Source organism: Streptomyces sp. NPDC050560 (genome assembly GCF_044457285.1).
Lineage (GTDB): Bacteria > Actinomycetota > Actinomycetes > Streptomycetales > Streptomycetaceae > Streptomyces.
Genome location: NZ_JBITGT010000001.1, coordinates 571019 through 682607, shown reverse-complemented (window position 1 = coordinate 682607; position 111589 = coordinate 571019). Strand labels below are relative to the sequence as shown.

Annotated in this window: 105 protein-coding genes (2 of these 105 cut by a window edge); 46 read left to right on the top strand and 59 right to left on the bottom strand. The window is 73.4% G+C overall.

Annotated features, from left to right (window positions below; genetic code table 11):
• Positions 1-432, bottom strand: the 5' portion of a protein-coding gene (locus ACIBIW_RS02885) for an alpha/beta hydrolase (protein ID WP_399331206.1). 327 nt of this gene lie to the left of the window's left edge; only the first 432 of its 759 coding nucleotides appear in the window; the start codon lies at positions 430-432; the stop codon falls past the left edge of the window.
• 207 nt (positions 433-639) lie between these two features.
• On the opposite strand from ACIBIW_RS02885, the gene ACIBIW_RS02880 reads away from it, so the two are divergent.
• The gene (locus tag ACIBIW_RS02880) at positions 640-1857 is read left to right on the top strand and encodes an adenosine deaminase (RefSeq protein WP_399331204.1); all 1218 of its coding nucleotides are present in this window, start codon (positions 640-642) and stop codon (positions 1855-1857) included.
• Between the two features lie 140 nt (positions 1858-1997).
• Positions 1998-2324: an ATP-binding protein gene (locus tag ACIBIW_RS02875; protein ID WP_399331203.1), complete on the top strand. Its 327-nt coding sequence runs from the start codon at positions 1998-2000 to the stop codon at positions 2322-2324.
• An 86-nt stretch (positions 2325-2410) separates the two neighbouring features.
• Here the strand turns inward: ACIBIW_RS02875 and ACIBIW_RS02870 are convergent, their stop codons facing one another.
• The 10 genes from ACIBIW_RS02870 to ACIBIW_RS02825 all read right to left on the bottom strand — a co-directional run bounded on the left by ACIBIW_RS02870 (position 2411) and on the right by ACIBIW_RS02825 (position 12164).
• Positions 2411-2614, bottom strand: a complete 204-nt coding sequence (locus tag ACIBIW_RS02870; protein ID WP_399331201.1) for a PspC domain-containing protein — start codon at positions 2612-2614, stop codon at positions 2411-2413.
• 97 nt (positions 2615-2711) lie between these two features.
• Positions 2712-3260: a VanZ family protein gene (locus ACIBIW_RS02865; RefSeq protein ID WP_399331199.1), complete on the bottom strand. Its 549-nt coding sequence runs from the start codon at positions 3258-3260 to the stop codon at positions 2712-2714.
• A 119-nt stretch (positions 3261-3379) separates the two neighbouring features.
• On the bottom strand, positions 3380-4270 hold the full coding sequence (locus ACIBIW_RS02860) for a hypothetical protein (protein ID WP_399331197.1): 891 nt from the start codon (positions 4268-4270) through the stop codon (positions 3380-3382).
• The gene (locus ACIBIW_RS02855) at positions 4267-5124 is read right to left on the bottom strand and encodes a DUF692 domain-containing protein (RefSeq protein ID WP_399331195.1); all 858 of its coding nucleotides are present in this window, start codon (positions 5122-5124) and stop codon (positions 4267-4269) included. Before ACIBIW_RS02855 ends, ACIBIW_RS02860 begins: the two co-directional genes overlap by 4 nt.
• Positions 5121-7103, bottom strand: a complete 1983-nt coding sequence (locus ACIBIW_RS02850; RefSeq protein WP_399331193.1) for an ABC transporter ATP-binding protein — start codon at positions 7101-7103, stop codon at positions 5121-5123. Before ACIBIW_RS02850 ends, ACIBIW_RS02855 begins: the two co-directional genes overlap by 4 nt.
• Before the next feature lie 3 nt (positions 7104-7106).
• Complete coding sequence (locus ACIBIW_RS02845) at positions 7107-7778, bottom strand: nitroreductase family protein (protein ID WP_399331191.1); 672 nt, start codon at positions 7776-7778, stop codon at positions 7107-7109.
• Complete coding sequence (locus tag ACIBIW_RS02840; RefSeq protein WP_399331189.1) at positions 7769-9523, bottom strand: nitroreductase family protein; 1755 nt, start codon at positions 9521-9523, stop codon at positions 7769-7771. The genes ACIBIW_RS02845 and ACIBIW_RS02840 overlap by 10 nt, the downstream gene beginning before the upstream one ends.
• On the bottom strand, positions 9513-10166 hold the full coding sequence (locus ACIBIW_RS02835; protein ID WP_399331187.1) for a TOMM precursor leader peptide-binding protein: 654 nt from the start codon (positions 10164-10166) through the stop codon (positions 9513-9515). The genes ACIBIW_RS02840 and ACIBIW_RS02835 overlap by 11 nt, the downstream gene beginning before the upstream one ends.
• Positions 10167-10267: 101 nt before the next feature.
• Entirely contained in the window at positions 10268-11527 is a 1260-nt protein-coding gene (locus ACIBIW_RS02830; RefSeq protein WP_399331184.1) for a YcaO-like family protein, read from the bottom strand.
• 493 nt (positions 11528-12020) lie between these two features.
• The gene (locus ACIBIW_RS02825) at positions 12021-12164 is read right to left on the bottom strand and encodes a hypothetical protein (RefSeq protein ID WP_399331182.1); all 144 of its coding nucleotides are present in this window, start codon (positions 12162-12164) and stop codon (positions 12021-12023) included.
• Between the two features lie 191 nt (positions 12165-12355).
• On the opposite strand from ACIBIW_RS02825, the gene ACIBIW_RS02820 reads away from it, so the two are divergent.
• Positions 12356-13687, top strand: a complete 1332-nt coding sequence (locus ACIBIW_RS02820) for a YcaO-like family protein (RefSeq protein ID WP_399331180.1) — start codon at positions 12356-12358, stop codon at positions 13685-13687.
• Positions 13688-13701: 14 nt separating this feature from the next.
• Here the strand turns inward: ACIBIW_RS02820 and ACIBIW_RS02815 are convergent, their stop codons facing one another.
• The 6 genes from ACIBIW_RS02815 to afsQ1 form a co-directional block, all read right to left on the bottom strand.
• Positions 13702-14517 (bottom strand): BTAD domain-containing putative transcriptional regulator, encoded by an 816-nt coding sequence (locus ACIBIW_RS02815; RefSeq protein ID WP_399331179.1) that lies wholly within the window; start codon positions 14515-14517, stop codon positions 13702-13704.
• Positions 14518-14707: 190 nt separating this feature from the next.
• Positions 14708-18052 carry an AfsR/SARP family transcriptional regulator gene (locus ACIBIW_RS02810; protein ID WP_399331177.1) on the bottom strand — a complete coding sequence of 1115 codons (3345 nt, stop codon included), beginning with the start codon at positions 18050-18052 and terminating at the stop codon, positions 14708-14710.
• Positions 18053-18154: 102 nt separating this feature from the next.
• Entirely contained in the window at positions 18155-18727 is a 573-nt protein-coding gene (locus ACIBIW_RS02805) for a DUF1707 domain-containing protein (RefSeq protein ID WP_399331891.1), read from the bottom strand.
• Positions 18728-18828: 101 nt separating this feature from the next.
• Entirely contained in the window at positions 18829-19431 is a 603-nt protein-coding gene (locus ACIBIW_RS02800) for a hypothetical protein (RefSeq protein WP_399331175.1), read from the bottom strand.
• Positions 19428-21182 carry an ATP-binding protein gene (locus ACIBIW_RS02795; RefSeq protein ID WP_399331889.1) on the bottom strand — a complete coding sequence of 585 codons (1755 nt, stop codon included), beginning with the start codon at positions 21180-21182 and terminating at the stop codon, positions 19428-19430. Before ACIBIW_RS02795 ends, ACIBIW_RS02800 begins: the two co-directional genes overlap by 4 nt.
• 47 nt (positions 21183-21229) lie before the next feature.
• Positions 21230-21907 (bottom strand): two-component system response regulator AfsQ1, encoded by a 678-nt coding sequence (afsQ1, locus tag ACIBIW_RS02790; RefSeq protein WP_255955886.1) that lies wholly within the window; start codon positions 21905-21907, stop codon positions 21230-21232.
• Positions 21908-22202: 295 nt separating this feature from the next.
• On the opposite strand from afsQ1, the gene ACIBIW_RS02785 reads away from it, so the two are divergent.
• Complete coding sequence (locus ACIBIW_RS02785) at positions 22203-22952, top strand: SigE family RNA polymerase sigma factor (protein ID WP_399331173.1); 750 nt, start codon at positions 22203-22205, stop codon at positions 22950-22952.
• Positions 22953-23218: 266 nt separating this feature from the next.
• On the opposite strand, the gene ACIBIW_RS02780 is transcribed toward ACIBIW_RS02785, so the two are convergent.
• Positions 23219-23872 carry an ATP-binding protein gene (locus tag ACIBIW_RS02780; protein ID WP_399331171.1) on the bottom strand — a complete coding sequence of 218 codons (654 nt, stop codon included), beginning with the start codon at positions 23870-23872 and terminating at the stop codon, positions 23219-23221.
• Positions 23873-23994: 122 nt separating this feature from the next.
• Between ACIBIW_RS02780 and ACIBIW_RS02775 the strand changes: the two genes are divergently transcribed.
• A complete protein-coding gene (locus ACIBIW_RS02775; protein ID WP_399331169.1) occupies positions 23995-24381 on the top strand; it encodes a hypothetical protein in 387 nt (128 codons plus the stop codon).
• A 56-nt stretch (positions 24382-24437) separates the two neighbouring features.
• Here ACIBIW_RS02775 and ACIBIW_RS02770 read toward each other — a convergent pair whose 3' ends face one another.
• The 6 genes from ACIBIW_RS02770 to bcp form a co-directional block, all read right to left on the bottom strand.
• Positions 24438-25346 (bottom strand): aldehyde dehydrogenase family protein, encoded by a 909-nt coding sequence (locus ACIBIW_RS02770; protein ID WP_399331167.1) that lies wholly within the window; start codon positions 25344-25346, stop codon positions 24438-24440.
• A complete protein-coding gene (locus ACIBIW_RS02765) occupies positions 25339-26775 on the bottom strand; it encodes an aldehyde dehydrogenase family protein (RefSeq protein WP_399331165.1) in 1437 nt (478 codons plus the stop codon). Before ACIBIW_RS02765 ends, ACIBIW_RS02770 begins: the two co-directional genes overlap by 8 nt.
• Positions 26775-27806 carry a deoxyribose-phosphate aldolase gene (gene deoC / locus ACIBIW_RS02760; RefSeq protein WP_399331887.1) on the bottom strand — a complete coding sequence of 344 codons (1032 nt, stop codon included), beginning with the start codon at positions 27804-27806 and terminating at the stop codon, positions 26775-26777. Before deoC ends, ACIBIW_RS02765 begins: the two co-directional genes overlap by 1 nt.
• Positions 27807-28039: 233 nt before the next feature.
• Positions 28040-28717 carry a PH domain-containing protein gene (locus ACIBIW_RS02755; RefSeq protein WP_399331163.1) on the bottom strand — a complete coding sequence of 226 codons (678 nt, stop codon included), beginning with the start codon at positions 28715-28717 and terminating at the stop codon, positions 28040-28042.
• 420 nt (positions 28718-29137) lie between these two features.
• Positions 29138-30685, bottom strand: coding sequence for a glycine betaine/L-proline transporter ProP (gene proP, locus ACIBIW_RS02750; RefSeq protein ID WP_399331161.1), 1548 nt, complete (start codon positions 30683-30685; stop codon positions 29138-29140).
• A gap of 202 nt (positions 30686-30887) precedes the next feature.
• Positions 30888-31355, bottom strand: a complete 468-nt coding sequence (bcp, locus tag ACIBIW_RS02745; RefSeq protein WP_399331159.1) for a thioredoxin-dependent thiol peroxidase — start codon at positions 31353-31355, stop codon at positions 30888-30890.
• Positions 31356-31534: 179 nt separating this feature from the next.
• Between bcp and ACIBIW_RS02740 the strand changes: the two genes are divergently transcribed.
• Together ACIBIW_RS02740 and ACIBIW_RS02735 are read left to right on the top strand one after the other, a co-directional pair.
• Positions 31535-31867 carry a DUF3618 domain-containing protein gene (locus ACIBIW_RS02740; protein WP_399331157.1) on the top strand — a complete coding sequence of 111 codons (333 nt, stop codon included), beginning with the start codon at positions 31535-31537 and terminating at the stop codon, positions 31865-31867.
• An 80-nt stretch (positions 31868-31947) separates the two neighbouring features.
• Positions 31948-32286, top strand: a complete 339-nt coding sequence (locus ACIBIW_RS02735) for a GroES family chaperonin (protein ID WP_399331155.1) — start codon at positions 31948-31950, stop codon at positions 32284-32286.
• Between the two features lie 82 nt (positions 32287-32368).
• Here ACIBIW_RS02735 and ACIBIW_RS02730 read toward each other — a convergent pair whose 3' ends face one another.
• Positions 32369-34828, bottom strand: coding sequence for a transglycosylase domain-containing protein (locus ACIBIW_RS02730; RefSeq protein ID WP_399331153.1), 2460 nt, complete (start codon positions 34826-34828; stop codon positions 32369-32371).
• A 325-nt stretch (positions 34829-35153) separates the two neighbouring features.
• Here ACIBIW_RS02730 and ACIBIW_RS02725 point away from each other — a divergent pair, with 325 nt between their 5' ends.
• The 4 genes from ACIBIW_RS02725 (at position 35154) to ACIBIW_RS02710 (ending at position 38811) form a co-directional block, all read left to right on the top strand.
• On the top strand, positions 35154-35954 hold the full coding sequence (locus ACIBIW_RS02725) for an ABC transporter permease (protein ID WP_399331885.1): 801 nt from the start codon (positions 35154-35156) through the stop codon (positions 35952-35954).
• On the top strand, positions 35947-36837 hold the full coding sequence (locus ACIBIW_RS02720) for an ABC transporter permease (RefSeq protein ID WP_399331152.1): 891 nt from the start codon (positions 35947-35949) through the stop codon (positions 36835-36837). The genes ACIBIW_RS02725 and ACIBIW_RS02720 overlap by 8 nt, the downstream gene beginning before the upstream one ends.
• A 171-nt stretch (positions 36838-37008) precedes the next feature.
• The gene (locus ACIBIW_RS02715) at positions 37009-38016 is read left to right on the top strand and encodes an ATP-binding cassette domain-containing protein (protein ID WP_399331883.1); all 1008 of its coding nucleotides are present in this window, start codon (positions 37009-37011) and stop codon (positions 38014-38016) included.
• Positions 38017-38025: 9 nt separating this feature from the next.
• On the top strand, positions 38026-38811 hold the full coding sequence (locus tag ACIBIW_RS02710; protein ID WP_399331150.1) for a DUF1707 domain-containing protein: 786 nt from the start codon (positions 38026-38028) through the stop codon (positions 38809-38811).
• Positions 38812-38841: 30 nt separating this feature from the next.
• Here the strand turns inward: ACIBIW_RS02710 and ACIBIW_RS02705 are convergent, their stop codons facing one another.
• Positions 38842-39693 carry a helix-turn-helix transcriptional regulator gene (locus ACIBIW_RS02705; protein WP_399331148.1) on the bottom strand — a complete coding sequence of 284 codons (852 nt, stop codon included), beginning with the start codon at positions 39691-39693 and terminating at the stop codon, positions 38842-38844.
• Positions 39694-39794: 101 nt separating this feature from the next.
• On the opposite strand from ACIBIW_RS02705, the gene ACIBIW_RS02700 reads away from it, so the two are divergent.
• Positions 39795-40496, top strand: coding sequence for an SDR family NAD(P)-dependent oxidoreductase (locus ACIBIW_RS02700; RefSeq protein WP_399331146.1), 702 nt, complete (start codon positions 39795-39797; stop codon positions 40494-40496).
• Positions 40497-40545: 49 nt separating this feature from the next.
• On the opposite strand, the gene ACIBIW_RS02695 is transcribed toward ACIBIW_RS02700, so the two are convergent.
• On the bottom strand, positions 40546-41934 hold the full coding sequence (locus tag ACIBIW_RS02695) for an SGNH/GDSL hydrolase family protein (RefSeq protein ID WP_399331145.1): 1389 nt from the start codon (positions 41932-41934) through the stop codon (positions 40546-40548).
• A 279-nt stretch (positions 41935-42213) separates the two neighbouring features.
• Here ACIBIW_RS02695 and ACIBIW_RS02690 point away from each other — a divergent pair, with 279 nt between their 5' ends.
• Together ACIBIW_RS02690 and ACIBIW_RS02685 are read left to right on the top strand one after the other, a co-directional pair.
• Positions 42214-43671 carry a DUF445 domain-containing protein gene (locus ACIBIW_RS02690; RefSeq protein WP_399331881.1) on the top strand — a complete coding sequence of 486 codons (1458 nt, stop codon included), beginning with the start codon at positions 42214-42216 and terminating at the stop codon, positions 43669-43671.
• 426 nt (positions 43672-44097) lie between these two features.
• Positions 44098-45618 (top strand): MFS transporter, encoded by a 1521-nt coding sequence (locus ACIBIW_RS02685; protein WP_399331143.1) that lies wholly within the window; start codon positions 44098-44100, stop codon positions 45616-45618.
• 95 nt (positions 45619-45713) lie between these two features.
• Here ACIBIW_RS02685 and ACIBIW_RS02680 read toward each other — a convergent pair whose 3' ends face one another.
• The 3 genes from ACIBIW_RS02680 to ACIBIW_RS02670 all read right to left on the bottom strand — a co-directional run bounded on the left by ACIBIW_RS02680 (position 45714) and on the right by ACIBIW_RS02670 (position 47957).
• Entirely contained in the window at positions 45714-46346 is a 633-nt protein-coding gene (locus ACIBIW_RS02680) for an AAA family ATPase (RefSeq protein ID WP_399331141.1), read from the bottom strand.
• Positions 46347-46362: 16 nt separating this feature from the next.
• A complete protein-coding gene (locus ACIBIW_RS02675; RefSeq protein WP_399331879.1) occupies positions 46363-46674 on the bottom strand; it encodes a hypothetical protein in 312 nt (103 codons plus the stop codon).
• Positions 46675-46973: 299 nt separating this feature from the next.
• On the bottom strand, positions 46974-47957 hold the full coding sequence (locus ACIBIW_RS02670; protein WP_399331139.1) for a hypothetical protein: 984 nt from the start codon (positions 47955-47957) through the stop codon (positions 46974-46976).
• Between the two features lie 273 nt (positions 47958-48230).
• Between ACIBIW_RS02670 and ACIBIW_RS02665 the strand changes: the two genes are divergently transcribed.
• The 4 genes from ACIBIW_RS02665 (at position 48231) to ACIBIW_RS02650 (ending at position 53731) form a co-directional block, all read left to right on the top strand.
• On the top strand, positions 48231-48929 hold the full coding sequence (locus ACIBIW_RS02665) for a hypothetical protein (RefSeq protein ID WP_399331137.1): 699 nt from the start codon (positions 48231-48233) through the stop codon (positions 48927-48929).
• A 19-nt stretch (positions 48930-48948) separates the two neighbouring features.
• Positions 48949-50376: a hypothetical protein gene (locus ACIBIW_RS02660; RefSeq protein WP_399331135.1), complete on the top strand. Its 1428-nt coding sequence runs from the start codon at positions 48949-48951 to the stop codon at positions 50374-50376.
• Positions 50377-50429: 53 nt separating this feature from the next.
• Positions 50430-52196 carry a DEAD/DEAH box helicase gene (locus ACIBIW_RS02655; RefSeq protein WP_399331877.1) on the top strand — a complete coding sequence of 589 codons (1767 nt, stop codon included), beginning with the start codon at positions 50430-50432 and terminating at the stop codon, positions 52194-52196.
• Positions 52197-52336: 140 nt separating this feature from the next.
• Entirely contained in the window at positions 52337-53731 is a 1395-nt protein-coding gene (locus tag ACIBIW_RS02650) for a DNA cytosine methyltransferase (protein WP_399331133.1), read from the top strand.
• Here the strand turns inward: ACIBIW_RS02650 and ACIBIW_RS02645 are convergent.
• Together ACIBIW_RS02645 and ACIBIW_RS02640 are read right to left on the bottom strand one after the other, a co-directional pair.
• Positions 53654-54124, bottom strand: coding sequence for a very short patch repair endonuclease (locus tag ACIBIW_RS02645; RefSeq protein ID WP_399331131.1), 471 nt, complete (start codon positions 54122-54124; stop codon positions 53654-53656). The two genes, ACIBIW_RS02650 and ACIBIW_RS02645, sit on opposite strands and share 78 nt — an antisense overlap.
• A 62-nt stretch (positions 54125-54186) precedes the next feature.
• On the bottom strand, positions 54187-55302 hold the full coding sequence (locus tag ACIBIW_RS02640; protein ID WP_399331129.1) for a hypothetical protein: 1116 nt from the start codon (positions 55300-55302) through the stop codon (positions 54187-54189).
• A 465-nt stretch (positions 55303-55767) separates the two neighbouring features.
• On the opposite strand from ACIBIW_RS02640, the gene ACIBIW_RS02635 reads away from it, so the two are divergent.
• Entirely contained in the window at positions 55768-56625 is an 858-nt protein-coding gene (locus tag ACIBIW_RS02635) for a fumarylacetoacetate hydrolase family protein (protein WP_399331127.1), read from the top strand.
• Positions 56626-56763: 138 nt separating this feature from the next.
• On the opposite strand, the gene ACIBIW_RS02630 is transcribed toward ACIBIW_RS02635, so the two are convergent.
• Positions 56764-57312 carry a heme-degrading domain-containing protein gene (locus ACIBIW_RS02630; RefSeq protein WP_399331125.1) on the bottom strand — a complete coding sequence of 183 codons (549 nt, stop codon included), beginning with the start codon at positions 57310-57312 and terminating at the stop codon, positions 56764-56766.
• A gap of 91 nt (positions 57313-57403) precedes the next feature.
• Entirely contained in the window at positions 57404-58474 is a 1071-nt protein-coding gene (locus ACIBIW_RS02625) for a Gfo/Idh/MocA family oxidoreductase (RefSeq protein WP_399331123.1), read from the bottom strand.
• 55 nt (positions 58475-58529) lie between these two features.
• Here ACIBIW_RS02625 and ACIBIW_RS02620 point away from each other — a divergent pair, with 55 nt between their 5' ends.
• On the top strand, positions 58530-59777 hold the full coding sequence (locus ACIBIW_RS02620) for an ROK family transcriptional regulator (protein ID WP_399331121.1): 1248 nt from the start codon (positions 58530-58532) through the stop codon (positions 59775-59777).
• A gap of 91 nt (positions 59778-59868) precedes the next feature.
• On the opposite strand, the gene ACIBIW_RS02615 is transcribed toward ACIBIW_RS02620, so the two are convergent.
• Positions 59869-60648, bottom strand: a complete 780-nt coding sequence (locus tag ACIBIW_RS02615; protein ID WP_399331120.1) for an HAD-IIA family hydrolase — start codon at positions 60646-60648, stop codon at positions 59869-59871.
• Between the two features lie 201 nt (positions 60649-60849).
• Here ACIBIW_RS02615 and ACIBIW_RS02610 point away from each other — a divergent pair, with 201 nt between their 5' ends.
• Positions 60850-61044, top strand: a complete 195-nt coding sequence (locus ACIBIW_RS02610; protein WP_399331118.1) for a hypothetical protein — start codon at positions 60850-60852, stop codon at positions 61042-61044.
• Positions 61041-61472 carry a hypothetical protein gene (locus tag ACIBIW_RS02605; RefSeq protein ID WP_399331116.1) on the top strand — a complete coding sequence of 144 codons (432 nt, stop codon included), beginning with the start codon at positions 61041-61043 and terminating at the stop codon, positions 61470-61472. The genes ACIBIW_RS02610 and ACIBIW_RS02605 overlap by 4 nt, the downstream gene beginning before the upstream one ends.
• A gap of 58 nt (positions 61473-61530) precedes the next feature.
• On the opposite strand, the gene ACIBIW_RS02600 is transcribed toward ACIBIW_RS02605, so the two are convergent.
• Positions 61531-62262 (bottom strand): FadR/GntR family transcriptional regulator, encoded by a 732-nt coding sequence (locus ACIBIW_RS02600; protein ID WP_399331114.1) that lies wholly within the window; start codon positions 62260-62262, stop codon positions 61531-61533.
• A gap of 453 nt (positions 62263-62715) precedes the next feature.
• Between ACIBIW_RS02600 and ACIBIW_RS02595 the strand changes: the two genes are divergently transcribed.
• From ACIBIW_RS02595 to ACIBIW_RS02585, 3 genes are all read left to right on the top strand, one after another.
• On the top strand, positions 62716-63576 hold the full coding sequence (locus tag ACIBIW_RS02595; protein WP_399331112.1) for a hypothetical protein: 861 nt from the start codon (positions 62716-62718) through the stop codon (positions 63574-63576).
• A gap of 35 nt (positions 63577-63611) precedes the next feature.
• Positions 63612-64775: an SPFH domain-containing protein gene (locus ACIBIW_RS02590; RefSeq protein ID WP_399331111.1), complete on the top strand. Its 1164-nt coding sequence runs from the start codon at positions 63612-63614 to the stop codon at positions 64773-64775.
• Positions 64776-64840: 65 nt separating this feature from the next.
• A complete protein-coding gene (locus ACIBIW_RS02585) occupies positions 64841-65473 on the top strand; it encodes a nucleoside/nucleotide kinase family protein (RefSeq protein WP_399331108.1) in 633 nt (210 codons plus the stop codon).
• A 75-nt stretch (positions 65474-65548) separates the two neighbouring features.
• Here ACIBIW_RS02585 and ACIBIW_RS02580 read toward each other — a convergent pair whose 3' ends face one another.
• Positions 65549-66331 carry an IclR family transcriptional regulator C-terminal domain-containing protein gene (locus ACIBIW_RS02580; protein ID WP_399331106.1) on the bottom strand — a complete coding sequence of 261 codons (783 nt, stop codon included), beginning with the start codon at positions 66329-66331 and terminating at the stop codon, positions 65549-65551.
• A gap of 130 nt (positions 66332-66461) precedes the next feature.
• Here ACIBIW_RS02580 and ACIBIW_RS02575 point away from each other — a divergent pair, with 130 nt between their 5' ends.
• The 5 genes from ACIBIW_RS02575 (at position 66462) to ACIBIW_RS02555 (ending at position 69397) form a co-directional block, all read left to right on the top strand.
• A complete protein-coding gene (locus ACIBIW_RS02575; protein ID WP_399331104.1) occupies positions 66462-67832 on the top strand; it encodes a Rieske 2Fe-2S domain-containing protein in 1371 nt (456 codons plus the stop codon).
• Entirely contained in the window at positions 67829-68341 is a 513-nt protein-coding gene (locus ACIBIW_RS02570) for an aromatic-ring-hydroxylating dioxygenase subunit beta (RefSeq protein WP_399331102.1), read from the top strand. Before ACIBIW_RS02575 ends, ACIBIW_RS02570 begins: the two co-directional genes overlap by 4 nt.
• A gap of 14 nt (positions 68342-68355) precedes the next feature.
• Positions 68356-68580 (top strand): dihydrodiol dehydrogenase, encoded by a 225-nt coding sequence (locus ACIBIW_RS02565; protein WP_399331099.1) that lies wholly within the window; start codon positions 68356-68358, stop codon positions 68578-68580.
• 53 nt (positions 68581-68633) lie between these two features.
• Positions 68634-68834 (top strand): ferredoxin, encoded by a 201-nt coding sequence (locus ACIBIW_RS02560; protein ID WP_399331097.1) that lies wholly within the window; start codon positions 68634-68636, stop codon positions 68832-68834.
• 107 nt (positions 68835-68941) lie between these two features.
• Complete coding sequence (locus ACIBIW_RS02555; RefSeq protein WP_399331095.1) at positions 68942-69397, top strand: hypothetical protein; 456 nt, start codon at positions 68942-68944, stop codon at positions 69395-69397.
• A gap of 70 nt (positions 69398-69467) precedes the next feature.
• Here ACIBIW_RS02555 and ACIBIW_RS02550 read toward each other — a convergent pair whose 3' ends face one another.
• From ACIBIW_RS02550 to ACIBIW_RS02540, 3 genes are all read right to left on the bottom strand, one after another.
• Positions 69468-71333, bottom strand: coding sequence for a rhamnogalacturonan lyase (locus ACIBIW_RS02550; RefSeq protein ID WP_399331093.1), 1866 nt, complete (start codon positions 71331-71333; stop codon positions 69468-69470).
• Between the two features lie 287 nt (positions 71334-71620).
• Positions 71621-72406: an SAM-dependent methyltransferase gene (locus tag ACIBIW_RS02545; RefSeq protein ID WP_399331091.1), complete on the bottom strand. Its 786-nt coding sequence runs from the start codon at positions 72404-72406 to the stop codon at positions 71621-71623.
• A gap of 169 nt (positions 72407-72575) precedes the next feature.
• Entirely contained in the window at positions 72576-73049 is a 474-nt protein-coding gene (locus ACIBIW_RS02540; protein WP_399331089.1) for a winged helix-turn-helix transcriptional regulator, read from the bottom strand.
• Between the two features lie 211 nt (positions 73050-73260).
• Between ACIBIW_RS02540 and ACIBIW_RS02535 the strand changes: the two genes are divergently transcribed.
• Both ACIBIW_RS02535 and ACIBIW_RS02530 read left to right on the top strand, forming a co-directional pair.
• Entirely contained in the window at positions 73261-73974 is a 714-nt protein-coding gene (locus tag ACIBIW_RS02535; protein WP_399331087.1) for an SDR family oxidoreductase, read from the top strand.
• Between the two features lie 243 nt (positions 73975-74217).
• Positions 74218-74697, top strand: a complete 480-nt coding sequence (locus tag ACIBIW_RS02530) for a gamma carbonic anhydrase family protein (protein WP_399331085.1) — start codon at positions 74218-74220, stop codon at positions 74695-74697.
• Between the two features lie 147 nt (positions 74698-74844).
• Here the strand turns inward: ACIBIW_RS02530 and ACIBIW_RS02525 are convergent, their stop codons facing one another.
• The 3 genes from ACIBIW_RS02525 to ACIBIW_RS02515 form a co-directional block, all read right to left on the bottom strand.
• Entirely contained in the window at positions 74845-75534 is a 690-nt protein-coding gene (locus tag ACIBIW_RS02525) for a hypothetical protein (protein ID WP_399331083.1), read from the bottom strand.
• 95 nt (positions 75535-75629) lie between these two features.
• On the bottom strand, positions 75630-75971 hold the full coding sequence (locus ACIBIW_RS02520) for a DUF5713 family protein (protein ID WP_399331081.1): 342 nt from the start codon (positions 75969-75971) through the stop codon (positions 75630-75632).
• Positions 75972-76112: 141 nt separating this feature from the next.
• A complete protein-coding gene (locus ACIBIW_RS02515; protein ID WP_399331079.1) occupies positions 76113-76475 on the bottom strand; it encodes an ArsR/SmtB family transcription factor in 363 nt (120 codons plus the stop codon).
• Positions 76476-76599: 124 nt separating this feature from the next.
• Between ACIBIW_RS02515 and ACIBIW_RS02510 the strand changes: the two genes are divergently transcribed.
• The gene (locus ACIBIW_RS02510) at positions 76600-77685 is read left to right on the top strand and encodes an SDR family oxidoreductase (protein WP_399331077.1); all 1086 of its coding nucleotides are present in this window, start codon (positions 76600-76602) and stop codon (positions 77683-77685) included.
• Between the two features lie 105 nt (positions 77686-77790).
• On the opposite strand, the gene ACIBIW_RS02505 is transcribed toward ACIBIW_RS02510, so the two are convergent.
• The 8 genes from ACIBIW_RS02505 to ACIBIW_RS02470 all read right to left on the bottom strand — a co-directional run bounded on the left by ACIBIW_RS02505 (position 77791) and on the right by ACIBIW_RS02470 (position 89371).
• Positions 77791-79644, bottom strand: coding sequence for an MFS transporter (locus ACIBIW_RS02505; protein ID WP_399331075.1), 1854 nt, complete (start codon positions 79642-79644; stop codon positions 77791-77793).
• Positions 79645-79956: 312 nt separating this feature from the next.
• A complete protein-coding gene (locus ACIBIW_RS02500; RefSeq protein ID WP_399331073.1) occupies positions 79957-80640 on the bottom strand; it encodes a GntR family transcriptional regulator in 684 nt (227 codons plus the stop codon).
• Positions 80641-80715: 75 nt separating this feature from the next.
• The gene (locus ACIBIW_RS02495; RefSeq protein WP_399331071.1) at positions 80716-81681 is read right to left on the bottom strand and encodes a D-2-hydroxyacid dehydrogenase; all 966 of its coding nucleotides are present in this window, start codon (positions 81679-81681) and stop codon (positions 80716-80718) included.
• Positions 81678-82508 carry a carbohydrate ABC transporter permease gene (locus tag ACIBIW_RS02490; protein ID WP_399331069.1) on the bottom strand — a complete coding sequence of 277 codons (831 nt, stop codon included), beginning with the start codon at positions 82506-82508 and terminating at the stop codon, positions 81678-81680. The genes ACIBIW_RS02495 and ACIBIW_RS02490 overlap by 4 nt, the downstream gene beginning before the upstream one ends.
• Positions 82508-83569, bottom strand: a complete 1062-nt coding sequence (locus ACIBIW_RS02485; protein WP_399331067.1) for a carbohydrate ABC transporter permease — start codon at positions 83567-83569, stop codon at positions 82508-82510. Before ACIBIW_RS02485 ends, ACIBIW_RS02490 begins: the two co-directional genes overlap by 1 nt.
• A complete protein-coding gene (locus tag ACIBIW_RS02480) occupies positions 83566-84864 on the bottom strand; it encodes an ABC transporter substrate-binding protein (RefSeq protein ID WP_399331065.1) in 1299 nt (432 codons plus the stop codon). Before ACIBIW_RS02480 ends, ACIBIW_RS02485 begins: the two co-directional genes overlap by 4 nt.
• A gap of 314 nt (positions 84865-85178) precedes the next feature.
• On the bottom strand, positions 85179-87230 hold the full coding sequence (locus tag ACIBIW_RS02475) for a hypothetical protein (RefSeq protein ID WP_399331063.1): 2052 nt from the start codon (positions 87228-87230) through the stop codon (positions 85179-85181).
• Positions 87227-89371, bottom strand: coding sequence for a hypothetical protein (locus ACIBIW_RS02470; protein ID WP_399331061.1), 2145 nt, complete (start codon positions 89369-89371; stop codon positions 87227-87229). The genes ACIBIW_RS02475 and ACIBIW_RS02470 overlap by 4 nt, the downstream gene beginning before the upstream one ends.
• Before the next feature lie 259 nt (positions 89372-89630).
• On the opposite strand from ACIBIW_RS02470, the gene ACIBIW_RS02465 reads away from it, so the two are divergent.
• Positions 89631-90332, top strand: coding sequence for a GntR family transcriptional regulator (locus tag ACIBIW_RS02465; protein WP_399331059.1), 702 nt, complete (start codon positions 89631-89633; stop codon positions 90330-90332).
• A 30-nt stretch (positions 90333-90362) separates the two neighbouring features.
• Here the strand turns inward: ACIBIW_RS02465 and ACIBIW_RS02460 are convergent, their stop codons facing one another.
• Both ACIBIW_RS02460 and ACIBIW_RS02455 read right to left on the bottom strand, forming a co-directional pair.
• Positions 90363-90776, bottom strand: coding sequence for a DNA-binding protein (locus ACIBIW_RS02460; protein ID WP_399331057.1), 414 nt, complete (start codon positions 90774-90776; stop codon positions 90363-90365).
• Positions 90773-91036, bottom strand: a complete 264-nt coding sequence (locus ACIBIW_RS02455) for a CopG family transcriptional regulator (protein WP_399331055.1) — start codon at positions 91034-91036, stop codon at positions 90773-90775. The genes ACIBIW_RS02460 and ACIBIW_RS02455 overlap by 4 nt, the downstream gene beginning before the upstream one ends.
• A 174-nt stretch (positions 91037-91210) precedes the next feature.
• On the opposite strand from ACIBIW_RS02455, the gene ACIBIW_RS02450 reads away from it, so the two are divergent.
• The 11 genes from ACIBIW_RS02450 to ACIBIW_RS02400 all read left to right on the top strand — a co-directional run bounded on the left by ACIBIW_RS02450 (position 91211) and on the right by ACIBIW_RS02400 (position 103871).
• Positions 91211-92437, top strand: a complete 1227-nt coding sequence (locus ACIBIW_RS02450; RefSeq protein WP_399331053.1) for a threonine synthase — start codon at positions 91211-91213, stop codon at positions 92435-92437.
• 93 nt (positions 92438-92530) lie between these two features.
• On the top strand, positions 92531-94078 hold the full coding sequence (locus tag ACIBIW_RS02445; protein ID WP_399331051.1) for an ABC transporter substrate-binding protein: 1548 nt from the start codon (positions 92531-92533) through the stop codon (positions 94076-94078).
• Complete coding sequence (locus ACIBIW_RS02440; RefSeq protein ID WP_399331049.1) at positions 94075-95049, top strand: ABC transporter permease; 975 nt, start codon at positions 94075-94077, stop codon at positions 95047-95049. Before ACIBIW_RS02445 ends, ACIBIW_RS02440 begins: the two co-directional genes overlap by 4 nt.
• Positions 95046-96050, top strand: coding sequence for an ABC transporter permease (locus ACIBIW_RS02435; protein ID WP_399331047.1), 1005 nt, complete (start codon positions 95046-95048; stop codon positions 96048-96050). Before ACIBIW_RS02440 ends, ACIBIW_RS02435 begins: the two co-directional genes overlap by 4 nt.
• 1 nt (position 96051) lies before the next feature.
• Positions 96052-96843, top strand: coding sequence for an SDR family NAD(P)-dependent oxidoreductase (locus ACIBIW_RS02430; protein WP_399331045.1), 792 nt, complete (start codon positions 96052-96054; stop codon positions 96841-96843).
• Positions 96840-97700: a polysaccharide deacetylase family protein gene (locus tag ACIBIW_RS02425; protein ID WP_399331043.1), complete on the top strand. Its 861-nt coding sequence runs from the start codon at positions 96840-96842 to the stop codon at positions 97698-97700. The genes ACIBIW_RS02430 and ACIBIW_RS02425 overlap by 4 nt, the downstream gene beginning before the upstream one ends.
• Entirely contained in the window at positions 97697-98710 is a 1014-nt protein-coding gene (locus ACIBIW_RS02420; RefSeq protein WP_399331041.1) for an ABC transporter ATP-binding protein, read from the top strand. The genes ACIBIW_RS02425 and ACIBIW_RS02420 overlap by 4 nt, the downstream gene beginning before the upstream one ends.
• Positions 98707-99726 (top strand): ABC transporter ATP-binding protein, encoded by a 1020-nt coding sequence (locus ACIBIW_RS02415; protein ID WP_399331039.1) that lies wholly within the window; start codon positions 98707-98709, stop codon positions 99724-99726. Before ACIBIW_RS02420 ends, ACIBIW_RS02415 begins: the two co-directional genes overlap by 4 nt.
• Positions 99723-100979, top strand: coding sequence for an amidohydrolase (locus ACIBIW_RS02410; protein WP_399331037.1), 1257 nt, complete (start codon positions 99723-99725; stop codon positions 100977-100979). The genes ACIBIW_RS02415 and ACIBIW_RS02410 overlap by 4 nt, the downstream gene beginning before the upstream one ends.
• Positions 100976-102913, top strand: coding sequence for a S9 family peptidase (locus tag ACIBIW_RS02405; RefSeq protein ID WP_399331035.1), 1938 nt, complete (start codon positions 100976-100978; stop codon positions 102911-102913). Before ACIBIW_RS02410 ends, ACIBIW_RS02405 begins: the two co-directional genes overlap by 4 nt.
• A gap of 361 nt (positions 102914-103274) precedes the next feature.
• Positions 103275-103871, top strand: coding sequence for a TetR/AcrR family transcriptional regulator (locus ACIBIW_RS02400; RefSeq protein WP_399331033.1), 597 nt, complete (start codon positions 103275-103277; stop codon positions 103869-103871).
• Position 103872: 1 nt separating this feature from the next.
• Here ACIBIW_RS02400 and ACIBIW_RS02395 read toward each other — a convergent pair whose 3' ends face one another.
• Together ACIBIW_RS02395 and ACIBIW_RS02390 are read right to left on the bottom strand one after the other, a co-directional pair.
• The gene (locus tag ACIBIW_RS02395; RefSeq protein ID WP_399331031.1) at positions 103873-104925 is read right to left on the bottom strand and encodes an SMP-30/gluconolactonase/LRE family protein; all 1053 of its coding nucleotides are present in this window, start codon (positions 104923-104925) and stop codon (positions 103873-103875) included.
• Between the two features lie 110 nt (positions 104926-105035).
• The gene (locus tag ACIBIW_RS02390; RefSeq protein WP_399331029.1) at positions 105036-106091 is read right to left on the bottom strand and encodes an SDR family NAD(P)-dependent oxidoreductase; all 1056 of its coding nucleotides are present in this window, start codon (positions 106089-106091) and stop codon (positions 105036-105038) included.
• Positions 106092-106271: 180 nt separating this feature from the next.
• Here ACIBIW_RS02390 and ACIBIW_RS02385 point away from each other — a divergent pair, with 180 nt between their 5' ends.
• Positions 106272-108086, top strand: a complete 1815-nt coding sequence (locus tag ACIBIW_RS02385; protein ID WP_399331027.1) for a flavin-containing monooxygenase — start codon at positions 106272-106274, stop codon at positions 108084-108086.
• 75 nt (positions 108087-108161) lie between these two features.
• Here ACIBIW_RS02385 and ACIBIW_RS02380 read toward each other — a convergent pair whose 3' ends face one another.
• The 4 genes in view from ACIBIW_RS02380 to leuD are tightly spaced (each overlapping or abutting the next) and all read right to left on the bottom strand, a layout consistent with a single transcriptional unit that may run on beyond the window.
• Positions 108162-108674 carry a 3-isopropylmalate dehydratase gene (locus ACIBIW_RS02380; protein WP_399331025.1) on the bottom strand — a complete coding sequence of 171 codons (513 nt, stop codon included), beginning with the start codon at positions 108672-108674 and terminating at the stop codon, positions 108162-108164.
• The gene (locus tag ACIBIW_RS02375) at positions 108671-109921 is read right to left on the bottom strand and encodes an aconitase family protein (protein ID WP_399331023.1); all 1251 of its coding nucleotides are present in this window, start codon (positions 109919-109921) and stop codon (positions 108671-108673) included. The genes ACIBIW_RS02380 and ACIBIW_RS02375 overlap by 4 nt, the downstream gene beginning before the upstream one ends.
• On the bottom strand, positions 109918-111201 hold the full coding sequence (locus ACIBIW_RS02370) for an aconitase/3-isopropylmalate dehydratase large subunit family protein (RefSeq protein ID WP_399331021.1): 1284 nt from the start codon (positions 111199-111201) through the stop codon (positions 109918-109920). The genes ACIBIW_RS02375 and ACIBIW_RS02370 overlap by 4 nt, the downstream gene beginning before the upstream one ends.
• On the bottom strand, positions 111198-111589 hold the 3' portion of the coding sequence (gene leuD / locus ACIBIW_RS02365; protein WP_399331019.1) for a 3-isopropylmalate dehydratase small subunit. 205 nt of this gene lie beyond the right edge of the window; only the last 392 of its 597 coding nucleotides appear in the window; its start codon lies off the right edge, out of view — the gene reads right to left on this strand; it ends in the stop codon at positions 111198-111200. The genes ACIBIW_RS02370 and leuD overlap by 4 nt, the downstream gene beginning before the upstream one ends.

Sequence of the window (111589 nt, the reverse complement as noted above, 5' to 3'; positions counted from 1 at the left end):
CGGCGCCGCCATGTCGTCCTCCGGCAGCCAGGGCGCGAGCGCGAGCACCGATGCCACCGCCGGGTGCCCGCCCGCGCGCAGCGCAGCACGGCCGCCCATGCCCACCCCGGCGAGGCACACCGGCACGTCGCCGTAGCGCCGTACCACCTCGTCCGTCGCCCAGGCGGCGTCCTGGGCGAGTTGGGCCTGGGCGCCGTTCCAGCCGCGTACCCGGTAGTGGACGGGGTGGGCCACCAGGCCCTCGGCGCGCCCGGCCTGGGACAGCGCGCGCGCCAGCGCGCGTACCGCCGTGGACGTCACGGGCGCCGGCCTGCGCGCCGAGACCTCGGCCCCCGGCGGCAGCAGCAGCACCACCCCGCCCACCGTCGACGGGGGACTTCCGGCCGATCTCCCCAGCCTCGCCGTGCGCGTCGGCGTCGCTTGCTGTGGCATGACAAAACAGTGTCAGAAACGGGCCGTGGGGCGACCCGCCCGGCTGGTCACCGTTGTGTATCGGAAGGCGGCGCACGCCCGCCCCGCGGGCCTGTCGGGGCGGCTGGGCCGGGTCGTTTGGATCTTCGCGGGGGCGCGGCGGAAACGGCGGGTGACGCGAGGGAGGGGGCTCCCGTGTCTACGCGCGTAGGAGTTAGAGTTGTGTACATGAGAAGCGAGCCGGTGAAGACGCAGCAGCCCAAGCAGCCGGGCACCCCCTCACGGGACCACATCAGGCGCGCCCCCAAGGTCCTGCTCCACGACCACCTCGACGGGGGGCTGCGCCCCGGCACGGTCGTCGAGCTGGCCGGGCGGGCGGCGCGGGCCGGGGACCCGGCGGCGTACGACGCGCTGCCGGAGACCGACCCCGACAAGCTCGGCGCCTGGTTCCGCGAGGCCGCCGACTCCGGCTCCCTGGAGCGCTATCTGGAGACGTTCGCGCACACCTGCGCGGTGATGCAGAGCGCCGACGCGCTGCGCCGGGTGGCCGCCGAGTGCGCCGAGGACCTGGCGGAGGACGGCGTCGTCTATGCGGAGGTGCGGTACGCGCCCGAGCAGCATCTGGCGGGCGGGCTCACCCTTGAGCAGGTGGTGGAGGCGGTGAACGAGGGCTTCCGGGAGGGGGAGCGGCGGGCGAGGGAGGCCGGGCGCCGCATCCGGGTGGGCGCCCTGCTGACCGCGATGCGGCACGCGGCCAGGGCCCTGGAGATCGCCGAACTCGCCAACTCCTACCGGGACCTGGGCGTCGTCGGCTTCGACATCGCGGGCGCCGAGGCCGGCTATCCCCCCACCCGCCACCTCGACGCGTTCGAGTACCTGAAGCGCGAGAACAATCACTTCACCATCCACGCGGGCGAGGCGTTCGGGCTGCCGTCGATCTGGCAGGCGCTCCAGTGGTGCGGCGCCGACCGGCTCGGGCACGGGGTGCGCATCATCGACGACATCGAGCGCGACGCGAGCGGCGCCGACGGCACCGACGGCACCGTGCGGCTCGGCAGGCTCGCCTCGTACGTGCGCGACAAGCGGATTCCGCTGGAGCTGTGCCCGACGTCGAACCTCCAGACCGGCGCCGCGGCCTCCTACGCCGAGCACCCCATCGGGCTGCTGCGGCGGCTGCACTTCAGGGCCACCGTCAACACCGACAACCGGCTGATGAGCGGCACGAGCATGTCACGGGAGTTCGAGCACCTGGTCGACACTTTCGGATACACGCTCGACGACATGCAGTGGTTCACCGTCAATGCGATGAAATCAGCATTCATTCCTTTCGATGAACGACTGGCCATGATCAATGATGTCATCAAGCCCGGATATGCCGAATTGAAGTCCGAATGGCTGTTCACGCAGTCCGCCGTCACCAGCGACGGCGCGGCGAACGGCGGCTGATCCGGGGCGGGCGCCGAGGCGGGTCACGGGTTTCCGGTGACTTTTCTCGGGCCGTTTCGATATTTGCGTTCCCCCCGGCGCCCCCATAAATTCGTGGACTGCTCGATTTCCCGTTTCCCCGTCGCGAGGACGCAACTGAGATGAAGCAGTCCACCGTAAGGACCCTGGGTGTCGCCGTGCTCGGCACCGCCTTCGCCGCCGTGGGCTCTGCCGCCGCCCAGGCGCTGCCCCTGTCGGACGTCGGCAGCGTGCTCGGCACCGTGAACACGGCGCTCCCGGCCGGGCAGCACGCGCTCGCCAACACCGTGGAGGCCGCCCAGCCGACGCTGAACGCCGCCGTGCCGCAGGTGGAGAAGGCGGCGCCGCAGGTGCTCGGCGCCGACGGCAAGGGCGCGGGCGGTCTGCTGGGCGGGCTGCCGGTCAACGGCGTCAACCCGGCGAGCGCGCTCGGCGCCCTCGGCGGCTGACACCGGGCGGCCACGGAACCCGGAAGGGGCGCACCGATCGACCGGTGCGCCCCTTCGCCGTGTCCGCGGGTCCCGACAGTGCCGCGTCACCAGGCCGTCGCCTGGGTCCGCCGCTCGCTCGGCATCAGAATCCACAGGGCCAGATAGAGCAGGAACTGGGGGCCAGGGAGCAGGCAGGAGACCAGGAAGATCACCCGCATGGTGCCGGGCGTGGTGCCGAAGCGGCGGGCGAGCCCCGCGCAGACTCCGGCGATCATGCGGTTCTCTGTGGGGCGGACCAAGGCACTCATGGCACTCTCCTCAGGCGCGTCGGCACGGTCCGCGGGCTCTCCGCGGCGCCTTGCGTTACTTCCACCGTAGGTCCGCGGACCGCCGTGGATCATCGCCCTAAGGAGCTATCCGCACCCTTGAAATGCTGGGGGCCGGACCCTGAGACCCGTCCTCCTCCGGGGGGCGGTGCGCGAGCCTGCGCTCCACCCTGCGGCGGAGCCCCGCCCTGGTCGCGGGGACGACGGCGAGGTGCGCGAGTGCGACCCCGAGGGTGTTGAGCAGCAGCGCGTCGACGTCGGCCACCCGGCCTGGCACCCCGGTCTGGAGGAGTTCGATGCCGAGGGAGATCAGCGCCCCCGCGGCGACCGTACGGGCCATGGACGTGAAAGGGGAGGCGAGGAGCCTGCCGTTGATCATCGGCAGCAGCACCCCGAGCGGCGCGAGCAGCAGCAGCCCCTCGCCGATCTTGCGGGTGCCCTGGAGGGGCCCGAGCGCGACGTCCGCCTTGATGCCGGCGAGCGGATGCAGGTTGGCGGGGCTGACCCAGGGCACGTCGAGCGGCCGCAGCGCGAAGTAGGCGACGAGCAGAAGATGCGCGACCAGGAGGACTGCTCCTGTCGCGCGGTAGCGGATCGGGGCCTTGCTGCCGCGAGAGCCATGCTGCACGAGGTCAAGGACGTCGGTGGCGCCGGATTGGTTCCGGGGCGTTTCAGGGGTTTTGCTCCGGGGCCGGTGGGCACGGGCGCCGGGGCCCGGCGGGCGGGCCGTCCCCGGTGGGCGGTGGGCTACGTGCCCGGTGCCCAGGTCAGGATGGCCTTGGCCGCCATGGAGCGCAGGGCGCGTTCCGCCTCGGCCGGTTCGAGGCCCGCCTGCCCGGCCGCCCCCGCCGCCGTGCGCTCGCCGTCGCAGGCGCCGAGGAGGGCGGCGAGGACGGGGGAGACCCGGTGGGAGCGCACCCGGGTCGACCCCGCCTCGGCGCGGACGAGGTAGTGCGTGACCCCGGTGGGCAGGTCCTCGGGCGGGTGCCCCGCGACGGCGAGCCGCTGGACCTCCGCCACCGGGCGGTCGAACACGGCCAGGACGACCCCGGGCCGCAGCGCCGGGGGCCCTGGGGCCGCTGCGGGCCCGGCGGCGCGCACCTGCGCCCGGTACCACAGCGTCTCGAAGGCGGCCACCTCGCGCAGCGCGTCGGTCGTCGGCCCCCCGGGCAGCCCCGCGGCGGCCCGCCTCAGCTCCTCGCCCGCCGCGAGCAGGTCGGCGGGCCCCACGAGCGACGGCCGGGCCAGCGCCGCGGCGATCAGCGCGTCCTCGGCGCCCTCCCCGGCCGCCGCGGCGAGCGCGAACGTCCCGGGGAACGAGGTCACCACCCGGTGCTGCCGCTTGCCCCGGGTGATCCCGCGGGCGAGCCGCATGCCGGGCACCGGGACCGCGGCAAGCGCCTCGGCGACGCCCGGGTCCACGCCGTGCCGCCGCGCGAACCCGGCGGGCCCCGCCCGCAGCTCCTCGGCGAGGCCCGGGTCGATCAGCAGCCGTGCCAGCAACTCCTGCGCCGTCAGGCCCCGTTCACCCCGCGCCCGGTCGCGCGGGGGCGCGGCGCCCGCGCGGCCCGAGTCCGGTGCGTCCGCCGTGTCCGCCGTGTCGGCCGTGTCCGCGGTGCTCGCGGTGTCCGCCGTCATGCCGGGGTCCTCGCCGCCGCACCGGCCGCGAGAGCGCCGCGTACGTGCCCGAGTTCGGCCAGCAGCTCGCCGAAGTCGTCGGGGAAGTGGTCGTCCCGCTCGATCATCGCCGCCCGCAGGTGGTGGCGGCCCTCCAGATGGGCGAGCAGCGCGAACACGTCCTCGCCCACGGGCGCGTTGTGGCCGTCGATGACCTGCGCCCCCAGCGGGTCGGGCAGATTGCCCGCGAGGTGCACCTGCACCACCCGTTCCAGCGGCAGTTCGTCGAGGAACGCGTACGGGTCGAAGCGGTGGTTGGCCGCGTTGACGGCGAGGTTGTTCAGGTCGAGCAGCAGGCCCGCCTCGCAGCCTTCGAGCACCTCCCCGATGAACGCGGCCTCGGACAGCTCCCCCGGCATGTCGACGTAGTACGTGATGTTCTCCAGCAGGAACGGGCGCCCGATGCGCCGCTGCACGGTGCGCACCCGGTCGGCGACCGACGCGGCCTTGCGCCTGGTGCGCAGCACCGGTGTCAGGTTGTGCAGCGCCACGCCCTCCTCCCTGGTGAAGCAGAGGTGGTCGCTCACCCAGGGCGCGTCGACCGCGTCGGCCACCGCCGCCACCTCGTCCACATACGCCAGGTCGAGCGGGGAGTCGGAGCCGATGGACATGTCCAGGCTGTGCGGGACGAGCGGGAACGTCGCGCGCAGCGCCCGCAGCACGTCGTGGTCGTGGCCGCCCATGTAGTGGTCGGTGATGATCTCCAGCCAGTCGATCTCGGTGCGGTGCGCGACGATGTCGTCGTGCAGCTCGGCCCGGTGGCCGAGCCCCACGCCGAGTTCCGGCGTGGCGGTGTACGGGGGTGCGCCGGTCATGCCGGGCCTCCTTCTGGGGTGTCCGTTGCGTGGGCCAGGGGCGCCGCGGCCCGCGGCAGCGCCACCGCGGCGGCGGGCCGCGGCGCCTGGGCGTTGCCCGCGGCGATCAGCGCCGCGTACGCGCCGTCCGCGGCGGCGAGTTCGGCGTGGCTGCCGCTCTCCACGACCCGGCCGTGGTCGAGGACGACGACCCGGTCGGCGGGTTCGAGCCTGGGCAGCCGGTGGGCGACGATGACGAGGGTCCGGTCGCGGCAGTGCGCCCGCAGCGCGGTGTTGAGGCGGTCCGCGGTGTGCCGGTCGAGGGAGCTTGTCACCTCGTCGACGACGAGCATCCGGCAGTCGGCGAGCAGCGCCCGTGCCAGGCCGAGACGCTGCCGCTCCCCGCCGGAGAGCTGGAGGCCGTCCTCGCCGACGGGGGTGTCGTAGCCGTGTCCGAGGGCGGCGATGGTGGGGGTGAGCTGCGCCACCGCGACCGCCGCGTCCAGCTCGGCGTCGGTGGCCGTGTCCCGGGCGATCAGCAGGTTGTCCCGTACGGTGCCGTGGCGCAGCGCCGTGTGCTGGGGCACCAGGGTGACCGCCCCGCGCAGCCCCACGGGCGCGTCGGCACCCTCGGCCCCCTCGGTCGTCTCCCGCGTACCGTACGGACCCGGGTCGAGCCGCACCGTGCCCTGTCCGGGGCCGAGCAGCCCCGCGAGGACGAGCCCGAGGGTGCTCTTGCCCGACCCCGTGGCGCCGGTGACGACGGTGACGGAGCCGGGCGCGAAGTCCAGGTCGACGCCGTCGAGGGCGGGCGTGAGCGCGCCCGGGTAGCGGCAGCCGACGCCGCGCAGCGCCACCCCCGCCGGGTCGCCGGGCGCGCCGCGGCGCGCCCCGCCGCGCTCGACCGCGTCCAGGTCCTCCGCCGGCTCCATGTCCACGTACTCAAGCACCCGTTCGAACATGGCGACCGAGGTCTGGAACCCGCCGCTGAGCCGCAGCAGGCTCTGGATCGGCTGGGAGAGCCGGGTCTGGAGCATGACGAGCACCACCACCGCGCCGACCGACGCGTGCGGGGTGAACGTCCCGTACGCCCAGTAGACAAGCGGCGGCACACAGGCGAAGGAGGTGCCGATGACGGTGAGCGCGGAGATGCCCGCGATCCGCTGGTCGAAGGTGACCTTGCGGATCTCGTCGGAGATCGTGACGAAGCGCTCGCGCTGGCGGTGGGTCACCCGCAGGGTGCGGCCGAGCAGCACCCCGGCGAGCGACAGGTCCTCCGCCACGTAGCGCAGCACCGTGGTCAGCAGCCGCTGGCGGCGCCGCGCGAGGTCCCTACGGCGCCTGGCGAAGCGGTTGTTGAGCAGGCTCAGCAGCAGGGCGAGCACCAGGCACACCAGGGCGAGCGGCCAGCTCAGGACGGCCATCGCGGTCCCGGCGACCAGCAGCGCGGTCACCGCGGACAGCACCTGGTGCACGGTGCCCGTCAGGAAGCGGTCCACCCCGTCCACGTCGCTCACCAGACGGGTCTGGATCTGCGCCCTGCCCTGCTCGGTGTAGAACCGCAGCCGCTGCGCGCGTGCGTGGTCGTACACGTCCACCCGCAGCGCGGCGGCGACCCGCTGGCCCGTCCAGTTGGTCAGGGCGTTCTCGGCGACCGCGAGCAGGCTGGCCAGTAGCCCGCACCCGATCATCAGGCCGCACAGCAGGCTGAGCAGCCCGATGTCACGGCGGGGCAGCGCGACGTCGATGACCCGCTGGAGCAGCAGCGGCCCCGCGGTGCCGAGGGCGACCGTCAGCAGCACCATGACGAGGGAGCCCGCCGCCTGGAGGCGGTAGGGCCGGAAGCGGGTGGCCATGCGCCTCATCACCTGCCAGGTGGTGACGCCGCCGGGACCGTTCCCGGCGTTCCCCGCCGGGGCGCACTCCACCGGGGCGCACTCCACCGGGGCGCACTCCACCGGGGCGCCGTTCGCCGGGGTGCCCTTCGTTCGCCGCGCCATGGGTCAGCCGTCCAGGGAAGGGCGCGCCGGGTGGCCGAGCGCGACGGTGAACAGGTGCCGTGCGCCCGGCACGGCGCGCGAGGCCGCTCCCCGCGCCTCCGCGGACGCGCCGCCGTACACCGAGCAGTCGAGCCCGTGGGTGCGGGCGGCGAGCCAGATCGCGTGGCCGAGCGCCCCGGCCCGCACCAGCAGGCCGCCGACCGCCTCGGGTCCGACCCGCGTGGGCGAGCCGCACACCAGGGCGAGGACGGGCGCGTCGGCGTAGGCCGAGGCGAGTTCCCCGAGCGGCAGCGGGCGGCCGAGGGGGCGTGGCCCCGTGCCCGGCTCCCAGCGGTACGCGCCCGGGGCCAGCGGCGGCGCAGCGCGCACCGCGAGCAGCAGCCACAGCCCCGGGTCGCCCTGGGCCGTGGGCGGCCACTGCGCCAGGTCGGCGTCGTGGGCGAGGCCGAGCACGGTGTGGAGCAGCACGGCGCCCACGGGGTCCGCGCCGAAGTCGCGCACCGAGCGCCGTCCGCGCAGCACGGCGTCGAGGCCCCGTACCGGCGGCGCGTGCCCGCCCGCCGCGCGGGCCGCTTCGGCCCCGGGCGGCGTCGGGGCGGCGGGCGGCAGCGGGGCGCGCCGTGAGACGAACCCGGCCAGCGCGGCGACGGGTTCTGCCGGCGGGATCAGCGGCATGGTTCACCTCGGTGGAGTCCTGCGACTGCGGTCACGTACTGCTCGGGGCCGAGGTCGAGTACCTCGGCGGGGGAGCCGTCCCAGCGGGTGGCGAAGCGCACCTGGAGACCGCGCGCGGTGGCGACCGCGGCGAGCTGCGCGGCGGCGCACCCGGCGTCCAGATGGGCCAGGCGGTGGGCGAAGTCCTGGTACTTGCGGGCGAGCCTGGCGTGGGCGGCGGTGAACACCAGCACCGCGTCGAGCCCTTCGGGCGCGAGGTCGCTCCCGGCGAGCGCGGCCTCCGGCGGTACGGGGTCGGCGCGTACGGCGATCAGGGCGTGGGCCAGGTCGTCGTAACGGAAGAGGGTGCCGGGCAGCCCCGCCACGCCGTCGCGGGTGGCGAGGTACAGCTCGACCGAGCCGAGCCTGCCGCCGGAGGGCGCCCACCGCTGCCCCTGCGGGTCGCCGGGGCCGCGGCGCAGACCGGCCACCCGGGCGAGCAGGCCCCCGAGTTCACCGGTGCCCGGGGCGCCGCTCGCGCGCACGGGCGGGGGGTCGCCGAACGCGCCGGGCAGCGCCAGCGGCTCGTCGTCGAGCGGCAGCCTGGGGTGGGCGGGGAGGTCGGGGCGCTCGCCCTGGAGTTCGGCCCAGGAGCGCCGCACGGCCCGGGCGGGCGGGCCCGCCCGCAGCACGGCGGGCATCGAGCGCTCGGTGGCCCACAGAGCGACGTCCGCGAGGTCGGGCCCTCCGTCGCCTTCGCCGCCGATGTCGGCGCAGCCGCAGCCAGGCTCCGGCACCACCAGCAGGTTCTCGGTGGCGGCGCCGTCGGCGGCGACCCGGGTCAGCGCCGTCAGCCGGCGGGCCGAGGCCCCGGAGACCCTGGCCAGCACGTCCCCGGCGACGAGCCCCGCGAGGGCCGACGCCCCGGCGCCCGTCGGCGCGTCGGCGGGCGGGAGCCCGGCGTCCGCGCGCGCCGTGGCCGCGCAGTCGGGGCAGGCGGTGTGGTCGGGCAGGAAGAGCGGGCCGAGTTCGAGGGTGCCGCCGCAGACCGCGGCCCGCATCACCGGCACCCCGATGCCCCCGCAGCGCGCGGCGGTACGGGCCAACAGGCCGGGGGCGCCGCCTTCCCCGCCGCCTCCGTTGCCCCCGCCGTCACCTTCGGCTGCGCCGCCCCGGCCGTCCGCTCCTCCGCCTGGGCCGTCCCCGCCGTCCCCTCCGCCCTCGATGACGACGGCGAGCGCGCGCGGGGCCGCGGCGAGTGCCCGTAGCCCCGCCGCGTCGAGCGGCCCCGCCACGGCGTCGCGCAGCCCGCACTCGCGCAGGTCGGCGGCGACGGCGGCGGCGACCTCGGGGGCGCCGGTGACCCGCACGGCGGCGCGGGCGAGCAGCCCGAGCAGGTCCCCGGTGGTGCGGTGGCCGCCGCTCTCCTCAAGGCCGCGCCCGTAGTGGTCGAGTACGTGGTCCGCGACGTCCGTCGGCGGTACGGCGTCCAGCAGGCCGCGCTCCCGGAGCAGGCCGAGCGCCTGGTCCACGGTGCGCGGCGGCACGCCCAGCGCCTCGGCGAGCGCGGCCGGGTCACGGGAGCCGTCGAGCAGGGCGAGGAGCCGCGGCAGCAGCCCGGTGGCGGCCCTGCCGCGGAAGACGTGCCGGGTGCCGGAGCCCTGGACGAGGAGCGCGCCGTCCACGGGCACCACCGCGAGACCGCGGCTCAGCGCGGGCGCCGCGGCGGTGGGCTCGGCGGGCGCGGTGGTGGGCTCAGCGGACACGGGCGTCCTCCTCACGGGCGGCGGGCGCGTCGGCGGGCGCGGGGGCGTGGACGGCGAGCAGGGCCCGCAGGTCACGGCGGGGTATGGGCCCGCCGCAGCGGGGGCACCCATGGCAGCCGAGCACGCGGTCGCGGCCCACGGACATCTCGCGCGGATGGAATGTCACCACGCCGCCCGCGTCCGCGGGCCCGAGCAGCACCGAGGCGGCGAGCCCGGCCGCGGCCCTGGCGTGCTGCGGCAGATACCCGGCGGGGCCGCAGCCCCGGTCCCGGTCGTAGGCGTCGAAGAGGGCGAGGGTGTCCCGCCACCGCGGGTCGTGCTGGAGCCTGCGCTCGTCGAAGCAGCGGTGGCAGGGGCCGCGTCCTGGCACCACAAGCGGGCCGATCTGCACGGATGACGGTTCGAGCACCACCGGCAGCCAGGGCACCCCGAGCCGGTGGGAGAGCGCGTCCGCCTCCTCGCACAGCGCGGGCGCGGGCCGCCACAGCGCCAGCACCACGGCGCCGGGGGAGCCCTCGAACGCCTCCTCCACCCCGGCGCCCGGCGGCAGTTCCCGGCCGCCCAGGGTCCCGGCGAGCAGCGACGCCACCCGCAGCCCGAACGGGCCCACCCCGAGCAGGGCGGTCCGCTCCGGCGCGGTCACCGGCCCCTCGGCCGGGGCGGGTTCCCCCGCGGGGTCGGGGGCTAGGGGGTGTTGCGAAAGTGGCGTCGTTCGCCCGGAGGGCGGGACTTTCGCAACACCCCCTAGGCGTACGGCGCGGGCCATGGGTTCAGCTCCTCTTCTGGCAGGACGGTGCGGCCCAGCAGCGCCGGGGCCCGGTACAGCCGCGGATGGGCGGCGAACCGGGCGCGCGGGTGCGGGCTCAGCGGCTGGAGGTCGGGTACGACGACGCGCACGGCGGTCAGGCCCGCGTCCGCCAGCTCGGCGGTGGTCAGGTCGACGGCGACCGGGCGGGCACCGGCGCGGACGAGGCGCGCGGTCAGCTCGGTGAGCGCGCGCCTTCCGGGCGGCAGTGGTGTGTGGGCGACGCGGGGCGCGGCGGCGCGGCCGGTGAGGAAGCCGAAGGCGCCCGCACGCTGCGGGGCGCCCAGGTGCCGGGCGTTCGACGTCACCGCCGTGTGCGGGGCGGCCACCTCGGGCGCGCCGAGCAGCGCGGTCAGGCCCACCGCCTCCTCAAGTGCCTTGGCCGCCGCCTCGGTCAGGGTGCGCTCCGCCGCAGCGGCGAACCAGTGCCGCAGCCGCGGGTGGTGGGGCGCGGTGAGCAGGCAGCAGACGGTGGGGACGCCGAGGTCGGTGGTGGCGTCGAGCAGCCGTACGGCGACGAAGCGCCGGGCGCAGTCGTCGCCGAGGCGCACCGTGCGCGCGTCGAGCACCGCCGCGGGCACCGGGGGCAGCGCCATCCGCTGGAGCCACAGCAGCGCGACGGCGTCCCGCTCGACGACTTCGAGCGCGCCCCGCAGCACCGCCTCCGCGGGGTCGGTGTGCACGGCGTGCCCCGTCGAGGACGGCCAGGTGAAGCGCTCCGCGCCGCCCTCGGGCTCCGGGTAGCGGAACGCCATGGCGGCGGGCAGCAGCACGTCACCGCCGCCCGCCAGGTCGTGCCCCGCGACCCAGCGCACCGGTGCTGCCGGGTCGAAGGCCGTCAGCGGGCAGTCGTCCGCGGCCAGTTCGCGCGCGGAGCAGCGCGGGTAGCGGAACGGTTCGAGGCAGTCGCCGCCCAGCTCCCGCGCGCTGGCGCGCACGGTGCGGTGTCCCGCGGGCCCGACCGCCATGGCGTACCGCTCGGCGGCCTCGGCGAGTGCGAGGAACCTGGCGCGCCCCGGGGCGTCGTGGCCCCGGCCGCCGCCGCTCAGCGCGGCCGGTGCGGCGCCCCTGGGGTGCGGTGTGCCGACGTCGGCGACGCAGCCGGTCAGCAGGCGGCCGGGCGGCAGTGGACCCGGCCCCGTCACGGCCGACGCGAGACCGTAGGGCGACAGCAGCGCGTCGAGCAACCCCTCGTCCATCGAGCCTCCACAACCTCAAGCCCCTCCCCCTCAAACGCCTTTGGATGCTTCACACGCTGTCAACGCTTCGGGCGGGGACACGGCCGGGCCCGCTCGCCGCGGGGGAAGGGCGACGAGCGGGTGATCCGGTGCCGGGGAGTCCGCCGTCCTGCTGCCGCCGGAACCGTCAGGACGACGCTCCCTGGGCCCTGTCTGGCAATTCCCGCCGGGGTCGCGACGCTCCCCCAGCCTTCGGCCGGGAGGTACCCCCAGGCACCGCACTCCCCCAGCCTTCGGCCGGGAGGTGCCCCCACGCCGCGTTGCCGGGCACGCCCACGTACCTCCAGTACGCGGACGACCTCCCCCTGGGCCCTGAGGGCCCGGGGGCGCCCCCACCGCCTTGCGATGCTCCCCCACTGCCCGAAAGGCGTGGGAGGTACCCCCAGCACCAGACGCCGCGACCTGATCCGACGCGAATCACCAGACAGGACCTAGCGGCGCGCGGTGGTGGGGCTCACGCGCACAGCGGGTTGGAGCACTGGATGTTCGACGCGGGGCCGCAGCCGCAGGGCAGCTTGAGGCCGAGGGTGCTGAACTCGTCGTACTCGTCCACGTCGAGGTCGAGACCGTTGTCTAGCTCGGTGTCTTCCGCAGCCATGACTTCCTCCTGAACAGGCGGTTTCCAATGGGACGTGGCAAGTCTGACCGCGGGTCCTGTCGCCGCCCCGTCGGCCGCCGGTCGCGGTTCTGTCGGCGTTCCGTCGGCCGTCCGCCGCCGTGCGACGGGGCGCCGACAGGACCCGCTGGCAGGCTCGTGGCCATGCCGGACGAGCCTGGGCGGGGGCGGGGATGACGACGAAGGACAAGGGCGGCGCGGCGGCCGCGCCCCCGCGGCCCGCCGGGGCGAGCGGGACGTTCCGGCCCGACTCGCTCGTGTCGCCGTACGGGCTCGTGTCGTCGGTACGGGAGCTTGCGGACGTGGCGGTGCCCGGGCTCGGGTACTGGCTGGCCCGCGGCGGCGTGGCGCGGCCGCGCTCGCTCGCCTACCACGAGGAGCTGACCGGCAGCGGCCAGTCCTGGGGCGACACCGAGCACGCCAGGCTGGTCGCCGTGGCGGAGAGCGCCGAGCGGTACGCGGGCCGCGACCTGCTGGGCGAGGAGCGCGTCTGGGCGAGCGCCGACGAACTGCGCGGCGACTGCCTCGAACCCGAGCGCTACCCGCGCTGCTCCGCCGAGGAGTACGCGCGCCCCGACTGCCGCCTGGTGCCCTTCGACCCCGGCGCCACCATCCGCTGGACCGAGACCCTCGACCTGCTGGCGGGCGAGCCGGTGTGGACCCCCTCGGTGCTGGCCTGCTACGGCGTCACCGAGTCGGTGCCCGCCGAGTACTTCGCGTGCCGTATCTCCACCGGGTTCGCCGTGCACACCGACCCCGTGGAGGCCGTCGTACGGGGCCTGCTGGAGATCGTGGAGCGGGACGCCAACGCCCTGCTGTGGCTCCAGCGGCTGCCGCTGCCCCCGGTCGCGCCCGAGGCGCTCGACGCGCCGGTGCGCTCGCTCGTCGCCTGGTGCGAGAGCCGCTTCAGGCGGGTACGGCTCTTCGACGCCACCACCGACCTGGGCATACCCGTCGTGTACTGCGTCGTCGCCGCCGACCACGACCCCAGGGCGCACCGCGTCGTCGGCGCGGGCGCGGCCCGCGACCTCGGGAGCGCGGCGCGCAAGGCGCTGCTCGAAGCGATCGGCGCCACCCGCTATGTGCACGCCTCAGGCGCCGCCCCCGCCGACCCCGCGCTGATGCGGGCCGCCGGGGACACCACGCGCTACATGGGCCTGCCCGAGCACGCCCCCGCCTTCGGCTTCCTGCTGGACGACGACACCCGCCCCCCGGCCCCGCGCAGGCCGCCGCTGCCGCGGGACCCCCGGGAGGCGCTGGCCGAACTGCTGCGCAGGCTCGCCGCGATCGGGGCACGGCCCGTCGCCGCCGACCGCACGCCGCGCGAGCTGGCGGACGCGGGGCTCACGGCGGTGAGCGTCGTCGTGCCCGACCTCCAGCCGATGAGCCTGGAGCCGCCCGTCCAGTTCACCGCCCACCCCCGCCTGTACCGCGCCCCCGCCCGCATGGGCCACCGCGTGCTGTCACGCCAGGAGCTGAACCCGTGGCCCCAGCCGCTCGGGTAGCCCCGGGCGCCCGCTCAGTCCGCGGCGCAGGCTCCGTCCGCGGCGCACGGCACGAGCAGCGCGTCGCGCTCCTCCCCCAAGCGGCCCGGCGCGCCCGCGGTGTGGCTGAGCAGGCGCTGCTGGGCGGCGCGCAGCTCGGGCCCCGGCTCGGCGCCCACCTCGTCGACGAGCCGCCGCCGCACCGACGCGTAGCACGCCAGCGCCTCCGCCGTGCGCCCGTCCCGGTACAGGGCCTCCATCAGCAGACCGGCGACCGCCTCGTCCAGCGGGCGCTCCTGGGCGAGCGACATGAGTTCCGGTACGAGATCCGTGTGGTGGCCCGCCCGCAGCCAGGTGCGCGCCGCCGCCACCAGGGCCGAGCGCCGCTCCTGCGCGAGGAGTTCGCGCGCCCCGTCGGCCCAGGCCGAGTCGACGTCGGCGAGCGGCGTCGCCGTGGTCATGCCCAGCGCGCGCTCGTAACGGCAGGCGGCGGTGGCCTGTTCCTTCGCCTCCCGGGCCGAGCGCACCAGCGTACGGAACGTGTGCAGGTCCACGCTCTCGCGCGGGGTGTCGAGCAGATAGCCCCCGCGCAGCCGCACCACGAGGCGCTGCCCCGCGCCGCCCGCGAGCCCCAGGTCCCCGCGCAGCCGCTTGGCGCAGGTGTACAGCGCGTCCATCGGATCGGCCGGCAGGCGCTGGCCCCAGATCCGCTCGATCAGCCGGCTGTCGGGGACGAGTTCCCCCGGCTGCCACGCCAGCGCCGCCAGCAGGCTGCGGACGCGGCCGGAACCCGGCCGTGTCCTTCGTTCCCCGTTCACCACGTGCACCGCGCCCAGCAGATGAATGTGCATCCCCGCTCCTCGCCCGGCCGCGGGCCTTGCGGCCAGTTCTGAGTCGTCACTCGCGCCCGCACCGGCCAGTGGCCGGAAATGCGCGTCCGACGGGCAGGCTGCCATCGCGGCGCACGGCCCCCGCACGGAAAACGCGCGGAAACCGCATGGCCCGCGCGCGGGCGGGACGGACACACCCGGGGCCCGGCCGTCAGGCGTCGCGCCCGGCCGTCCTTACGGGGGCGAGCAGCCGCGCCGTCTCCTCCTGCCGCGGCACCCCGAGCCGCACGAAGTAGCGGTGCGCACGGCCGAACGAGGCGCGGGCGCCGCTCTCGTCGCCCGCGAGCCGCCGCGCCCTGCCCAGCGGCACCAGCGCGCCCGCGTGCACGAGCCACTGCCCGGTGCGCCGCGACACCCGCAGCGCGTCGCGGGCCGCGAGGGCCGCCCGCGGTGCCGCGCCCCGCGCCAGGCACACCTCGGCCCTGGCGGTGAGCGCCCTGGCCACGGCGAGCGGATTGCCGTCGGCGGCCAGGACCAGCGCCTCGGCGACCGCCTCGGCCGCGTTCTCCGTGTGCCCGAGGCCGAGTTCGGCTGTGGTGAGCGCGACCAGCAGCTCCACCCGGCCCGCGGTGTGCCCGGTACGCTCGACGATGTCCTCGGCCTCGGCGAGCAGGCCCCTGGCGCGGGCCGGGTCGCCCAGCCCCGTATGGGCGTCGGCGAGTCCGACCAGGGTGTCCACCTGGCAGTTGAGGTTCTCCACCTGCCGTGCCGTGCGCAGCCCCTCGCCGTACGTCTCGGCCGCCTCCGCCCAGCGCCCCGCGTCGAGATGGACCCGGCCCGCCGTCTCCAGGGCGACCGCCACGCCGTACGGCACCCCCGCCGCCCTGGCGACGCCGAGCGCACGGCCGAGGCAGTCGGCGGCCTCCGCGAGCCTGCCCTGCTCCTGGCGGACCAGGCCGAGGTTGACGAGCGCGATGGTGACCATGTTGTCGTTGCACTCGCGCTCCGCCAGCGGCAGGCAGCGGGTCAGGCACTCCTCGGCCTGGCCCAGCCTGCCGAGGGTCAGCAGCGCGGACGCCAGGTTGTTGAGGCCCGCCGCCTCCCCCCTGACGTTGCCGAGCCGGTGGTCGAGCCCGATCGACGCCCGGTAGCGGCCGAGCGCCGCCCGCGGCCTGCCGAGCTGCTTCAGCGCCACGCCCTCGCCGCGGAGCGCGTCCGCCTCCCCGAGCACGAAGCCCGCGCGCCGCGCGGCGCCGAGCGCCGCGGCGAACTCACGGCGCGCGTCCTGGAGCCTGCCGAGGCGCCAGTTGGCGTTGCCGAGGGACAGCCGCACCACGGCGACGCCCTGGGAGTCGTCGGCGCCACGCGCCGCGTCCAGCGCCGTACCGGCGAGCCGCCGCCACTCGGCGAGCGGCCGGTGGTGGTGCAGATAGTCCTGGAGCACGCACACCAGCAGCCACGCCATCGGCCGCCCGTCGAGGATCCCGGGCAGCGACACCGCCGCCGTGATCTCCGGCCAGTTCGCGTCGAGCCAGGCGAGTGCGGCCCCGCGGCCCGCGAACGACTCGGGGTGCGCGCTCGCAGGACCCTGGCCGGGGGGCGGCACCAGCACGTGCCAGCGGCAGACCGCGACCGCGGCGGCGGCCGAGTACAGGTAGTACGCCTGGAGCCGCGCCACGGCGGCGGCGCGCTCGGCGGCGCCGTCCTCGGCCGCGGTGCGCTCCGCCGCGTACTCGTACAGCAGGTCGTGGCAGGAGAACCGCCCCGCGGGGCCCTCTGCCACCAGGTGCACCCTGGCCAGCTCGTCCAGCAGGTCGGCCGCGGCGGCGGTGCCGGTACCGGCGAGCGCGGCGGCGGCCCGCACCCCGACGCCGCCGCTCGGGGCGAGGGCCAGCAGCCGGAAGACACGGCGGGCCTGCGGGGCGAGCGCCCGGTACGACAGGGCGAGGGCGTGCCGCACCGCGGTCGTCTCGTCGCCGGCGACCCGCAGCCCGGACAGCGGCCCGCGGCCCGCGAGTTCGGCCAGCAGGTCGCCGACGCGGTGCGCGGGCCGGTCCGCGAGCCTGGCGGCGGCCACCGCGAGGGCGAGCGGCAGATGCCCGCACCTGGCGGCCAGCTCGGCCGCCGCCGCAGGCTCCGCCCGCACCCGGTGCTCCCCCGCGGCGCGCGCGAGCAGCCGCAGCGACTCGCGCTCGCCGAGCGTGCCCACCGTCACCCGGGCCGCGCCCTCGCGGGCGAGGAGCCCGCCGAGCCTGTCCCTGCTCGTCACCACCGCGAGACAGCCGGGGCCGCCCGGCAGCAGCGGCCTGACCTGGTCGGCGCTCGCCACGTTGTCGAACACCAGCAGCACGCTGCGCTCCGCGAGCAGCGAGCGGTACAGCGCGGCCTGCGCCGCCAGGTCGCCCGGGATGTCCTTCGGGGGCCTGCCGAGCGCTTCGAGCAGCAGGGGCAGCGCCTCCGCGGGCTCCATCCGGCCCTCGGCGTCGAAGCCGCGCATGGCCAGGAAGAGCTGCCCGTCCCGGAAGCGGGCGGCGGCGCGGTGCGCCCAGCGTGTGACGAGCGCCGTCTTGCCCGCCCCCGCCCTGCCCACCACGACCACGGGACGGTCGCGGTCGGCGGTGACCGCGTCCAGCAGGTCGAGTTCCGCCTCCCGCCCGACGAACCCGCCGGGCGCGGCGGGCAGTTGCCGCGGCACGGGGGTGTCGGGCGCCGGTGCCACGGCGGGCAGAATCACGGCCGCCCGCCCCGGGGAGGCGGGACGGCGGGCCTCCCGCGGCGCCGGCTCAGGTGCCCGCACAGGTGCCCGCTCGGGGACCCCGGCCAGCATCCGCTGGTGCAGGCCGCGCAGCCGCCTCGAAGGCTCCACGCCGAGTTCGCCGACGAGCGCGGCCCTGAACCCGCGGTAGACCTCAAGCGCCTCGCCCACCCGCCCGCTCCCGTGGAGGGCCACCATCAGCAGTTCGTGCGCGCGCTCGCGCGGCGGCCTGGCGGCGGCGAGCCCGATCAGCTCCGGCACGGCCTCCGCGGGCCTGCCGAGGGCGAGCATCGCCTCGGCGCGGCCCTCGCGCGCGGCCAGCCGGTGCTCGGCGAGCCGGGACGCCTCGGCGTCGGCGTCCGGCCAGAGCAGCCCGTCGTACGGGGTGCCGTACCACTGCGCGAGCGCCAGGTCGTAGTGGTGCAGCGCGTCCTGCGGGCGCTCCTCGGCGGCGGCGCGGCGCGCGAGTGCCACCTGCCGCAGGAAGACCGAGGCGTCCAGCTCCGCGTCGCCCACCCGCAGCAGGTAGCCGGGGCTGCGGGTGGCGATCAGGTCCTGGGCGCGCGGCCCGCAGGCCCTGCGCAGCTCGGCGACGAGGGCGCGCACCCGGGCCCCGGCCGAGACCGGCGGGCGCTCGCCCCACAGCCGGTCGGTGATCCGCTCCACCGAGACGACCCGGTTGGCCTGGAGGAGCAACGCCCCCAGCAGGGCGCGCTGTTTACCGGTGAGCGGCAGCCACCGCCCCTCCACCGACATGCCGACGGGCCCGAGCAGCCTGAACGATACGACGCCATGTGCCATAACCTCGAACACTAGGCCGTACCGTCCGAGGCTCCCTGACGCAGGGGATCGCCGGAGGACACAGGGGATCGCCGGAGCCCCGCGTAGCAGGGGCGGGACCCGCTACCGCCGCGGGTGGCGCAGCCGCAGGGTGCCGCTGCCCAGGTCGGCGAAGACGCGCAGGACCGGGCCTGAGCCGTCCGTGGGCCGGGTGCGGTCCACCACGCGGCCGGTGTGCACCCGTACCGACTCGACACGTACGGTCCAGTGGCGGGGCACCGTCACCCGGATCTGGCCCGAGCCGCACTGGATGTCGAGCACCACCTCGGAGTGGTGGCACTCGGCCTGGGTGGTGTCGATCTTGACCACTCCCGACTGGCAGCGCAGCAGCAGCCTCGCGGGGACGAGCCAGGCGCCCTCGCGCACCAGCTTGCCGCTGCCGGTCTCCAGCAGCATCGCGCCAGGCGCGGGCCTGGCCGCGGGCAGGTCGGCGAGCAGCGCCTTCAGATCGGCCAGGGTCGCGGCGACCAGCGCCCTCCCGGTGCGCTCCTCGAACTCGGCGAGGCTGAGCATGCCCGCGGCCACCGCCCGCTGCAACTCGTTCACCGCGCGCTCCCGGTCGGAGTCGGAGGCGCGCAGCGCGGGTGCGGGGGAGGCGGGGGTGTGGTCCGGCCGTCCCCCGGCGTTCATGTCCATCACGGCCGTACTCCGTCCCGAGAGGTGAAGTGGTGAAAAGTCACAGCACGGTGAGCACCGTCAGCACCATCTCACGCCCGGCCGCTCCCGCGGTACGGGCTTCAGGGTTTCCCGACGGGGGCGCTCGACGGCTCGCTGCTGCCCGGCCTCGCCCGCACCTGCGAGGTGCAGTGGTAGCGCCGCAGTTGCTCGTCGCCGGGGCCGCCGAGGATCACGGTGCCGTCCTCGTCGGCCGCCGAGGACATCGCCAGCGTGCACACCACCTGCGCGAGCGCGTACGAGCCGAGCCGCGAGGGCGAGGTGCCGAGACGCAGCGTGCCGTCGGGCTCGCCGTGCCGCGGCCCCGACACGGCCATACCGCCGCGCACGTCCGAGGTGTAGCCGGCCTGCGACTCGGACTCCGCGGGTTTCTCCGCGAGCTGGTCGATCAGGGCCTGCGCGACCTGGACGCGGTCGGTGGAGCCGTTTCCCGAGGGAATGTGGACGAGGCGGTCCACCGTCACCAACTGCGAGGCGCACACCAGGAACACCTGCACCGGCAGCCCCTGCACGGGCTGCGCCTCCACCGTCGGCCCCGACAGCGCGCAGGGCGCCTTGGAGGGCGCGGGCCCGAAGTCCGTGGGCACGGACGTGGAGCGGATGCCGCAGCCGGTGAGACCGGCCGCGCACAGCACTCCCACCGCCGCCCTGACCCACGCCCTCACCGCCGGCCACCTCCCTCTTGCCCGCCGTCCTTCGCGGCTCCGCCGCCGTCACCGCTGCCCGCGCCGCCCCCGGCCTTGGCACCGTCCCCCGTGGCCCCCGTGTCCCCGCCGTCTGCGTCGTCTGCGTCGTCTGCGGTGTCCCTGGGCAGCCGCAGCGTGAACACCGCGCCGCCCGCCGGCGAGTTGGCCGCGGTGATGGAGCCGCCGTGGATGTGCGCGTTGGCCTGCGCGATGGAGAGGCCGAGGCCGCTGCCCTCGGAGCGGGGGCGGGACGCGCTCGCCTTGTAGAAGCGGTCGAAGACATGCGGCAGGACGTTCTCCGGGATACCCGGGCCGTGGTCGCGTACCGCGATGACCACGCGCTCCACGCCGCCCGCCGCCGCGGCCTCGGTCCGCACGGACACCCGGACCGGGGAGCCGCCGTGCTTGAGGGCGTTGCCGATCAGGTTCGCCAGGATGACGTCGAGGCGGCGCGGGTCGAGCCGGGCGACGATGCCGCGCGCGGCGTCGAGTTCGACGGCGTCGAGCCAGGCGCGGGCGTCGATACAGGCGGTGATCTGGTCGGCGATGTCCACGTCGTCGAGGACGAGACGCGCGGTGCCCGCGTCGAAGCGGGTCACCTCCATCAGGTTCTCCACCAGGTCGCCGAGCCGCCTGGTCTCGCTGACGACGAGCCGCACCGCGGGCTCGATCATCGGGTCGACGCTGCCGGTCTCCGCGTCCAGCTCCTCTTCGAGCACCTCCGTCACGGCGGTGATCGCGGTCAGCGGGGTACGCAGCTCGTGCGACATGTCCGCCACGAACCTGCGGGACGCCTGCTCCCGCGCGCTCATGTCCGCGACCTGCTTCTCCAGCGACTCGGCGGCCCTGTTGAAGGTGCGGGACAGCTCGGCCAGCTCGTCGGTGCCCGACACCCGCAGCCGGGTGTCGAGCTTACCCTCGCCGAGGCGGCGCGCCGCCACCCCGAGCCTGTGCACCGGCTTGAGCACGGTGGTCGCCGCGGCCTGCGCCAGCAGCGCGGCCCCGACCAGCGCGAGCGCGGTGGCGATACCCAGCGACCAGGCCAGCGAGTTCAGGTCCTTGGCCTCGGGTTCGAGGGACTTCAGCATGTAGCCGGTCGGGCCGTCGGGCGACACCTTGGCGCCGCCCACCAGATAGGGCGTGCCGTGCTCCACCACCCGCTGCCAGTACAGGTGGTACGGCTGCTTGTTCCCGCCGCTCAGCGGCTGCCGCTTGCCGACCGCGGTGCGCAGCGAGTCCGGCACCTCGGCGAGGGTGAAGTCGAGGTCGGAGTTGCCCACGACAACGCCCTCGCCGCCCTCGCCGACCACGAGCAGCACGCTGAAGTGCTGGCTGCTGTCGGCCATCAGGCCCGCCGCGTGCTGCAACTCGTCCCGGCCGGAGTCCGAGGGCAGCACGCTCGCGTGGTTCTGCATCTCCTGCTGGAAGTCGTTGAGCGCGGCGTCCTGCGCCCGGGTCAGCACGGCCTCCCGGTTGAGCCAGTACGCGATGCCGGACGCGGCGACCGCGGCGGTCAGCGCGACGAGGCCGAAGACCACCACGAGCCGCAGCCGCAGGCTCGTACTGCGTCTGCGGCGCCGGGGCGCGGCGGCGCCCCCCTCGCCCGCCTCGCCCCCTTCGACGGCCTCGGCGCCGTCCGTGTGCTTCCCCGCGTGCTCCCCTTCGCGCCCGTGCGGGGCCGCGGCCGGGGCGTGGGCGCCGCCGCGGGAGCCGGGCAGCCGGGACGATATCGCCCTGCGTGCCGCGGCGAAGCCGCGTACCTCGTCACGCGGTGTCGTCACTGAGGCGTGTCCAGCCGGTAGCCGACGCCGCGTACCGTGCGGATCAGCGTCGGGGACGACGGCACGTCCTCGACCTTGGCGCGCAGCCGCTGCACACAGGCGTCCACGAGCCGGGAGTCGCCCAGGTAGTCGTGCTCCCACACCAGGCGCAGCAACTGCTGCCTGGACAGCGCCTGGCCAGGGCGGCGGCTCAGCTCAAGCAGCAGCCGCAGCTCGGTGGGCGTGAGCTGGAGGTCCTCGCCGTTCTTGGTGACGGTCATGGCGGCCCGGTCGATGACGAGGTTGCCGAACGTCGCCGAGTCGTTGGCCTCCCGCTCGCCGCGGCGCAGCACCGCGCGGATACGGGCGTCGAGCACCCGGCCCTGTACCGGTTTGACGACGTAGTCGTCGGCGCCCGACTCAAGGCCGACCACCACGTCGATGTCGTCGCTGCGCGCCGTCAGCAGGATGATCGGGAGCTGGTCGGTGCGCCGGATGCGGCGGCAGACCTCGAAACCGTCGATGCCCGGCAGCATCACGTCGAGCACGATCAGGTCGGGCCGCTGCTCGCGCAGCAGCTTCAGACCGTCCTCGCCGGTGGCGGCCGTGGCAACGCGGTGCCCCTGGCGCGTCAGCGACAGCTCCAGGGCCGTGCGGATGGCGTCGTCGTCCTCGATCAGCAACAGGGAAGGCACGCGGGCCATTGTGTCTCATAGGGGGGCGGGGTTTCGACTGGTGGAGCCTGTCTCACACCGCACCCTCACGGTCCCCCGCGACCCCTTTGTCCCTTATGGGCGTTGTGTCGCCCGCAGGGAGCCGGGTGCGACCGCCGTTCGCGGAGCGGCACGCGACCGCCGTGACCACCGCCGCGGCCCGGCCCGCCCGCTGTGACGCGCCTGTGACAGTCGGCGGACAGCGTCATGAACTGCCCTCGGCAAGCTTTTGTCCCGCAGCGAACGACCGGGGAACGCCGACCGAGGGGGGCGCGAGATGAACACGCCGCAGAGCACAGCTTCGAGCGCGGTGGTCACGCGTCTGCACGATGCCCTCGGACGGGGCGGCCCCGGGCACGAGAAGTCCGGTGCCGTGAGCGGGCGGGGGTGCGCTCGCGGCGCCGGGCGTCAGCACACCGGTTACATGACGGTGGTCGACGCGCGGGGGGAGACGCGCGGCGCAGGCCAGGGGGCGCCCGCGGGGGAGCGGAAGCCCACGGCCGAGGCGGAGGCCGCCTTCACGGCCTACGTCCAGGAGCGCCGCGCCTCCCTGTACGCCACCGCGTACCACCTGACGGGGGACCGCTTCGAGGCGGAGGACCTGCTCCAGAGCGCCCTGTTCTCGACGTACCGTGCCTGGGACCGGATCAGCGACAAGGCCGCCGTCGGCGGCTATCTGCGCCGCACCATGACCAATCTGCACATCAGCGCCTGGCGCAGGCGCAAGCTCAGCGAGTACCCGACCGAGGAACTGCCGGAGACCGTCGGCGACACGGACGCGATGCGCGGCACGGAACTGCGCACCGTCCTGTGGCAGGCGCTGGCCCGGCTCCCCGAACTCCAGCGGACCATGCTCGTCCTCCGCTACTACGAGGGCCGTACCGACCCGGAGATCGCGGACATCCTCGACATCAGCGTGGGCACGGTGAAGTCCAGCATCTGGCGCTCGCTGCGCCGGCTGCGGGACGACGAGAGCCTCAGCCTCGGCCGCGACCAGGAGGAGTCCTTCGGCGAACTCGTCGCCTGAGGGACGGCCACCGCCCCGGGGGGGAGTGGTGGCCGAACCCGTCGCACCTGGGGGGGAGCGACGGGAGCACGGGGGAGGAACCGCCGCCCCGGGGGGAGCGGCGGCAGCACGGGGGAGACGCCGCCCCGGGGGGAGCGGCGCGTAGGGGGAGGTACGAGGAGGACCCGGACGGCTGGGGGGCCGTCCGGGTCCCTTCGTGTGTACGGGGGCGGGTCGCGGGGCGCGGCCGCGGCGGGGCTCCTGTCGGGCCGCGCGCCCCGCCCCCGTCAGGCCGCGCGCTGGGCGGGGGCGGCGGGGGCGCAGCGTCCCGCCGCCGCGGCGGCGACCCTGCCGTACGCCTCGTCGCGCCCGCAGGGATGGGCGCCGAGCCCGCTCTGGCGTGCCACGATCGAACGCTCCGCGCGCATCAGGCGCCAGCCGCGGCGCAGCAGGAACGGCAGCGACTTCCGGCCCTCCCGCAGATCGCGGAGCAGCCGCCTGCGGAAGGTGGTCGAGGGCCGCCCGCGCAGGCAGATCGCGTCCGCGAGCACCCCGAGCGCGCGGCACTGCGCGACGATGTCCGCCGCGAACACGCCCTCGGCGACGAACAGCGGCATCCGCTCGATGTCCATCGTGTCCTCGCCGGTCCTCGCGCTGCGCGCGATGTCGTACACCGGCAGTCTCGCGCGGCCCTGGCGGCACAGGTCGCGGACCGCGGCGACGGCCGCCGCCGCGTCCCACGAGTCGGGCGAGTCCCAGTCGATGTCGTCGGTGCCGGGGACCCGGGGCAGCGTGGGGTCGTCGCCCTCCTTGTAGAAGTGGTCGAGACACAGGACGGGCAGCCCGCTGCGGGCCGCGAAGGACGACTTGCCCGAGCCGGATGGCCCGCACAGCAGCACGACGCGTGCCGGTATCGGGGGGTGCAGGGGATGCTGTGTCACGAGATATCAGTGTGCGGCATCGCCGGCCGGGCTCCGAGACCGCGGGTCGACTTTGATGCGGAGCGGCCCGTTCAACTACCCTTCGTGAGCATTCGATCACCCGACTGGAACAGGTGGCTCCCATGGCCAGAACCGCGCCCCGGCACGCGGCCCCCTCCCACTCGACGGCCCACCGCGCGCTGCGCCGCGCGGGCCTCGCGCTCACGGCCGCCGGTCTCACGCTCGGCGCGGGCGCCACCGCGGCCTCGGCGGCGGAGCGCTCCCCGATGGCGGACGTGCCGGGCCCCGCGCAGGTGCTCGCGGACTCGGCGGCTGCCGTGGTGGCCCCCGTCACCGACCTGAAGCTCGACCCCCTCGCGGGCACGGGCTCCGACCCGCTCGACAACGGCGTCGGCACCCAGATCGCCGACTTCAAGCCCCTCTCCACCGCCGCCCTGACGGCCCCCCTGTCGGGCGGCGCCTCCCTCAGCGACCTCACGGCCCGTACCACCGGGGCGCTGGGCGGCTGAGGGCGCGCGGGAGGCCGGGGCCCGGCCCGTGCTCGGTACACGGGCCAGGCCCGTGCTCAGTAGGAGCCCCCCGAGGTGCCCAGGGCGCCCGTCGGGTGCCAGACCGTCTTCGTCTCAAGGAACGGGGTCAGCCGGGACGTGCCGGGGTCGGCGGTCCAGTCGGCGGCCGGTGCCGGGCGCAGCACGCGCTTGAGGGTGCCGGCCGCGGCGCGCTCCAGGTCCACCGCCAACTCCCCTTCGGCGCCCGCCAGGTCCAGGGCGTTGACGTCCTGGTGCGCGGCGAGCGGGGGGCCGAGTTCCGCCGTACGCCCGGACAGTACGTTGACCACGCCGCCGGGCACGTCCGACGTCGCCAGCACCTCGCTCAGCGACAGCGCGGGCAGCGGGGCCCGCTCCGAGGCCACGACCACCGCCGTGTTGCCGGTCGCCACCACCGGCGCCAGCACCGACACCAGGCCGAGCAGCGACGACTCCTGGGGCGCGAGCACCGCGACCACGCCCGTCGGCTCCGGCGACGAGAGGTTGAAGTAGGGGCCCGCGACCGGGTTGGCGCCGCCCACCACCTGGGCGATCTTGTCGGTCCAGCCCGCGTACCAGACCCAGCGGTCGATCGCCGCGTCCACCTGCGCCGCGGCCCGCTCCGGCGGGACGCCCTCGACCTGGGCGACCTCCCGCGCGAACTGCCCCGCACGCCCCTCAAGCATCTCCGCGACCCGGTACAGCACCTGCCCGCGGTTGTACGCGGTGGCGCCCGACCAGCCGCCGAACGCCTTGCGCGCCGCGACCACCGCGTCCCGCGCGTCCTTGCGCGACGCCCGCGGCACGTTCGCCAGCCAGTCTCCCGCCGAGTCTCCGCCTGCGTGCTGCACCTCGTACACCCGGCCGCTCTCGCTGCGGGGGAACTTGCCCCCGATGTACAGCTTGTAGGTCTTGAGGACGCCGAGGCGCCCGCCCGTGTCAGACATCGAGATACGCCTCCAGCCCGTGCCGCCCGCCCTCGCGGCCGAACCCCGACTCCTTGTAGCCGCCGAACGGCGAGGTGGGATCGAACTTGTTGAACGTGTTCGACCACACCACGCCCGCCCGCAGCCGGTTCGCCACCGCCAGGATGCGCGAGCCCTTCTCCGTCCACACTCCCGCCGACAGCCCGTACGGCGTGTTGTTCGCCTTGGCGACGGCCTCCTCGGGGGTGCGGAAGGTCAGCACCGAGAGCACGGGTCCGAAGACCTCCTCGCGGGCGACCGTGTGCGCCTGGGTGACGTTCGTGAACAGCGTCGGCGCGAACCAGTACCCGGAGGACGGCAGCGCGCACGGCGCCGTCCAGCGCTCCGCGCCCTCCGCCTCGCCGGTCTCGGCGAGCGCGGTGATCCTGGCGAGCTGCTCGGCGGAGTTGATCGCGCCGATGTCGGTGTTCTTGTCCAGCGGATCGCCGAGGCGCAGCGTGCCGAGCCGCCGCTTCAGCGACGCCAGCAGCTCCTCCTCGACCGACTCCTGCACCAGCAGCCGGGAGCCCGCGCAGCAGACCTGGCCCTGGTTGAAGAAGATCCCGGTGACGATGCCCTCGACGGCCTGGTCGACCGGGGCGTCGTCGAAGACGATGTTGGCGCCCTTGCCGCCCAGTTCGAGCGTGAGCTTCTTGTCCGTGCCCGCGACCGCGCGGGCGATCTCGCGGCCCACCGCCGTCGAGCCGGTGAACGCGACCTTGTTCACATCCGGGTGCCCGGCGAGCGCCGCGCCCGCCTCCCCGTAGCCCGGCAGGATGTTCACCACGCCCTTCGGCAGCCCCGCCTGGCGGCAGACGTCCGCGAAGAACAGCGCGGAGAGCGGCGTGGTCTCGGCGGGCTTCAGCACCACCGTGTTGCCGGTGGCGAGCGCGGGGGCGATCTTCCACGCCAGCATCAGCAGCGGAAAGTTCCAGGGGATGATCTGCCCGGCCACGCCCAGCGGCCTCGGCGCGGGGCCGAAGCCCGCGTGCGCCAGCTTGTCGGCCCAGCCCGCGTAGTAGAAGAAGTGCGCGGCGACAAGCGGCAGGTCGGCGTCCCTTGTCTCCCTGATCGGCTTGCCGTTGTCCAGGGTCTCCAGCACCGCCAGCTCGCGCGAGCGCTCCTGGATGATCCGCGCGATACGGAACAGGTACTTGCCGCGCTCCGCGCCGGGCAGCGCCGACCAGGGCCCGAACGCGGCCCGCGCCGCGCGCACCGCGCGGTCCACGTCGGCCTCGCCCGCGCGCGCCACCTCGGACAGCACCTCCTCGGTGGCGGGGCTGACCGTCTTGAACACACGGCCGTCCGCCGCGTCGGTGAACTCTCCGTCGATGAAGAGCCCGTAGGAGGGCGCGATGTCGACGTTGCCGCGGGCCTCGGGCGCGGGCGCGTACTCGAAGAGGGGAGCCATCAGTCCACCGTCACATAGTCGGGGCCGGAGTAGTGGCCGGTGCGCAGCTTCTGCCGCTGCATCAGCAGATCGCCGAGCAGCGAGGACGCGCCGAAGCGGAACCAGTGGTTCGACAGCCAGCCCTCGCCCGCGGTCTCGTTCACCAGGACGAGGAACTTCACCGCGTCCTTGGACGTACGGATGCCGCCGGCCGGCTTCACCCCGACCCGCACCCCGGTCGCCGCGTGGAAGTCGCGCACCGCTTCGAGCAGCACCAGGGTGTTCGCCGGGGTGGCGTTGACGCCGACCTTGCCGGTGGAGGTCTTGATGAAGTCGGCGCCGCCGAGCATGCCGAGCCAGCAGGCGCGGCGGATGTTGTCGTACGTGGACAGCTCGCCGGTCTCGAAGATCACCTTCAGCCGGGCGGCGCCGCCGCACTCCGCGCGCACCGCGCGGATCTGCTCGTACACCGCGAGGAAGTCACCCGCGAGGAAGGCGCCGCGGTCGATCACCATGTCGATCTCGTCGGCGCCCGCGGCCACCGCGTCCCGTACGTCGGCCAGTTTCACGGCGAGCGGGGCGCGCCCCGAGGGGAACGCGGTCGCCACCGAGGCGACCCTGATGCCCGTACCGGCCACGGCCGCGCGGGCCACCGGCACCATGTCCGGGTACACACAGAGCGCGGCGACCCGCGGCGCGGTGCGGTCGGTCGGGTCCGGGTACGCGCCCTTCGCACCGAGCGCCCTGACCTTGCCGGGGGTGTCGGCACCCTCCAGGGTGGTCAGATCGATCATCGAGATGGCGAGGTCGATCGCGAACGCCTTCGCGGTTGTCTTGATCGATCGCGTACCGAGCGCGGCGGCCCGTGCCTCAAGACCGACGGCGTCGACACCGGGCAGCCCGCGCAGAAACCGGCCGAGCGCGGCGGCGGACGCCACCACCTCCCCGAAGGCTTCAGGCGCTACGGGCCTCGGGGGCGGGGCTGCGGTGTCGGCCGGGGCGGCGTCCGGCGTCCTGGTGTCGGGGGGCTCGGGGGGAGGGGTGGAGGGCATGGTCACGAGGGGAGCATATCTACGCGCGTAGCGGAGAACAAGGGTTCCGGCGGCGGGGGCCGGGGGGCTTGCGGAGGTGGTTAAGCGGGGGGCTCGGCGGGTCTCCGGGGGTAGGCCGGTTCGCTGGGGCGGAAGGGGGCTTCGGAGCGGAAGCGGTCCCTGGTGCGGAAGGGGTCCCTGGGGTGGAAGGGGTTTTCTGGTGTGGAGAGGAGTTTGGCGCCGGGGGAGGGCCGTCAGCCGATGGAGAGGAGGACGATCAGCAGGATCAGGCCCGCGAGGGCGGGGGCCAGGAGTTCGAAGGCCCAGCGGACCTCGGGCTCGCCCTGGGCCTCCGGCTGGGAGGCGCGGGACTCGCACAGCTCCCGCAAATCGTCCATGGTGCGGTCGGCGGCGGCACGGGTCGCGTCGTCGCCGGGCAACTGGCGCCCGGGGCGCGCGCCGCGCACATCGGAGGAGACGGCGCCGCCCGAGCGCTGCTGTGCCATGGTCAGCTTCGCCTGCGCCCGGCCCGCCCGCTTGCGGGCCCGTAGCGACACCGGGATCGCCCAGAGCTGGTACTTGGCCCCGGCCTGGTCGAAGACCTCGTTGGAGTACCCGGAGCGCAGCAGGGCGACCGCGGCCCAGGGAAGCGTGATCGTACGGAACGGGTTGCGCACCCGGAGCCGGTCGTCGTTCGCGAACACGGCGGGGCGGAGGCTGAACGACAGCACCAGCGGGACGATCAGCAGCATCGACGCGAGGGAGAGCCAGGGGGCGTGGCCCTCACCCTTGACCAGGGCGTCGATACCGAGCCAGGCGACGAGCGCGAGCACCAGCACGCCGCCCGCGATCCCCGGACCCGACCGGTACACCCGGTCGGGCGACGGCGGCTCGGTGGACGGCTCGGGCGGTGTGGGGTCGGGGGAGGCCATACCCGAATTCTGCCTGACGCTTCGCCGGGACGTTCCCGGGGTGGCGCGGACCCGTTGCCGACGGAGGTGAGGGCTGCCTCGGGGGCTCCGCACCGGGACCCTGCGGTTGGCGGGTTGGCGGGTTGGCGGGTTGGCGGGTTGGCGGGTTGGCGGGTTGGCCGGTTGCCGTTGGTCCGTTCCTGTTGGGCGGCTGGCCCGTGGACTCGTTGGCCCCTGGCCCGGTTGGCTCGTGGACCCGTGGACCTGTCGCGGCGCTTCTCCGATCGGACCGGACCCGACTCCTCCACCGAGCCCGTAGGACGTGGCCGCCCCGGCCGACCCGGCCGCCTCCCGCCGGACCGCACCCCTATCAGACCGAACCCGTATCAGACCGAACCCGTGCCGGGCGCGGCCGTGTGGACCGCGCCCGGCACGGGCCCTTCACTCCCGTGTCTCCTGTCCGTCCACCGGCGCCCCCTGGCTCCTGCCCTTCAGCCACGGGACCTGGTTCTGTTCCTGGACCAGGGCGTCGGCCTCCTCCTCCGTTGCCACCGAGGGCGGGGAGCCGGTCAGGGGCTCGCGGGCCGTTTCCTTCATGACGGCCACCGCGGCCACGCCGACGAGCGCCGCGCCCATGGCGTAGTACGCCGGCATCATGTCGGTGCCCGCGGCGCTGATCAGCGCCGTGATCACGAAGGGGGTCGTGCCGCCGAACAGCGACGCGGAGAGGTTGTAGCCCACCGAGAGCGAGCCGTACCGCACCGGCGTCGGGAACAGCGCGGGCAGCGCGGCGGACATCGCGCCCAGCAGGCATACGAGCGAGAAGCCGAGCATCAGCATCCCGATCGCCACCTGCCACAGGCTGCCCCCCTTGACCAGCAGGAACGCCGGGATCGACAGCACGAAGAAGCCGAGCATGCCGCTCATCAGCAGCGGCTTCCTGCCGACCCGGTCGGAGAGTCTGCCGACCTGGTTGATGACGCACATCAGCACCACCATCGTGCACAGCAGGATCAGCAGCCCGTGGGTGTCGTCGTAGTGCAGCTCGTCCGTGAGATACGTCGGCATGTACGACAGCAGCATGTAGTCCGTGATGTTGTACGCGCCCACCAGGCAGATGCAGAGCACCAGCGTCGGCCAGTACTCCTTGAAGATCCGCTTCAGGTCGCCCTTGGCGGTGGTCTCCACGGCGCTCGCCGCCTCCGAAGCGGCATGGCTCGAACTGTCCTCCAGGTGCTGGAAGGCGGGGGTCTCGTCGAGCCGTAGCCGCAGGTAGAGGCCGACCGCGCCCAGCGGACCCGCGGCGAGGAACGGGATGCGCCAGCCCCAGCCGTCCATCTGCCCGTCGTCGAGGAGCACCGTCAGTATCACGACGAGCCCGGAGGCGCAGACGTACCCGGCGAGCGTGCCGAACTCCAGGAAGCTGCCGAAGAAGCCGCGGCGCTTGTCGGGCGCGTACTCGGCGATGAACGTCGAGGCGCCGCCGTACTCGCCGCCGGTCGAGAAGCCCTGGACGAGCCGGAACAGGATCAGCAGCGCGGGCGACCAGAAGCCGATGGTGCGGTACGCCGGGATCAGGCCGATCGCGAAGGTGCCGATCGCCATCATCATCATGGTGACGGCCAGCACCTTCTTGCGGCCGATCTTGTCGCCGAGCGGCCCGAAGACCATGCCGCCGATCGGTCGCACAAGGAACGACACGGCGAAGGTCGCGAAGGACGACAGCAGCTCCACCGTGTCGTTCCCCGACGGGAAGAACACATGACCGATCGTCACGGCGAGATAGCTGTAGATGCCGAAGTCGAACCACTCCATGGCGTTGCCGAGCGCCGCAGCCTTGACCGCGCGCTTGACCGCCGCCTCGTCCGTCACGGTGATGTCGGTGCGGCGCAGCGGCGGGTGTCTGCGGCGCTCGATCGCCCGGAACAGCAGCCGATGCCGCTTCACCGCCTGCGGGTCGGCGTCGATGTCACGTCCGTTGAGCACCATGGATCGGGCCTCTTCTCTGTCAAACTTCAGAGAATCAGTTGCTCCAAAGATCCGATCGCAAACGAATCCGGATGCGGGGCGAGGGATTACGCCATGGTCATCCGGGTGCCGTTGTACCCGCTCGGACGCGGCCAGTCGGGGGCCGACCGGCCGGGCCCCCGCCGCGCTCGGCCCCCCGAGGCCCCGTCGGACCGTCAGATCGTCAGACCCCGAGATCCTTGATGATCTTCGCGACGTGTCCCGTGGCCTTGACGTTGTACAGCGCCCGCTCGACCTTGCCGTCCTCGTCCACGACCACCGTGGAGCGGATCACCCCGGTCACCGTCTTCCCGTACAGCTTCTTCTCGCCGAAGGCGCCGTAGCGCTCCAGGACCTTCTTGTCGGGGTCGGCCAGCAGGGTGACCCGCAGGTTCTCCTTCTCGCGGAACTTGGCCAGTTTCTCCGGCTTGTCGGGGGAGATCCCGATGACGTCGTAGCCGGCCCCGGCCAGCAGGTCGAGGTTGTCGGTGAAGTCGCACGCCTGCTTGGTGCAGCCAGGGGTGAGGGCGGCCGGGTAGAAGTACACGATCACCTTGCGGCCCCTGCGGTCGCCCAGGGAGACCTCGGTGCCGTCCGCGTCGGGCAGGGTGAAGTCGGGCGCGGTGTCGCCCGTCTCAAGTCGCTCGCTCATGGTGCCTCTCCTGTACGGGGCGGGCGGCGCGGTCCGTACGCTTCCCCCGGGTGCCGCGCTCCGCCCTGGCGGTGAACGGTACGAGCGTAACGAGGCCGCCGTGGCGCCCGGACGGGTGCGGCGGCGGGGAAGCTGACAGACTGTCGCAGAGGACATGACCAGACCACGGAGGCAGTGCGGTGTCGGACGCGGAAGCGGATAGCAGGACCCCTGCTCAGATCGAGGCGGACATCAGGCGCCGACGTGACCGTCTGGCCGAGACGCTGGACGAGATCGGGGTGCGGGTGCACCCGAAGACCATCGCGGACGACGCGAAGGCGAAGGTCGCGTCCACGGTGGACCGCACCCTCGGCCGGGCGTACGTCGGCGTCAACCGCGCCGTCACCGACGTCAGGCGGCAGTTCGTCTCGCCCGAGGGCAAGCCGAGGCTGGAGCGGATCGTGCCGGTGGCGCTCGTGGTCGTGGGCGTGACCGGGCTGCTGACCGTGCAGTCGAGGCGGCGCGGGAAGTGAGGCGCCCCGCGGGCGGCCCGCGGCGCGTGAAGAGGGACCTGGCGGCGGGGCCGCGGGGCGGGGACAGATAGGTTCATGGCGTGAGTGAGAACACCGACGACAAGTTGCCCATCCGGATGCTGCACGACCGGGTGCTGGTCAGGCAGGACTCCGCGGAGGGCGAGCGGCGCTCGGGCGGGGGCATCCTGATCCCCGCCACGGCCGCGGTGGGCCGCAGGCTCGCCTGGGCCGAGGTCGTCGCCGTCGGGCAGAACGTACGCACGGTCGAGCCCGGCGACCGGGTGCTCTACGACCCGGAGGACCGCGCCGAGGTCGAGGTCAGGGGCGTCGGATACGTGCTGATGCGCGAGCGCGACCTGCACGCCGTGGCCGCCGACCGCTTCGAGGGCTCCCACGACTCCACGGGGCTCTACCTCTAGCCCGCCCGGCCCCGGCGCCCGGCCCCGGCGGCCACGAAAGCGCCCCTTCGCCGGGGTCTTCCGCCCGGGTCGCCCGGTGCGTTCACTCCGTGGCGCCGGGCGGGGCGTCCGGTGGCCGCTGGGCGCCGCCCCCGTCGCCGCCGCCTCCGGTGGCCGTGCCCCCGCCCCCGTCGCCCCCGCCGTCGTTGCCGCCGCCCCCGTCGCTTCCGCCCCCGGTGCCGCCGCCGGGGCCCGTACCGCCCGTGTCGCCCCCGCCCGAGCCGCCGCCCGCCGGGTCACGGCCGCCGTCACCGCCGTTGCCTCCCGACGACGCGCCGCCGCCCGACGTGCCCCCGTCGCCCGTACCGCCCGCGTCCGAGGTGCCGCCGCCCCCGTCGCCGCCGTCCTCTCCCGCGGTGTCACCGCCGCCGCCGTCCTCGCCGCCGTCCGCCTCGTCCTCGTCGCCCCCGTCGCCCTCGTCCTCTTCGTCCTCGTCGCCGGGCCGGCGCTCCGCGCCCTTCTGGAGTTCCAGGTCGAAGTCGTGGGAGGGGACGCCCTTCAGGACCGAGGAGGAGAAGGAGGCCCAGATCTCGGCCGGGGGGCCGCCGCCGTTGATACGGGCCTGGCCGAGCGCGCCGTACAGCGAGCGGTGGGCGCCGGTGTCCGGGTTCTGGCCCATCACCGAGACCACCGTCGCCAGGTCGGGCGTGTATCCGGCGAACCACGCCGCCTGGTCGTCCTCCGCCGTGCCCGTCTTGCCCGCCGCGGGGCGGCCGACCGCGCGCGCCGCCTGGCCCGTGCCGCCGTTCACCACGCCCTTCAGCACCTCCGTGGTGGTGTCGGCGGCCTTCCTGCCCACCGCCTGGGTGACCGTGCGCTTCGGCAGCGCGATCTCCTTGCCGTCCCTGGTCACCTTGCTGACCAGCCGGTACGGGATGTGCCTGCCGTGGTTGGCCAGCGTCGCGTACGCCTCCGCCATGTCGAGCACGCTCGCGGTGGCGGTGCCCAGCGCGATGGCGGGGCCCGTCGGCATGTCCCTGGTGTGCTCGGGGATGCCGAGCCGTACCGCCGTCTGTCTGACCTTCGCGGGGCCGACGTCGACGGCCATCTGTGCGAACACCGCGTTCACCGAGCGGTCCATGGCCTTGCGTACCGTGATCGATCTGTAGGACTTGTCGTCCTCGTTCTCCGGTGCGTACCTGGGGCCCTTCCAGCCGCGCACCGGGCGCCTGTTGCCGCCGTCGTACTTGGTGTTCGGGGTGATGGTCCTGCCGTCCTGGGTGACGGAGCCGTTCTCCACGGCCGCCGCGAACACGAACGGCTTGAACGCCGAGCCCACCTGGTAGTCCCGCCGGGTGGCGTTGTTCACGTACTGCTTGGTGAAGTCGAGGCCCCCGTACAGCGCCACCACGTCCCCGGTCCCCGGGTCGATGGCCGCGCCGCCCGCGCGCACCGTGCGGTCCACCGGGCGGCCCTTCTTGTCGAGGTCGGAGAGCAGCTTCTCGTCGACGGCCTTCTCGAACGCGTCCTGGCGCGGCTTCTTCAGGGTCGTGGTGATCCGGTAGCCGTGCGTGGAGCCCTTGATGACGCCGTTCGCGGTCAGGTAGTCGCGCACGGCCTGCACCAGATAGCCGCGCTGCCCCGTGAGGCCGCTCGCCGGAGCGTGCCCCCTGATCGGCACCGGGAACTTCGCGGCCTTCCGCGCCGCCTGGGTCATCCAGTGCTCCTTGACCATGCCGTTCAGCACGTACCGCCAGCGCCGCTCGGCGCGCGGCCTGTTCTCCGGGTGCGCCACGACGTCGTACGCGCTCGGCGCGTTCAGCAGCGCCGCGAGGTAGGCGCCCTGCTCCGTCGTCAGGTCCTCCACGTCGACGCCGTAGTACGCCTGCGCCGCGGCCTGCACGCCGTACGCGTTGCGCCCGAAGTAACTGGTGTTCAGATAGCCCTGGAGGATGTGGTCCTTGCTCTGCTCCTGGTCGAGCTTGAGCGCGATGAAGAACTCCTTCGCCTTCCTGGTGACCGTCTGCTCCTGGCCCAGGTAGTAGTTCTTCACGTACTGCTGGGTGATCGTCGAGCCGGACTGCCTGCCCTTGCCCGTGGCCGTGTTCCACGCGGCGCGCACCATCGCCTGCGGGTCCACCGCCGACTCGGAGTAGAAGTCGCGGTCCTCGGCCGCGAGCGCCGCGCGCCGCACCCGCTGCGGAATCCGGGAGAGCTTCACGTTCTCCCTGTTGACGTCGCCGTCCCTGGCGAGCTGGGAGCCGTCCGCGTACAGCAGCACCGTGCTCTGTGCGAGCGCCGCCTTCTTCGCCGGGGGGATGTCCACCAGCCAGTAGCCGAGCGCGAAGCCGCCGACGACCAGCACCAGCACCCCGAGCCCCGTGCCGAGCACCAGCCGCCAGGTCGGCAGCGCGCGCCGCCAGCCCCTGCGCCGGAGCCTGCGCCGCCGCACCCCCGGCGGCTCGTCCCAGCCCCGCGCCCCCGCGGGCGCGCCGGGGCGCGCAGGCCGCCCCCGGCCTCCCCCGCGGGCGGCCCCCTCGTCGTCTCGCGGCTCGTCGGTCATCGCTCGCCAACTCCCGGGTCGCCTAGGAAGCAATGTGATCGCTTTCGCGTACTTTCGCACCGACTCGTGCGGGGGGCCGGGTGGCACGCCCCGAAAAGCCGTGGCACACCGCGCCGGGGGCCCCTAAGCTCCTGCGCTTGGCCCAGAGCGCGGCCGGGCCGCACGCCCGCCGCGCCGGGCGCACACGTCGGAGCGGAAGGCGACCGGCGACACCGGGCGGAGGCGGCATGGCGGGGACGGTCCACGGCGACCACGGTGGGGGGACACGGGTGATGAGGCCGTGACCGCGGTGCGGGCGGCGCGCGGGATGCGCGCGGCCCCGCCGCTGCGGCTGTACGCCCTCGTCGCCGTGAACGGCTTCAGGCGGTACGCCACCTACCGGACGGCCACCCTGGCCGGGGTCTTCACCAACAGCGTCTTCGGCGTCATCCTCGCGTACACCTATCTCGCGCTCTGGCACGAGCGGCCCGGGCTCGGCGGCTACGACGAGGCGCAGGCCCTCACCTTTGTCTGGCTCGGGCAGGGCCTGCACGCGGTGGTCGCGCTGATGGGCGGCGGCTTCGAGGACGAGATGATCGAGCGCGTCCGCGACGGGAACATCGCCATCGACCTCTACCGGCCCGCCGACCTCCAGACCTGGTGGCTCGCGGGCGACCTGGGGCGCGCCGCCTTCCACCTGCTGGGCCGCGGCCTGCTGCCGATGGCGGTCGGCGGCCTGCTCTTCCCCCTCGCCTGGCCGCCCGACGTGCTGACCTGGCTCGCCTTCCTCGGCGCCGTCCTGCTGGCCGCCGTGGTCAGCTTCGCGCTGCGCTACCTCGTCGCGCTGTCCGCGTTCTGGCTGCTCGACGGGGCGGGCGCGGCGCAGATCTCCTGGCTCGCCGGGATGTTCTTCTCCGGGATGCTGCTGCCGCTGAACGTGTTCCCCGGCACCCTCGGCGACGTGGCGCGCGCACTGCCCTGGTCGGCACAGCTCCAGGTGCCCGCCGACGTGTTCCTCGGCAGGCACACGGGCACGGGGCTCTGGGCGGCGTACGGCTTCGCGGCCGGCTGGGCGGCGGTGCTGCTGCTCGCCGGGCGCCTCGTGCAGTCCCTCGCGACCCGTCGGGTGGTGGTCCAGGGTGGCTGAGACGGGCGCCGCCGAGGCGCCGTACGGACCGCCGCCCCACGCCTGGCGCGGGGAGGACGCCGAGGGCGGGCTGTGGCGGCTGCGGCACGGGCTCGCCGCCTACCGGATGATCGCGGCGATGTGGATGCGCTCCACGATGGCCTACCCGGCGTCGTTCCTGATGACCGCCGTCGGCAACCTGGTCGCGACCGCGTTCGACTTCGTGGTGATCCTGCTGATGTTCTCGCAGGTCGACAGGCTCGGCGGCTACGGGCTCGCCGAGATCGCCCTGCTGTACGGCACGTCGGGCACCGCCTTCGGCCTCGCCGACCTGCTGATGGGCTCCATGGAGCGGCTCGGCAGACGGGTGCGGGACGGCACCTTCGACACCCTCCTCGTACGTCCCGTGCCGGTGCTCGCCCAGGTCGCCGCCGACCGGTTCGCGCTGCGCAGGCTCGGCAGGGTGCTCCAGGGCGCGGGGGTGCTCGGGTACGCGCTGGCGGCGCTCGACATCCACTGGACGCCCGCGAAGGTCCTGCTGCTGCCGGTGATGCTGGCGAGCGGCGCGGCCATCTTCTGCGCGGTGTTCGTGGCCGGCGCCGCCTTCCAGTTCGTCGCGCAGGACGCCTCCGAGGTGCAGAACGCGGCGACCTACGGCGGCACCACGATGCTCCAGTACCCGCCGTCGGTGTTCGGTGCCGACCTGGTGCGCGGCGTCACCTTCGTGCTCCCGCTCGCCTTCGTGAACTGGCTCCCCGCGCTGTACGTGCTCGGCCGCCCCTACCCGCTCGGCCTGCCGGGGTGGCTCGCCTTCACCCCGCCACTCGTGGCCGGGGCCTGCGGGGCGCTGGCGATGCTGGCGTGGCGGGCGGGGCTCAGGGGGTATCGCAGCACGGGCAGTTGACGCGGTCGCGGGGCGGCCGGGGAGCGGGAGCCGGGGGACGGGAACGGACGTCGGTGAGGGAATCGGGGAAGGAAGGGGCAGCGGGTGACGACGAGCGGTGACTCAGGGGCGCGGGAGACGGGGGAAGCGGGCCCGGCGGCGGGCGCGGGGACCGGCGCGGAGGCGGGGGCGGTGCCGTCGCCCGCCGGGGACGTGGGCGGCGAGGGCTTCATCGCACTCGACTCCGTCGAGAAGGTCTTCAGCGTGCGGCGGCGCAAGGGGCTGCTGCGCCGCGAGCGGGAGCGGGTGCGGGCGGTGGACGGCCTCACGTTCTCCGTGCGGCGCGGCGAGATGGTCGGCTACATCGGGCCGAACGGCGCGGGCAAGTCCACCACGATCAAGATGCTCACCGGCATCCTCACCCCGAGCGGGGGCCGGCTGCGGGTCGCCGGCATCGACCCGTCCCGCGAGCGCACCAGGCTCGCCCGCCGTATCGGCGTCGTCTTCGGGCAGCGCACCACCCTCTGGTGGGACCTGCCGCTGATCGACTCCTACCGGCTGATGCACCGCATGTACCGCATCCCCGACGCCCGCTACCGCGCCAATCTCGACCGCTGCGTCGACCTGCTCCAGCTCGGCGACCTGCTCGACGTGCCGGTACGGCAGCTCTCCCTCGGCCAGCGGATGCGCGGCGACATCGCCGCCGCGCTGCTCCACGACCCCGACGTGCTCTACCTCGACGAGCCCACCATCGGCCTCGACGTGGTGTCCAAGGCCCGGGTCAGGGAGTTCCTGCGCGACCTCAACGCCGAGCACGGCACGACCGTGCTGCTCACCACCCACGACCTCACGGACATCGAGCAACTGTGCAGCCGCGTCATGGTCATCGACCACGGGCGGCTCATGTACGACGGCGCGCTCGCCGGGCTGCACGAGGTCGGCGGGAGCGAGCGGGTGCTCGTGGTCGACTTCGCGCGGGAGCTGCCGCCGGTGCGGACCGCGGGCGCCGCCCGGGTCGTGCGGACCGAGGGGCCAAGGCAGTGGATCGCGTTCCCCGCCACCGAGTCGGCCGCGGCGCTGGTCGCGCAGGTGGCCGCCGAGTATCCGCTGGCCGACCTCTCGGTGCGCGAACCCGACATCGAGACCGTTATCGCGAAGATGTACGCCGAGCGGTCCCCTTCCCCCGCGGCGGCCTCGTAGGCTTTCGGCATGACCGACGCAGCGCCCCCTCGTGGCGAGAACCCCGGCTCCACCGACGGCGGGAGCACCCCCGTGCCCGCGAAGGACACCGCGCCCGCGGCCAGGAAGGCGGCGGCCGCGCCCGCGAAGGCGGCGGCGTCCCCGCTGGAGATGCGCGCCTCCGACAACGACCGGGACCGGGTCGTCGACCGGCTGCGTGAGGCGCTGACCGAGGGCCGCCTCGACCTGGCCGAGTTCGAGGAGCGCTTCGAGGTGGCCTACCGGGCCAAGACGTACGGCGAACTTGAGGCCGTACTCCACGACCTGCCGGACACCGGCGCCGCGGCCCCCACCGCGGGGCTGCTGGACAAGCGGCGCTCGGGCGACCTGGACAACTGGTCGTCCAGGATCGGCGGCACGCCCTCTTCGAGCGGCGCCTTCGCCATGTGGAGTGGCTTCGAGCGCAAGGGGCGCTGGACCGTCGCCCGCAGGTTCACGGCGTTCACCATGTTCGGCGGCGGCGAGATCGACCTGCGTGAGGCCCGCTTCGAGGACCGCGAGATCCGCGTCAGGTGCTTCGCGGTGATGGGCGGCATGGGCGTGATCGTGCCGCCGGGGCTGAACGTCGAGGTCAAGGGCTTCGCCCTGATGGGCGGCTTCGGACGGCCCACCGACGATGACGACCCGGACCCGGACTCGCCGACGGTGCGGATCAGCGGGTTCGCGCTGATGGGCGGCGTGGGGGTGCGCAGGAAGGCGCGCAAGCGGAAGGGCGAGCGCAAGGGCGGGGCGAAGGGCGAGCTGGAGGGCAAGTGAGAGGCGGCCGACCGCCTTCGCTCCCCGCCGCTACGGCTCGCGCTCGGTGAGGGTCTGGGTGCCGAGGACCGACAGCAGGGCGAGGCGGTCCGCGTCCCCGGTGCCGGGCTCCGCCGAGTAGACCATGATCCGTACGTCGCTCGCGGCCACCAGCAGCACGTCGCAGTCCAGCGTCAGCGCGCCGACCTCGGGGTGGTCGATCGTCTTGCGGGACGTCTCGTGGGTGCCCACGGTGCCCGCGTCCCACAGCGCGCGGAACCGCTCGCTGCCCGCCCGCAGCTCCCCGATCAGCCGGTTCAGCCGCTGGTCCGCCGGGTAGCGGCCCGCGGTCATCCTGAGGTCGCCCACCAGGGCCGCCTCGAACTCGTCGCGCGGCCGTGACGAGGCGCGCACCCGGCTGCCGCCGGTGAGGAAGTGCCGCCATATGTTGTTGCGTTCGAGGCCCCGCAGCCGGGACACGTCGCCCATCAGGGCGGTGTAGAGGGGGTTCGCGAGCAGCAGGGTCCAGGCCGCGTCGAAGACGGCGACGGGGGTGCCGCTCAGCCGGTCGAGGAGGCGCTGCACCCCGGGGGCGATCGTCGCCGGCACCGTCTCGCGTCCTGGCGGCACCAGACCCGCCACATGGAAGAGGTGCTCGCGCTCCCGGTCGTTCAGCCGCAGGGCCCGGCCCAGGGCCTCCACCACCTGCTCCGACGGGTGCCGCGCACGGCCCTGTTCGAGACGGGTGACGTAGTCCACCGAGATCCCGGCGAGCAGCGCCAGCTCCTCCCTGCGAAGACCCGGGGCGCGCCGCGGGCCGCCCGCGGGCAGCCCGGCCGCCTCCGGCGACACCCGCTCCCGCCAGCGCCGTACCGCCCGCCCGAACTTCGTCGCCGCCGCCATGCCTCCACTGTGCACCGGCAGCCGCCCAGGTGCCTGGTACTGGGAGTCCCAGGAAGGACGGACATCTGGCCGGTCGCGGGCGGCGGAACGACAGTGGGGCCATGACCACGACACTCATCACCGGAGCGAACAAGGGGCTCGGCCACGAGACGGCGCGCCGTCTCGTCGAGGCCGGGCACACCGTCTACCTGGGCAGCCGGGACCCCGAGCGGGGCCGGGCCGCCGCCGGGCGCACGGGCGCACGGCCCGTCGTCATCGACGTCACCGACGACGCCTCCGTGGCGGCCGCGGTGAAGACCGTCGAGTCGGCGGGCGGGCTCGACGTGCTCGTCAACAACGCGGGCGTGGAGGCCCGTACCCCCGGTAACGGGATCATCGGCGCCGCCGAGGTGACCGCGGACGACATGCGCGGCGTGTTCGAGACGAACGTCTTCGGCGTCGTCCGCGTCACCCACGCCTTCCTGCCGCTGCTGCGCCGCTCGGGCGCGCCCGTCATCGTGAACGTCAGCAGCGGCCTCGCCTCGCTCGCCGGGCTCTCCTCGGCCGACGGGCCCGGGTACCCCGGGGTCGCCTACCCGGCGTCGAAGGCGGCCGTGAACATGCTCACCGTGCAGTTCGCCAGGGCGTTTCCCGAGTTCCGGGTGAACTCCGTGGAGCCCGGCTACACGGCCACCGACCTCAACGGCCGCACCGGGCACCAGACGGTGGAGGAGGGTGCCGAGATCATCGTGCGGATGGCGCGGATCGGGCCCGACGGGCCGACCGGCGGCTACTTCGACCGGAACGGGACGCTGCCCTGGTGAACCGCGGCCAGGACCTCTGGGGCTGCCGTGGCCGGGCCCCGGGGCTGCCTCAGAGCGCCGCCGCCGCGCCCGTGCCGCGCAGGGTGCGGGGGTCGAGGGCGTTCGCCATGGCCGCGTAGCCGCTGTCGTTGGGGTGCAGATGGTCGCCCGAGTCGAAGGCGGGCCGCAGCCGGGAGGGCGCGGCGGGGTCGCGCAGCGCCCGGTCGAAGTCGGCGACCGCGTCGAAGACGCCGCCGCCCCTGATCGCCGCGTTCACCTGCGCGCGCACCGCCTCGGCCGCCGGGTCGGCGCCCCGGTGGCCGCCGAACGGGGTCAGCGTCGCCCCGACGACCCGTACGCCGTGCGCGTGGGCCTCGCGGGTGAGGGTACGCAGGGCGGCCACGATGGCGGCGGCGCTCGGGCGGCGCGGGTCGTGCAGGACGTCGTTCACCCCCAGCTCCACCACGACCGTCTTCACCCCGGTACGGGCGAGGGCGTCGCGCTGGAAGCGGGAGAGGCCGCTCGGGTTGGCCGCGGGGCGGCCGCCGCCGTCGGTCAGCAGCCGGTTGCCCGAGATTCCCTCGTTGACGACGGCGAAGCGCTGCGCCGCCGCCCCGCCGTCGAGGCGCTGCGCGAAGCCGTCGGTCCAGCGGTGGTTGGCGCCGGTGCTCGACGTGATGCCGTCGGTCAGCGAGTCCCCGAACGCGACGACCGTCCCGACGGCCTCCGACGTCAGCACGTCCACCGCCGTCAGATACCGCCAGGACACGACCCGGCGGCCGTAGGCGGCGCCGCCCGGGTCCGCGGTCATGTCGCCCGCGGCCTGGTATGACACCTGCCGCGCGTGCACGTGGTACGTCACCGGCCCAGCGGCCGCCGGTGTGTAGGTGCTGACCAGCAGGTCGGAGGCGGTGGGCACGCGCATCCGCACCGCGTCGCTCACCGCCTGGTCGCCCGCCGGTATCACCACGGAGCGCCGCCCGTCGAAGGTGAGCCCGCGCATCGTGCCCGGCACCGCCGAGGCCCCGCCCGGCGACGCGGAGAGGGCGAGAGTGGCGGATGTCACGGTCAGCGGCGTCTGCCCGTACAGGTTGGAGAGCGTGATACGGGCGCCGGTGCCGCCGACGCTGGTGTGCACGACGTTGCGCACCGAGGAGTTCGCGAGCCCGACGGGCTCGGTGCCCGGCTCGGGGCCCGTGGGGGCGGCGGCCCAGGTGCTCACCCAGCTCCCGGCCGCCGCGGGCGCGACCGCGCCGCGGCTCGGCCGGGGCGCGGACACCGGGGCCTGCCCCTGGTCACCGGAGCCCGAGGCCCCGACGAAGATGCCGGCGGACACGGCGACGACCACCGCGAGAACGGCGGCGAGGAGCGCTCTGTGCGCGTGCGGGGCCTCGGCCCCGGCCGGTTCGAGGGCCGGGTCCTCGGCCTGGGCGGAACGCCCGTCGTCACGCTTGGCCATGCGGGGTGCTTCTCCTCGGGCTGCGGGAGCCCGGGGCTCCGTGTCGGTGCACCCATGATGGGCCATGGGCGTCCAGAGGGTCGGGGGACCCCGTTCTGCGGCCGCCGTCCCGCCCTTGAGGACGCCCGTGGCGCCCGGTGCGTTCCACTGGGCCGCACGGGAACCGGACGCGCCTCCCGGGAGTACATCAGGGGATGGCCGTGGCGGGCCGGGGGACACTGTCAGGGCGGCCGGCAGGCGGCGCCGCGGACGGGTGGATGGGTGGAGCCGATGGACGACATGCACGGCGGGGAACGCACGAGGAGCGCGGGTGGCGCCGACGGCGGCGACGGCGGCGACGGCGGGGACGCCGCGGCGGGCCGCCGCGGGGGCGCCGTGCGCGCGCCGGCGGCCCCCGCGCCCGGCGGGCGCCGGGCCGCGGCGGCCACCGCGGGCGGGCCCGCGGCACCGGGACCCGTGGGCCCCGGCGGCGCGGGGTTCACGTACAGCGAGTCCGACGAGGAGAAGCGCCGCGGGGTGCGGCGCATGAAGACCACGGCGGCCGCCCTGCTGCTGCTCGTCGCCCTCGGCTACGCGCTCACCACCTGGGCGGACCACGCGGGCGCCGGAGCCTGGGCCGGATATGTCGCGGCGGCCTGCGAGGCGGGCATGGTCGGCGCGCTCGCCGACTGGTTCGCGGTGACCGCGCTCTTCCGCCGCCCGCTCGGCCTGCCCATCCCGCACACCGCGATCATCCCCACCAAGAAGGACCAGCTCGGGGTCTCGCTCGGCGAGTTCGTCGGGGAGAACTTCCTCTCCTCCGACGTGGTACGCGCCCGGCTGCGCAAGGTCGGCATCGGCTCCCGGCTCGGCGCCTGGCTCGCCGAGCCCGAGCACGCCGACCGGGTCACGGCGGAGCTGGCGACGGCGCTGCGCGGCGCGCTGACCGTGCTGCGAGACTCCGACGTCCAGGCGGTGGTCGGCGAGGCCGTCACCCGCAGGGCGGGCGCCCAGGAGATCGCGCCGGGGCTCGGCAAGATGCTGGAGCGCATCGTCGCGGACGGCGGCCACCGCCGCGCCGTCGACCTGGTCTGTGTGCGCGCCCACGACTGGCTCGTCGAGCACGGGGACTCGGTGATGGACGCGGTGCAGGGCGGCGCGCCCGGCTGGACACCGCGGTTCGTGGACAGGCGCGTCGGGGAGCGGGTCTACCGGGAGCTGCTGCGCTTCGTCACCGAGATGCGGGACATGCCGGAGCACCCGGCGCGCGGCGCCGTCGACCGCTTCCTGCACGACTTCGCCTCCGACCTCAAGGCCGACAAGGACACCAGGGCCCGGGTGGAGCGGCTGAAGGCGGACGCGCTCGCCAGGAGCGAGGTCCAGGACCTGATCGCCTCCGCGTGGTCGGCCGTACGGGCGATGATCGTCGCGGCGGCCGAGGACGAGCGCAGCGAGCTGCGGCTGCGGGTGCGGGCGTCGCTGCTCTCGCTCGGCAGGCGGATGAGCACCGAGCCCCGGCTGCGGGAGAAGGTGGACGGCTGGGTGGAGGGCGCGGCGGTCTACGTGGTGACCACCTACCGCGACGAGATCACCTCGCTGATCACCGACACGGTGGCGTCCTGGGACGCCGAGCACACCTCCCGCAAGATCGAGGCCCACATCGGCCGCGACCTCCAGTTCATCCGCATCAACGGCACGGTCGTCGGCTCCCTCGCGGGCCTGGTGATCTATGCGGTGACGCAGGGGGTGGGGGGGTAGGAGGGCGCGGGGGAGAGGGTTCCTGGGGCGTGCGGGATGTCGCGTGCGAGGCACGCCGGTTCCGGGGCGCGGGGGCGTGCGGGGTGGCCGGCGTGCGGCGAGGGTGCGCCTCCGCGGGGCGGCGGCGCGGGAGGGGGCCGAGGGGGCCCCATGCGTGGCGAGAGGCCCCCCGGAGGCGGCTGGAGAAGCCCCGCGTGGCGAGGGGCGCCGCCCGGCGAGTGCGCTCCTCCGCGGGCGGCCACGAGGGAGGGCCCCAGCCCCGGCGGGAGGGGCCGGAAGCCTGGGGGCCGTAGCCCCCATGGCCATGCGGGGATGCCCCGTGCGGCGCTTCCCGGCGCGCGTGAACCCCGGTGCCCGGGGCACCCTGAAAGGGTTCTCGGCCGGACCGGGGTTCTCCGGCCGGGCAGCCGCAGGGGAGGAGCGACCATGGCCACAGCGTCGGCCGGAGCGGGCTCACCCGGCTCCGTGCCCGGTTCGGAGGGCACCGTCACCACCGCGGTCCCCGCCCGTCTCGACCGGCTGCCCTGGTCCCGTTGGCACTGGATGATCGTCATCGGGCTCGGCACCGTCTGGATTCTCGACGGCCTCGAAGTCACCACGGTCGGCAACATCGCGAGCCGCCTCTCCGAGGACGGCAGCGGGCTGCCCATCAGCTCCTCCCAGGTCACCGGGCTCGGCGCGGCGCTCTATGTGGCGGGTGCCTGCTCCGGGGCGCTGTTCTTCGGCTGGCTCACGGACCGCTTCGGCCGCAAGAAGCTGTTCATGATCACCCTGGTGGTGTACCTCACCGCGACCGCGCTCACCGCGCTCTCCTTCAGCGCCGCCTGGTTCTTCGTCTTCCGCTTCCTCACCGGCTTCGGCATCGGCGGCGAGTACGCGGCCATCAACTCCGCGATCGACGAGCTGATCCCGTCGAAGTACCGGGGCCGGGTCGACCTGATCATCAACGGCAGCTACTGGCTGGGCGCGGTCGGCGGCGCCCTGCTGTCCATCCTCGCGCTGAACACCGACATCTTCCCCAAGGACCTGGGCTGGCGGCTCACCTTCGCGCTCGGCGTGGTCCTCGGCCTCGTCGTACTGCTGGTGCGCAGGCATGTGCCGGAGAGCCCGCGGTGGCAGTTCATCCACGGGCGCGGCGGCGCCGCGGACGGCCTCGTGGACTCCGTGGAGCGCGAGATCGAACGGGAGAAGGGGCGGCGGCTGCCCGAGCCCGCCGGGGAGATCACCATCCACCAGCGCAAGAGCATCGGCTTCGGGATTATCGCGAAGACGGTGTTCACCCGCTACCCGCGGCGCGCGGTGCTCGGGCTCTCCCTCTTCATCGGCCAGGCGTTCCTGTACAACGCGATCACCTTCGGCTTCGGGGCGATCCTCACCACCTTCTTCGACGTGGGCACCGGCAGCACCGGCTACTACTTCGCGGTGATCGCGGCGGGCAACTTCGTCGGCCCGCTGCTGCTCGGCCGGCTCTTCGACACGGTGGGGCGCCGGATCATGATCTCCAGTACGTACCTCCTCTCCGGCCTGCTGCTGTTCCTGACCGCCTGGCTCTTCGACCGCGGCGCGCTCAACGCGACCACCATGACGCTGTGCTGGTGCGTGGTGCTCTTCTTCGCCTCGGCCGGCGCGAGCAGCGCGTACCTGACGGTCTCCGAGATCTTCCCGATGGAGACCAGGGCCCTCGCCATCGCCTTCTTCTACGCGGTGGGCACGGCCGCGGGCGGCATCACAGGGCCGCTGGTCTTCTCCGACCTGACCAGTTCAGGGGTGGTCGGCGACACGGTGCTCGCCTTCCAGCTCGGCGCGGGACTGATGTGTGCGGCGGGCCTCGTGGCGGTGTTCCTCGCGGTCAAGGCGGAGGGCAGGTCGCTGGAGGACATCGCGGAGCCCCTGTCGAAGGCGGCACCGCGCCCGACCCCGTCGGCGGGCTCCGCGGGCGCGGGCTGACCGGCGCGCGGCGCGCGGCCCCACGGAGCGGGCGGCCCCGCGGGGGCGCGCTCGGCGGCGGCGGACGTTCCGGACGTTCAGGGTGTTCAGGGTGTTCAGAGGAAGCGGATGTGCCGCAGCCCCACCCCGGCCCTGCGCAGCCGGCCGCGCAGCGGGCCGTCCAGGTCGGGGGCGAGTGACTGCCCGGTGGCGTCGGCGATCAGGTCGGCGACCTCGGACACGGTACGGTCGTCGGTCCACACCTGTTCCGCGAATGCGGGCATGACCAGCCGCTCAAGGCACTCGTCGAGCCGCGCGAGCGCGAAGCTCTCGCGCCGCAGCGGCGCCTCCTTGCCGCCGACGACCCGCACCGCGCGCCCGAACCCCCGCTCCCGCAGCCGCCGTACGACGGTCTCGCGGCGGGCGAGGAGCGAGAAGTGCCGCACGTCGTGGCCCCGCGCGCGCAGCGGCGCGACGATCTCGTCGAGGTGCGAGGGCTCGGAGACCGTCATGGGGGCGATGACCACCCCGGGGTGCCGCTCCAGCACGAGCCCGAGCACGTCCCGTACCCCGGTGCGCCAGGACGGCAGGTCCTGGAAGTCGCCGCGCAGATGCCCAGGCGTCATCCGGTGCAGCCCGAACCCCACCTCCTCGGGGTCGCACACCACGCTCCCCGCCAGCCGCCTGCGCAGCTCGTACGCGGTCTGCGTCTTGCCGCCCCCGAAGGGGCCGTTGAGCCAGATCAGCACGGGGCACCCACCACGCTCAGCGCTCCCGCCGGTCGACGAGGGCCCACGACGCGAGCGCCACGCCACCGGCGACGGCGAGCACGGAGGGCCAGGCGCCGAGCCTCTTGGCGAGCGGGTGCGCCCCGGCGAACGCGGCGAGATACCCGGCCCCGAGCCCGCCCGCGACCTTCGCCCCACCGGCCCGCACCCACTCCCGCCCGGCCACGGCACCCCCCACCGCAAGCACCACACCCCCCAACTCCGGCCGCCCCGACCACCGAACAACAGCAAAACCCCCCACAAGCCCGGCAGCGGCCACGGGGGCGGTGGGGTAGGCGGGTGAGGGCATCATGGCCTCCGGGATGGTGTTCGCGCGTACACACGGAGGCTAACCCGTCCCGAAAGCACCCCACGAAGACGGTTCGAATTACCCAGCCCTCCCCTCGCTTCGCCCTGCTCAAGCCATGCCTATCCCAGCTGACTGATGGCGACGTACGCTCCCGCGGCGACGAGCATCAGGAGACACAGACGTAACGTCATGCCCGTGCTCTGCATCGCCTTCCCGAGCAGTTCGAAGAACGCCTTCACCCTGCGATGCTCCTGTCTTCGGTTCCGAATCCCCTGTATGACCGCGTGTCTTTGCCGGCGTCACCTGGTAGCTGCATCCAGCAGGGCGCCGGCGTCATGGTGCACCCCCAGTCGGTACAACTCGTTCCCCAGCTGAACTACGGTGGGCGCTGGCTGATCCCGCCCGCACATGCGGATCAGTTCATCCGCGAGATCGTCCTGCTGCCGATACCGGAGGTGGCGGACGAGCATCGCGTTCTCGGCGGGGGTTCCGCCCTCGACCGACTGTTTCAGCAGGCCGACGAGACGATCCGCCGTGAGCGCGCTGTCGGCGGTGGCCTTTTCCATCTCCTCCGCGAGTTCGCTCACGTGGCGAGGGACGGGGTCCGGGGGCTGCGCCAGGACATCACCCGGTGGCGCCTCAGCGTGGTGCACCGGCGGCGGCGCTTCAGCCGCGTTCAGTTGCCGGTCCCCCTCGCGGGACTGGACCGGCAGCGGAGTTGTCGCAGTCGAGCGCAAGCCGCCCGGTGCACCCTGCTGCCTGATCCGTACCCTCTTCAGCTCCCGCCTGGTGCCACGCGCCGTCGTCGGCGTCGCCGCCCCCGGCTCCTGTGCACCCCGGCCCGCACTATGGGCGATGAGCTTCGTCTCCTTCAAGGCGGCTTTGAGGCATTCGATCTCGGCCTGCTGTGCGTCAAGCCGGGACTGCATGCATGAGCATCCTCCCCCGCACGTGTCCCGTCTGGCGTTCTCGTGGAGTGCGGCCAGCTCCTCAAGGGTGACGGGAAGGGCGGCGGCCCCGCCAGGGCCGGAGGCGGCAAGGTGGTGTAGCTGCTCGACCGTTTCCCAGATCGGACGGTCCTGCCCGCTCAGATGGCGCGACAAGCTCGTCGCGTTACAGAAGATCGCCTTGGCGATCTCTCTCGCGTACTGCATTGTCCCGCGCGCGATGATCACCCGGCACAGGTCCCGTAGTGCTTCTGCTAAAGCCTGTCTACCAGGGCAGATACTCACCGGGAACTCACTGTTCAGCCAGCCCGGCTCCCGGCCTTCGCGCTCCGGCACGTGATCACCTCCAAGTCTCACGGTATAGCCGCTCATTGTGCCCCCGCATCGCCCCTCCCGGCACGCTGAATCGTGGGTTTCCGATTGCGTAAATCCGCGCAATCGGCGATGAGTTGCGGAGCTGCGCGCAATCGCTGATCCCGCTGGACAGCCCGTCATCTTTGGTGTTCGTATGGAGGCGCGGCGGATAGGTCGGTCATTCACTCGCGAATACCTCTTTGGGTCTTTGCCCGGCAAGGGCCGCCATTTCACGACTAATCGGAGGTGTGCCAGATGGGGCTGCCGTCGTGGCGGGACGACAAGCTGGGGAGTATGGCCAGGGCGGCCTTGTGGCTCTTGGAAGAGGTGGGGGAGGGCAACATCTTCACCAAGGCGCAGCTCCGTGCGGCCTTTCCGGACGTGGCGCAGATCGACAGGCGCTCGCGTGACCTGCGGAACTACGGCTGGCGCATCGACACCTCTCGTGATGACCTCTCGCTCAGGCAGGACGAGCAGCGCTTCGTGGCGAAGGGCGCGGACGTCTGGGTCCCCGGGCACGCGAAGCCGGCAAAGCATCGGACCAGCCTCACGGCCGCGCAGCGCGGCAAGGTCTTCCAGGACGACGACTACCTCTGCCGGACCTGCGGTATCGGGGCCGGCGAGCAGTACGAAGAAGACGGCATCGTGCGGTCGCAGCTCAACGTGTCGCGCCGCAAGGTCGTGGGGCTGGACGGTGAGGTCTCGTATCAGCTCGTCACCGAGTGCAAGAGGTGCGCGGCCGGCCGTGCGGAGGCCGAGGTGTCGCTTGCGGCGGTGCTCGGGGAGGTCGAACGGCTCACGCCGCTGGAGCGCCGCGTCCTGGCGGGCTGGATCGAGACGGACCGCCGGCAACTGAGCCATCTTGAGAAGGTGTGGGGCAGCTACCGCACACTCCCGGCCGAGGCGCGTGAGACCGTTGCCCGCGCCGCCCGCGCCGACGGCGCCAATTCCTGAGAGGGGACGGACAAGCACCGTGCATGATTACCCGCCGCCGCCGAATGCGGCCGAGTTCAGGGAACGGGTCAAGAAGAAGCTCGAGGAGGCGAAGGCGGCCGGCGGCACGAGGGAGACCGTGAACGTCGCCTGGAACGAGCAGCAGATCAATGTGGAAGTGATCGACCTACCGCTCGGCGATCTTTACCTCAACCCGGGCACGCACCGCATCCGCGCCCAGCGCGGAAACGAACCCGCCAAGGACGCGGCGTTGAGGGACACCCCCTGGGACGTCCGGAGCCAGGAGTATCTGACGCATCTGCTTCGGGCGAAGCCCAAGAACACCGGCGAGCGCGATCCCGAGTTCGACCGCCTGAAGCAGAGCCTGGAGGACTTCGGGCAGAGCGACCCGGGCCTTGTTACTTATGACGGCGTACTGGTCGACGGAAATACCAGAGCAGCCGCGATGCGGGAAATCGGAATGCAGTCCATGAGGGTGGGTGTGCTACCGGAGTCCTTCACCTGGGCGGACGTGAACGCCGTAGAACTGGCGCGGCAGCTCCGTGATGACGTGCGCCGGGATTACACCTACATCAACCGTCTCCTTGCCATGGAGGAGCAGGCGGCTCTCGGCCGCACGCCGGAACAGATTGCCAAGGCATTCCGGACCACGACTGCCAGGTACTACCAGGAGCGCTGGATTCTCACCACGATCCGCGAGCAGATCGACCGAAGCAGCAGCAAGGGCGGCGCTCAACTGCGCCTTTCCGACTGGGAAGACGCCCAGGAAAGACTCAGGGAGCTGCACCGGCTCTACGAGAAGCTCGCTTCCGTGGACCGGGACCAGGCAGAGACGATCAAGGAGCTTCGGCTCGCGGCGATCGTTCTTGAGTTCTCTAAGACAGATGTCCGGCATATCGACTCGGTCTTCGTGAAGAAGGACTACCTGGTAAAGAAGCTTCCAGACGCTCTGAGGGCGGGCGCACCCGCGGCGGTGGGCACCGTTTCGATCCCCGGGCTGGAGGTGGAGCTGCCCTCGTCCTCGTCCGCGGTCTCGGCGGCGCGTGAACTGGGGGACCGTGTGCTGCGGGCCCGGGCGGTCATCCAGGCCAAGGGACCCGAGACAACGGATGCGGACAGGGCGGACCAGCAGGACGTTCTTGATGAGGTACGGGACGCCTTCGACAAGGCCATCGATGACGCCGGCCGCGATGCCCGGCTGCGGAAGCGGAAGCAGGCGGCCCCTGCCCGGCTTGCGGAGGCATGTGCCAACATCGACCAGTGTGTGCAGGATTTCGTACAGGCTCGTGCGTCGGCGAGCCTCGATGAGGAGGCGTTCGACGAAGCCGTGCTGGCGCTCAAGAAGAGCATGACCAGGCTCGCGCAGCAGGCCGGCCGGGGTACCACTCACCCGGGCGACGGGGTGACTTGGCTCATGCAGGCCGTGGCGGGGGAGTCGGCCAGGTGACCGGGGAGTCTCCTGACTGGTCTCTCCGTCTCGAATTTGACGAGACCCGCACCATGGTGGTGCTGCGGACCACCATGGCGCGTCAGCAGGACCTCGTCCGGCTGGTCGGGAGCTTCCGTAACGGCGGGCAGACGAGCCCGGTCTCGGGGAAGGTCGCCCTCGATGAGTTCCTCGGCGGGCTCACCGTTCTCGCCTCCTGGCCCGATCCCGCCGGGGTCAGTTGGGCGGACGACCTGCGAGACCTCGTCACGGGAGTCCTGCAGGACGCGGAAGCCGTACGAAAGCGCCTGGAATCGGCCGATGCCGAGAGCGAGGCGGTAGCTGAAGAAGACATCCCGGAGGCCCTCGGCGACTCGTGGACGGCGGAACTCGGAGAGTTCCAGCGCCGTGACATCGCAAAGCTCCTTTCGCTGCGCCACGGTGCCAACTTCAGCGTTCCCGGCGCCGGCAAGACCCGGGCGGCGCTGGCGGTCTACGCCGCCCAGAAGACGTCGGGGACCGTGGGGAGACTTCTCGTTGTATGCCCGAAATCCGCGTATGAAGCCTGGCGGTACGAAACAGCGGTCTGCTTCAGGCACCCCCTCCGTATCCATGTATACGAGGGCTCCATGGATCAGTGGGCCGAGGTCCTGGTCGTCAATTACGAACGGCTGGACCGCGCGCTGACGACGCTGGCCGGATGGCTGAAGTCGGGGCCCGCGATGCTCATTCTCGACGAGGCGCACCGGATGAAGCTCGGAGCGCGCGGCACGTACGGCGCTGCCTGCATGGCGCTTGGCCCACTCGCGCGGCGTCGGCTGATCCTGACCGGTACGCCAGCGCCAAACGGGGCCAGGGACCTGGAGAGTCTGCTGGGATTCGTATGGCCGGGTCATGGACAGCGGACGGTGGCCAGCGCCGTCGCCGGAGGCGATCTCTCCCATGCTTCGGCGGTTCTGCGCCCCCTCTTCGCCCGCACAACGAAAGGCGAGCTTGGGCTGCCCCCCATGTACTCGCGTATGCGTTACGTCGGCATGCCACCGTTGCACCGCGAGATTTACAACTCGCTGGTCGGCAGAATGCGTGAAAGTGCTTCGCGGGACGATCTCAGCTCGCTGGGAAGATCTGCGCTGCGACTGCTGATGGCGGCCACAAGCCCCGCGCTCCTCATTGAGGGAGCGAGTCGGTACGAGCCGATCGAGTACCGGGTTCCGCCCCTTGATGTGCCAGAAAACTCCTCCTTGTACAGCCTGTTGCAACACTTGCCGGACCATGAGCTCTCGCCGAAGTACAAGGAAGCCGCATTCATTGTCGCGGAAAACGCGGAGCAGGGCCGCAAGACTCTTCTATGGACCACTTTTGTCAGAAGTCTCACCACGCTGAGGCACATGCTGGAGAAGTACTCGCCCGCCGTGGTCTACGGCGGTACTCAGGACCGTGACGAGCAACTGAGAAGATTTCGTGAAGACCGGGACTGCATGGTCCTGGTCTCCAACCCCGCCACCCTCGGTGAGGGGATCAGCCTCCATCAGGTGTGCCATGACGCCGTGTACGTGGACCGTGACTTCATGGCCGGGCGCTTCCTCCAGAGCCTCGACCGCATCCATCGTCTCGGCCTCGCTCCGGGGACGGACACGCGCGTGACCGTGCTGGCCGTACGCGACACCATCGACGAGGTGGTGCAGGTGAGGCTGGACCGCAAGCTGGAGTTCATGGGCCGGGTCCTTGACGACCCTGCTGTCCAGCAGATGGCCGATCTTCAAGAGGAGCCGTCGGTGGCGGCGGGCCTGAGCCCCGGTGACATTGCCGAACTGCTCCGCCATGTGCGACCACATGGATGACACGCGGGTACTGAGTCGGCCCCGGCAGGTGTTCGCCTCAGGTAGGCTGCGAGACTCCTCCTGACGAGGGACAGTGGATTTAGTCTGTGGTCTCTGTCACACTTGGGCAAGTTTTGTGTCGGGTCAGGAGGACCAGGTTAATGCGCGGCCGAGGCCACTCAACTCCAGAACCGCTGACCTCCGTTGAGATTTGCGCGGGGGCGGGCGGCCAGGCGGTTGGTCTGCATAATGCTGGTTTTGAGCACCTCGACCTCATTGAATATGAGCCCGCCGCCGTCGACACATTGAGTGCCAACGTCAGCAAATGGCCTGGCTGGACGCACGGCAGGGCGGGAAAACTCAAGCCCCAGAATGTGAGAGACCTCGTCGCGTCCTCGGCGGCCAGGGAAGAATCCCTCCTCAAGCGTTTCGGTGTCCGGTCCGGGGAATTGTCGTTGTTCGCCGGCGGGGTTCCCTGCCCGCCCTTCTCGCTGGCCGGGAAGCGGCTCGGCGCTGATGACGATCGTGACCTCTTCCCCGCCGCCCTGGAGATGATTGACGAGCTGCGCCCGAAGGCGGTCATGATTGAGAATGTGCGAGGCATTCTCGACCCCCCGCATGTCTTCATGGACTACCGGCGGCAGATCGTAAACCGTCTCTTCGAGCTTGGATACCACGTCCCCAAGACTGACAGCGCATGGTCCGTCAGTAAGCAGAACGAGCTTATGAACCAGGTCTGGCGCCGCCTCGACGCGTATCTCTTCGGCGTTCCGCAACTGCGGCCCCGCGCCATCCTCGTAGCCATCCGCCAGGACATCGTGGACGCCAACGGTGAATTCGTGTGGCCGCGGCGGACGACCGGCAAGGGGCTCAACGTCCTCGAAGCGCTCGAAGCGACCATGCGGAAGCGCTGCAAGCCCTACTGGAAACTGAACGAGAAGGGGCTTCCCGCCAAGCCTGGCCAGCGAACCGGGAAGGACGTCTTCGACCTCTGGAGGAAAAGGGCGCAACGGGCCGTTCTCAGGAGCGAGGTCCGCAGGCCCGACGAGTTGCTGATGGGTCTCGCCCCCACCCTCGTCGGCGGCTCAAGGAAGCACGGCGGCGCCGACCTCGGCCCCACCCGCGCGAAGCGCGCCTGGCTGGAGTACGGCGTGAACGCGATGGGCGTGGCCAATGACCACGGGCCGGGAACTGACCCGGAGCGGGACCTGTTCCGCGACGAGGGCCCGATGCTGACGGTGGAGCAGGCCGCGATCATCCAGGGCTTTCCGCCTGAGTGGGTCTTCCAGGGCGGGAAGACCGCCCGCTACCGACAGGTCGGCAACGCCTTTCCGCCACCCGTTGCCGAGGCCGTCGGCCGCGCGATCGCCGCGGTGCTGCGCCCCGGGCTGCGGGCGGACCTGGAGACGCGGTACGAGCTGGACAGCGGCCGAGGCGCCATCAGCCTCGTACCGGAACAACTGTCCCTTGAGGAAGTGTCAGAGACGGCCGCCGGGCCGCAGCTCGCCGCGCCGGGCGATGACAGTCGCGGCGATCTTGTCAGCGCACGACGCTGACTCCTCGTGCTCCCAGAACCGCAGCACCAGCCAGCCGGCTTCGGCAAGGCGCTGGTTCGTCTCCCGGTCCCTGCTGACGTTGCGCGCCACCTTGTCCGACCAGTAACCGGAATTGGTCCTGGGCGGCACATAGTGCTCCGGGCAGCCGTGCCAGTAGCAGCCGTCGACGAAGACCGCCACCTTCGCCGGCCGGAAGACCAGGTCCGCCGTCCGCCGGAGTTCCGGCAGGGGCCGCGCGCTGACCCGGTAGCGCAGCCCCCGGGCGTGCACCAGCCGTCTGATCAGTTGCTCGGGCTTGGTGTCACGGCTGCGGATGGCCTGCATGTTCCTGCGGCGCGCGGCGGAGGACGCCCACGATCCTTCGGGGGCTGTCCAGCCTGCGTCATCGGGCACGCACGAGAGACTAGTGCGTGCCGCTGTCGGCCCTTGAAGGACCCCGGCCCAGCCCCCGGTGGCTAGGCCGCCCCATGACACCCCCCATACCGCTCCCCCGACCCACACCAGCACCCCTCCCCCGCCGCCGGGGGCCAAGGGGTGGCGAGGCCGCGGGCGGCCAGGGTGGTGGCGTACTGGGGGAGGAGGGACGGGTCGGCGGGGGTGGTGGACTCCGAGGCGGCGAATGCCTCGTACGAAGGGACCGTGGCGGGCACGATGCCGAGGTTGGGGGTGCCGGAGGCGGACAGTTCGCGCAGCGAGCGTTCTATCGTCGCCAAGTGGTCCTCGTGGGAGGGGTACTCGGCGGCCAGGTCCGGGTAGGCGGCGAGGAGTTCGGCCAGTTCCGGGGCCGGCCAGTGCAGCACGGCCACCGGGAACGGGCGGGAGAGGGCGGTGCGGTAGGCGCCGAGTTCGGCGTTGATGCGGGCGATCTCGGCGCGCAGCTCGTCCGGGTTCTCCGAGCCCAGGGACCAGATACGGCCGGGGTCGTGGAGTTCGTCCAGGGGCACGTCCGCCGGGTGCGCCTCGTCCGCGAGCGTGTCCCACGCGTCGTGTTCCGCGCCGAGCATCCTGCGCACCCGGTGCCGTCCGAACAGCAGGGCGTGCGCGCCCGCGGGGACGCCGTCGCCGCCCAGGGCCGTCAGCGCCTCGGTGAAGGTGTCCTGCGCGGCGTCGAGTTCGTCGTGGGCGGCGAGGGCCTCCGCCGCGATCTCCCAGGGCTCCGGCGCCTCCGGGGCCGAGAGCCGTACGCCGTCGATGATCGCGCGGGCCTCCGCCTCGTGCCCGTACTCCCAGAGGTTCGCGGCCTTCAGCGCGCGCACCAGGGCGGGGGACTCCAGCGGCGCCGACCCCGGCTCCCCGGCGAGCAGCCGGTCGTAGAGCGCGGTGGCGCGCTCCCGCCGTCCTGCCAGCTCCAGGTGGGCCGCGGCCTGCAACAGCAGCCGCTCGGCGTCCTCGGCATAGAGCCCCGCGGTGCGTTCGAGGCGCTCGGCCCGCTCTACGTGAACAGACCTGTCCGACCTGTCTGACCTGTCCGAACTGTCGGCCCGGTCGGCGTCGGCGGGGGCAGGGGCGGGGGAGCCCGTGGTGTCGGCGCTGTCGCCGTCGGGTCCTGCGGAGGGAGTCTCGGGGCGCATGGGGGACACCGTACTGCCGCCCGTCGCCGGGCGTGAGCGGGGCCGGGGGCCACTTCACCCCGGCTCCACCCGGTCACCATCGGTACGTCCCACTCCGTACACCCGCCGTACGCACCCGCGGCGCGAGCACCAGCAGCGCCACCGCCGTGCCCGCCGAGAGTGCCCCGCCCGCGGGCGGCCCGTGCCGCTCACCGAGGTGCTGATGGTCCCCGGCCCCGGCCCCGGCCCCGACCCGGACCCGGACCCGCGCGAGCCGTTCGGGGTCGCGCACTGCTTCGCCCGAAGCTGCTCCTCGAACCGCTCGACACGGCGGCGGAGACCGCCGACCGCGGGTCAGGTACGTGAACACTCGGTCCACTCCTTGAACGGCCCTTGCGAAAACCCGCGCTGACCTTGGAGGATCGGACAAACATCCGAGGTGCTTGGTCGGGTGGGCGCGGCGTCACTAGTGAGGAGAACGGAACCATGAAGCTGCTGCGTGTCGGCCCCCTGGGGGCGGAGCGCCCGGCGCTGCTCGACGCGGACGGGACCCTGCGCGACCTGTCCGCACTCGTCGGCGACATCGACGGGAAGCTGCTCGCCGACGGCGAGGCGCTCGCCCGTGTCCGCGCCGCCGCGGCGGCGGGCGGGCTGCCCGCGCTCGACGCCGCGGGCGCGCGCACCGGTGCGCCACTCGCCGGGATCGGCAAGGTGGTCTGCATCGGGCTCAATTACCACGACCACGCCACCGAGACCGGCGCCACCCCGCCCGCGGAGCCCGTCGTGTTCTTCAAGGCGGCGGACACCGTCGTCGGCCCCGAGGACCAGGTCAGGGTGCCGCGCGGATCGCTCAAGACCGACTGGGAGGTCGAGCTGGCGGTCGTCATCGGCCGCACCGCCCGCTATCTGTCCGACGACGAGGACCCGCTGTCGTACGTGGCCGGCTACGCGGTCGCCAACGACGTCTCGGAGCGCGCCTTCCAGAACGAGCGCGGCGGCACCTGGGACAAGGGCAAGAACTGCGAGACGTTCAACCCGCTCGGCCCCTGGCTCGTCACCGCGGACGAGGTCAGCGACCCGCAGGCGCTCGGCCTGCGTACCTGGGTGAACGGCGAGCTGAAGCAGGACGGCAACACCGCGGACCAGATCTTCGGCGTCGCCGAGGTCATCCGCTATGTGAGCCAGTTCATGGTGCTCTACCCCGGTGACATCATCAACACCGGCACCCCGGCGGGGGTGGCGCTCGGACAGCCGGAGCCCAAGCCGTTCCTGCGCGGCGGGGACGTCGTGGAGCTGGAGATCGAGGGCCTGGGACGGCAGCGCCAGGAGTTCGTACAGGCGTGAGGCGCCCCGGCAGGTGAGTGGGGGGCGGGGCCCTGAGGACAGGACCCCGCCCCTCCCGGGGCCGCGCCCCCGGCCGCGGGGGATCGGCCGAGAGCGCGGGGTTCATGGGAGCGCGCGGGGGAGCGGGCCACCGCGGTGCTAGCCGGCCGCCGCTCCCGCGCCGTCGAGGAAGCGGGTCAGCGCGGTCACCACCAGGTCGTGGTCCTCCTTCTGCGGCAGCCCCGACACCGTGACCGCCCCGACCACGCCCGTGCCCCGCACCCGCAGTGGGAACGAGCCGCCGTGCGCGGCGTACACCGCCGGGTCGAGACGGGTGGCCTCCTCGAAGGTGGTGCCACGGGCGCGGTGGTGCGTGCCCACGCGGTACGACGACTGCTGGTACCGCTCGACCACGCGCCGCTTGCGGGCGATCCACTCGGCGTTGTCCGGGGTGGCGCCGGGCAGGGCGGCGTGGAAGAGCTGCTGGGCGCCGTGGTGGATGTCGATCGCCACCGGCGCCCCGCGTCCCTTCGCGAGGTCCACCAGCAGGGTGCCGAGCCGCCAGGCGTCGTCGGGGCCGAAGCCCGGCAGCACCAGGTGCTCCTCCTGCGCGGCCAGCTCGGCGAGTTCGGCGGCGTGGTCCTGCGGCTCCTGCCGCGCGGCGGCCCACGCCGCGTGGTCCCGCCGCTCGTTGTCCTGCCCGCTCATCCCCGCGCCCCCTCGCCGAGTCCGGTACGCCGTCGCCCGTGTCCCGTACGCCATCCGCCAAGTCCCGTACGGCGTCCGCCGGTTGCCGGGCTCACAGCGTCACCGCCGCGCCGACCCGGGCCGAGTGGCGCGCGGCCTCCAGGACGTCGAGGGCGGTGGCGGCCTCCAGCGCGGTCACCGGGTTCGGCGCGCGCTCCGCGAGCGCCGCCGACACCGCCGCGTAGAACGCCGGGTAGTCGCCTGCCACGGTCGGCTCCGGGGTGCCGCCGCCGGTCAGCGGGGACTCGCCCGCGCCGACGCGGCCCCACAGCGACTCGGGCTCCACGCCCCAGTCCCCGCCGTCGCCCGGACGGCGCCCCGCGCGCAGCGCGTCCTCCTGCGGGTCCATTCCGTACTTCACATAGCCCGCCTTCGAGCCCAGCACCCGCAAGCGCGGGCCGAGTTGGGCCGTCGTCGCGGAGACGTACAGGTGCGAGCGGACCCCGGTGTCATGGAGCACCGCGATGAACGAGTCGTCGTCGGAGGCCGCGCCGGGGCGCCTGGTGTCCGACTCCGCGTACACCCGCACCGCGGGCCCGAAGAGGACCAGCGCCTGGTCGACGACATGGCTGCCGAGGTCGTAGAGGAGACCTCCGATCTCTTCCGGGTCGCCGGACTCGCGCCAGCCGCCCTTCAGCGCGGGCCGCCAGCGCTCGTAGCGGGACTCGAAGCGCTGCACATCGCCGAGCACGCCCCGTTCGAGCAGGCCGCGTACCGTCAGGAAGTCGTTGTCCCAGCGGCGGTTCTGGAAGACCGACAGCAGCAGGCCGCGCGACTCCGCCAGCTCCGCGAGCTGCCTCGCCTCCGCCGCCGTGCCCGCCACCGGCTTGTCCACCACGACGTGCAGGCCCGCTTCGAGCGCGGTCCTCGCCAGCGGTACGTGGGTGCGGTTCGGGGTGGCGATCACCACGAGGTCGAACTCGTCGGCGCGGGCCCACACCTCGTCGGCGCGGTCCGCGAACCGCACCCCCGGGTACTGCGCCGCCGCCCCCGCGCGCCGCTCCTCGCTCGACGTCACCACGGTGTCGAGCGCGAGCCCGGGCGCCGCGGTGATCAGCGGGGCGTGGAAGACGGAGCCGGCGAGTCCGTACCCGATCAGGGCCACGCGGCGGGAGTCAGTCATGCCCCCACTTAAGCAACGCTGTTGCCGAAGTGCAAGCGTGGGAGACAATGCGTCGATGCGCAGCGATGACAGCCGTCCCCCGGGGCCGCCGGAGGACCCCGGGCAGCTCCCGGCGTCCGGCCGCGCCGAGCCCCACGGGGCCAGGTACCCGGGAGGCAACCTCGCCGCGCTGCGCGGGCACAACGCCTCCATGGTGCTCGACCTGCTGCGCGGCGCGGGCGACGGCGGCGTCAGCCGCCTTGAGCTGGCCGCCGGTACGGGGCTCACCCCGCAGGCCGTCAGCAAGATCGTCGCGCGGCTGCGGGCCGCCGGGCTCGTCGCCGACGCGGGGCTGCGCGCCTCCACGGGTGGCAAACGGGCCACCGTGCTGCGGCTCGTGCCGGACGCCGCGGGCGCGGTGGGGCTCCAGCTCGACCGGGACGCGCTCGTCGCCGTACGGACCGATCTGACCGGGACCGTGGTCGCGGAGCACCGGGCACCGCTCGACCTGGGCGCGGGAGCGGGGACGGTGCTCGCCGCCGCCGTGCGCGCGGTCGCCTCCGTCACCGGCGAGCGGGCGCCGCTCGGCGTCGGGGTGGCGGCGCCCGGACCGCTCGACCACCGCGCGGGGGTGCTGCGCCGGGTCACGGGACATCCGGAGTGGGACGGCTTCCCGCTGCGCGACCTGCTGGCGCGCCGGTTCGGGCTGCCGGTGGTCGTCGACAAGGACACCAACGCGGCGGCACTCGGGCTCGCCCTGCACCGCGGCGCGGGCCGGGGGGCCCCGGCGCTCGGCGGGCCCGCGGCGCTCGGCGGTCTCTCGGCCTTCGCCTACCTCCACCTCGGTACGGGGCTCGGGGCCGGGCTCGTGCTCGGCGGGGAGCTGTACCGGGGGCCGCGCACCGGTGCGGGCGAGTTCGGGCACCAAGTGGTGCAGTTGGACGGGCCGCCGTGCCCCTGCGGCAACCGTGGCTGTGTCGAGGCCATCTGCCTGCGCGCGGTGCGCGAGGGCGCGCTCGGCGAGGCGGCGCGGGTGCTGGGGGAGGCCGCCGCGAACCTGGTGTCGCTGCTCGACGTCGAGCGGGTGCTGCTCGGCGGCCGCCTGGTGTTCGCGCACCGTGACCTGTTCGCGCGCGGGGTGACCGCGGTCCTCACCGAGCGGGTGCGCCGCGGCGGCCTCGACCGCGCGGTGCCGGTCACGATCGCGCCGGGCGACGACCGCCTCGTGGCGCAGGGCGCCGCGCACCTCCTGCTCGCGCCCCTCTTCGGGCGGGCCGGGGACATGGCCGTGGGCGCGCAGGGGGCGGCGGGGCTGCTCGGCTGAGGGCGGGCCGCCGGGCCCGTGTGTGCGGCGGTGGCTCCCGCGGGTGGCGCACCCGGTGGCGTGGGCGGCGGCGCCCGGCGGCGCGGGCGGCTCAGACCAGGTCGACCAGGTCCGCGATCGACTCCACGACCTTCGTCGGCCGGTACGGGTACTTGGCGATGTCGCCGCGCGACGTCAGCCCGGTGAGGACGAGGAACGTCTCCATCCCGGCTTCGAGCCCGGCCAGCACGTCCGTGTCCATCCGGTCGCCGATCATGGCGGAGGTCTCGGAGTGCGCCCCGATGACGTTGAGACCGGTCCGCATCATCAGCGGGTTCGGCTTGCCGACGAAGTACGGCTCCTTGCCGGTGGCCTTGGTGATCAGCGCCGCCACCGAGCCCGTCGCGGGCAGCGCGCCCTCGGGGGAGGGTCCGGTGTTGTCGGGGTTGGTGGCGATGAAGCGCGAACCGGCGTTGATCAGCCTGATGGCCTTCGTCAGCGCCTCGAAGGAGTAGGTCCGGGTCTCGCCCAGGATCACGAAGTCGGGGTCGACGTCGGTCATCACATAGCCCGCGTCGTGCAGCGCGGTGGTGAGCCCCGCCTCGCCGATGACGTACGCGGTCCCGTGCGGATGCTGGTTGTCGAGGAACTTCGCGGTGGCGAGCGCCGACGTCCAGATGTTCTCCACCGGGACCTCAAGCCCGATCCGGTTCAGCCGGGCGTGCAGGTCGCGGGCGGTGTAGATGGAGTTGTTGGTGAGGACGAGGAACGGCCGCCCCGACTCCCGCAGCTTCTTGATGAAGGCGTCCGCGCCCGGCACCGGAACGCCCTCGTGCATCAGGACGCCGTCCATGTCGGTGAGCCACGAGGCGATCGGCTTGCGGTCTGTCATGGGGGCGGACTCCTGCCGTACGTGGGCCATGGGATGCCCATGCTATGCACGGCCCGTCCCCCCGGGGGAGCGCCCCGACCAGCGGACGGCGCCGCCCGCGCGGGGGGCACGGGGCGGGCCGTCGCGCTCCGCCGCCCGGCGTAACGCGGGGTGCGCCGCGGCGCCGTACCCGCGAGGCTGCCAGTACCAGGGAGGTGCACCATGCGGATGCGAGCGAGCGGTCCTGGGGCGCTGGTGGCGCTCGCCGCCCCGGCGGCCGCGTCGCTCGCCGAGCGCGCCCAGCAGGGCGGGCCCGGGATGCCGCACGCGATCGCGGGTCTCGCGCTCGCCGGGGTCGCGGGCACGGTGGTGGTCTGCCGCAATCTGAGAAGGCGTCGCCGAAGGGACCGGGGGTGAGCATGGCCGAGGGGCCACGGCAACGGGACGGAAAGAAGGACTGGGTCAGACTGCCGCTCGGGGTGCTGCTCGTCCTGCTGCTGCTCACCCTCTGGGGCTGGGGCGGCAGGGGGATCGCGCCCCAGCGGCCTGCCGGGCTGCCCGCGCCCACGGTCGGCGACATGGCGGCGGCGGGCCGCCCCGACCCCGGCCCCGCGCCACACCCGCTCCCCACCGCCTCCCGCGGCCCGGTCCCGGCCACCGCCCCCGACGGCTCGGACGGCCGCGGCGGTCCCGAGGGCCGTGGTGGCCCCGGCGGCGAGCGCGGTGGCCGTGACGATCCCGGTGGCCCCGGTGGCCCCGGTGGTTTCGGCGCTCTCGGCGCGGGGTTCGGGTACGGCAGCGGCTTCGGGTACGGGAGCTTCGGGTACGGCACGCCCGCCCGCTGACACCTCGTCAACTAGCTGATTGCCCGTGCTGGCTCCTCGTCAGCTAGCTGACCGCCCGTCAGGCACCTTGTCCCCGCCCCTCCTTCGCCACCGGGTCGGGGCACTCGGGCGGGGTGGTGGCGGAGTCGAGGCGGGTGCGCAGGTTGCCGAAGTGGTCCCGGATGGCGCGCTCCGCGCGGCGCGCGTCGCCCGAGCGGACCGCGTCCAGGATCTCCCGGTGCTGGCGGTGGGTGTCGCGCGGGTCGGGCGGCTCGTCCACGAGGTCCGTACGCACCTGGTGGAAGGCGTCCCAGAACGCTTCGAGCACCTCGCCGAGCAGCGGGTTGCCGAGGCCGCGGTAGAGGGTGGCGTGGAAGGCGCGGTCGGTGTCGGCGCCCACCCCGCCGGGGTTCTCCGCCTCCGCCTCCATCTTCGCCACCAGGGTGTCCAGCTCCCCGAGGTCGGCCTCGGTGAGGTGGCCCGCGAGCCGGGCGATGAGCCCCGTCTCCACCGCCTCCCGCAGTTCGAGGAGCTGGCGCAGGCTGTCCTCGCCGCGGTAGTGCCCCGCCACCGTGCGGAACGCCAGGCCCTCCGTCATGTGCGCCATCGACATCGGCCCGACATAGGTGCCGAAGCCGTGCCTGATCTCCACGATGCCCATCGCCTGGAGCGCCTTCAGCGCCTCGCGCACGGAGTTGCGGCTGACGCCGAGCAGCTCCATCAGCTCGGGCTCGGTGGGCAGCGGGGAGCCCGAGGGCAGCCGTCGGCCGATGATGAGCCGCTTGATTCGCTCCTGGATGTCGCGCGCCATACGCACACGGTATCCGCGCTTGACGTGCGGTGGGAGGCCGGTGGTCGTACGGGTGGTCGACCCGGCGGCGGCCCGTACGCCACCTCATGTGCCCGGAATGGTTACCTCCATGACTCCTCCCATATGGCTTCTGGTCACTCAGGAGTCTGTTTCCGGCCATCGCGGGTCGTGGACCGTGCCGCCCCGGTATGCCGTGGGTTCCCCCGGGCGCTGCCTCGGGTGCCGCCTCTCCGCTGCCCCCGGCGTTGCCAGGTGCTGCCCCCGCGCCGCCCGTACGGGGGCTGCGGGGCCCGGCCGTACGGTCCCGTGCCCCGGCCGCCCCGGCGTTTCTCACCGGGGTGCCGTATTTCCGGATACATCATTCGGACCGTCAACATGCGGCTTCGCGGCACAGTTGACAAACTGTCGGATGTGCAGAGGTGCGGAAAATTCACGAAAAGCGAGGGGATTCGCATGGCGGCGCCGGTGTTCGAGGAATTCGAGCCCGCGACTGAAGGCGACTGCCGAGGCCGCGCGTACCGGCGGCCGGCCGTCGCGCGCCGCACCCCGATAAGGCCGGGAGCGCGCCGCGCGCTGGTGCTCGCGGCGGTGGCCGCGGGCACGGTGCTCGGCCCCCAGACAGTCGGCGCGGCGGCGGCCGCGAAGCCGGAGCCGGCCCGGCAGACGTGGGCCGGCCGCACCCCGCTCGGCGCCGCGGCCTGGACCCCGCAGGGCCCGAGCGGTCCGCTGTACGGCGGGTACGGGGCGCGGTACCGGGGGCCCGGGACGCGGCCCGTCGACGAGGACGGGCCGGGGCAGGAGCCGCGCACCACCACCCGGGCCGACATCATGGCGCGCGCCTCCGCGTGGGTGGACGCGAAGGTCCCCTACGACATGAACGCGTACTGGTCCGACGGCTACCGGCAGGACTGCTCGGGCTTCGTCTCCATGGCCTGGGGGCTCGGCGGCAATGAATGGACGGGCAGCCTCCCGGGATTCGCGGACCGTATCACCAAGGACGAACTCGCGCCCGGTGACATTCTGCTGTTCCACAATGAGCAGAACCCGGAGGCGGGCTCCCACGCCACCATTTTCGGCGGTTGGCAGGACGAGTCCAGAACCCGCTATCTCGCTTATGAAATGACGCCCCCGAATGCCAGGAAGCGGGAGACGCCGTACGCCTACTGGAGCAATTCGGAACGCTATGTGCCCTACCGCTACAAAGGGGTCGTGGCGGAGGCCGCGGGGCCCGGGGCCTCCGCGCCGTGGGAGCGGTGGCCCGGCCACGCCGCGCGCGCGGTGCCCGGCGGGTGGGACACGGTGGGGTGGCGATGAGACGAGAGGCGGTCCGAGATGACCACGGTACGGGGATGAGCGCGGCCGCGGGCGCGAGCGGGCAGGGCGGCGGCAGGGGCCCGGAGCCGGGCGCGCGGCCGCAGCGGTTGATCAGGGGCGATTCGACGATGGAGATCCCGCTGCACCTGCTGTTCCGCGACGACGCGGTCGGCAGCCCGGTGCCGCTGACCCCCTCGGTGGTGGGCCGCAGACGCGGCACGGGCGAACAGCCCCGCACCCCGGCGCACCGGCCCCCGCCCACGCCGCGCGGCGCGCCGCGTGCGCCCGTGCTGCGGGAGCGCGGTGCCAGGGCGCTGCCCGGGGCGCTCGGTCTGCTGATGGGCGCCGTGGGCCTCGCCGGATGTGTGCTCGGGCTGTGGTGGGCGGGCGCGCTTCCGCCGTCGGCGGTACGGGTGTTGGGGCTGCCGCGGGCGGGCGCCGCGACCGTGGGCGGCGCCCAGTGGGCCGCGCTGGCCGGGGCGGGCGCGCTGGCGGTGACGGGCTTCTGCGGGATCTCGCGGGGTGCGACGGGTACGGCGCGGGTGCTGACGCTGTTCGGCAGGTACCGGGGCAGTGTGCGGCGCGCCGGGCTCGTCTGGGTGAACCCGCTGCTGGTGCGGCGCAGGGCCGATGTACGGCTGCGGCACTGGCGCAGCGGGCCGCTCGCCGCGGTGGACGCCGACGGGGTCGGGGTGCGGGTGGCGGTGCTCGTGGTGTGGCGGGTGCGGGACACGGCGCGCGCGCTGCTCGGGGTCGACGACCACGAGGGCTATCTGCGCGCCTGTGTGGAGGCCGCCACCGCCCGGGTCTGCGCCTCGCGTCCCATGGGCCCCCAGGAGCCGGGGCGTTCGCGCGCCGACACGCTGCGGGACGTGGAGGGCGTGGGCGAGGTGCTGACCAGGCTGCTCGCCGCGGAGACCGAGGCCGCGGGCATCGAGGTGTGCTCGGTGCGGCCGCTGCGGGTCGACTACGCGCCGGAGGTCGCCGAGGCCATGCGGGAGCGCGGGGTGGCGGCCCTTGAGGCACGGCACCGGGAGTCGGGGCTCGACCAGGTCATCGACTCCGTGGAGGACACCGTCACCCGGCTCGCCCTGAGCGGCCTGGTGGAACTGGACGAGCACGAACGCAAGACCCTGGTACGGGACTTGACGGTCGCCTTCAGCTTTGGCGCCCTTCGGGCGCCTGGTAAGGGGGTTTGACAGGGCGCCGTGGCCTCTTCGGTTGCGGTTACGGATGGCGCCCTCCGGGCGCCTAGGGTGGCGGGATGGATATCGCCGTTCTTGCCAGGGATGCCTGGGAGTTGACGGGGGAGTCGGCACGGGTGCTCGTCGGGCTCGCGGGGCCGCCGGGGGCCGGCAAGTCGACGCTGGCGCGGGCGCTGGTCGCCGAGGTGGAGCGCGGTCACGGCGCGGGCAGCGCCGCCTATCTGCCGCTCGACGGTTTCCACCTCTCCAACGCCCAGCTCGCCCGCCTCGGCCTCACCTCCCGCAAGGGCTCCGAGCCCAGCTTCGACGTACGGGGCTACGCGGCCCTGCTCGCCCGGGTGCGCGAGGACACCGGCCACCACATCTACGTACCGGACTACGACCGCACCCTCCACGAGCCGGTGGCCGCACGGCATGTGGTGCCCGCAGGGGCCCGGCTGGTGGTGACCGAGGGCAACTACCTCGTCTGCGACCTGCCCGGCTGGCGCGAGGCCACCGCGCTGCTCGCCGCCCGCTGGTACGTGGACACCCCGCCGGGGCTGCGCAGGGAGCGCCTGGTGCGCAGACAGCGCGAGGGCGGCAGGGACGAGGCCGCCGCGCTCGCCTGGGTGGCGGGCAACGACTGGCCCAACACGGAACTCGTCGAGCGCCACCGCTCCCGCGCCGACCGCTTCCTCACCGCCACCACCTGACCGTCCGACCACCCGAGGCCGGGACACCACCCCCTGCGCGGGGATACCGCACCTCGCCTGGTCGCCTGCCCCGCCTCAGGCCCCGAACCCCGCCCCCAGCTCGTGGCTGATCTGCCGGGCCGCCTCGGCGAGCGCGGGCACGAAGCGGTCGCGGATCTCCTCCGGGGAGGCGGCGGCGACCGTGGCGGACATGCCGAGGGCCGCGATCACCCGGCCGTCCGCGCCGCGCACCGGGGCGGCGACCGAGCGCAGCCCCTCCTCCAACTCCTGGTCCACGGTGGCCCAGTCGCGCTCCCTGGCCGCCGCGAGCCGGGGCTCCAACTCGCCGCGCCCGCGCACCGTGCGCCCGGTGAGCGGGGCCAACTCCGTTTCCGCGAAGTACCGTTCCAGCTCGGGTTCCGGCAGGTGGGCGAGGAGGACGTGGCCCATCGCGGTGGCGTGCGCGGGCAGCCGGGTGCCGGTGGCGAGCGTGATGCTGCTGACGCGGTGGGTGGGGACCCGGGACACGTAGACGATGTCGGGCCCTTCGAGGGTGGCGAGCGAGCACGCCTCGTGCAGCGCGGCGACGACCCGCTCCATGTGCGGCTGGGCGATCTGCGTCAGGTTCAGCGAGCTGAGGTACGCGTAGCCGAGCCCGAGCACCCGGGGCGTCAGCGCGAACAGCCGCCCCTCGCTGCGTACGTACCCGAGCCGCTGGAGGGTGATCAGCACCCGCCGCGCCGTCGCCCTGCTCAGCCCCGTCAGCTCCGCGACCTGCGCGAGGCTCAGCCTCGGGTGGTGGTCGGAGAAGGCGAGGATTACCGCGAGCCCGCGCTCCAGGGACTGGATGAAGTCGCGCTGCTCCGGGTCTTTCACCATGACGGGCTCCCTTGACAGCCCCTCGGGGCGGCGGGATGGTGAGGGGCATGGTGCGTAAAGCGCACTGTCTGTGCGCAAAGCGTACAAGCTCGGGTGGGTCGGCGCAACCGAGGAAGGCGGCACGGCTGGCATGGAGAGCATCCGGGAAGCGGCGGTCCCCCCGACGGCGGCGGACGAAGCCGCGCCGCCCCCCGCGGTCGGCCCGCTCGGCGGCGCGGTCGGCCCGCTCGGGGACGTGGGCGCGCTGGTGGAGGAGGACAGGGTGCACGGCAGCGTGTACACGGACCCGCACCTCTTCGACCTGGAGATGCGCGCCGTCTTCGGCAGGACCTGGGTGTACGTGGCCCACGAGTCGGAGATCCGGGAGGCGGGCGACTACAAGCGGGCCACCATCGGCCGCAGCCCCGTCATCGTGGCGCGCGGCGCGGACGGCGCGGTGCGCGTGCTGTTCAACCGCTGCCGGCACCGCGCCTCGCTGGTGTGCCGGGAGAACGCGGGCAACGCCCACTTCTTCCGCTGCCCCTTCCACGGCTGGACGTACCGCAACTCGGGCCGGCTCGTGGGTGTGCCGCGCGCCGGGCGCTACGGCGAAGGACTCGACAAGGACGCGCTGGGCCTCACACCCGTGCCCCGGGTGGACAGCTACCGCGGCCTCGTCTTCGCCAGCCTCGACCCGGACATCGTGCCGCTGCCCGAGTACCTCGGCGGCATCCGCCCGTACCTCGACCGGATCTTCCTCCACGAGGCGTTCGAGAAGGCACTCGACCTCTCCGCGGGCGGCAACCGGCAGACGTACCCGGGCAATTGGAAGCACGCGGCCGAGGGCGGCGTCGACGGCTACCACGCCACCACCCTGCACGAGACCTGGTTCAAGATCCGCGACCAGCACCCCGACCGGCCGCATGCCCGGCTCGCCTCCCGCGACGAGACCGTCGGCTACAGCGAGGCGCACCCGAACGGCCATGTCCTGCTCGCGCGTTGGCCGAGTGACGGGGACATCGAGGCGTTCCGCGCCGACTACCCCGAGTACACCGCGCGCCTGGCGGCCGAGCACGGGCCCGCGCTGCTGCGCGACTTCCTCGGCCAGTTCAACCTGCTGATCTACCCCAACCTCCACCTCACCTTGCAGAACCTGCGCGTCATCACCCCGATCGGCCCCGCGGAGACCCGGATCACCATGCACCCGATGCTGATCGGCGACGCGCCGCCCGAGTTGAACGACGAGCGGCTGCGCGAGTTCGAGGAGGCGTTCGCCACCGGCGCGTTCATCTCGCCCGACGACGCGGAGGCGTTCGTCTGCGTCCAGCAGGGCGTGGCGGCGGACGCAGAACCCTGGCTGCTGCTCAACCGCGGCCTCCACGACGAGCGGCGCCTCGACGGCGGCGCCCGCCGCGGCGCCCCGAGCGACGAGACCCCGCAGCGCGGACTGCTGCGCGAGTGGCGCCGCCTGATGACGGCCGCGGCCGGGACGCACGCGCACGCACCGGAGGGCGCCCGATGACCGCGCACGCCCGCACCGGCGCCCCGCCGCTCGACCGGGCCGCGGCCGAGGACCTGCTGTTCGAGGAGGCGGCGCGCCTCGACGACGGCGACTTCACGGGCTGGCTCGACCTGTTCACCGACGACGCCGTCTACTGGCTGCCCGCGCGGCGCGGCGAGTTTGACCCCGGCCGCCATGTCTCCCTGATCCACGACGACAGGCTGCGCATGGAGGAGCGGGTGTGGCGGCTCACCAACGGCCCCGCGCACGCCCAGATCCCGCCCTCCGCGACCCGCCGCCTGATCGCGAACGTCCGGGTGGCGCGGGACCCCGCACGGGACCCGGCGCTCGCCGTCGTCACCTCCAACTTCTCCCTCCACGAGTCCCGCAACGACCAACTGCGCACGTTCGCGGGGCAGTACGAGCACCGGCTGCGGCACACCGCGGACGGCGGCTGGCTGATCAGCCGCAAGAAGGCGCTCCTGGTCAACTGCGACGCGCCCCTCTTCAACCTCACCTTCCTGGTCTGAGAGGCGGCGCCGGTATGACGGGAGCGGAGCGGCCCGACGTCCACGGTCCGGGTCAACGCATCGTGCTGCGCAACGAGTTCGCGGTGGTCGAGGTCCGGCTCGACGAGACCGCGAGCGGTCCGCGACTGCTGGTGCGCGACCTGGAGAGCGGCCGCGCCATCCATCTGGACGCGCTGGAGGCGGAGAGCCTGACCCGCATGGACCACGCGGACTTCGCCGACCTGGTACGCCCCGAGTGAGCACCGTCCCGAGGACGGCGCGGCCCGCCGCCGCGCCGGAAGGAGAGGCAGCCATGCGTGTCGCGTCGTCGATCGAGAGGTGCGAGGGCTTCGCGAGCTGCCTGCTCGTCGCGCCCGACGTCTTCGAACTCGGCCCCGACGACCGGGTCCTGGTCCTGGACGAGACGCCCGGCGAAGAGCACCGCGCCGAGGTCGAGGAGGCGGTGCGGGAGTGCCCGGTGCGCGCCATCTGGATCGCGGACGAGGCGCGTTAGCCGGTCACGGCGCCACCGCGCCTTCCGGCGGCCGGAGTTGGCCGAAGCGCCGCGCCGACCCCGACCACCGGCGGCGGTGACGCGCCCGGTCTCGGTAGCCTTTCGGCATGGCTGAGCAGAGTCCCGGTGCCGTCTACGAGGCGTACTTCATGCGGACCCCCCTTCAACTGCTGTCCGGTATGGGCATGCGGCGGCTCGTGGCGTTCCGGGTGGACGAGAAGGGCGTACTGCTCGGCGGGGCACCCGCCCGCTACGCGAGCCAGACGGCGTTCGTGCCGTGGGCGCACATCACCTCCGTGGTGGTGTGGCACCTGCGCACCGCGGGCCCCGCGACACCGTACATAGGCGTCGCGCGCACCCCCGGCGCACCGCCGCTGCCCGGCGCGAACAGCAGGCTGACCCCCGAGGAGGCCGCGGAACTCGCCCCCCACGTCGAGTACGACCTCTTCCTCGCCAGCCGCCCCATCACCTCCTGGCGCTTCGACCCCCGCCGCCTCCAGGCCGCCGTCGACGCCTTCCACCCGGCCACGCCCGTCCTCGCGTACACCCAGCGGGCCGGGTGAGGGGCGGGCCCTGACGCGCGGTGCGGGCGCCGCCGGGTGGTCCGGTGGCGCCCGCGGTGTGTACGGGCCGCTATCCCACGGAGTAACTGAGGTGCGGCGGCTGGTTGTACGCGGTGTTCTGCCAGGCCAGGCCCTCGCGGTACTGGCGGTCCTGGAGGAGCGAGGTCAGGTCGAGGCCGGTCGGGTCGGGGGTGGAGTAGATCCGCAGCGCCCTGTTGTCCGACGTCGGCCACACCACCTCCTCGCGCCAGTCGCCGAGTATGTCCCCGGAGAGCGCGGGCGTCGCCTTGGTGCCGTTGTCGGAGTGCACGCCCGAGGCGGTGAGCAGCCGGGTGTCACCGTTCGGCCCGTACTTGTCGATATGGGTGTCGTCGAGGAGTTCGCGGGTGGCGTCGCCGTCCCAGTAGACGAGGAAGTTGGTGCTCGACGGCTTGCGGCCGATGGCGTTGCCCGCGGTGTCGCGGAGGCTGTCGTCCGCCGCCGACCAGGACTCGGCGCCCGGGCTGCCCGACCAGATGTCGTCGCTGACGCCGCGCCCGTTGTCGCCGTCGGGCGGTGTGGACCACAGGATCTGGCCGGTGCGGGCGTCCGCCATCCACGAGGACGGCTTGGACGCGTCCTCGTCCACCTTGAACTCCTCAAGGCCGGGGCGGCTCGGGACGAGGTCGCCGACGTGCATGGCGTCGCCGTGCCCGTTCCTCGTGGTCCACAGGGCGGCGCCGTTGTCGTCCACCGCCATCGCGCCGTAGACGATCTCGTCCTTGCCGTCGCCGTCCACGTCCGCGACCGAGAGCTGGTGGTTGCCCTGGCCGTCGTAGCCCTTGCCCTTGTTGGTGGAGCTGTCCGTGTCGAACGTCCAGCGCCTGGTCAGCCTGCCGCCGCTGAAGTCCCAGGCGGAGATGACGGTACGGGTGTAGTAGCCGCGGGCCTCGATCAGCGAGGGGTGGCTGCCGTCCACGTAGGCGGTGGCGGCGAGGAACCGGTCGACGCGGTTGCCGTAGTCGTCGCCCCACGAGGACACGGTGCCCCGGGGCGGCACGTAGTCCACGGTGTCGCGGGCAGCGCCGGTCGCGCCGTCGAACACCGTCAGGTACTCGGGCCCCGCCAGCACATAGCCGCCGGAGTTGCGGTAGTCGGCGCCCGCGTCGCCGATCACGGTGCCGCGGCCGTCGACCGTGCCGTCCGCCGTCTTCATGGCGACCTCGGCGCGGCCGTCGCCGTCGTAGTCGAAGACCTGGAACTGCGTGTAGTGCGCGCCCGAGCGGATGTTGCGGCCCAGGTCGATGCGCCAGAGGCGGGTGCCGTCGAGCTTGTACGCGTCGATGACGGTGTTGCCCGTGGTGCCCGACTGGGAGTTGTCCTTGGCGTTGGTCGGCTGCCAGTTGAGGACGAAGTCCAACTGCCCGTCGCCGTCGAGGTCGCCGACCGAGGCGTCGTTGGCGGCGTAGGTGTAGCCGCTGCCGCCCGCGGGCGGCTGGACCGGCACGTCCATCGAGCCGTCCGCGAACGGCAGCGCGTGCTCGGCGGGGGCCGCCGCGAGTCCTGGGGCGGCCGCGCGCACGGTGTAGTCGGCGTCGGCGGGGGCGCCCTCGTCGAAGAAGTCCGTGGTGCCCTTCAGCGGCGCCGCGTTGAGCCGGTTCGCGCCCTCCCGGTACACGTCGAACGTGGTGTCCGCGGGGTCGGAGGCCAGGTGCCGCCAGCTCACCAGGTTGCCGGTGGCGGTGTGCACGCTGATGGGGGAGCGGCCTAGGCCCGTCTCCACCGGCGCCGTCGCCGCGGTGTGCGGCGCGGGGGCCGCGGGTGCCGCGGGGGCGAGCGCGGTGGTGGCGCCTGCGGCGAGCGCGAGCGCCGCGAGCAGGCTCCCCGGCCCCCTCCGCGGCCCGGCGCCCCGTCTTCCGAAGGGCCTCGACCGGCCCGTCCCTCGGTACGTTTCCATGTCGACCTCCACGCGGCACCGCGGTGCCGCGGCCTCTCGTGCGAGTGTGGGACCGCTCCCATGGAGCGGCATGGGGTGTGGCGTGAGCATGACAATCTCGGCGCGGCGGATACGCGGCTCCGTGCCGGCCCGGCCGCCGGGTCCCGTTGGCGGTGGCGGGCCCGTAGGCAGCCGCTGTTCGATATCGCGAATCGTGGTCGTGACTTCGGACATGAAGATAGGCAGAGCGCCGGAAGTCGTCAATGCCGCGTCCCCCGGCGCCCGGGCCGGGGGACGCGGCGGCCGCCTCAGCGGACGAGGCCCGCGCCCACGTAGAGCGGGGTCGGCTCGTCGACGGGCGCCGGCTCCTCCTGGTACCACTCGACGGCGCGGACCACACCGGGCGGCACCACGTCGAGCCCGTCGAAGAAGCGGGCCACCTCGGCGTGGGTGCGCGGCACCAGGGTGATACCGCCCGACCTGTAGGTGCCCGTGACCTCGCCCTCCAGCTCGCGGTGGAAGTCGGCGGTGCCGTGCGACAGCAGCAGCGCGCTGCCGGGCGCGAGCGCGCCCGTAAGGGTGCGCACGATGCCGTACGGGTCGTCGGCGTCCGGCACGAAGTGCATCAGCGCGATCAGGGACAGCGCGATGGGCCGCCCGAAGTCGAGCTTGCCGCGGGCGTGTTCGAGGATCGACGCGGGCTGCCTGACGTCGGCCTCCACATAGTCGGTCGACCCCTGCGGGGTGCTGATCAGCAGCGCCTCCGCGTGCCGCAGCACGATCGGGTCGTTGTCCGTGTAGACCACGCGCGCCGCCGGGTTCACCTCCTGGACGACCTGGTGGAGGTTGGGCTCGGTGGGGATGCCGGTGCCGATGTCGAGGAACTGGGCGATGCCGCGCCGGGCGGCCCAGGTGGCGGCGCGGTGCATGAACGCGCGGTTCTGCCGGGCGCTGTCGTGGGCGATCCTGGGCAGCTTCCTGCCGACCGCCTCGTCGATCTCGTAGTGGTCCTTGCCGCCGAGCAGCCAGTCATAGACCCGGGCGGGGTGCGATGCGCCCATGCCGCCCGGCACCTCGGGCTCGTCGAAGGTCATGCGCTGCTCCGATCCACGTCCGCTTCCCGCACGGCGCCGGGCGGCCCGTGGCCGCCCGCCGTGTCACCTCCGATGATCCCACCGCGCCCGCGGTGTCATCCCGCGGGGCACCCCCCGGTGTGTCCGCGCGGGGCCCGGCGGCCGGGCGGGTCCCGCGCGGCGCGCGCGGTCAGGGCGCCGCGGCCGCGGTCTCCCACAGGCGCTCCCAGTGGGAGTTGTCCTTGGTCAGCGGTGTGCCGCAGTGGCTGCACGCCTCCGCGCCGCTGCTCGGTGTGCCGCAGGCGGTGTGCACGACACGCAGATGCCCGGTCGGGCCGGGCGCCCTGGTGTGCCTCTCGCCCCACAGCGCCATCGCGCTCAGGATCGGGAACAGCTCCTTGCCCGCGTCCGTCAGTACGTACTCGTACTGGGTGCGGCGCGGGCCGCGGTAGGGGGCGCGGGCGAGCACGCCCTCGTCCACCAACTGGCCGAGGCGGCGGCTGAGGACGTTGTCCGCGATGCCGAGCCTGCGGCGGAAGTCGTCGTAGCGGCGCACGCCCACCATCGCCTCGCCCAGGATGCGCAGCGCCCAGGCATCGCCGAGCACGTCCATCGAGCGGGCGATGGGGCACACGGACCGCGACCAGTCCTGGCGCTGGGGCATCGCGTCACCCTCCTCACTCGCGGCAAGCCTACGTCGGGTCCTGTACGGCCCCGGCCGCACAGACTTGCTTGAAGAAAGTTTGTATGTCTACGCTGCCGCCGTACCGCTCTTCCGCTCTTCCGCTCTTCCGCTCTTCCGCTCTTCCGGTCTTCCGCTCTTCCGCTCTTCCGGCCGACGGCCGCGCGCCGCCGCCCCCACCCCTGGAGTCACCATGCAGATCGCCGGCTCGACCGCGCTGGTCACGGGCGCCAACCGGGGCCTCGGCAGGTCCCTCGTCGCGGCCCTCCTCGACGGGGGCGCCGCCCGGGTCTACGCCACGGCCCGTGACACCTCCGCGCTCCCCGAGCACCCCGCGCTGACGGCGCTCGGCCTCGACATCACCGACCCGGGGTCCGTCGCCGCGGCGGCAGCGGCGGCCACCGATGTGGACCTGCTCGTCAACAACGCCGGGATCAGCACGGGCGGCGGCATCCTCGACGCCGAGTCCCTGGTGCGCCGCGAGATGGAGACCAACTTCTTCGGCACCCTCGCCGTCAGCCGCGCCTTCGCCCCCGTCCTCGCGGCGAACGGCGGCGGCGCCCTCCTGAACTGCCTCTCGGTGCTCTCCTGGCTGAGCCTGCCGAACCAGGGCGGCTACGGCGCGGCCAAGGCCGCCGCCTGGTCCGCGACCAACGCCCTGCGGATCGAGCTGCATGGGCAGAAGACGCAGGTCACGGGCTTGCTGATGGCGTACATCGACACCGACATGACGGCCGGGCTGCCTGCGGGCACCCCCAAGTCCTCTCCCGAGGAGATCGCGGCGCTGGCGCTGCGCGGCGTCGAGGAGGGCGCGGCGGAGGTCTACGCCGACGAGGTCACCCGCCAGGTGCACGCCAGGCTCTCGGGCCCGGTCGAGGAGATCTACCCGCAGCTCGCGGGGGCGTGAGGGGCGCTCCGCGCTTGGGCGTCACGGTGCTCCCGCGCAGGTCGGGGCGCTTCCGGGGCCGTCCGGCACCGGGTCCGTCCGGCAGTTCAAGGGCGGCTTCGACGGGCCGATTTACCCTGAAGTATGTTGCTTGAGCATCGAGGTAAGCGGCCTGTGGTTCCCGAGAGCGCCTATGTGGCTCCCACCGCGGTCCTCTGCGGGGCGGTCGTCCTGGGGGAGCGAGCCCGTGTCCTGCATGGCGCCGTGCTCACCGCGGAGGACGGCGAGATCCGGACGGGCGCGAACGTGGTCGTGATGGAGAACGCCCTGATCCGTGGGCGGGACAGGCATCCGGCTCTTGTGGGCGACGCCGTGCTGATCGGTCCGCACGCGCATGTCAATGGGGCGAGCGTCGAGGACGAGGTCTTCGTGGCGACCGGTGCTTCGCTGTTCCCGGGAGCCGTGGCCGGGGCCCGCTCCGAGCTGCGCATCAACAGCGTGCTGCAGGTGAACTCAAGGCTGCGCCCCGACAGCGTGGTTCCGATCGGCTGGGTCGCGGCCGGGAACCCGGCCGAGCTGTTCTCCCCCGATCGCCATGACGAACTATGGGAGAAGCAGCGTGACCTCGACTTCCCTGGCACGGTCTACGGCGTATCGCGCGGTACCCCGATGAGCACGGTCATGGCCCGCCAGGCCGAGTTCTACGCGGCGCACACGCAGGACCGTCTTCTCCGCGACTCTTGACGGGCCGGAAGCTGCGCGGAGGAGCACGGCCGGAGCCGTGGCCTGACGGCCCATCGCCTGACGGCCACGATGGTGACGGTGCCCGTGGAAGACGTGGGCCCTCTTGCCGCAGCGGGCGGCGACGGCCCGGCGCCCGGCGGTCCCGCGTCACGGCACTTTGAGGAGGAACCGCACGGTGTCCTCCGAGTCTCCCGCGCCTCCTGAGTTCCCCGGGTCTCCCGAGTGCCCCGTGTCTTCCGGGTGTCCCGGTGTGCTTTCGGTGATCAGCCAGCAGCCCGCGTCCGGGAGTTCGATGCCGGTGGGCCAGAACCGGTAGACGGTGCCGTCGCCCACGGTGGCGGTGGCGTACCCGCCGACCGAGCCCCGGCCACGGCCCGCGCCGTCCACCCGCTCGGCGGCGACCTCCGGCGGCCCCGCCGTGTCGGCCATCCCGCCCCGGGAGTCGACGGTGACCGAGGCGTACTTCACCCGGTACGCCCCCGCGCCCGAGCCGACCACCGAGGGGCCGGACGGCGTGTTCACCCAGAGGCCGCCCGACCCGAACCAGTGCGCGGGAACCCCCGGCGCCCTGAGGGACCGCGGCAGGGACCCGGCCGGTACGTCGTCGGCGGCGGGGCACGACGCGTCGGCCGCGGCCAGACTGCCTCCCGACGGGGACGCGGAGGAGCCGCGGTCCGACGAGGGCCGCGCGGTGCCGCCGCCCTGGGCCGCGCCGCGCCCGGTGTCCGCGTCGTCTCCGCCGCCCCCGGACCCCGTACAGCCCGCGAGCGCCACCAGTGCGAGGAAGGTGGCGAGGGCTCCCGCGCCCCCGCGTGCCCCGCCGACCCCGTGCCCCATACGACCGACCTCCCCGGTGCGCGACTCCTCCGTGCCGGGGTACCAGAAGCCGCCGCCCCCGCATACCCCTTCGGCGCCTACGGGCCGGGCCCGTGTCACCAGTCCCGGGTGGCGATCAGCTCCTCGACGTCCGCGTCCTCGAACCCGTACGCCGACGCCAGGAACCAGAAGTCCTCGGCTATCTCCTCCCTGGCGACGGTCTCGATCTCGCTCCCGGCGGCGTGGAACTCCAGGTCGAGTGCGTTGAACTCCTCCGTCGCCGCCCGGGTGAGCGGGTAGAGCGCCGCGAGGTCCGCCGGGGTCTCGGCCTCGATCCGCTCGCACAGCCGCAGCAGGATCTCCCGGCCCTTGTCCACGAGGGGGTCCGGGTAGTACCCGTCGCGGTACAGCGCCGCCAGGAAGCCGTGTCCCGCGACCCGGGCGTTGGTGATCGGCATGGTGCTCCTGCTCCTCTGTCAGGACCCGCCTGGTCCGGCCGAGTCACTGCGCCGATGATGCACCCGCCCACTGACAACGCCCCCGGAAACCTCACCCGGCCTGCGGTTTCGCAGACCTGGGGGGCCCGGGGGCGAGCAGACCTACGCCCGGCCCGCCGCCGCCCGCCCCTGCGCGGGCTCCGGCTCGCGGGTGACGAGGTCGAGCAGGCCGGGGAAACGCTCGTCGATCTCCTGCCGCCGCAGCCGCACCCCCCGGCGGTTGCCGTAGTCCAGGTCCTCCGTCAGACCCGACTCGCGCAGCACCCGGAAGTGGTGGGTGCAGGTCGACTTGGACACGGGCAGCCCGAACGAGGTGCAGGTGCGCTCGGTGTCAGGCGGCTCGGCCGCCAGCTCCGACACCACCTTGCGGCGCAGGGGATCGGACAGTGCCGTGAGGACCCTGCCCAGCTCCATCTCGGCGGGTGTGGGGTGCCCGTGCTCGTCCACCGTGCTCACCTCTTCCATGCGGTTGCGTCCGGAACCCGGAAGCTTTAGGTACGGCTTGCGTCGTACCTGGATTCCTGCTCTACTTCCTCCAGGTACCAAGGCGATCATACCTGCCGGACTCCGGCACACCTGGGGGTTCCACATGTCCACGCACGCCGTCACCCATCCCGCGCCGTCGGGCGCCCGCAAGGTCGCCCTGGTCGTGGGCGCGCACGGGGTCGTCGGGCGCGACCTCACCGCCCATCTGCGCTCCCGTGGCGACTGGGACGTCATCGGCCTCTCCCGGCGCGGCGGGCCCGACGCGCCGGGGCTGCGCCATGTCGCCGTCGACCTGCTCGACGAGCGGGAGTCCCGGCGGCGCCTGGCGGGCCTCACCGATGTCACGCACGTCTTCTACGCCGCCTTCCAGTCCCGCCCCACCTGGGCCGAACTGGTCCCGCCGAACCTCGCCATGCTGGTGAACGCGGTCACGGCGGTGGAGTCCGCCGCCCCCGGCCTGCGCCACGTCAGCCTCATGCAGGGGTACAAGGTGTACGGGGCCCATCTGGGCCCGTTCAAGACCCCGGCGCGGGAGTCCGACCCCGGCCATATGCCACCGGAGTTCAACGCCGACCAGCAGGCGTTCCTTGCGGAGCGGCAGCGGGGCAAGAGCTGGAGCTGGTCGGCGATACGCCCGTCGATGGTGGGCGGCGGCGCCCTCGGCAACCCGATGAACCTCGCCCTGGTCATCGCGGTGTACGCGGCGGTCTCCAGGGAGGCGGGCCTGCCGCTGCGCTTCCCGGGGAAGCCGGGGGCGTACGACTCCCTGCTGGAGATGACGGACGCGGGCCTGCTCGCCAGGGCCACGGTGTGGGCGGCGACGGACGAGCGCGGCGCGGGCCAGGCGTTCAACATCGCCAACGGCGACCTGTTCCGCTGGAGCGAGCTATGGCCCAGGCTCGCCGCGTCCTTCGGCATGGAGGTGGCGCCGCCGCTGCCGATGTCGCTGGCCGGGGTGATGGCGGACAAGGAGCCGCTGTGGGAGCGGATGCGGGAGAAGTACGGGCTCGCGCCCACCTACCGGGAGGTGTCGAGCTGGGACTTCGGCGACTTCGTCTTCGGCCTCGACTACGACATGTTCGCCGACACCTCGAAGTCCCGGCGCGCGGGATTCCATGAGTACGTGGAGACGGAGGGCATGTTCCTGGACATCTTCGACGACTTCAGGAAGCGGAGGGTCATCCCCTGAGGCCCGTGACATCCCTGAGGCCCCTGACAGTCGTGAACCCCGTGCCGGGGGAGTGGGGCCGGGGAGCCTCGCGGTCCCCGGCCCCACCCGTGGCGGAGGGTGCGGTCAGCCGGGGCGCCCCGGGGCCGGCACCCGGGAGCGGGGGTCGTCGTCCCCGTCCTGCGGGTCGTCCTCCTCCGGGATCACCAGCTCGGTCGCCGCGACCCCGGCCTGTCCCGAGACCGCGGCCAGCTCCTCGCCCAGCGGCTCGGGGGCGACCACCGTGTGCGGCCGGCCGGGGCGGCCGGTCAGCAGCGACGAGACCGCGGCGACCACACAGGCGGCGACGGCGAACCAGAAAGCGACGATCAGGCCCGAGTGGAAGGGCCCGGAGATGAGGTGCGGGAAGAACTCCTTGCTGGTGATGTTGGCCCCGCCGTTCGGCAGCGACGACAACTGGTCGCCCAGGAGCTGCTTGAACGGGTTGTAGCCGAGGAAGGCGGCGAAGAGCACCGCGATCGGCGGGAGCTGCGACACCTCCTGGGCGGTGCCGCCCGGCACACCCTGCTGGATCAGCCCGTCGTGCATGGCGCTCGGCAGCGTGTGGGAGAGACCGGCGATCATCAGGCTGAAGAAGATGCCGATGGAGAGCACCGACGCGGAGTTCTGGAAGGTGGCGCCCATACCGGCCCCGACGCCGCGGGACTCGGCGGGCAGCGCGTTCATGATCTCGGCGCGGTTCGGCGAGGCGAAGAGGCCGGAGCCGAGGCCGTTCACGAAGAGCAGGAGGGCGAAGAGCCAGTAGTTGAAGTCGGTCGGCAGCACCATCAGCAGGACGAACCCGACACCCGTGAGCACCGAGCCGCCGACCGTGAACGCCCGCGCGCCCATCCGGTCCGAGAGCCAGCCGGACAGCGGCGCCGACAGCAGGAAGCCCACGGTCAGCGGGATCATGTAGATGCCCGCCCACAGCGGGGTCTTCTCGAAGCTGTAGCCGTGCAGCGGCAGCCAGATGCCCTGGAGCCACATGATCAGCATGAACTGGAGGCCACCGCGGCCGAGCGCCATCATCAGCGAGGCGATATTGCCCGCGGTGAACGCCCGCAGCCGGAAGAGCGAGAGCCGGAACAGCGGCTCGTCGACCCGCTTCTCGATCACCACGAACACGACGAGGACGGCGAGGCCGCCGATGAGCGCGGCGAGCACCAGCGGGTTGGACCAGCCCATGGTGCTGCCGCCGTACGGCTGGATGCCGTAGGTGATGCCGACGAGGACGGCGATCAGGCCGACCGCGAACGTGATGTTGCCCCACCAGTCCATCCGGGCCTTGCGGCGCACCCCGGTGTCCCGCAGCTTCAGATAGGCCCAGATGGTGCCGAAGATGCCGAACGGCACCGATACCAGGAAGATCAGCTTCCAGCTCACCGGCGCCAGCACACCGCCGAGGATCAGACCGATGAACGAGCCCGCGATGGCGGCGATGGAGTTGATGCCGAGGGCGGTGCCGCGCTGGTGCGCCGGGAAGGCGTCGGTGAGGATCGCCGTCGAGTTGGCGAAGAGCAGTGCGCCGCCGATGCCCTGCGCGATACGCCAGCCGATCAGCCAGAGAGCGCCCGCGCTGCCGTCGAAGTACGTCAGCGAGAGGGCGATGGAACAGATGGTGAAGGCGGCGAAGCCCATGTTGTACATGCGCACCCGGCCGAACATGTCGCCGAGCCGTCCGAAGGTCACCACCAGCACGGCGGTGACCACCATGAAGCCCATCAGCATCCACAGCAGATAGCTGGTGTTCGCCGGGTCGAGCGGGTCGAGATGGATGCCCCGGAAGATGTCGGGCAGCGCGATCAGCACGATCGACTGGTTGATCATCACCATCAGCACACCGAGCGTGGTGTTCGACAGCGCGATCCACTTGTACCGGTCATCCCCCGAGGTGGCCGCCGCGGGCTGCTCCCCGGGGGTTGTTCGGCTTATACCCACAGTGCCTCTGCTCCTCTTCACGCGCTCGCCGTACCCCCCGTCGGGCGGCGGCACAGAACGTTGGTTGATGCAAGTAATCTATCTCCTGTCCATGACTTCCTTATTAACCGGCGATGTGATCGCGGTCGGCGGATGGGGGCACGGGGGCGCTTCCGCGAGGTCTTTCCGGGTCGTGAGCGGGGGCGCGCGGGCCCTCCGCGCCCGTGTGTGCGGCCGTGCGCGGCGCATACGGGGGTGCGGCCGTAAGGGTGGCGGGGCTGGCGTCAGGTGGCGCCGGGTGTGACGAAAAAGGCTCCGGGGGTGGCCGGGGGCTCACTCCTCCCCGGTGGGGGCCTGGGGTGCGGGGACCGCGAGCAGCCGCTCCCGGGCGTGGTCGAGGTGCTCGCCGAGCCGGTCCTCGGCGGCCCCGGGGTCGCCCGCCCTGATCGCGTCGAGCACGGCGGCGTGCTCCGCGGCCACCTTCTCGGGCGCCGTGGTCCTGTGCGCCTGGTACTGCCCCATGCTCAGATGGACCTCGCCCAGGATGATCTGGTGCATCCGAGAGAGCCGGGAGCTGCCCACGCCGTCCACCAGCGCCGAGTGGAAGGCGATATCGGCCTCCACCTGGGCGTCGAACGTGTGCGAGCGCGCGGCCAGCTCCATCGCGGCCTGGGCGCGCTCCGCCTCCACCGGCACCGTGCGGGTCCCCGCGAGCGCGGCGACCGCGGCGCGCTCGATCGTGCCGCGGCTGAAGAACAGGTCGCGGATCTCCGTCTCGTCGAGCAGCGGCACCACGGCCGTCTTGTGCGCGGAGCGGCGCAGCAGGCCGCCCACCACGAGGCGTTCGAGACACGCCTTCGCGGTGGGGCGCGCCACGTCGTACTCGGTCGCGATCCGCACCTCGGTCAGCTTCTCCCCGGCCTTGATGTCGCCGGTCACGATGCGCCGCCGTACGGACTCGTAGAGCGCCTCGGTCAGCGAGGAGGGGCCGACTCGAAAGCGTGTGTCGTTTGCCACGGCCTTAGTCTGCCATAGTCAGACAAGTGCACCAGACAGACTGCTTCGGCCCTTCCCGGGCACCCGGCGGGCGGTTCAGTAGCCCGCCTCCTGGTCGACCACGTTGACCAACGGCTCGCCCCGGTCGAAGCGGCGCAGATTGGTGAGCAGGATCTCGTGGCCGCGTTCCGCGGTGCCCCGGGTGGTGGCGCCGTTGTGAGGGGTGACGATCACCCCGGGCAGGTCCCACAGGGGGCTGTCGGCGGGCAGCGGTTCCACCTCGTGCGCGTCGAGCCCGGCCCCGGCGAGCCGGCGCTCCCGTACGGCGTCCGCGAGGGCGTCCTCGTCGACGATGCCGCCGCGCGAGATGCAGATCAGGAACGCCGTGGGCTTCATCAGCCGCAGTTCCGCGGCGCCGAGCAGCCGGGTGGTGGCGGCGGTGCGGGGGGCGGTGACCACGAGGAAGTCGGCGGCGGCCAGCACCTCGGGCAGCCCCTCGGGGCCGTACACCTCGTCCACCCCGGGCGACGCACGCTCCGGGCGGCGCCGTACGCCCAGTACCCGCATATGGCAGGCCCGCGCCTTCCCCGCGAGGTCGAGGCCGCTGTGCCCGAGGCCCACGATGCCGAGGACACCGCCCGCCAGCTCGCCGTGGGTGTGGCGGTCCCAGCGGTGGGCGGCCTGGGCGCGCGCCCAGCGCGGTGCGTCCCTGCTGAGCATCAGCATGAGCATGAGGGCGTGTTCGGCGAGCGGCACCGCGCCGTTGCCCACGGAGGACGTCAACTCGATGCCGGAGGCGAGAAGTTCGGGCGTGAGGTCGGCGTCCACTCCGGCCGCGGGGCTGTGCACCCAGCGCAACCGGGGCGCGGAGGCGAGGAGTTCGGGCGGCACCCGGCCGATGACCGCGTCCGCCGCCGCCAACTCCCCTGCCGCGGCACGGGCGTCGGCGGCGAACACCACCCGCGCCCGCCCAGCCGCCCGCACGATCTCCGTGCGCCGCCGCTCGTCGCGCTCCCCGAGCACGACCACCACCGGGGTCCACGCCCCGCCCGCGCCGCTCACTTCAGCCCCGTGGTGGCGATGCCGCGTATCAGGTGTTTCTGGGCGAACACGAAGAACGCCAGGATCGGCAGCAGGGAGATCAGGGACATGGCGAACAGCATGCCGATACCGCTCTCGTTCTCGGAGGACACCATGGAGTTGAGCGCCACCGGCACGGTGAACGCGCCGGTGCGGGTCAGGTAGATCAGCGGGACGAAGAAGTCGTTCCACGTCCAGATGAACGTGAAGATGGTGGTGGTCACCAGCGCGGGGCGCATCAGCGGCAGCACCACGCTCCAGAAGACACGGTACGGGCCCGCCCCGTCGATCCAGGCCGCGCGGTCGAGGTCGCGCGGGATGGTGCGGATGAACTGCACCATCAGGAAGACGAAGAAGGCGTCCGTGCCGAGGAACTTCGGCAGCAGCAGCGGTACATAGGTGTTCACGAGGTGCAGCCGGGAGAACACGATGTACTGCGGGATGATCAGCGCGTGGATCGGCAGCATCACCGCGCCCAGGGTGATCGCCAGGTAGACCTTCCGCGCCCGGAACTCAAGACGCGCCAGCGCGTACGCGGTGAGCGAGCAGGAGAACAGGTTGCCGACGATGGCGCCGACGGAGACGATCAGCGAGTTGATGAAGAACACCGAGAAGGGCTGGTTGAGGATGTTCCAGCCGTCGAGGAAGTTGCGGAAGGTGAACTCGTGCGGGATCAGGCCCGGTTCCGACAGGACGAGGTGTCCTGGCTTGAAGGCGCTGACCAGCATCCACAGCAGGGGATAGAGCATCAGCAGGACGAACGCGCCGAGCGCGGTGTGGGTGAGGGCGGAGCGCAGCCGGGTGCTCATCATTCGTCTCCGTAGAAGACCCAGTACTTCGACATCAGGAAGTGCCCCGCCGTGATGACGGCGACCACCACGAGCAGCACCCAGGCGAGCGCGGAGGCGTATCCCATGTCGAAGTTCACGAAGCCCTGTTTGTAGAGGTACAGGGTGTAGAAGAGGGTGGAGTCGGAGGGGCCGCCGGTGCCCTTGCTGACGATGTCGGCCTGGGTGAAGGACTGGAAGGCGCCGATGGTCTGGAGGATCAGGTTGAAGAAGATGATCGGCGTCAGCAGCGGCACGGTGATGTGCCGGAACTGCCGCCACATCCCTGCCCCGTCCACCCGGGCCGCCTCGTAGAGGTCGTCGGGTATCTGCCGGAGGCCCGCGAGGAAGATCACCATCGGGGAGCCGAACGCCCATATGTGCAGCAGGATCAGGGTGGCCAGCGCGGTGGCGGGGTCCTGGAGCCAACTGTGCCCGTCGATGCCGACGACGTCGAGCACCCGGTTGACGAGGCCGGTGTCGCCGAAGATCTGCCGCCACAGGATGGCCACGGCCACGCTCGCGCCGAGCAGCGACGGCAGGTAGAACGCGCTGCGGTAGAAGGCGAGTCCGCGCAGCCCGCGGTCCAGTACCAGCGCGAGCAGCAGCGCGAAGGCGAGTTGCAGCGGCACCGACACCACCACGTAGATCAGGGTGACCCGGACCGCGTGCCAGAACTGGGCGTCGTGCGCCATCCGCCGGAAGTTCTCGAAGCCGGTGAAGTGCGGGGAGGCGAGGATGTTGTAGTCGGTGAAGGCGAGGTAGAGCGAGGCGAGCAGCGGCACCGCGGTGATCAGCACGAGGCCGAGCTGCCAGGGGATGAGGAAGACGTGCGCGGCGCGGCCCTGCCGGTGCAGATGCGAGACGGCGCCGCCGCGCGGGGGGTCCCCGGCGCCCCGGCCGTGAGCCTGCTCGCCGCCGCCGGTACGGCAGGGTTCACCGGTGCGGGCGCCGGGGACGCCGGAGACGTCAGGCGGGCCGGAGACGCCGGGGATGTCAGGGGCGCCGGGGGCGCCCGGGGGGTCGGCGCGCCGGGCGCTCATCCGCGCTCCAGGTCGGCCCGGATACGGGAGATCATCTCGCGGGCTCCGTCCTTCGGGGACTTGCTGCCGAGGGCGATGTCGCCGGCCACCTGCGTCATGGTGTCGCGCCAGGTGTTGGCGCCGGGGGGCGCCTCGTAGCGCCGCCCCATCGCGTGGGACGCCTGGTCGGCGGCGACCAGGTCGAGCATCTCGGCCTCGTCGTGGGTGGCGTGCGGGCGGTAGGCGGCGACGACCTCGCGGTTCGCGGGCGCGCCCATCGACAGGCCGGTACTGAGCGCCATGCTCACGCTGTTGACGTTGAAGTCCACCACCCGCCCTGCGGCGTTCAGCAGCGAGTGGTCGATCTCGCCCGAGATGGTCATCCGGGGCCAGTACTGGAACTTGTGGTGTGCGGGGGAGCCGGCGGCGACGGGCGCGGGCCGCAGCCTGAAGCGGTACTTGGGGAACATCTTGCCCTCGTCCACGATGTGGTTGGAGTCGCCGAAGTTGGCCAGCACCCTGCTGCCGACGGTGGGCCACTCGAAGGCCATGCCCTCCTGCTCGCTCATGCTGAGCGTGGCGCCCGCCCGCCGCAGCTTCTCCCACCACTCGAACCAGGACCCGAGCCCCTCGACGGTGAAGCCGATCCGCCCGTCCTCGGTCCACAGTTGCTCGCCGTGCTGGCGCAGCCAGGACTCGAAGGGCAGGTCGATGTCGGAGCGGTAGGGCAGCGCCTTGCGGCCGTGGGTGTTGTGCCTGCTGTAGTCGATGAGGAGTTCGGCGAGCCCGTCCCAGCTCCAGTCGGGGCTGTCGCCGTCGGGGAAGGCGATCCCGTCCTGCTTCGCGAACGTCTCGTTGTAGCGGAACGCCGAGACATACGTGCCCAGCGGGATGGTGTTGAGGACGCCGCCGAGCTTGAACGACTCCACTTGGTCGGGCGTGAAGGCGTCCAGGCGCAGGGTGGGTATCCCGTCGAGCCGGTGGAAGAGCTTGTTCTTCTCGTACGTGCGCACCTGGGGCGAGGCGATCCAGAACACGTCGGGCAGGTCGTGCGCCGCGATCATCGTCGTCATGCGCTCCTGGGAGGGGCCGTAGTCGGCGAACTCCGGGACCACGGTGATGGTGTCGTGGCGCTTGTGGAACGCGTCGAAGCCCTTCGAGTACGTCTTCAGCCGGATGTTGTCGCCCCAGAAGGCGTATCTGAGCGAGGTGTGCCCGCCCCAGGTGCCGCTGTCGTCGCGGCCGACACCGCAGGCCGCGGCGGCGCCCGCCGCGAGGGCGGCGGCACCGGCCTTCAGCACAACCCTGCGCTCCATCGCGCTCTCCCGTCGTCGCCGTCCCCGCGCGGGTACCGGGCCAGGACGCCGTCGACCTGCGGCGCCGCGAACGGGGAGGGTCCGCGGCGCCGCAGGAAGCGGCGGTCCTGGCGGGTGTCATTGCACTGCCGGGCCGATTGCCCGTCAAGAGTTCTTGCATAGTTGTTTTACAATCCCGGGTCGCCGAAGCGCGGTGGGTACCGGCAGCCCGAGGGTTTTGGGTCTGCCTCTTCCTCCGTGTGTGGCTCGGGGGCCGGGCCGCTCGGCTCCCGACGCATCGCCGTTCCGGGGTGCCCCGGGGCACCGGAACCGCTTTACGGCGACCTGGACGTCAGTACCTCGAACAAGGCGAGCCGGGGCAGCCGCACCCTGGCCCCCGCGGCGGTGTGCTCCACCGGCAGCGGCCGGCCCGCGCACAGCGCGTCCACCGTGTCGGGGGCGTCGGGCCAGGGGAGTGTCAGCGCGCACTCGTCGAGCGGCAGCGGCGCGAGGAAGCGCTGTGCCGCGTCCCCGCTGCGGTTGAGGACATGGAGCACCCGGCCCGCCGCCGAGCGGCCGAGGACGATCTCGGCGCGGTCGGGCAGCTCCGTCGCCACCGCGAGCCCCGCGCCGCCCACCGCGAGCGCCCGGTCGGCCACCAGGTCGCGCAGCACGCCGAGGCCAAGGTCGCGGTAGCCGAGCCCGGGGTGCCAGGGCAGCGCCACCACCCGGCCCGCGCCGTGCGCCGCGCCCACCTCGCCCGGGTGCGGCAACTCCCGCGCGCCGTGGCACTTCTCCGGCGGCCCGTACGGGTGCCGGGACAGCGCGGCAAGACCGGTGGCGGCGCCGGGCCGCGGCTCGACCACATGGAACGCGCCGACCACGGGCAGCGCGGGCTCCGGGGTGCCGTCGCCGCGCAGATGCAGCGACCTGGTGGGCTCCTCGCCCTCCCACGACGCCCGTACGCGCGCATACGGCAGCCAGTCGGGCAGCGCGCCGCCGCCGAGCCCGGTGCCCCCGGTGGCCAGCACCGCGCCCCCGCCCGCCGCGTACGCCCCGACGGCCGCGCCCTCCCCGGCCGACAGCGGCGCGAGGTCGGGCAGGACGAGCAGCCGGTAGCGGCCGAGCGACGCGACCCGCCGATGCCCCTCGCCGCGTGCCTTCGCGCCGCCGCCCATCTCCGCGAGCGTGCCCTGCGGCACCACGTCGAACGGCAAGTGCCGCTCCTGGAGGGCGAGATACACCCCCCGGAACTCCCCGAGCGCACGCTCGGCGCGCTCGGGCGGCACCCGGTCGGGGTCGGGCCGCACCAGCAGCGTCGGCGCGTCGGGCCGCAAATCGCGGTAGACGTCGGCGTGGTTCCGGTGGAAGCGGGTGACACGCGCCGCGGCGTCGAGACAGCCGTACCCCGCCGCCTCGGGCGTGCCCATGACGTACGTGGAGGGGACGGCGCCCCTGGACACCGCCTGCACCAGGTACTGCGCGAAGTGGTGCGGGTCCTCGCCGCCCCAGCGGTAGGGCATGTCGAGGAACGCCACCGAGTTCACCAGCACCGGCACCCCGGGGCGGCGGGACTTCGCGGCGCTGACGGCTTCCGCGGTGGCGTGGTGCCACAGCGGGCGGCCCACCGCGTTGTTGGCCTCGTGGAACACGATGTCCGCGCGGTCCCCGAGGATCAGCGCGGCCTCCGGCGCGAGCCCGGCGACATGGGCCCTGATCCGCGCCGTGAGGTCGTCGAGGGTGGCACGGGCGAGACGCCGCCAGGCGCCGTAGCCCTCGTCGGCGGGCCCGGTGGGCAGTGGGGTGTCCGCGCCGTGCTCGGCGGCCCACCGCACCCGGCACCCGGGGCAGTGGCACACGCCCCGGTAACGCCTGCTGTAGTCCACCTCGTTGAAGGACATCCAGTTGAGGAAGAACCCCGCCACCCCGTAGCGCGCCAGCACCTCGGCGAGCACGTCGAACAGCCGCTCCTGGTAGTAGGGCCCGCTCGGACACACGCTCACGAGGCCGTTGTAGACCTGGCGTTCGCCCGCCGCGTCCACGAAGCACCACTCGGGGTTCGCCTCGGCGCGCGCGTGGTCCACCTTCGAGAAGTCCATCCGGCCGAGCACCCGCACCCCGCGCCGCGCCGCGGCCGTGACCGCGTCGCCCACCAGGTCCCCGGAGGCGCGCCCGGCGAGCGCCGGGTTACGGGTCTGGAAGCCCAGCCGCGTCGGGTAGTTGGAGACGATGCCGCCGACGCTGAGCAGCCAGGTGTCCGCGCCGAAGCCGTCCAGGAAGTCCAGCACCCGCGCCACGTCGAGACCGGCGTCGGTCTCCCGCAGATTGGTCTGGAACATCCGGAACGGCTCGCGCCACCAAGGCCGTTGGGCTCCCGGAGCGCTCATCCCGCGCCCCCTGTGCCCGCCGGGCCGCGCCAGTCGAGCCGTACCACCTCAAGCAGTCCTGCCCCCGGCACGGCCACCTCGGCGCGCCCGTCCACGACCCGCACCGCCGCCTCCGTGTCCGCGACGAGCAACCGGGCGGTGGCGTCCGCCGCGCCGGGCGGCAGCGCCACCGACACGGTCTGCGGGGGAAGTTGCTGTACGGAGCGGCGGGTGCCGCGCATGGCCGCCGGGTCGTTGATGTTCACCAGCGCCACACTCAGCGAGCCGAGACCCGCGCGCACCGCCACGTCCACCAGGCCCTCGCCCTCGACGGTCACCGCGGGGGGCCCGCCGAGGGCCCAGCGCACCGCGTTCACCAGCAGCCGCCCGTGGTCCTCCTGTAGCGCCTCCCAGTACACGGCGCCCACGTCGAACGCCGCGTACACGGTGCGCCCGCCGCCCTCGGTGCGGCGGCACACCACCGCGGGCGCGTCCGGCTCCGCGCGGGCGTAGACCTCCTCCATCGGCAGATCGGGGAAGTCGGGCACGAAGCGGAACGGCACCTCGGTGCCGTCCGCGGCCTCGACCCCCAGCACACTGGTCCCGCCGATGATCCGCCCCGCGCCCTCGTACCCCTCGTGCAGCGGATGCGGTGGCCCCGTGAGCGCGGCGTACTTGTTCTTCACGGTGCGGGCCGGCTCCGTGAGCCGCACCCCGAGCAGGTCGCCGAGCGCGAAGCCGTCGCGCTCCGCACCGTCCTCGTCGACGAGACCGGCCCGGTGCAGCGCGACGAGACCGCCGCCTCCCGCCACGAACTCCCGTATCGCACCGAGCTGTTCGTCCCCGAGCCGTTCCGCCCCGGTGAGCACGAGCACCCGGTGTGCGGCGAGCCGGTCCGCGCTCAGCGCGCCGTCCGAGACCAGCTCGAACGGGACCCGGGCCGCCACCAGCGCCTGGTGCACACCGTCTTGGTGGCCACCGCGCAGCCGCTCCTCGCTGGTGCGGTGCGGGGGGACGGCCGCGTCGAGCACGGCGATGTCCGCGGTGGGCGCGAGGGCGGCCAACTGCGGCTCGATCCGCGCGTGCAGCCGGAACAGGTCCGCCACCGGCTCCACCCAACGCCGGTCGGGGACCGCGGCGTTGAACTTCGTCATCCAGGGGTTGATGCCGTGCGCGAAGCCGTCCGCGATCCAGGTCAGCACCTCCGCGGGCGGCGCCACCGAGTCCTTCCAGCGCTGCCGGTGCTCGGGTCCCACCGAGGCGATGAGCTGCGCCGGGCGGTCCGGGTACGCCGCCCGGCTGCGCCGCGCCAACTGCCCCGCGGTCCACAGGGGTTCGGTGCCCGAGCGGCCCTGTCTGTCGATGACGAAGAACGGCGAGTGCCGCTCCGCGACCGCCGGGTCCAGGTCGCGTACGGTCGTCGCCCCCAGGTTGGGGATGAACGAGGCGTGCGGGCGCTCCTGTTTGACCGCCGCGTCCCAGCGGGCCACCAGCTCCCCGAGCATGCCGCGCCGCCAAGCGTCGTAGGCGACCCGCACCGGCTCTGGCGGCGCCGCGGACCCGGGCCCTTCGGCGGGCAGTTCGTACCCCGTGGCCTCGCGGAAGGAGCGGCGCGCCGCCTCGCTGTAGGAGATGCCGCCGTGCCCGTCCCAGCGGTTGGCGAAGACCGCGTCGATGTCGTACTCGCGGGCGATCTCCCGCGCCACCTCGGTGGTGAACTCCCGGTGGTAGCCGCCCGCGGGGCAGGTCAGCCAGGCGCCGGGCAGCGACCAGTGCTCAAGCGGGCGGCCCTGCGGGTCCCGCGCCAGCCACTCGGGGTGTGCCTCGGCGGCGTCCGCGTGCACGGCGTGCGGGTCGATCCTGGCCATCACGTGCAGTCCGAGCCGCCGCGCCCCCTCGACGAGCGTCCCGAAGGGGTCGCTGTCGCCGAGGTGGACGCTGCGGTGATGGAAGGGGACGCGCGTCGGATAGTAGGCGACGTAGCCGCCCGCGCTGAGGCAGAGCGCGTTGGCCCTGCTCTCGCGCATGAGGCCGAGCCAGAAGTCGGCGTCGAAGTGGGCGGGGTCGTCCTCGGCGAGGGTGAGCTGAATCCAGCGGGTCGCTCCTCGCACCCAGTCGGGCGTCCTCTCGGGGGCGTCGGGCGGAACGGCGATGTCACGCAAGAGCGGGCCTCCCGTGCTTGGAGTCCCTTCAGTAGAGCATTTTGTCAGACAAGTTAACAAGCCTGTCGACCGGCTTCGCCCTGTGGCGCTCCCCCGCGCCCGGCTGAAGCGGGGCACGGCCACCGCAGGCGCCCCCCTGCCGACGTGCTCCATGACCCGGTGCGCACGTCCCGGCGCGAGCGGCCTCCCGGAGCATTCCCGCAGGTAAGGACGGGCCCCGCTGGTCATAGCGTCCCGGCTGGTGTCATCATGCCGTCTCATGGCGATCGAGCGGCAGACCTACAAGGGGCGGGCGTACCAGGAGATACGTCAGATGCTCGTGCACGGGGAACTGGCGCCCGGGGCCAAGGTGGTGGTGCGGGTGATGGCCGAGCGCCTCTCGCTCTCGCCGACACCGATCAAGTCCGCGCTCGCCGGTCTCGAACGCGACGGCTTCCTGGTGGCGGTGCCGCACCGCGGCTACTTCGTGCCCGAGGTCGCCGTCGGCGACATGCGCGAGATCTACGAGCTGCGCGAGGCGCTCGACGGAGTCGCCGCCAGGGACGCGGCCGTCGCGCCCGGCGCCGCCGAGTTCGTACGCGCCGAACTGCTGCCGCTCTACGAGGAGCAGCGCAGGCTCCTCGACGAGCAGGGCGGGCAGGGCTACAGCGATGTCGACGTGGCCTTCCACCGCGCCATCTGGCACGCCTCGGGCAACAGCAGACTGGCGGGGATCATGGACAACCTCGGGGGGCAGTTGCGGTTCGGCTCCGGGTCCTCGTCCCGGGCGCCCGGGCGGGTCCCCGAGGCGCTCGACGAGCACGCGGCGATCATGGAAGCCGTCGCCGCGGGCGACGCGGAGCGCGCCGAGGCGCTGGCCAGGGCCCATGTGCGGCGGGCCGCCGAGGCGTTCGGCGGCGTTGTCACCCCCGACTCCCTCGCCCCCTACCGCCATCCGGAACCCCCGGCCGCGCGCGCCTGACGCAGGCACCGCGGCTTCCGCCGGGACCGTTCAGACCTTCACGACGGTGAGGTGCCCACCGCTCAGAGCGGCGAGGTTGTCCGGATCGGAAGTGAGAACCGTGACGGGTCCTGGGGCGGCGAGAGCGGTCGCGCAGAGCATGGCGTCGATGGCGTACTTGTGCCCATGAAGTCCGGCGTCGGCGAGGAGGGCGGCGGCGCGCCGGGCGATCGGCTCGGTGACTGCCTCGACGACGAGCCGCGACAGGGTCCACTCCAGGGCCGGGCGGTTGACGCGGGGGTGGACAACCTCCACCAGGGTCGCCGCCGTTGTGATCACCCGCAGGTCGTCGGCGCGGGCGAGGGCGAGCCAGGCGGTGACGGCGCGGTCGCGCAGCACGGCCTTGGCGAGGCCCTCGCTGTCGAGGACGAGGGTGCCGCCGGGGATGGCGGGGGAGCGGGTCACGCGGTGTTCTTCCCGCCCCGTGCCTGCTCCCGGCGCGCGTGGTGGAGTTGGTCGCGCAGCGCCTGGATCTCCTCCTCGGTGACGGGGCCGTGCTCGGCCTCGGCGACCTGGATCAGTTCGTTGAGGTCGTCGCGTTCGATCTGACGCGCGACCGCGGCGGAAACATAGGCGGACAGGCCCGAAGGGCCGCCGCGGGCCTTGGCGGCCTCGGCGATGTCGCGAGGCATGGTGATCGAATACTTGGCGGTAGGGTCGCTCATGCTCCTTATGCTACCTCGCATCCTCCCCGGCTTCTCCGCAGCCGTGCCCCGGCCCCTGTAAACGCCCCGTTACATCTACCCCCGAGCATCACGAAGAGTGAGACAACCCCTTGACGGCCCTCTGATTTTGGATTCAAAATCCAAAACGTCTCCCGTCTCCGTCCGAGGAGCCCCATGCCGTACTCAGCCCTCAGCCACCTCGAATGCTCAAGGACCGGCAAGCGTTACGACGCCGACCTGGTCCAAGGGGTCAGCGAGGCCGGTGTGCCGCTACTGGCGCGCTACGACCTGGAGCGGGTCGCCGCGACCGTCACGCCCGGCGACCTCGCCTCCCGCCCCGCCGACCTCTGGCGCTACCACGAGGTGCTGCCCGTACGGGACGAGTCCCGGGTCGTCACCCTCGGCGAGGGCATGACACCGCTGCTGCCGATGCGTGCGTACGGCGCCTCGATCGGGGTCCCGGGACTGCTGATGAAGGACGAGGGCCTGGTGCCCACCGGCAGCTTCAAGGCGCGCGGCGCCGCCGTCGGGGTGTCGAGGGCCGCGGAACTCGGTGTGACCGGCGTGGCGATGCCCACCAACGGCAACGCGGGCGCCGCCTGGGCGGTCTACGCGGCCAGGGCCGGGATGCGCAGCCTCATCGCGATGCCGGTGGACGCACCCCCGATCACCCGCGCCGAGTGCGTGGTCGCCGGGGCCGAGCTGTACCTGGTGGACGGGCTCATCGGCGACGCGGGCAAGCTCGTGAACGCCGCCGTGCGGGAGCGCGACGGCTACCAGGAGGTCTCCACGCTCAAGGAGCCGTACCGGCTTGAGGGCAAGAAGACCATGGGGTACGAGATCGCCGAGCAGCTCGGCTGGCGCACCCCCGATGTGATCCTCTACCCGGCGGGTGGCGGTGTCGGCCTCATCGGCATCCACAAGGCCCTGCTGGAGATGCGTGAACTCGGCTGGATCAAGGGCGAGTTGCCGCGCCTCGTCGCCGTGCAGGCGGAGGGGTGCGCACCGCTCGTGAAGGCGTACGAGGAGGGCAAGGACGTCAGCGAGCCCTTCCCCGACGCCCACACCGTCGCCTTCGGCATCACCGTGCCCAAGGCGCTCGGCGACTTCCTGGTGCTGAAGGCCGTACGCGAGACCGAGGGCACCGCCATCGCCGTCAGCGACGCGGAACTCCTCGCGGAGCAGCGGCAACTCGCCCACAAGGAAGGCGCGTTCGTCTGCCCCGAGGGCGCCGCCTGCTTCGCCGCCGCCCGCCGGCTGCGGGAGTCGGGCTGGCTGCGCGAGGGCGAGAGCACCGTCGTCCTGAACACCGGCGCCGGGATCAAGTACCCCGAGACCGTCCCCGTCGACGTGCCCACCCTGGCCGTCGACGCCCACATACCGTCACCGACGGACGGCTGACCCGCCGCGGGGTGTCCGACCCCATCCGGTCGTACGCGACGGCCGGACACCCCGCGGCGCCAGCCCTCCGGCACACCCGGCAGGAGGCGAACCATGCGTGCCCCCCGGATACCCCGCGCCCCCGGGGCGCTGCGACAGGGGTCCGTCGCGGTGCTGCTGGCCGCGGCGCTCACCGCCTGCGCGCTGCCCACCACCACCGGCGGCTCCGCCCCCGGCGACTCGCGGCTCACGGTGGACCTCGCCGCCTACCCGGCGAGCCTCGACCCCGGGCTCCAGTACGACACCGACTCGTACTCCGTCTACCGCAACATCTTCGACCAACTGCTGCACCGCGACCCCAAGACCAACGAGCCGGTGCCGTGGCTCGCCAGAAAGTGGCACAGGACGTCGCCCACCACCTGGGTGTTCACCCTCCGCGACGACGTGCGGTTCAGCGACGGCAGCCGGCTCACCGCGGCCGACGCGGCGTTCAGCATCGAGCGCATCCTCGACCCGAAGCTCGGCAGCCAGCAGAACGCCAACTTCTCCGCGGTCGACAAGGCCACCGGCAGCGGCAACACCCTCACCCTCACCACCAAGTACCCCTCACCCACCCTCCTCACCTACCTGACCACGCTCTCCGTGGTGCCGGAGGCGTATGTGAAGAAGGTGGGCAACGCCAAGTTCAACCTGCGCCCGATGGGCTCGGGGCCCTATGTGCTCCAGAACGCCATCTCCGGCTCCCAGGTGCAGTTGCGACGCAATGAGCACTGGTGGTCGCAGCGGCCCCCGATCAGGGCCGTCACCTTCCGCGCGGTGCCCTCGCCCGCGAGCCGGGTCGCCGACCTCACCTCCGGCAAGGCGGACATCGCCGACGCGATGACCCCGGACAACGCCATCCAGATGAAGAGCGCCAGCAACCTCAAGGTGCTCTCCTCGCCCACCGAACGCGTCAGCTACCTCGCCTTCAACGCCCTCAAGGGCGGGCCCACGAACGACCCGCGGGTGCGCAGGGCCATCAGCCTCGCCATCGACTACAAGTCGCTGATCTCCGCGCTCGAACAGGGCTACGCGAAACAGGTCAACAGCGTCCTCACCCCGCTCGCCGAGGGCTACCCCAAGGCGCTGAAGAACTACGCGTACGACCCGGCGGAGGCACGCGACCTCGTACGGCGGGCGGGCGCGCGCGGCAAGACGGTGGTGATGGCCACCTCGCCCACCTACGACCCGCAGATCGTGCAGGTCATCCAGGCGTACATTCAGGACACCGGCCTCAAGGTCGCCATCCGGAACACCGACCAGGCCACCTATCTGAAGAAGGTGCAGGGCCCCTCGCACGACTGGGGCTCCATCCGCTTCGGCCAGTGGTCCTGCTCCTGCCTTGACGCGGACGGTGTGGCCTACCCGCTCTTCCACACCGGCACCGTGTGGAGCTCGTACCACAGCGCCGCCTTCGACGCCCTCGTCGACAAGGCGCGTGCCACCATCGACCCCGCCGCCAGGGAGAAGCTGTACGCACGTGCCTACGGCGTCCTCAACAAGGACGTCCCCGGCATCGGCCTCTTCCAGATCTACTCGATCTACGGCGCCAACAAGCGGCTCGACTGGCAGCCCGACGCCCAACAGAGCTTCTTCGTAGCCGACATGAGGTTCACGTCATGAACCGTCGCGCCCTCGGCCGGGGCACCCTCACCGCCGCGGCCCAGTACCTCGGGGTCAGGCTCGGGCAGGCCGTCATCGCCCTGTGGGGTGTGACCACCGCGGTGTTCTTCGCCCTCCGCCTCTCCGGCGACCCCGCCCAGCTCCTCGCCCCGCAGGGCGCCACCCGCGCCGACATCGCCCGGCTGCGCGCACAGCTCGGCCTCGACGAGTCGGTGTGGCACCAGTACCTGGACTTCCTGAACGGGCTGCTCCACGGCGACCTCGGCTACTCCTACGTCCAGCACGAGCCCGCGCTCACCCTGATCCGCCAGCGCATCCCCTACACCGTCGACCTGGCGCTCGCCGCGCTGCTGCTGACGGTGGTGCTCGGGGTCGGCGCCGGCATGGTGATGGCGCTGAACCGGGGCCGCTGGCCCGAGCGGGTGCTGATGCCGGTGGTGCTCGTGGGGCAGGCGATGCCCGCGTTCTGGACCGGCATCCTGCTGATCCTGCTGTTCTCCGTCACCTTCCGCATCCTGCCGTCCACCGGCTACGGCGGCATCACCTCGCTGATCCTGCCCGCGGTCACCCTGGCGTCGCTGTCCGCCGCCACCGTCGCCCGCATCACCCGCGGCGCGGTCCTCGAACAGCTCGGCCGCGACTACGTGCGCACCGCGCGCGCCAAGGGCGCGGGCACCGCCCGTCTCGTGGTGCGCCACCTCGCCCGCAACGTGTCCGTACCGGTCCTCACCGTCCTCGCGCTCGAAGTTGCCAACCTGCTCGGCGGCTCCGTCGTCACCGAGCTGATCTTCGCGTGGCCCGGGCTCGGCCAGCTCACCGTGCAGTCCGTGGACGGGCGGGACTTCCCGCTCGTGCAGGCCATCGTGATCCTCGCCGCGCTCGTGTACATCGTGGTCAACCTGGTCACCGACATCGCCTACGCCCTCATCGACCCGCGTATCGGCACTCTCGGAAAGGCGGCCGGGGCATGAGCGACACCACCACGGCGGGCGCGGCACCCGCCCCGCCGCTGCCCGCCGACACCCCCGCGCCCCGGGCCCGCGCACCCCGCCGCAGGGGGCTGCTGCCCGCGGCCCTCGTGGTGCTCTACGTCCTCCTCGCGCTGATCGCCCCGGTGATCTCCCCGTACGACCCCAACCACGCCGACCTGGTCTCCCGGCTCAGCGAGCCCTTCACCACCGCCCACGGCCACTTCCACCTGCTGGGCACCGACGCCCTCGGCCGTGACGTGCTCAGCAGGATCTTCTACGGCTCCCGGGTGTCGATCGCGGTCGCCGCGGCCACCGTGGTGGTCTCCGGGGTCTTCGGCGTCCTCATGGGGGTGGCCGCGGGGTGGTACCGCGGCTGGGTCGGCGCGGTGGTGATGCGGATCGCGGACATCGCGCTGTCGGTGCCGTTCTTCCTGCTGGCGATCCTGGTGGTGGCCGTCCTCGGCCCCAGCCTGGTCAACGTGGTGATCTGCCTGGCCCTCGTACGGTGGCCCCGCTACACCCGCATCGCCTACTCCAGCGTGCTGGAGACCAGGGAGCGCGGCTTCGTGCGCGGCGCGGTCGCGGTCGGCGCGCCCGGCTTCTGGATCGTCACCCGGCACATCCTGCCCGAGGTGCTGCCGCTCGCGGTGGTGGTCGCCACCCTCGAACTCGGCCTGATGGTGGTGTTCGAGGCGTCGCTGTCGTTCATCGGCCTCGGGGTGCAGCCGCCCACCGCGTCCTGGGGCTCGATGCTCTCCGACGGCCAGCAGTACGTGGCCACCGCCTGGTGGCTCGTCACCTTCCCCGGGCTCGCCCTCTTCGGCCTCGTACTGGCGGTGAACCTGCTCGGCGACACCGTGCGCGACCGCCTCGACCCGCGCCGGAGTGTCCCGCGCGGTGCCTTCCGGCGGCGCACGTCCCGCCGCGGGCCCGGCTGGCTGCGCTCGCGCGCCGCGCAGGGCGCCACGGACTCAGAACCGACCTCCCCCAAGGGGGCCTGACATGCTCGACTACCGGGACCAGTTCACCGGCGCCCGGGTGGTGGTGACCGGCGCCGCCGGGATCTTCGGCACCTGGATCGCGGAGGCGTTCGCCGCCGCGGGCGCCGACCTGCTGCTCACCGACGCCCGCGAGGAACCCCTCGCGGCGCTCGCCGACCGGCTCGGGGCCCGCCGCCTCGCCGCCGACCTCGGCGACGGCGCGGGCCTCGCCGCCCTCGGCGACGCGGTGGAGCACACCTGGGAGAGCCCCGACGTCCTCGTCAACAACGCCGGGCTCTACCCCCGCACCCCGCTCGCCACCACCGGCCCTGAGGAGGTGCGCCGCATCCTCGACGTCAACGTGGTCGCGCTCCACGAACTGACCCGCCGCGCGGTGGCCGCGATGACCGCCGCCGGAGTGCCCGGCAGCATCGTCAACATCAGCTCGGGCGCCGCCGTGCGCCCCGGCGCCGGCGGCTCGGTGTACGCGGCGAGCAAGGCCGCCGTGGAGGTGCTGACCAGGTCGCTCGCCCTCGAAGCCGCCCCGCACGGCATCCGCGTCAACGCGGTGCAGCCCGGGTTCGCACCCGGCAGCGAGGTCAGCGCGCTCGGCGCCGGCCATGTCGCATCGATGCGGCGCCGTATCCCCCTCGGCCGCACCTCGGGCCCGGCCGACGCGCCCGCCGCCGTGCTCTGGCTGGCGTCGGGGGACGCGTCGTTCGTGACCGGGACCACCCTCGCCGTGGACGGCGGCAGGACCGCGGGCGACCACACACCGCCGCCCGCCGCACCCGCGGAAGGAGACGGCCGATGAACGGCCCCTACCCCTGGCCCGAAGGGCGGCGCGCCGGGCTCTGCGTGACGTTCGACTTCGACGGCGAGTCCCCGATGCTGTGGCGGCGCCGCGACGATCCGCCGCACGACGTCGGCGAGTTGGAGCAGCGCCGCTACGGGCCGCGCCGCGGCGTACGGCACGTCCTCGCCGCCCTGGAGCGCACCGGCGTACGCGCCACGTTCTTCGTGCCGGGCTGGATCGCCGGCACCTACCGCGGCGCGGTCGCCGAGATCCACGCCGCCGGGCACGAGATCGCCCTGCACGGCTGGCTCCACGAGCCGCCCGCCGCACTCGGCGCCGACGAGCTGCGCACCACCCTCACCCGCGCCCGCGACCTCCTCGGCGACATCACGGGAACCGCACCGGCCGGCTACCGCTCGCCCAGCTTCTCCATGCCGCCCGACGCGTTCGGCACCCTCGCGGGGCTCGGCCTCGGCTACGACAGCTCCCTCATGGGCGACGACCGGCCCTACCTCGTGGACGACGTGGTGGAGGTCCCGGTGGACTGGGCCACCGACGACGCCGTCTACTACCGCTACACCGGCCACAGCGAGACCCGCCCGCCCTACGGCGCCAGCGTGCTGTACGACGCCTGGCTCGGGGAACTGGAGGGCGCGAGGGAGGCGGGCACCCTGGTCAACCTGACCGTGCACCCCTGGCTCTCCGGACGCCCGGCGCGCGTGCTGCGGCTGCGTGAACTGCTGGAGACCGCCAAGGAGTTCGGCGACATCTGGATCGGCACCGCGGGCGAACTCGCCGCCCACCACCGGGCCGCTGGGGCGTCCCACCCCGCCTCACGGCAGGTCGGCGCGGACAGCCTCGGGTGGCCGCGGTGAGCGCCGCGCAGGCCACCGCCGCGGTGGCGGACGACGACACCGTGCTGGACGTGCGGGACCTGCGGGTCTCCTTCGGCCCCGGGCTCGACGCGGTGGACGGGCTCACCCTGAGCGCGCGGCGCGGCGAGACCGTCGCGGTCGTCGGCGAGTCCGGGTGCGGCAAGACCCTCAGCGCGCTCGCCCTCGCGGGACTGCTCCCCGAGGGCGCCACCGCCACCGGGTCCGCGCTGCTCGACGGGGACCAGCTCGTCGGCAGGAGCGAGCGGCAGTGGCGCGCGCTGCGCGGCACCAGGGTCGGCATGATCTTCCAGGACGCGGCCACCGCGCTCAACCCGCTGATGGCCGTGGGCGCCCAGATCGAGGAGGTCATGGCCATCCACGGCACCCACCGCAGGGCCGAGCGGCGCGAACGCGCGGTGCGGCTGCTGGAGTCGGTGGGCGTCCCCGACGCCGCGGTGCGCGCCCGCAGCCATCCGCACCAGCTCTCCGGCGGCATGCGCCAGCGCGTGATGATCGCCATGGCGCTCGCGGGCTCGCCCGACCTGGTGGTCGCCGACGAGCCCACCACCGCGCTCGACGTCACCGTGCAGGCGCAGGTGCTCGCGCTGCTGCGGGAGTCCACCAGGGACGCCGCGGTGCTCTTCATCACCCACGACATGGGCGTCGTCGCGGAGATCGCCGACCGGGTCGTCGTGATGTACGCGGGCCTCGTCGCCGAGGCGGGGCCGCTCGCGGAAGTCCTCGACCGGCCCCACCACCCGTACACCGCCGCCCTGTTGGCGTCCGTGCCGGACCCGGACGACCCCCGCGAGGGCGAACTGCCCACCATCCCGGGCCGGGTGCCGCCGCTCGGCGAGCGCGGCGCGGGCTGCCCCTTCCTCGACCGCTGCCCCAAAGCTCGCGACCGCTGCCGCGAACGCCCGCCGCTCACCGAGGTCACCCCGGGCGGCTCGGCCGCCGCCTGCTGGTACCCGGAACACACCGCCGCCCGTGAGGAGGCACCGTCATGACCGCCGCCACGGAGCCCGCCACCGCCACGGAACCCCTGGTCAGGGCCGAGGGGCTGACCAAGCGCTACCAGGTGCGCACCCCCGCGGGGCGGCGCGCCCTCACCGCCGTCGACCGTGTCGACCTCACCGTGGGACCCGGCCGCATCGTCGCCGTGGTCGGCGAGTCGGGGTGCGGCAAGTCCACCACCGGGCGGCTGCTGCTCGCCTTGGAACGGCCCACCGAGGGCACGGTCACCGTCGGCGGGCGGGACGTCAACCGGCTCGGCAAGAAGGAGCTGCGGCTGCTGCGCCGTGACATGCAGCCGGTGTTCCAGGACCCGTACGACTCGCTCAACGGCCGGATGAGCGTCGAGCGGATACTCTCCGAGCCCGCCAGGGTGCACGGTGTCCCCCTCGGCGGCCCCGGCGGCGCCCGCCCCGTCGCCGAACTCCTCGACCTGGTCGGCCTCGCGTCCTCGTACGCCGAGCGGCACCCGCACGAGCTGTCCGGCGGCCAGCGCCAACGCGTCGCGATCGCACGGGCCTTGGCGCTCGACCCGAAGTTCGTGGTGTGCGACGAGGCGGTCTCCGCGCTGGACGTCTCGGTGCAGGCGCAGGTCGTCAACCTGCTCAGCAGGCTCCAGCGCGAACTCGGCCTCGCCTACCTCTACATCAGCCACGACCTCGCCCTGGTACGGCACCTCGCCCACGAGACCGCCGTGATGTACCTCGGCCGCGTCGTCGAACAGGGGCCCACCAAGGCGCTGTTCGCCGATCCGCGGCACCCGTACACCCAGCTCCTGCTGGCCGCCGTGCCCCGCCCCCGGGTGCGCCGCGACGGCGGCACCGAGGCCCGGCGGGCCACCGTGCGGGCCGGGGAGCTGCCGAGCCCCCTCGACCGGCCCCCTGGCTGTGTCTTCTCCACCCGCTGCCCGCTGGCGACGGACCGCTGCCGCACCGAGGAGCCCGCCCTGCGGGAGGTCGCGGGCCGCAGGGCCGCCTGCCACTACGCGGAGACCGCGGAGGCGGTGGCATGAGCGCGGGGAACACCGCGGCGGGCGCCCGGTTCGCCGCAGCGGCGCGAGCACGCACCGGGGCCGTCGCCGACGAACTCCTGGAACTCAGCCACGCCCTCCACGCCCGCCCCGAACTGCGCTTCGAGGAGCACGAGGCGGCAGGGCGGCTGCGCGCGCTGCTCGCCGGGCACGGCTTCGCCGTCGAGGAGGGCACCGGCGGCCTGCCCACCGCGTTCCGCGCCGAACGGGTCTTCGGGGAGCCGGGCGCGGGCCCGGTGCTCGCGGTGTTCTGCGAGTACGACGCGCTGCCCTCGCTCGGGCACGGCTGCGGGCACAACGTGATCGCCGCAGCGGGCGCGGGCGCCGCCCTCGCCACCGCCGCCCTCATGGCAGAACACGGCGCCAAGGGAACGCTGTTGGTGATCGGCAGCCCGGGCGAGGAGGGCGGTGGCGGCAAGGTGCGGCTGATCGAGGCCGGGGTGCTCGACGGCGTCGACGCCGCGGTCATGGTGCACGCGGCCGGATATGACGCGGTGTCACGGACCAACCTGGGGCGGCTCTCCCTCGAAGCGGTCTTCACCGGACGCGCCTCGCACGCCTCCGCGGCGCCCGAGCGCGGCAGGAACGCGCTGGACGCGGCCACCCTGCTGCTGGTCGCGCTCGGGCTGCTGCGCCAGCAGCTCACCCCGGACTCCCGGGTGCACGCCAAGGTGGCGGAGGGCGGCCAGTCCATCAACATCATCCCCGAGCACACCAGGGTCGAGCTGTTCGCGCGCGCCACCGACAGCGGCTATCTGCGCGGACGGCTGCTCGACGCGGTGCACGACTGTGTGCGCGGCGCGGCCATCGCCACCGGCACCGACTACACGTTCGGCGAGAAGGCGCCCGCGTACGACCCGATGGACCCGAGCCCCGTGCTCACCGCACTCGCCGCGGACGCCTTCGCCGCGCTCGGCAGGCCCATCCCGCCCGGCAGCGGCTGGGCGGGACCCGCGGGCTCCACCGACATGGGCAACGTCAGCATGCGGGTGCCCGCGCTGCACGCCTACGTGGACGCGGTGCCGGGCGCCGCCCTGCACACCAGGGACTTCGCGGCGGGCGCCGCCTCGCCGCCCGCCGACGCGGCGGTGCTCGACGGCGGCGCCATGCTGGCGGCCGTCCTCATGGCGCTGTTCACGGAGCCTGAACTGCTGGAACGGGCCCGCGCCGCGTTCGCGGAGAACCACTCGACCAGCCCTGGAAGCAAGGGCGTTGCGGACGGGGGCGGGTCATGAGCGGGCGCCGTCCCGGCACCATGCCGGAGGACCTGGCCGCGCTGGCGCTCGCCGGAGCGCCCGCACTCGCCCCCGACGGCACCTGGGCGGTGTGCTCCGTACAGCGCACCGCCCCCGACCGCACCCGCCACCACGCGCACCTCCTGCGCTACCCCACCGGGCCCGGGGCCCCGCGCGTCCTCACCGACGAGGGCGCCTGGTCCGACACCGCGCCCGCGGTCTCGCCCGACGGCTCCCTGACGGTCTTCCGCAGCGACCGCGACGGCGCCCCGGGACTCTGGCTCGTGCCCTCGGCGGGCGGCACCCCCGAGCCCGTCGCGGGCGCCCCCGAGGGGCGGCCCGTGGTGTTCGCATGGCTCGACGCCGAGCGCGTCGCCGCGGTGTACGCCAGGCCGGACGGCACCCGGGCGCCCGCGCCCGTGGTCATCGACTGGCTGCGGTACAAGGCGGACGGCGCGGGCGGCCCCGTCGAACCCCTGGACACCCTGTGGCTGCTCACCGTCGGCCGCGACGGGCGGCCCGCCGACGCGGCCAGGCTCGTCGAGGGCGGCCCCGCCCGGCGCCTCGGCACCCCGGTGCCCGACGGTGCGGGCGGTGTGTTCTACACGGTGCGCCCGCGGCACGCGGACACCGCGGAGCCCGGCGGAGAAGTGCGCCGGCACACCCCGGCGACCGGCGCCGACGAGTCGGTGTGGCGGGCGCCCGCGCCGGTCCGCGCGCTGGCGGTGACCGGCTCCGGGCGCCCCGTCGCGCTGGCCCCCGGGGCCGCGGGCCACAGCGTGGACCCACCGCGGCTGTGGTGGGCGGACGAGGGCGCGCCCGTCTTCCCCGGCCAGGACCTGGAGTGCGAGTACTCGGTACGGGCCGACGCCCGCCCCGGCGGCGCTGCCCGGCTGCTCGCCGCCGACGGGGAGCGGATCGTGTTCGCCGCCACCGTGCACGGCGAGGCCGCACTCTACGCGGGCACGTCCGACGGTGGCCCCGCGCGCCGCCTCACCCCTCCCGGGCGCTCCGTCACGGACTTCGCGACCGCCGCGGGAACCACCGTCTGCTGCCTCGAATCGGCCACGGAGCCGGTCGAGTTGTACACGGTGGTGCCGGGCGGGCGCCGTCTGTCGGCGCTGAACACCGCGTGGGCGCGGGCGGCGCGCCCGGTGGCGCCCGAGGAGGTGTCCCTCACCTCGCCGGACGGCCTCCCCCTGCGCGGGCTGCTGTACCGCTCGCCCACCGCCCGCCGCGGCGACGTGCTGCTGCGGCTGCACGGCGGCCCCCATATGACGTACGGCAACGCGTTCGACGTGGAGACCCAGAGCCTGCTGTCGGCCGGTTTCCATGTGCTGCTGCCGGAGATACGCGGCGGCTCAGGCCGCGGCGGCGCCTTCCGCGCGCTGAGCGTGGGGGAGTGGGGCCGCGGCGACCTCGCGGACGTGCTGGCGTTCGCGGACCATGCGGTCGCCACCGGGCTCGCGGACCCCGACCGGCTCTATCTGAGCGGCGGCAGCTACGGCGGCTACCTCGCCAACTGGACGGTGACACGCACCGGCCGCTTCCGCGCCGCCGTGTCGGAGCGCTCGATCTCCAACCTGCTGTCCAAGTACGGCACTTCGGACAACGGCTTCTCCGTCAACCGCCACGAGTTCGGCGGCGCCGACCTGTTCGACGCGGCGGGCGCCGCCGAGCTGTGGGACCGCTCACCGCTCGCGCACGCGGCGGCGGTCACCACGCCGCTGCTCCTCGTCCACGGGGAGGTCGACCAGCGCTGCCCCGTCGAGCAGGCCGAGCAGTTCTATGCGGCCCTGCGCCGCCGGGGACACGACGTCACCCTCGCCCGCTACCCCGGCGCCTCCCACGACTTCGCCTCCGCGGGCCGCCCCGACCACCGACTGCACCGGCTCGGTCTTATCCTCGACTGGCTGCGCGCGCACGCGTCGTAGCAGGTGTCATGCCGGGCCGCCTCGCCCGCCCCCCGACGGGCGAGACGGCCCGCGTCATGGGACCGGGTTATCCGTGTGCCTCTCTCGTCCCTGGTGAAGCACCAGGAAAACAGCCACCGCTCTCTGTCGGCTCTCATCCGCCTCTCACCGCTTGACAGCCCCGTGACCTTGGAAGACGGTACGCCGCGACCGAGCGCGCAGGGCGGGCCCGCGCCCTCAGCAGGGGCGGTGCGGGGGAAGGCCGCCGGAATTCGCGGTGGTTCACCACCCCGGCGTGGTGAACCGGAGACCGCCGTCGCCGTCGTTCCCCAGGAGCCACACGGCCGCGTCGGCCCGCGTGAGGTGGTATTACCCTTTTCGCGTGACGAAGCCCACCGATCCCCCGGCCCCGGGGCCGCAGGTCGCGCCGGGTCGGGCCCCGGCCAACCAAGGCCGCCGGGTTGCCGCGCGCAACCGGGCCGCCCTCATCGCCGCCGCCCGCGAGGTCTTCGCGGAGCAGGGGCTCAGCGCCCCGCTGTCCGCCGTCGCCCGCCGCGCCGGGGTCGGGCAGGGGAGTTTCTACCGGCACTTCGCCGATCGGGCCGCCGTCGCCTCCGCCGTCCTCGACGAGAACGTGCGGCAGATCGAACAGGCCGCCGAGGAGCCCGCTGCCGACCTCGCGTCCGTGCTGGGTGTGGTCACGTGGAGCCTGACCCGCTCGACGGCCTTCGTCGACCTGCTGCGGGTCCAGGGCGACGAGGCGCACGCACGGCGGCTGGCCGACCGGGTGCGTACCGTTCTCGGCGGCTGCCTGCCCGCCGCGGGGAGCGACCTGACCGCCGACGATCTCATGCTCGCCGTCGCCATGGTCTCCGGCGCCGTGGGCGGCCCCGACCTCGTGGACCGGGAGCGCGTGGCGCTCGCGGCCTGGCGGCTGCTCGGCATCGAGGTGGGACCGCTGCGGCCGGCCGGCCCGTGAGTCAGCCGCCGTTGGACAGGCGGATGCCCTTCGCCAGGGGTGTGAACGCGTAGACGTAGCCGCCGGAGGGGCCGCTGACCGTCATGTACGCCTTCCTGCCTCCCGGTGCGATGGCGACGTTGGTGGCCGATTCGAGCCCCTTCGCCTCCTTCGCGGGGATCTCGACGGTCCCCAGGCGCGCTCCGTACTCGCTGAAGACCGCCATCGCCGGACGGCCGTGCAGCGCCTGGTAGAGGTTGCCCTCGGCGTCCACGCCGATCGAGTCCGTCTGGGCCAGGCCCCCGTCGACGTGGATGGCCTCGTGCCGGCTCTTCACTGTCGTCCTGTCGGCGTCGAGCAGCAGGTACGAGACCGTGTCCGTGGCCAGTTCGCTGATCCACAGACCGCGCAGGCCGGGGTCGAACATCACGCCGTTGGGGTGCGCGAGTCCGTCGGCCAGGACCGAACTGCCCCTGCCGTCGCGGTCGATGCGCACGACGCGGCCCTCGGCCTCGCCGGTCCTCATGCCCTGGAGGTCGCTGATGTACAGGTTTCCGTCGTCGTCGAAGACGATGTCGTCCGGGTTCATCACCGAGCCGTCGACCTCGCCGGAGAAGAACACCCTCGGGTCCGAGCCGTCCTGGGCCAGGCTGACGATGCGGCCGGAGCCGTAGTCGGTCAGGTAGACGCGGCCGTCGCGCGGGCTGATCTGCGCCGAGGTGAAAGCGCTCGTCCTGTCCGTGTAGACGCCCTTGTGCGCGCCTGTTTCCACATCGACCGAGAGGAGTTTGGGCGCGCCGGGCGGCGCCGTGACGTCCACGACGTACAGGTCACCGGCTCGGTTCAGGACCGGCCCCTCAAGAAGGGTCATGCCGGTGGCCTGGTGGGCGTCGGTGACGTGCGCGATCCGGGTGGCGTGCAGAGTGCGCCCCTCCGGGGAGGCGGGGCGGGCGTCCGCGGGGGCGGCCCGTTCCGTGCCGCATCCGGTGGACAGCGCGAGGAGACCGAGGGCCGCCGCCAGTGCCGGCAGGGCGCGGGAAGCACGCGGCCGGGGCATTCGGGTCGGGAGGGTCATGCGGGGGACTGCTCCGTTCTGTGGGCTCGTGGGGGGTCGTCGTGGGCGTGGGGGCCCGGTGGGTCGTCGTCCGGCGCCGGGGTCTGCGGGGCCCGGACGGCCCGGCCGGGTCAGGCGGCCGACCAGCCGCCGTCGGACGGCAGGATCGCGCCGTTGACGTTCACGGCGTCCTCGCTCAGCAGAAAGGTGATGGAGGCGGCCAGTTCCCCGGCCATCGCAAGACCGGGGATCGCCACCCGCATCCGCGCCGTGCGGGACGAGCCGTAGGGAGCGCCCTTCGGCACGTGGATACCGGTGGCGACGGCGCCCGGCGCCACCGCGTTGACCCGCACGCCCGTGCCCGCGTACTGGTACGCCGACGCCTTCGTCAGGCCGACGAGCGCGTGCTTGGACGTCGTGTAGGCGGCGCCGGCGGCCGAACCCCGCAGTGCGGCCTCGGAGACGATGTTGACGATCCGGCCGCCGCCCGCCGCGAGCATGCCGGGCACCACGGCGCGCATCAGGAGCATCGGGCCGTCGACGTTGACGCGCATGACGCGTTGCCATACCTCTGCGTCGACCTCGTGCACGGCCGCGTCGTCGTCCATCACGCCCGCGACGTTCGCGAGTGCGTCGACCCGCCCGCCCGCCGCGACGACCACGGCGGTGGCGGAGGCGGGTTCTGTGACGTCGGCGGGGACGGGCACGATGGCGCCGCCCAGTTCGGCGGCCAGGGCCGTGAGCCTGTCCTCCCGGACGTCGACGGCCACGACGCGCCCGCCCTCGCGCACGACGCGTGAGGCCACCGCCCGGCCGATCCCGGAGGCGGCGCCGGTGACGACGACGGTCTGGCCGGCGAACCGGTCGGCCGTGACCCGCTCCGTCCACGCCTCGGGACCGCCGCTCTCGCTGCCGGGACCGGTCGTCGGTACCGGGGCCGGAGCCCCGGCCGCGGGCGGCGCCCCGGTGGGTTCGCTGGCCCCGGCGGCGGCGACCAGCGTGTCGACGAGTTCCGCCGGGAGAGCCCCCGTCCGCGACCGCGCGAACCGCTCGAGCGGCAGCCCGAGGTCGGGGACGAGATCGCCTTCGCTCCGGTCTCCCAAGGCCAGCATGCCACGCAGCACTTGCCCGGCGGCGGGGTGCGCGAGCCAGTCGCGCAGCGGGGAGGCACGGGTGAGTTCGGGCATGAGGGGCCTTTCCTGGTGAGTGCGTGACCGAGCGGCTGGCGCCTCGGCGGGTTGCTGCGGACCCTACCGGACAGCCTTGTCCGGTTGTTGGGTTACGGTACTCACGACCGTGCGGCACGCCCGGCGCGAGCCCCGCGCCGCACCGCTCCCCACGAACTCCCCACGAGAGGAAGCCGACGCATGCCCCTGCCCCCCTGCGCCGCAACTCCCCCCACCCCGCAGGAGACGGCCGCGCTGCGCGAGCGCTACCGCACCGAACGCGAGCGCCGCGTCCGCCCCGACGGAACAGCCCAGTACCGTTCCACCACCGCCGAGTTCGGGTACTTCGCCGCCGACCCGTACGCGGGGGACGTCCCGGAGCGCGAACCGCTGCGCGACACGGTGGACGTCGCGATCGTGGGCGGCGGGTTCGGCGGGCTCCTGGCGGGCGCCAGGATGCGACAGCGGGGCGTGCGGAGGGTACGGGTCATCGAGAAGGGCGGCGATTTCGGAGGCACTTGGTACTGGAACCGCTACCCCGGCGTCCACTGCGACATCGAGTCCCACGTCTACCTGCCGATGCTCGACGAGACCGGCTACGTACCCGAGTGGAAGTACGCACCGGGCGAGGAGATCCGGCGGCACGCGGTCCGGATCGCGAAGCGCTTCGGCCTCTACGACGAAGCCCTGTTCTCCACCGTCGTCACCGCCCTCACCTGGGACGAATCCGCCCATCTGTGGACGGTGTCGACCGACCGCGGCGACGAGTTCCACGCCACCTATGTGGTCACCGCCACCGGCACGCTCTCCGAGCCCAAGCTGCCCGGCATCCCCGGCATCGAAGACTTCAGGGGCCACACCTTCCACACCTCACGCTGGGACTACGCCTACACGGGCGGCGGTCCGGACGGTGGCATGACGGGCTTGGCCGACAAGCGCGTCGGGGTCGTCGGCACCGGCGCGACCGGCGTGCAGGCCATTCCGATGCTCGCCGCGGACGCCCGGCACCTGTATGTCTTCCAGCGCACCCCCTCCGCCGTGGGCGTGCGCGGCCAGCGCCGCACGACGGCGCGGGACGTCGGTGCCGACCGGCCCGGCTGGGCGGGCGAGCGCCGGGAGAACTTCCTGCGGATCGTCTCCGGGGAACCCGCGGAGCGGGACCTCGTGGCCGACGGCTGGACTGAGTCGGCGGGTCTGCTGGAAAAGCTGCTGCCCAGCTTCCGCCGCCCGGACGACCCGGACTTCGAGGCCCGCTACGAGGCCGCCGACCACGCCGCGATGAACCGGATACGGGGCCGGGTCACCGCCGAGGTCACCGACCCGGCGACGGCGGCCGTCCTCCAGCCCTGGTACCGCTACGCCTGCAAACGTCCCACGTTCTCCGACACGTACCTGCCCGCCTTCAACCGTCCCAACGTCACGCTCGTGGACACCGCCGACACGCACGGCATTGAGCGCATGACAGAGCGCGGAGTCGTCGTCGGGGGCGCGGAGTTCGAGATCGACTGCCTCATCATGGCGACCGGCTTCTCGGTCGGCGTCTCCGGCGTCACCTCGGGCACACTGCCGGTCAAGGGCCGCGACGGCGTCGCACTGCTCGACGTACTACGGCGTACGGGACCGCGTACCCTGCACGGTTTCACCGTCCACGGCTTCCCCAACCTGATCCAGCTCGGCCCGCAGCAGAACGCCAGCAGCGTCAACTTCGCCCACATCTTGGACGAGCAGGCCGGCCACGCGGCGGCCCTGGTCGCCGCCGCCGAGAAGCAGGACGCCGTCCTCGAACCGTCCCCCGAAGCGGTGGACGCCTGGCTCACGGTCTGTGCCACCGGGGCCGCCGACCACGCGTGGTTCCACGCGGAGTGCACCCCCGGCTACTACAACGCCGAGGGGCGGGGCCGTCCCAACGGCCCGAACGCCTACCCCCACGGCGCGGTCGCCTTCCACGACCTGCTGCGGCGGTGGCGGGAGAAAAGTATGAGCGATGTACTACGGCCCCACCACCGGCTCGCCTGAGCCGCCGCGGCCTTGGCCGACCCGGGCCCACGCTCCCCGGCATCCCCACGCAGGTGAGGCCCCGGCGCCCCGGGCTCAGCCCTCCGCCGGTGTGGCGAAGAGTTCGGGGCGCTTGCGTGCCAGTGCGATCAGTCCGCCCGCCGCCAGCATGTCGACGAGGAACGGGTCGGCGGGCGCGCCGTGGCCGGTGGCGCCCGAGGCGGGGTCGGTGACCTCGCCGCTCGTGAGGTCCACCCGGAGCGGTGCGCCGGGGGTGGCGAGGGCGGTGATCCCCCGCACCTCGACGGCGGGCAGGCCGATCTCGAAGCAGTTGCGGTAGAAGGTGCGGGCGAAGGACTCGGCCACCACACAGCCGATGCCGGTGGCCGCGAGCGCCTTCGCCGCGATGGCACGCCCCGACGACTGCCCGAAGTGACGACCCGTCACCACAATGTCACCGGAGGCAACTTCGCGGGGAAAGCGGGGGTCGAGGTCTTCGAGTACATGCTTGGCCATCACCTCCACGGGCTCGAAGACGTACTCCGGTTTGACCAGCCGGTCGGTGGGGATGTTGTCGCCGAACACCCAGCAGCGGCCCTCGAACCTCACAGTGCGCTCCTCTCCGCGATCGCGCCCGCCGCCGCCGAGGCCGCCACGGTCCCGGCCGACGCGAGGTACATCTCCGCCTCCGGACTGCCGTTGCGGCCGGGGAAGTTGCGGGCATGGGTGGACACCGTCGCCTCGCCCGCCGCCATCGCGCCCATGTTGATGGCCTGGTTGGAACCGGTGCTCGGCGGGAACCAGTTGGCGCCCGCCGAGTGCAACTCGGCCACCAGGCCCTCCCGCAGCGCCTCGGCGAACACCTCGCGGCTCGACGGCACGATGTTCAGCCGGGTGCCGGGGTGCACGGTACGGCCCCGCAGCACCTCGGCGGCGACCCTGATGTCCTCGGTCCTGCCGCCGCCGTGCCCGCCCAACTCGGCGTACTGCACCGGCCGTCCGGCGACGTCGGCGACCGGCTTCGCGTTGCCGACCGTCGGCGGGCACGCGATCTGCGGCACGACGTCGCTCACATCGTGCCGCAGCACCGTCGCCGCCTCCCCGCCGTCGCCGTGCGGGATCTCCTCGGACAGCCCGCCGGGCAGGGCCCGTACGAACGCCTCGGTGACCTCGTCGGGCTCCACGTAGCTGCACTTGGCGCCGAGGTCCACACAGAGCAGCGGGAACAGCCAGCGGTCCCAGAACCCGAGCTGCTTGACGTACGGGCCCGCGAACTCTAGCGCCCGGTAGTTCAGCGCGCCCTCACCGATCTCCGCCGTCAGCCACATGGCGACGTCCCGGGGCGTGGTGCCGGGGCGCGGCGCCCCGTGCAACTCGATCCTGACCGTCTCCGGCACCCGGAACCACGCCTTGTCGTACGGCAGCACGGTCCCGGCGTGGGAGTCGTTGCCGAGCGCCACCGCGAACGCGCCCAGCGCCCCGTGCACCGGGGTGTGGCTGTCGGAGCCGACGACGATCATGCCCGGCTTGACGAACCCGCCGCGCACGGCCGCGTGGTGGAGGTTGCCGCTGCCGCAGTCCAGCAGGTTGACCCCGGTGCGGCGGGCCCACTCCCGGTTGTGGTGGAGCACGTCGGCCTGGCGCTCGGTGGGCGGCGAGTAGTGGTGGTCGAACACCATCAGGGTGCGCTCGGGGTGCGGGATCGGCCGCCCCACCTGCTCGTCGTACACCCGCGAGGTGAGGTAGCCGCTGAGGTCGTGCATCAGCAGCCGGTCCACCTCGGCGACGACGATCTCGCCGGGGCGCACGGACGCCCTGCCGCTCGCGCGCGCGAGGATCTTCTCGACCAGGTTCACGCCAGCACCTCCGAGGGGTCCGTGATGACACCGGTGATCGCGGAGGCGGCGGCCGTCGCGGGGCTGCCCAGATAGATGCTCGACTGGTAACTGCCCATGCGCCCCTGGAAGTTGCGGTTGGCGGTGGAGAGAGTGGCCTCGCCGTCCGCCATCGCGCCGCCGTTGCCCGCGCAGGCACCGCACCCCGCGTTGGTGATCATCGCGCCCGCCTCGATGAGGGTGGCGAGCACCCCGCTCGCGGACGCCTTCGCCAGCACCGCGCTCGACGCGGGCGTCACCACGAGCCGCACCCCGTGCGCCACCTTGTGCCCGGCGAGCACCTCCGCCGCGATCGCCAGGTCGTCGTACTTGGCATTGGCGCAGGAGCCGATGAAGACCTGGTCGAGGCGGGTGCCGCTGACCTCGGACACGTCGACCACGTTGTCCACGGTGTGCGGCACCGCGATCTTCGGGGTGAGCGCGGTGGCGTCGAGCACCACCGTGTCGCGGTACTCGGCGCCCTCGTCGGGCAGCAGCACCTCGTACCCGTCGGGACCCACCCCCGCCTCGTCGGCGAGGTAGGCCCCGGTGGTGGCGTCCGGCGCCACGTACGCGTTCTTGGCGCCCATCTCCATCGCCAGGTTGCAGAACGTCATACGCTCCGACACCGACCGGGAGCGCACATACGAGCCGCCGAACTCGGCCGAGCGGTACGTGAGTCCGTCGGCGCCCAGGTCCCCGATCAGCTTCAGCATCACGTCCTTGGCGTAACTGCCCGCAGGCAGCTCCCCCTCGATCTCGACGCGCACCGACTCCGGCACCTTCACCCACAGCTTCCCTGTCACCCAGGCCGCCGTGATCTCGCTGAAGCCGACTCCCGTGCCGAACGCGCCGAGCGCCCCGTAGATCGTGGAGTGCGAGTCCGTGCCGATGACGAACTGCCCCGGCCTGACGAGGCCGTTCTCCATCAGCACGATATGCGCGATGCCCGCGTTGACGTCGTAGAAGTGCTTGATGCCCATCCGGTCCGCGAACTCCCGGCAGAGCCGGTGGTCGGCGGCCGTCTTCGCGTTCATCGCGGGCGAGATGTGGTCCATCACCATCGCCACCCGGTCCCGGTCGTACAGATCGGTGGCGCCCATGCGCTCCAGCGTGCGGATGCAGCGCCAGCTCGCGGTGTGGCTCATATACAGGTCGGGATAGGCGTCCACGATCTGCCCGGGGGCGAGCCCCGAGAGCCCCGACGCCCGCTCGATCGCCTTCTGCGCGAACGTCCTCGGCGCGCTTGCCGTCCCGCTCATCGTCCCGCCCCCTCCCGTCCCTGCCGCTGCCCCCGGCTGTTCCCGTCCTCCGCCTCGCGCATCAGATGGGGGATGAGCCCGCCGTCCGCGAGGATGTCCTTCAACCCCTGGGGATACGGGGCGAAGTGGAAGGTGCGGCCCGCCGTCTCGACGGTGCCCTCGTCGTAGTCGACCCACATCTCGCCCGCGCCGCCCGCGGCGCCGAACGCGTCGACCGCCTCCGGGCACTCCACGGCGACAAGACCTGTGTTGATGGCGTTGCGGAAGAACACCCGGGAAAACGAGGCCGCGACGACGGCCCGTATCCCGGCGCCGATGAGGCAGGTCGCGGCCTGCTCCCTGGCGCTGCCGCAGCCGAAGTTGCGGCCCGCGACGACCACGCCGCTCG

Coding starts and splice junctions, on each gene's coding strand:
- ACIBIW_RS02880 (WP_399331204.1), top strand. CDS start 640: ATGAGAAGCGAGCCGGTGAAGACGCAGCAGCCCAAGCAGCCGGGCACC.
- ACIBIW_RS02875 (WP_399331203.1), top strand. CDS start 1,998: ATGAAGCAGTCCACCGTAAGGACCCTGGGTGTCGCCGTGCTCGGCACC.
- ACIBIW_RS02870 (WP_399331201.1), bottom strand. CDS start 2,614: ATGAGTGCCTTGGTCCGCCCCACAGAGAACCGCATGATCGCCGGAGTC.
- ACIBIW_RS02860 (WP_399331197.1), bottom strand. CDS start 4,270: ATGACGGCGGACACCGCGAGCACCGCGGACACGGCCGACACGGCGGAC.
- ACIBIW_RS02855 (WP_399331195.1), bottom strand. CDS start 5,124: ATGACCGGCGCACCCCCGTACACCGCCACGCCGGAACTCGGCGTGGGG.
- ACIBIW_RS02850 (WP_399331193.1), bottom strand. CDS start 7,103: ATGGCGCGGCGAACGAAGGGCACCCCGGCGAACGGCGCCCCGGTGGAG.
- ACIBIW_RS02845 (WP_399331191.1), bottom strand. CDS start 7,778: ATGCCGCTGATCCCGCCGGCAGAACCCGTCGCCGCGCTGGCCGGGTTC.
- ACIBIW_RS02830 (WP_399331184.1), bottom strand. CDS start 11,527: ATGGACGAGGGGTTGCTCGACGCGCTGCTGTCGCCCTACGGTCTCGCG.
- ACIBIW_RS02825 (WP_399331182.1), bottom strand. CDS start 12,164: ATGGCTGCGGAAGACACCGAGCTAGACAACGGTCTCGACCTCGACGTG.
- ACIBIW_RS02820 (WP_399331180.1), top strand. CDS start 12,356: ATGACGACGAAGGACAAGGGCGGCGCGGCGGCCGCGCCCCCGCGGCCC.
- ACIBIW_RS02815 (WP_399331179.1), bottom strand. CDS start 14,517: ATGCACATTCATCTGCTGGGCGCGGTGCACGTGGTGAACGGGGAACGA.
- ACIBIW_RS02810 (WP_399331177.1), bottom strand. CDS start 18,052: ATGGCACATGGCGTCGTATCGTTCAGGCTGCTCGGGCCCGTCGGCATG.
- ACIBIW_RS02805 (WP_399331891.1), bottom strand. CDS start 18,727: ATGGACATGAACGCCGGGGGACGGCCGGACCACACCCCCGCCTCCCCC.
- ACIBIW_RS02785 (WP_399331173.1), top strand. CDS start 22,203: ATGAACACGCCGCAGAGCACAGCTTCGAGCGCGGTGGTCACGCGTCTG.
- ACIBIW_RS02775 (WP_399331169.1), top strand. CDS start 23,995: ATGGCCAGAACCGCGCCCCGGCACGCGGCCCCCTCCCACTCGACGGCC.
- ACIBIW_RS02770 (WP_399331167.1), bottom strand. CDS start 25,346: ATGTCTGACACGGGCGGGCGCCTCGGCGTCCTCAAGACCTACAAGCTG.
- ACIBIW_RS02765 (WP_399331165.1), bottom strand. CDS start 26,775: ATGGCTCCCCTCTTCGAGTACGCGCCCGCGCCCGAGGCCCGCGGCAAC.
- deoC (WP_399331887.1), bottom strand. CDS start 27,806: ATGCCCTCCACCCCTCCCCCCGAGCCCCCCGACACCAGGACGCCGGAC.
- ACIBIW_RS02755 (WP_399331163.1), bottom strand. CDS start 28,717: ATGGCCTCCCCCGACCCCACACCGCCCGAGCCGTCCACCGAGCCGCCG.
- proP (WP_399331161.1), bottom strand. CDS start 30,685: ATGGTGCTCAACGGACGTGACATCGACGCCGACCCGCAGGCGGTGAAG.
- bcp (WP_399331159.1), bottom strand. CDS start 31,355: ATGAGCGAGCGACTTGAGACGGGCGACACCGCGCCCGACTTCACCCTG.
- ACIBIW_RS02730 (WP_399331153.1), bottom strand. CDS start 34,828: ATGACCGACGAGCCGCGAGACGACGAGGGGGCCGCCCGCGGGGGAGGC.
- ACIBIW_RS02710 (WP_399331150.1), top strand. CDS start 38,026: ATGACCGACGCAGCGCCCCCTCGTGGCGAGAACCCCGGCTCCACCGAC.
- ACIBIW_RS02705 (WP_399331148.1), bottom strand. CDS start 39,693: ATGGCGGCGGCGACGAAGTTCGGGCGGGCGGTACGGCGCTGGCGGGAG.
- ACIBIW_RS02700 (WP_399331146.1), top strand. CDS start 39,795: ATGACCACGACACTCATCACCGGAGCGAACAAGGGGCTCGGCCACGAG.
- ACIBIW_RS02695 (WP_399331145.1), bottom strand. CDS start 41,934: ATGGCCAAGCGTGACGACGGGCGTTCCGCCCAGGCCGAGGACCCGGCC.
- ACIBIW_RS02690 (WP_399331881.1), top strand. CDS start 42,214: ATGCACGGCGGGGAACGCACGAGGAGCGCGGGTGGCGCCGACGGCGGC.
- ACIBIW_RS02685 (WP_399331143.1), top strand. CDS start 44,098: ATGGCCACAGCGTCGGCCGGAGCGGGCTCACCCGGCTCCGTGCCCGGT.
- ACIBIW_RS02675 (WP_399331879.1), bottom strand. CDS start 46,674: ATGCCCTCACCCGCCTACCCCACCGCCCCCGTGGCCGCTGCCGGGCTT.
- ACIBIW_RS02665 (WP_399331137.1), top strand. CDS start 48,231: ATGGGGCTGCCGTCGTGGCGGGACGACAAGCTGGGGAGTATGGCCAGG.
- ACIBIW_RS02655 (WP_399331877.1), top strand. CDS start 50,430: ATGGTGGTGCTGCGGACCACCATGGCGCGTCAGCAGGACCTCGTCCGG.
- ACIBIW_RS02650 (WP_399331133.1), top strand. CDS start 52,337: ATGCGCGGCCGAGGCCACTCAACTCCAGAACCGCTGACCTCCGTTGAG.
- ACIBIW_RS02640 (WP_399331129.1), bottom strand. CDS start 55,302: ATGCGCCCCGAGACTCCCTCCGCAGGACCCGACGGCGACAGCGCCGAC.
- ACIBIW_RS02635 (WP_399331127.1), top strand. CDS start 55,768: ATGAAGCTGCTGCGTGTCGGCCCCCTGGGGGCGGAGCGCCCGGCGCTG.
- ACIBIW_RS02630 (WP_399331125.1), bottom strand. CDS start 57,312: ATGAGCGGGCAGGACAACGAGCGGCGGGACCACGCGGCGTGGGCCGCC.
- ACIBIW_RS02625 (WP_399331123.1), bottom strand. CDS start 58,474: ATGACTGACTCCCGCCGCGTGGCCCTGATCGGGTACGGACTCGCCGGC.
- ACIBIW_RS02620 (WP_399331121.1), top strand. CDS start 58,530: ATGCGCAGCGATGACAGCCGTCCCCCGGGGCCGCCGGAGGACCCCGGG.
- ACIBIW_RS02615 (WP_399331120.1), bottom strand. CDS start 60,648: ATGACAGACCGCAAGCCGATCGCCTCGTGGCTCACCGACATGGACGGC.
- ACIBIW_RS02610 (WP_399331118.1), top strand. CDS start 60,850: ATGCGGATGCGAGCGAGCGGTCCTGGGGCGCTGGTGGCGCTCGCCGCC.
- ACIBIW_RS02600 (WP_399331114.1), bottom strand. CDS start 62,262: ATGGCGCGCGACATCCAGGAGCGAATCAAGCGGCTCATCATCGGCCGA.
- ACIBIW_RS02595 (WP_399331112.1), top strand. CDS start 62,716: ATGGCGGCGCCGGTGTTCGAGGAATTCGAGCCCGCGACTGAAGGCGAC.
- ACIBIW_RS02590 (WP_399331111.1), top strand. CDS start 63,612: ATGAGCGCGGCCGCGGGCGCGAGCGGGCAGGGCGGCGGCAGGGGCCCG.
- ACIBIW_RS02585 (WP_399331108.1), top strand. CDS start 64,841: ATGGATATCGCCGTTCTTGCCAGGGATGCCTGGGAGTTGACGGGGGAG.
- ACIBIW_RS02580 (WP_399331106.1), bottom strand. CDS start 66,331: ATGGTGAAAGACCCGGAGCAGCGCGACTTCATCCAGTCCCTGGAGCGC.
- ACIBIW_RS02575 (WP_399331104.1), top strand. CDS start 66,462: ATGGAGAGCATCCGGGAAGCGGCGGTCCCCCCGACGGCGGCGGACGAA.
- ACIBIW_RS02570 (WP_399331102.1), top strand. CDS start 67,829: ATGACCGCGCACGCCCGCACCGGCGCCCCGCCGCTCGACCGGGCCGCG.
- ACIBIW_RS02565 (WP_399331099.1), top strand. CDS start 68,356: ATGACGGGAGCGGAGCGGCCCGACGTCCACGGTCCGGGTCAACGCATC.
- ACIBIW_RS02560 (WP_399331097.1), top strand. CDS start 68,634: ATGCGTGTCGCGTCGTCGATCGAGAGGTGCGAGGGCTTCGCGAGCTGC.
- ACIBIW_RS02555 (WP_399331095.1), top strand. CDS start 68,942: ATGGCTGAGCAGAGTCCCGGTGCCGTCTACGAGGCGTACTTCATGCGG.
- ACIBIW_RS02550 (WP_399331093.1), bottom strand. CDS start 71,333: ATGGAAACGTACCGAGGGACGGGCCGGTCGAGGCCCTTCGGAAGACGG.
- ACIBIW_RS02545 (WP_399331091.1), bottom strand. CDS start 72,406: ATGACCTTCGACGAGCCCGAGGTGCCGGGCGGCATGGGCGCATCGCAC.
- ACIBIW_RS02540 (WP_399331089.1), bottom strand. CDS start 73,049: ATGCCCCAGCGCCAGGACTGGTCGCGGTCCGTGTGCCCCATCGCCCGC.
- ACIBIW_RS02535 (WP_399331087.1), top strand. CDS start 73,261: ATGCAGATCGCCGGCTCGACCGCGCTGGTCACGGGCGCCAACCGGGGC.
- ACIBIW_RS02525 (WP_399331083.1), bottom strand. CDS start 75,534: ATGGGGCACGGGGTCGGCGGGGCACGCGGGGGCGCGGGAGCCCTCGCC.
- ACIBIW_RS02520 (WP_399331081.1), bottom strand. CDS start 75,971: ATGCCGATCACCAACGCCCGGGTCGCGGGACACGGCTTCCTGGCGGCG.
- ACIBIW_RS02515 (WP_399331079.1), bottom strand. CDS start 76,475: ATGGAAGAGGTGAGCACGGTGGACGAGCACGGGCACCCCACACCCGCC.
- ACIBIW_RS02510 (WP_399331077.1), top strand. CDS start 76,600: ATGTCCACGCACGCCGTCACCCATCCCGCGCCGTCGGGCGCCCGCAAG.
- ACIBIW_RS02490 (WP_399331069.1), bottom strand. CDS start 82,508: ATGAGCACCCGGCTGCGCTCCGCCCTCACCCACACCGCGCTCGGCGCG.
- ACIBIW_RS02485 (WP_399331067.1), bottom strand. CDS start 83,569: ATGAGCGCCCGGCGCGCCGACCCCCCGGGCGCCCCCGGCGCCCCTGAC.
- ACIBIW_RS02480 (WP_399331065.1), bottom strand. CDS start 84,864: ATGGAGCGCAGGGTTGTGCTGAAGGCCGGTGCCGCCGCCCTCGCGGCG.
- ACIBIW_RS02475 (WP_399331063.1), bottom strand. CDS start 87,230: ATGAGCGCTCCGGGAGCCCAACGGCCTTGGTGGCGCGAGCCGTTCCGG.
- ACIBIW_RS02465 (WP_399331059.1), top strand. CDS start 89,631: ATGGCGATCGAGCGGCAGACCTACAAGGGGCGGGCGTACCAGGAGATA.
- ACIBIW_RS02455 (WP_399331055.1), bottom strand. CDS start 91,036: ATGAGCGACCCTACCGCCAAGTATTCGATCACCATGCCTCGCGACATC.
- ACIBIW_RS02450 (WP_399331053.1), top strand. CDS start 91,211: ATGCCGTACTCAGCCCTCAGCCACCTCGAATGCTCAAGGACCGGCAAG.
- ACIBIW_RS02445 (WP_399331051.1), top strand. CDS start 92,531: ATGCGTGCCCCCCGGATACCCCGCGCCCCCGGGGCGCTGCGACAGGGG.
- ACIBIW_RS02440 (WP_399331049.1), top strand. CDS start 94,075: ATGAACCGTCGCGCCCTCGGCCGGGGCACCCTCACCGCCGCGGCCCAG.
- ACIBIW_RS02435 (WP_399331047.1), top strand. CDS start 95,046: ATGAGCGACACCACCACGGCGGGCGCGGCACCCGCCCCGCCGCTGCCC.
- ACIBIW_RS02430 (WP_399331045.1), top strand. CDS start 96,052: ATGCTCGACTACCGGGACCAGTTCACCGGCGCCCGGGTGGTGGTGACC.
- ACIBIW_RS02425 (WP_399331043.1), top strand. CDS start 96,840: ATGAACGGCCCCTACCCCTGGCCCGAAGGGCGGCGCGCCGGGCTCTGC.
- ACIBIW_RS02415 (WP_399331039.1), top strand. CDS start 98,707: ATGACCGCCGCCACGGAGCCCGCCACCGCCACGGAACCCCTGGTCAGG.
- ACIBIW_RS02410 (WP_399331037.1), top strand. CDS start 99,723: ATGAGCGCGGGGAACACCGCGGCGGGCGCCCGGTTCGCCGCAGCGGCG.
- ACIBIW_RS02405 (WP_399331035.1), top strand. CDS start 100,976: ATGAGCGGGCGCCGTCCCGGCACCATGCCGGAGGACCTGGCCGCGCTG.
- ACIBIW_RS02395 (WP_399331031.1), bottom strand. CDS start 104,925: ATGACCCTCCCGACCCGAATGCCCCGGCCGCGTGCTTCCCGCGCCCTG.
- ACIBIW_RS02390 (WP_399331029.1), bottom strand. CDS start 106,091: ATGCCCGAACTCACCCGTGCCTCCCCGCTGCGCGACTGGCTCGCGCAC.
- ACIBIW_RS02385 (WP_399331027.1), top strand. CDS start 106,272: ATGCCCCTGCCCCCCTGCGCCGCAACTCCCCCCACCCCGCAGGAGACG.
- ACIBIW_RS02370 (WP_399331021.1), bottom strand. CDS start 111,201: ATGAGCGGGACGGCAAGCGCGCCGAGGACGTTCGCGCAGAAGGCGATC.